Genomic DNA, 115,343 nt, shown 5'->3' on the forward strand with positions numbered 1-115,343 from the left:
GATTGCGGCTATTGTGTAAAACCGTTCTGCAGACAAATCTGCGCGCTGGTGCTTTATCCGGCCTACGGCAGCGTGCAAATGTAGGCCTGATAAGCGCAGCGCATCAGGCGTTGTGATTGCGGCTATTGTGTAAAACCGTTTTGCATACAAATTTGCGCGCTGGTTCTCAGAGTAAAGGCAACTTTGCCTGGGTACTGGCTGTAATAGTTATGCTCTTCTTCCAGCCCTTTTGCCTGCGCCAGACGTACCGTTTCCAGCGAGCAGGTACGGTAGATCAGGTCTTTATTCATATTGGTCTGCTTCTCGCGCTGTTTATCTGCGGACAGCGCCAGCCAGCTTTCGGACAGTGAGTAATCATAGACTACCCGATTTCCTTTCGCCTGCACGTTCTCAATGGTAATGAATTCGTCGATTTTCAGTCTTGGCTGCCCACGCATTTTTTTCTTATCTTCTGCGGCAGCATATTGGGCCAGCGCATGAATATCCATACTGGCTATTTTCTGTTTATAAGCATCTACATAAGCGGTAGGTTGCTGATAATGCTGAGCGTAAGCGTTTCTTAATTCCCCGTCGCTCATCGTACAACCCGCCAGAAAAAGAGGTAATAGCAGTGCCAGTTTTATTTTAGTCATGATGTTATCCCGTTCATTATTTTGATCCCAGTCGCCCATAACAAAATAGAAAAATTATTACAGATGATATTTAAGGTTGTATAAACGAGAGCGCGATGGCACAAGTTCAATTGTCTTAAAATGGCAAAAGACGCGGGAAACCCTGCCAGAATTGGCAGGGTTTTGAACATACTGATAAAAAAATTAATGGCCGATCATCTTTGCCTTCGGGATCAGCTGGAAATACATATGATCGGGCACTGGCGTATCCCAGACATTGGCATAAACGGCATAACCAATAGTGGCAAACAGAATGCCCAGCACCAGTAGCGTCATGGCAACACCTGACAGCGTCCTCTGGCGCCATAATGATTTACCACCGTTGCCTTGTGCTCCAGGCGGAGTCTGCAGTGAAAAGCTCAGCGTTGAGGCTACCGGGCAGGATTCAACGCAGGTCATGCAGCCAGTGCATTCCACGGTACGCACCTGAATCAGTCTGTCGACCGGGATATTCGACGGGCAGTTTTTCGCGCATTTTCCGCAGTCGATACAGCTGTCAGCGTTACGGCGGATTTTAAACGGTGAGAGTAATGAGAACAGGCCGAGCAGCGCACCATAAGGGCACAGATAGCGGCACCAGGCATTGCGAATAAACAGGCTCAGGACGCTGATAACGATAACAAAGATGAGCGTAGCGGAGCCAATATGGCGAAAGAAATCGAGCATCTTCACGTCGATAATCATGCCATAGGCCGACATTAGAAAATACTGAATCCCCTGCGCAGGCATCGACAGGGCGATATACAAAAAGAAACTCAGCAACAAATACTTCAGACTGAGCAGCGGAATATCCAGCCAGCGCGGCAGCGTGAAGTTGCGACCAAATACTTTTTTCCCCAGATTGCCGAGCAGTTCGGACAGCGTGCCCACCGGGCATAACCACGAACAGAAGGCTTTTTTTAACAACAGACTAATCAGGATAAACGCAACTAACAGCAGCATGGAGGCGGCATGGATAGGCGGAAGAAAACCAGTCTCCAGCGTATAGCGGATATTCATCAAACCCGCGATTGGTAGCCATCCCTCAATACCACCTGGCCTTGGAATATAGACGCTGGTGCCGGCGGTTTCGAAATAGCGGACCCAGTAATAGAACGTTACGCCAATATAAATATTAATAGCCAGCAGGAGAAACTGGGTGGCTTTTCGCCAGCTGCTGGCGTTGCGCCAGTCATTCCACGGCAGTTTGCCTCCGATCGTGCCAGGACGGCGCTGCCAGCGCGTTCTTTTCTTCCCGTTCATGATTTTATACTATCCCTCATATTTCCCCTTCTGCATTCAGAAGGCGTCATCACCGGGATATGCTAGCGCTATTCAGATTTGGTGTATTTGATTTGCATCTTATTACGTGGCTGTTATTTTCATCATGCCAATATGCCTGAATAAAAATAACAGCTCGATATTTATCGCAAGTCAGATAAATACCCTGAATGGGGTATTTATTTCTCTGCAGGGCAATGGTTATTCCTGATAAACCTCAACGCGGTCGCGACCATTACTTTTTGCCTGATAAAGTGCGCGATCGGCTTTATCAACCAGCTGTTTGTAGTCGGGATGATAATCATATTCGGCAATACCGATACTGACGGTAATAGAAAACGTTTCTGTCGCAGAGGCTGCCATGCGCATCCCGGCAATTTTCATACGCAGCGTTTCCAGAATAATACTGGCCTGCGATTCATCTGACTCGACGAGCAAGATCATAAATTCTTCACCACCGTAGCGGAACACGTAATCGCTGCTACGGATATGATCATAAATGACCGCTGCGACATTTTTGAGCGTCAGATCGCCGGTATTATGCCCGAAGTTATCGTTAATTTGCTTGAAGTAGTCGATATCCAGCATCGCCAGGCTAAAAGGCTTACGCGCATGTAACGCCAGCGAGATTTCGCGTCGCATGATGGTCGGAATAAAGCGGCGATTAAGCAACTGGGTCAGCGAATCTTTACCATTTTCCTGCTTAACCAGCGCCTCAAACATCGAAGCGAGCAGGAAATGGATTTTTGCCGACAGCTGGCGAACATCCTGTAATAAGCTCATCCGCTCGGGTTCTGTCGGCTGATGCTGAGGTGACAGGGTGGTCGTCAGACGGGTGTCGATCTCTGCAATTAGCGATTCCATTTCTTTGAGCAAATTGCTGTTGCCAAGAATATGTTTTCCCTTATGTGAGAACCACATACCAAAATCAGAGTTCGCCAGAAACACCATTTCACCGAAAGGCATTCCGGTGGCAATGTTATAGATAAACTGGTTTTCCCAGTCGGTAAATGAGCGAATTTGCCGTTCGCGCTCGACGTTAACGTCATCGTAAATGGTCTGCAGGCGATACTGCTCCTGCGTATGCAGGGAGTTTTGGTGGCTTGGGGAATAGGAGACGGTCATGGCCTCCAGCGCAGTATCCATTGCCAGGCTGCTGAAACAGATAGCATTGCTCAGCAGGGAAGACGAGTCGTCAGCTTTGGTTTTCAATACCCGATACAGCTCATCCTTGAGCTTACGCGCGCCGCGATTCACCAGATCGATGGGCAGACCGATGCGGGCATGCACCACGCCAATTTTGCGCTGTTTGGCCAGCAGCTGCGGTAGATCTTCGTGCGCGCTGCCGAGCACGCTGCGTAACCAGTCAAACATACTACCGCTGAGGCGGGTACTGACCTGTTCCGTATTAAGGAACAATGCGCTCTGGGCATGGGAGAGCATATAGTCATAAAAAACGGTCACTAAATGGCGGATCTCTTCATCGCTTAACGATGTGAGGAGCGTGTGAACGTCAGGCGATGTTTGTCGTATCAGCGCCTGCCATTCCGTAAGGAGTAATGTGTCGTTTACCGGTTCAACCTGTTCCATCTCACTGCCACTCAACCTGCGATTAAAAATTCAGGCGGTATTACGGACAATTACCTCACGATGGTCAAGTTAAACTCTCTTATCGATGGCTAATACCTTCATAAATAAGTCTTAGCGCGAAGACACCTATTATTGCGCCAATTACCCGGCTGGCAACCCGTTGGATACGACCATACGCCCGTCGCACGGCAGGCAAAGAAAATGCCTGGCTGAGAAAAATACGCCAGATAACGGAAGACAACACAATGCCTGCCCAGGCCATCAGTCTGGCCCACGTAGGTGTGTCTGCGCTTAAGGTGACCGAGAAGATACTAATAAAAAAGAGTACAGTTTGTGGGTTCGATAAATCTGTTAGTAATCCACGGCGGAAAAATACATACCAGGGGGCGGAAAGCGGCTGCTGTAGCGTGGGCATTTGCGGCGTGGCCTGATGGCGGATGCTGTTCCAGGCAAACCACAGCAGATAGGCGCCGCCGACAATCTTAATCAATGAAAATATCTCTTCACACTGGGTGATTAGCGTTGCCATACCAAAGAGCCCAAGGCCGGAGTAAAACGCATCACTTAAGGCAACACCCAGACCGGTCATCACACCTGCGCGTCGTCCGGATGCCAGGCTAGTTTGTACCACCACGAACAGATTTGCGCCGGGGTTAAAAAAGGTTAAAACAAACAGGCTGACGGTGAGTACAACGGCGTGCAAAGGTTCCATAGACAACGTTTCCATTAGTAAACACGGGAAAGACAGCTAACACTATAATTTTAGTGCGCACGTCATTCTGCGCATTCACTCACAGTGCGCGTTGAAAACGTAGCGCCACTGCGTTTTGCGTAATTAACGATTCGCAAAATCTCTTTATATTTCCGCCTGCTCTGGATCTTTTTGTCAGCCTGAACTACTTATTAATCATCCTTGACTCGCATGTCGAATGTTCAGGGGGCGATGATGGCATATATAACAAAATCTGGAGCTTTTATATGAAAACTGGAATTAAAGTACTTATTGGTGCGTTAGCTTTTGTTGTGACCAACGCGTATGCCGCGGAATTTATGACGAAGGTTGAGTTTGAAAAGGTTGAGTCTCAGTACACAAAAATCGGTGACATTTCAACGAGTAATGAAGTATCTACTTCGGATGCTAAAGAAGACCTTCTGAAGAAAGCTGAAGAGAAAGGTGCTGACGTGGTGGTATTAACCTCCGGCCAAACGGATAACAAAATCCATGGCACAGCCAATATTTACAAGAAAAAATAACGTGCAGCTGTAAAAAATACGACACCCGTCGGTCATTGCACCGGCGGGTTTTCTTTTAATCTGCGCCAGAACGTGGTTCTGCTAATTCCGAGATAGCGTGCAGCCGCGGTTTTATCACCATTGAATTGTGCCAACACCTGCTGCGGCGTCAGCAATGAAGATGCTTGCGGTGAGTCAGCAGCAATGGCCAGTTCCGGTAATAGCTGTTGTAAAAAATCCATATTCAGCTCCGGCTGCGGCTCGACGCTTAAAAATAGCGCCAGGCGCTCCATCATATTACGCAGTTCGCGGATATTCCCCGGCCAGCCATAATTCAGCAGCGTCGGCTGACTTAATCCCAGCCCCTTGCGTACTGGCTCAGAAAACGGCACGTCCAGTTCCGCCAGCGATTGTTTTAAAAAGCCTTCCGCCAGCGGCAGGATATCGGGCAACCGCTCGCGTAGCGGCGGCAGCTTGAGGCGTAAAATGCTCAGGCGATAAAACAGATCGGTACGAAATTCCCCCTGTTTCATCTCCTGCTCCAGATTACAATGTGTGGCGCTAATCACCCGGACATCGACCGGAATCGGCTGATGTCCACCGACCCGGGTAACCTCTTTTTCTTCCAGCACGCGCAGCAGTCGGGTTTGTAACGGCAGCGGCATCTCGCCTATCTCATCAAGAAACAGGGTTCCGCCGTGGGCGATTTCAAACAGGCCCGCGCGCCCCCCTCGGCGAGAGCCGGTAAAGGCGCCGTCCTCATAGCCGAACAGCTCCGCTTCCAGCAATGACTCGGTGATTGCCCCGCAGTTGACGGCAACAAACGGCGGCGAGGGTTTACCGCGTCGATTCTCCTGACGGGTGAAAAACTCACGGTGAATGGCCTGTGCGGCCAGCTCTTTACCCGTTCCTGTTTCGCCCTGAATGAGGACCGGCGCACGCGAGCGGGCGTAGAGCATAATAGTGTGCCGCACCTGTTCCATCTGCGCAGAGTGACCGCGCATATCTCCCAGCGCATAACGGGTGCGTAACGTATCGCCAGAAGCGTACTGACCGTTTCTGCGCAGCGTCAGGCGAGTCATATCCAGCGCATCGACAAAGGCCTGGCGCACGGTGGCCGCCGAATAGATAAAGATGCCGGTCATACCTGCTTCTTCTGCCAGATCGGTAATCAATCCCGCACCAACCACTGCCTGCGTACCGCCGGCCTTCAGTTCGTTGATTTGCCCACGGGCATCTTCCTCGGTGATATAGCTGCGCTGTTCAAGCTGCAAATTGAAGGTTTTTTGAAACGCGAGAAGCGCAGGAATGGTTTCCTGATAGGTAATGACGCCAATCGACGAGGTGAGTTTTCCCGCTTTTGCCAGCGCCTGTAGCACGTCGAATCCGCTGGGTTTAATCAGGATCACCGGAATCGATAAACGGCTTTTCAGGTATGCCCCGTTGGAGCCCGCCGCAATGATGGCATCGCAACGCTCGGTAGCCAGCTTCTTACGGATATAGGCCACCGCTTTTTCGAAACCAAGCTGAATGGGGGTGATGGTCGCCAGGTGGTCGAACTCCAGACTGATGTCGCGAAACAGTTCAAACAGGCGGGTGACCGAGACTGTCCAGATAACCGGTTTATCGTCGTTCACTCGCGGCGGTAGATGCGTATCTGCCATAACTAACCCCAAAAATTAAGGAACCGAGTAGTAGGGTTTAGTTGTGTTTCATAAATGTTGCAATGAAACGTGAAGGAACGTTTCATGAAACGATAGCTGACACGCTTTTGTGCAACAAAAATAGAAGTATTGGATTTAATATATTGTTTTAAAAGATAAAAAATTAAATTGAAGAGAAAATAAGCTCCCTGGCATACCCCTTGCTTTAGAAATATCAACGAACGATAACAAGTTGATAACAAGAGGACGGGATATGTCTCTACACTCCCCAGGGCTGGCGTTTCGCGCTGCGCTTACCAAAGAAAACCCATTACAAATCGTTGGCACCATCAATGCCAACCACGCTCTGCTGGCTCAACGCGCCGGGTATCAGGCGATTTATCTCTCCGGCGGTGGCGTCGCTGCGGGCTCGCTGGGGCTGCCGGATCTCGGTATTTCTACCCTTGATGATGTGCTGACTGATATTCGTCGCATTACGGATGTTTGCCCGCTGCCATTGCTGGTGGATGCGGATATTGGTTTTGGATCGTCTGCATTCAACGTGGCGCGTACCGTCAAGTCGATTTCCAAAGCGGGTGCTGCTGCGCTGCATATTGAAGATCAGATCGGCGCCAAGCGCTGCGGTCATCGCCCGAACAAGGCGATCGTCTCGAAAGAAGAGATGGTCGACAGGATCCGCGCAGCCGTTGATGCGCGCACCGATCCCAACTTTGTGATTATGGCGCGAACCGATGCACTGGCGGTGGAAGGGTTAGAGGCAGCCATCGATCGTGCCCAGGCGTATGTCGAAGCGGGCGCTGACATGCTGTTCCCGGAAGCCATTACCGAACTTGCGATGTACCGCCAGTTTGCCGATGCGGTACAGGTACCAATTCTTGCCAACATTACTGAATTTGGCGCCACACCGCTGTTTACCACCGATGAACTGCGCAGCGCGAATGTTGCGATGGCGCTATACCCGCTGTCAGCTTTCCGCGCCATGAACCGCGCGGCGGAGAAGGTTTACAACGTGCTGCGTCAGGAAGGTACGCAAAAGAACGTTATCGACATTATGCAGACGCGCAACGAGCTGTATGAAAGCATCAATTACTACCAGTTCGAAGAGAAACTCGACGCGTTGTACACAAAAAAGTAACCGTCGTAGGCCGGATAAGGCGTAGCCGCCATCCGGCAATAAATTAGTACCCTACATATTACAATAATGACGAGGACAACATGAGCGACACAACGATCCTGCAAAATAGTACCCATGTCATTAAACCAAAAAAATCGGTTGCGCTGTCAGGCGTCGCTGCCGGAAATACTGCCTTATGTACCGTGGGTAAAAGCGGTAACGATCTGCACTATCGTGGCTACGATATTCTTGACCTGGCGCAACAGTGCGAATTTGAAGAAGTTGCGCATCTGCTGATTCACGGGAAATTACCCACCCGCGATGAGCTCACCGCCTATAAAAGCAAACTGAAAGCGCTGCGCGGATTGCCCGCTAACGTGCGTACCGTACTGGAAGCGCTGCCTGCCGCCTCGCATCCGATGGATGTGATGCGCACTGGTGTTTCCGCGCTGGGTTGTACGCTGCCGGAAAAAGAAGGGCATACCGTCTCCGGCGCACGCGATATTGCCGACAAACTGCTGGCTTCGCTCAGTTCTATCCTCCTGTACTGGTATCACTACAGCCATAACGGCGAGCGTATTCAGCCGGAGACCGACGATGATTCTATTGGCGGTCACTTCCTGCATTTGCTGCATGGTGAAAAGCCATCACAAAGCTGGGAAAAGGCGATGCACATTTCGCTGGTGCTGTACGCCGAGCACGAGTTTAACGCTTCCACCTTCACGGGGCGTGTGATTGCGGGAACCGGCTCGGATATGTACTCCGCGATTATCGGTGCAATTGGCGCACTGCGTGGGCCAAAACACGGCGGGGCGAATGAAGTATCGCTGGAGATCCAGCAGCGCTACGAAACGCCGGATGAAGCCGAAGCGGATATCCGTAAACGCGTTGAAAACAAAGAAGTGGTGATTGGCTTTGGTCACCCGGTTTACACCATCGCCGACCCGCGCCATCAGGTGATCAAGCGCGTGGCGAAACAGCTTTCTCAGGAAGGCGGTTCGCTGAAAATGTACAACATTGCTGACCGTCTGGAAGAGGTGATGTGGGAAACGAAAAAGATGTTCCCCAACCTCGACTGGTTCTCGGCGGTTTCCTACAACATGATGGGCGTCCCCACTGAAATGTTCACACCACTGTTCGTTATCGCCCGCGTCACCGGCTGGGCGGCGCACATCATCGAACAGCGCCAGGACAACAAAATCATCCGTCCTTCCGCCAACTATACCGGCCCGGAAGATCGCGAATTTGTTCCGATTGAAAAACGTTGCTAATGCAAAACCTCTAAAGATAAAAAAACAGGAAATGTACCCTATGTCCGCACATATTTCGAATGTCCGCCCTGAATTTGACCGCGAAATCGTTGATATCGTTGATTATGTCATGAACTACGAGATCACCTCGAAGGTGGCGTATGACACCGCGCATTATTGCCTGCTTGATACCCTTGGCTGTGGCCTGGAAGCGCTGGAATATCCGGCCTGTAAAAAACTGCTGGGTCCGGTTGTACCGGGTACCGTCGTCCCTAACGGTGTGCGCGTACCAGGTACCCAGTTCCAGCTCGATCCGGTGCAGGCGGCGTTTAACATCGGTGCGATGATCCGCTGGCTGGACTTTAACGACACCTGGCTGGCCGCAGAATGGGGTCATCCTTCCGATAACCTCGGCGGTATTCTGGCGACGGCTGACTGGCTGTCGCGCAATGCGGTGGCGGTGGGTAAAGCGCCGTTCACCATGAAAAAAGTGTTAACCGGAATGATTAAAGCCCATGAAATTCAGGGCTGTATCGCGCTGGAAAACTCCTTCAACCGCGTCGGTCTGGATCACGTCCTGCTGGTAAAAGTCGCCTCCACGGCGGTGGTTGCCGAGATGCTCGGCCTGAACCGCGATGAAATTCTCAACGCCGTCTCGTTGGCGTGGGTCGACGGTCAGTCGCTGCGTACCTATCGTCATGCGCCGAATACCGGCACGCGTAAATCCTGGGCGGCTGGCGATGCCACCTCACGTGCTGTACGTCTGGCGCTGATGGCGAAAACCGGTGAAATGGGATACCCGTCCGCACTGACGGCAAAAACCTGGGGCTTCTATGATGTCTCTTTCAAAGGCGAATCTTTCCGCTTCCAGCGCCCGTACGGTTCGTACGTGATGGAAAACGTGTTGTTTAAAATTTCCTTCCCGGCAGAGTTCCACTCGCAGACCGCGGTAGAAGCGGCGATGACGCTGTACGAACAGTTACAGGCCGCAGGTAAGACCGCTGCCGATATCGAAAAAGTGACCATTCGTACGCACGAAGCCTGTATCCGCATCATCGATAAAAAAGGCCCGCTGAATAACCCGGCGGATCGTGACCACTGCATCCAGTACATGGTGGCTATCCCGCTGCTGTTCGGGCGCTTAACGGCGGCAGATTACGAAGATGGCGTGGCGCAGGATAAACGCATTGATGCCCTGCGTGAAAAGATCAACTGCTTCGAAGATCCGGCCTTTACTGCCGATTACCACGACCCTGAAAAACGCGCCATCGCGAATGCCATCACGCTTGAATTCACCGACGGCTCACGCTTTGAAGAAGTGGTAGTGGAATACCCAATCGGCCACGCGCGCCGTCGTAACGACGGTATGCCGAAGCTGGTCGAGAAGTTCAAAATTAACCTGGCGCGTCAGTTCCCGACCCGTCAGCAGCAGCGCATCCTGGATGTCTCCCTGGACAGAACTCGTCTGGAGCAGATGCCGGTCAATGAGTATCTGGATTTGTTCATTATCTAAAACCCGACTCATCAGGCGTAAGTTCAACAGGAGAGCATTATGTCTTATAGCGAGTTTTATCAACATTCTATTACACAGCCGGAGTCGTTCTGGGCCGAACAGGCCCAGCGTATTGACTGGCAGCAGCCGTATACGCAGGTGCTGGACCACAGTAATCCGCCGTTTGCCCGCTGGTTTTGCGGCGGCACGACCAATCTGTGCCACAACGCCATCGACCGCTGGCTGGAGAAACAGCCTGACGCGCTGGCGCTGATTGCTGTGTCATCAGAAACTGAAGAAGAACGCACGTTTACCTTTCGTCAGCTGTATGACGAAGTGAACGTCGCGGCGGCGATGTTGTTGTCGCTGGGCGTACAGCGCGGCGATCGGGTACTGGTTTATATGCCGATGATCGCCGAGGCGCACATTACGCTGCTGGCCTGCGCGCGCATTGGGGCGATCCACTCGGTGGTGTTCGGTGGTTTCGCCTCGCACAGCGTAGCGGCGCGTATCGACGACGCCCGACCGGTGGTTATCGTGTCGGCGGATGCCGGGGCGCGCGGCGGCAAAATCCTGCCGTATAAAAAGCTGCTCGATGATGCGATCGATCAGGCGCAGCACCAGCCGCGTCATGTGGTATTGGTCGATCGCGGTCTGGCGAAAATGGTGCGGATAGAGGGGCGAGACCTCGACTTTGCCGCGCTGCGCCAACAGCATCTCGGCGCGCGGGTGCCGGTTGCCTGGCTGGAGTCGAACGAAACGTCCTGCATTCTCTACACCTCCGGGACAACCGGTAAACCGAAAGGCGTGCAGCGCGACGTTGGCGGCTACGCGGTCGCGCTGGCGACCTCGATGGACACAATTTTCGGCGGTAAAGCGGGCGGCGTGTTCTTCTGCGCATCGGATATCGGCTGGGTGGTTGGGCATTCGTATATCGTGTATGCCCCACTGCTGGCGGGGATGGCGACGGTGGTTTACGAAGGGTTGCCAACGTACCCAGACTGTGGCGTATGGTGGAAAATTGTTGAGAAGTATCAGGTCAGCCGGATGTTCTCTGCCCCAACCGCCATCCGCGTGCTGAAGAAATTCCCGACCGCGCAAATCCGCAATCACGATCTCTCCTCGCTGGAGGTGCTGTATCTGGCGGGTGAGCCGCTGGATGAACCGACCGCCAGTTGGGTAACGGAAACGCTGGGCGTCCCGGTTATCGACAACTACTGGCAGACTGAATCCGGTTGGCCGATTATGGCGATCGCTCGCGGGCTGGACGACCGCCCGTCGCGGCTGGGTAGCCCAGGCGTGCCGATGTACGGATATAACGTGCAGTTGCTCAATGAGGTGACCGGTGAGCCCTGCGAAGCGAATGAAAAGGGCATGCTGGTGATTGAAGGGCCGCTGCCGCCGGGCTGTATCCAGACTATCTGGGGTGATGACGCGCGGTTTGTGAATACCTACTGGTCGCTGTTTTCTCGCCAGGTGTACGCCACCTTTGACTGGGGTATTCGCGATGCGGACGGCTATTACTTCATCCTTGGCCGTACGGATGATGTCATCAACGTGGCCGGGCATCGGTTGGGGACGCGTGAGATAGAGGAGAGTATTTCCAGCTATCCGAACGTTGCCGAAGTGGCTGTGGTCGGCGTGAAGGACGCGCTGAAGGGGCAGGTCGCGGTCGCGTTTGTCATTCCGAAACAGAGCGACAGCCTTGAAGATCGCGACATCGCACATTCGGAAGAGAAGGCGATTATGGCGCTGGTGGACAGTCAGATTGGTAATTTTGGCCGTCCGGCGCACGTCTGGTTTGTGTCGCAGTTGCCGAAAACGCGCTCTGGCAAAATGCTCAGACGGACGATCCAGGCGATCTGTGAAGGCCGCGATCCTGGCGATCTAACGACCATTGACGATCCCGCGTCGTTGCAGCAAATCCGTCAGGCTATTGAAGAGTAACATCGTGTGATGCCCGGCGGCGCAATGCTTACCGGGCCTTTTAGTATTGTAGGCCGGATAAACCACGTGAGTGGTGCATCCGGCATGACGACTTAAAGTAACGGATCCACTTTATAATTTTGGTAATAGTACTCTTTATCTCGTTCATTAATGGTTCTGAGAACTCGACAGGGAACCCCCACGGCCACGACATCTGCCGGAATGTCTTTTGTGACTATACTCCCCGCGCCGATAACGGAATTATCGCCAATCGTTATGCCGGGATTGATCACTACGTTACTGCCAATCCATACGTTATTGCCGATGGTGACCGGAAAGGAAAACATCTCTCCGGATTTCCTTAATTCATGGTGCACAGGGTGACCCGTTACCGTGATCGTGACGTTTGGTGCAATTAAAACGTTATCGCCGATGGTGACCGTGTAATCATCCACAATGGTAAAGTTAAAATTGGCGTAAAAGTTTTTGCCAATGTGAATATTGCTGCCGTAAGAGAAATAAATGGGGGGCTCAATCCACGCATTTTCTCCTACGGAGGCAAATATTTCGCGAATCAGTTTTTCCCTCTTTTTAATCTCAGATGGACGCGTGTGGTTAAACTCATACATTAACTCCTTTCCGCGCAGTCTCTCTTCCGGCAGCCCCTCGCACATATCAGTAAACAGCTTGCCTGCTTTCATTCTGTCTCTCATAGACATGCTCATCGAAGATATTCCTTCTTGTTATTTGTCTTCAGACTTGTTTACTTGCCGGGGTGAAAACGCGGGAAAACGGCCCCGGCCCGCTAAGGGTAAATACGGAAATCAGCGTGAAGCTCAGCGCAATAATCCCCAGCACCAGATACGCTCCCTGGAAACCAATACTCTCATACATTTTCCCGGCCAGAACTGACATGAAAATCATTGCTAACTGTTTGAAGAAGCAGAAACACACCAGATAAATCGTGGCTGAGAAACGTACTTCGAACTGGCTGGTGATGTATTTGAAGCAACCGACGATCAGGAACGGTATCTCAAACATATGCAGCGTTTTGAGAATAACGACCTCCAGTGCAGTGGTGGCGAATGACGAGCCAATAATCCTTACCGACATAATCGTACCGGCCAGCAGCAGGGCGTTCTTTCCGCCGATGCGGTTCACAATCAGCGGCGCAAAGAACATGATCGAGGCGTTGAGCAATTCCCCCATCGTTGTGACGTAGCCAAACACGCGGGTACCCTGTTCGCCGGTGGCAAAGAACGAGGTAAAGAAGTTGGCGAACTGCTGGTCAAATACGTCATAAGTGCAGGAAACGCCGACCACGTACAGGGAGAGGAACCAGAGTTTCGGTTGTTTGAATAACTCCAGCGCCAGCTTCAGGCTGAATGCCGAGTTGTTGGCGCCTACCGCATCCGCGACTTTTGCTGAAGAGGGGGCATCTGTTTTTGAAAAGAGCAGCAGCAATGCCAGAATGACCGCACAGCCAGAACCTAACCAGAAGACAAACTGGTTATTGATGGTGAACATAATGCCGGCAATCGAGGCGCACAGCGCCCAGCCCACGCAGCCAAACATGCGCGCGCGACCAAATTCAAAGTTGCTTCTGCGGCTGGCTTTTTCAATATAGGCTTCAATCGCTGGGGCACCGGCATTGTAAATAAAGCCAAGGTAAATCCCGCCGACAATTGAACCCAGTAAAATATTAACCTGCAATAATGGGCCAAATACGTAAATAAAAAACGGGGCAAACATTACCAGCATGCCGGTAATTACCCACAGCAGATGTTTACGCAGACCAAGCTTATCGGACAGTAGTCCGAAAATTGGCTGGAATAACAAAGAAAACAGTGAGATACAGGCGAAGATGATGCCGGTGTCGCCTTTACTGATATGGTTTACATCGTGTAACCAGATAGGGAAGAAGGGGAAATACGCACCCATAATAAAAAAGTAAAAGAAGAAGAAAAAGCCGAACATCCAAAAGTTAGTGTTTTTTAAATAATACATAACAGACTTCCTCAGGAAAAATAAGGGCAGGTCATAACCTGCCCATTATTATTATGTTTAACCCCAGATAACCTGGTAGTGATAACGCCCGGCGCTTAGCTGGAATTCCGGTGACACGGAAGGACTCCACGAATCATCGCCGCCGACGCCCATATGGAAGCCATCAATATTGAGCCAGGTGCCCGCCTCAGGTTGCAGCAGATGGCGGTGGCTGGTTTCCATCAGTTGCTGCTGGCTAAAGCGGCTGATGTTGAACAGGAAGTCTCCGCGCCACTGGTGCGCGCCGTAGTGCAGTTCACGCGTGCCGCAGCGCAGACCGTTTTCGCTCGGGAAAACATACGGGGTGTACATTTCATCAAGCGACAGATCCCAGCGATCGAAACAGGCGGCGCCCAGGCGGTCCGGGTAGTTCTCATGCGGGCCGAGACCTAACCAGTTCACTCGCTCTGCGACCTGCGACAGATGGCAGCTCAGGCCGATACGGGCCGGATGCGGCGTACCGCTGGCAACGTCGACATCCACCGTTATTTGCATTTCACCCTTGCCGTCGATGCGGTAGCTTTTTCGGCTGACGAACAGCGTTTCACCCTGATACTGCCACGCATGTTCGGTGGTGATCAGTGCCGCACTGCTCAGCGTATCGGCAGCACAGTGCAGTAACGTTGCTTCAGCCTGATAGTGACCGGCGGCCTTCCAGCGTTCAACCCAGGCGTTAGGGTCGATGCGGGTTGACTCGCTCACGCCGATGTCGTTGTCCAGCGGTGCGCGGGTGAACTGGTCGGTCAGTGGGGTTAACAGTTGGGCTTTATCGCCAATCCAGTACTGTGTCAGCAGGCCAGACTGACGGTCGAATTGCCAGCGCTTGTTATCGTTCTCAACGGTAAAGATGTTTTCGCTAACGTTAAGCTGTGGCGCGAAACAGTGAGTTGGCTGCCGTGCCAGACTGAGTTTTTCTTCCAGCTTCCACTGCTGCCAGGCGCTGATATGCCCGGCGTCTGACCATGCGGTTGCCTGAGGTTGTTCTACGCGCACTGTCAACCACAGCTGGCCTGCGGTTTCCGGCATCGGGACATCAGGCAGGGTAATCACCTGGCGGCCCTGTGGGGCGATATCCAGAACGATTTCCCCGGCGGCCAGCGGATTGCCGTCCAGGGCAATCGACCAGTGCAGAACTTCGTTATCGCTGCGGCGGAACAGATATTCACTGGTCACTTCAATCTGGCGTTCAGCGCCCGGAAGTAACGTGAACTGGAAAAACTGCTGTTCATGTTTGGCCTCATATAACGCCGGATGCGGAGTGCGATCGGCGAACACCAGCCCGTTCATGCAAAACTGACGATCGTTAGGCGTGTCGCCAAAATCGCCACCGTAGGCTGACCATGCCTTGCCGTTATCATCATATTTAATCAACGACTGATCCACCCAGTCCCAGACAAACCCGCCCTGCAGGCGAGGATACTGGCGGAACGCTTGCCAGTATTTGGCGAAGCCGCCAAAACTGTTGCCCATGGCGTGGGCGTATTCACAAAGGATCAGCGGACGCTGCTCGCCGGGCATCGACAGCCACTTTTTAATCGACCATTTGGGGACTGCGGGGAAGGGCTGATCCTGATCTACGCGGGCGTACATCGGGCAAATAATGTCGGTCGCCGCGGTATTTGCGCCGCCGCCTTCATATTGTACCGGGCGTGACGGGTCTTCTGATTTTATCCAGCGGTAGAGTGCGTCGTGATTGACGCCATGGCCGGATTCATTGCCCAGTGACCAGATGATAATGCTCGGATGGTTGCGATCGCGTTGTACCATGCGCGTGACGCGCTGGCTCATGGCAGGCAACCAGGCGGGATCGTCGGTGAGGCGGTTCATCGGCACCATGCCATGGGTTTCAATGTTGGCTTCGTCGACCACATACAGACCGTAGCGATCGCACAGGGTGTACCACAACGGATGGTTCGGGTAATGTGAGCAGCGCACGGCGTTAAAGTTATTCTGCTTCATCAGCAGAATATCCTGCACCATCGTCGCCTCGTCCATCACCTGGCCGTTGACCGGATGGTGCTCATGACGGTTGGTACCGCGAATCAACAGCGGCTTGCCGTTTAACAGCAACAGGCCGTTTTCGATACAAACCTGACGAAAACCAACGTCACAGGCTTCCGCTTCAATCAGCACTCCGCCCGCGGTGTGTAACTGCACAACGGCGCGGTACAGATTGGGCGTTTCGGCACTCCACAGCGCCGGTTTTTCGACGTTCAGACGCAGAGTCACCCGGTCATGATAAGCGCCGCGTTCATCAATGATCTCGCTGCCGAGCGGTGAGGTCGTTTCGTGGGTAAGCGTTTCACCTTCCCACAATTGCAGGGTGACGCGTAAATCTTTGCTCTCGCTGCCCGCCACTCTGACTTCCGCTTCCAGCGTGGCGCGGCTGAAGTCATCATTAAATCGGGTATTAATGCGCAGGTCGCAGATTTGCGTAGTGGGCTTATGCAGCAGGGAGACATCGCGAAAAATACCGCTCATGCGCCACATGTCCTGGTCTTCCAGATAGCTGCCATCGCTCCAGCGCAGCACCATCACAGCCAGGCGGTTTTCGCCGCGCAGCAGATAATCGCTAAGATCAAACTCAGACGGTAGACGGCTATCCTGACCGTAGCCGACCCAGCGGCCGTTGCACCACAGATGAAATGCGGAATTGACGCCGTCAAAAACAATGCGCGTCTGACCTTCATCTAACCACGCGTCTTCGATATTAAATGTGAGCGAGTAACATCCCGTCGGGTTCTGCGCCGGAACGTATGGAGGATTCACCGGGATTGGGTAGGTGACGTTGGTATAAATTGGCGCATCGTAACCGTCCATCTGCCAGTTAGAAGGGACGGTGATGATGTCTGCTTGTGGCAGATCGCTTGTCAGCCAGCTTTCCGGTACTGCCTCCGGTGCGGCAAACCAGGCAAATTGCCATTTGCCATTCAGCGAGCGTAACTGACTCGAATGCTGATTGGTACGTGCATCATCCGCTGAGCGCCAGCTACAAAAAGGCGGGTGCGCCTCCAGGCAGTTGAGCTGCGTGACGCCGGGATTTTCCCAGTCGCGGCGGGCCAGAACAGCGGAGAGTGAATCTGTGTTCAGGTTCATAACGGTATCCTGTTTGAATTTGTTACTCGCTCACAATTTCAATCAAAATACGAACAAGCGCTCCTTTCTGTAAAGGATGGGGCGTTCAATAAGTGAGCTGACTCACACAATTGTTATGCGTTCACAATTTGGGTGTGAGCTGAGAAACTTGCCGTGCCAGCTGGATCAGGGAATCAGCCAGCGCCTGGGGAGTGGTGGTTTGCGTATCGGGAGGCAGAACCGTTTTGCGCTTGACCAGGGTGACAGGCAGCAGTTGGTTACCCACGGTTGATTCGCCACGTGGGAGTTGCAGCAGCCTGTCGACGCTGGTTTCACCCAGTAACGGAAAATCCTGCCTGATGGTGGTCAGCGGTGGGATGTAACAGGCACTGTCTTCGGTGTCATCGTAGCCAATTACCGATATATCCACCGCAACCCGCAGACCGAACTCGCTGATTGCCCGCATCGCGCCCAGCGCCATTTGATCGTTAGCGACCAGCATGGCGGTAGGGAGGTTACCGTTATTCAGCATGTGCATCGTTTGCTGAAAACCAGACATCGCGCTCCAGTCGCCTTCCAGCTCCGCTACGGGTTGTAGCTGGTAATGTGCCAGATACTTGTGCCAGCCCGCATGCCGAAGCCTTGCCGAAACGGAGGTGTGCGGCCCGCTCAGCAGGGCGATCCGTTGATGTCCGTGCTGCACCAGATGTTCAACGCCAAGACGCGCGCCGTCGTCATGAGAGAAAATCACGCTGTTAATTGGCGTCAGGTCAGAGACATCGAGAAACAGCACCGGCACCGTACCGCAGGCAGCGGCCACGGCAATGGCATCTTCTTCATCCAGCGGATAGTTGATGATAAGCCCGGTTACGCGTTGAGAAAGCAGATTGTGGACCGCGGCTTTACAGGACTCAACGCCGCTGCGCTCGACCATGGCGATCACCACGCTGGCACCGGACTGGTCGGCGCGGGATTTTATGGCAGCAACGATTTGTGAGGGGGCATGCAGGGCAAGGTTTGCTGTCACAACGCCAATCAGTGGCGTCTGTTTGCCAGCCAGCTGCTGTGCAACGCGGTTAGGAATGTAATTGAGTTCCGTCATCGCGGCCTCAACTTTCTGTCGGGTTTTTGCGGAAACGTGGCTGGCCTGGTTCACGACGCGAGAGACGGTCTGGTAAGAGACACCTGCATGGTCTGCTACATCGTATAGCGTTACCGGTTTCACGTTTATCACCCCTGTCATGACGTTATCTGTGCGCTATGATGCCACAGCGGGACGGTTTTGGGGTATTTGCGCATGGGTTCTGCGAGGCGCATTCCAGGGTTTGAGGATAGCGTGCTGAAGGATTTATCGCCGTTATACCTAACAGAAGAAAAAAGTGAGGATATTGTGAGCGATTCTGCGGCAAAAAATATTCTGTCCATCTACCGACGCCATGCGGATGCTTTTGCCAACCAGCGCTCGCGCACCTTGTTCGAGAAAAGCTGGCTCGATAAATTTATTTCCGTGATGGGCGGGCAGGGCAGCATTGTGGATATTGGCTGCGGCAACGGTCAGCCGATCGCCGGTTATTTTATCCAGCAAGGTTTTCAGCTTACCGGCGTTGATGGTTCCCCGGCGATGCTGGCGCGGGCCCGAAACACTTTTCCCGCACAGCGCTGGCTGGAACAGGATATGCGCGAGTTGACACTCAATGAGACTTTCGATGGTCTGATCGCCTGGGACAGCTTTTTCCATTTAACTCAGCAGGACCAGCAAAAGATGTTCCCGATTTTTGACCGCCTCAGCCATCCCGGCAGCGCGCTGATGTTTACCAGCGGTACGGACAACGGCATCGCGATGGGGCAATTTGAAGGTGAGCCGCTGTTCCACGCCAGCCTCGCGCCGGATGAATACCGCGCACTGCTGTCAGCATACGGTTTTGCGGTGGTCGAGATGGTGATGGAAGATCCGCACTGCACCGGGCACACCATCTGGCTGGCGCAAAAAAGAGGCTAATCGCCGCGAAAGGTTTTACGCCATTCAGCCGGGCTAACGCCAAAGTGGGATTTAAAATGCTGGCGCCAGGTGACGGGCGACTGAAAACCAACCTGTTCTGCGATGCGTTCAACGGGTAACTGGCTGGACTCCAGCAACGTCTGGCTACGGCGCAGGCGCTCGGCAATCAACCATTCGGCCACGCTTGACCCTGTGGCCTTCATAAAATGACGGGTGAGGGTGCGACGGCTCATCATCACCCGTTGCGCCAGCTCGTCAAGATTATGCGGTTCATGGAGATGCTGGCGCAAATAGTCGAGCAGGACGTTGATGCGCTGATCTTTGGTATTTTTCGCCACCGGTTGCTCGATAAACTGTGCCTGGCCGCCCTCGCGATATGGCGGCACAATCATCCGTCTGGCAATCTGATTCGCCACCGTGCTGCCAAAACGCTGGCGGATGACGTACAGGCAGCAATCCAGCGCAGCGGCGGTGCCTGCCGAGGTAATAATACCGTCGTCATCCACGTACAGCGCGTTGATATCCAGATGAGCTGCCGGAAAGCGGGCCTGAAAATCCTGCTCGAACTCCCAGTGCGTAGCCGCCCGTTTGCCATCCAGCAGACCGGCGTAGCCGAGGACAAACGCACCCAGGCATAATCCAACAATCTGCGCGCCGTTTTGTCGCGCACGATTGAGCGCATCAAGCAGGCTTTGTGGTGGCCGATGTGCTGTGGTGCCCCACCAGGGGATCACCACAATATCGGCGGCCTCCACCGCTTCATAGCCGTAGGCTGCGTTGATGGAGAAGCCATCCTGCGAGGAAACGATGCCCGGCTGTTCGGCGCACAGTTGCACCTCAAAACGCTTTTTCGCCGCCACTTTGTCACTGAAAATAATGCACGGCACCGAGAAGTGGAACGGGCTGAAATCTTCCACGGCAACAATGGCGACGTTAAGCGGTTGCATACGATTCCTCTGTGGAGATTAAAACGTCAGGGTTTCGCCATCTTCCGGCACGTTAACGAATTGCGCAATCTGGTTGTCGCAGGCGTACTCTTTCAAGGCCGCGCGGGTCAGCAGACAGTGGTTAATCGCCTCCATATGGGTCGCCACAATTTGTGCTTCGGGCAGCGTGAAGTGGGTTTTAAGTACATCTTCAGCGCCCATGATAATTGGGCCAAACCCGATAACGTGGGCAAAGCCTGCATTCACAATGACCACGCCTGGCTGGAAAGTCCGCATGTTGGTTTCCACCTCGTCGCGCCAGATGGTGTCCCCGACCAGATACAGCGTTTTTTCCGCCGGATGTTGGAAGATAACTCCGCAGGCATCACCCAGACGCTCAGCCATTTGCGGGATGGCGTAAGCGCGATCCGAACCGTGCTGGCCGCCGGTTTTACGCAGGGTGATATCACCAAGCGCAGTGTTTTGCGTCAGTACGGTCAGTTGCGTGAAACCTTGTTCCCGCAGTACCTGCGCATCGCGATCGTTTTGCACATAAATCGGTTTGTCTTTCGGTACGACACGAGCCGCGGCTTCATCCCAGTGGTCTTCATGCAGATGGGTCACGATCAGCGCATCAACGTTGAGCAGGGTGTCGATATCGACAGGCAGATCAACGGTCGGGTTGCGGATCTCGGCGCGTGCCGTACCGGCAAAGCCCGGATAAGTACCTTTTGCCGCCAGCATAGGGTCGATCAGAAAGGTTTTGCCACCAAAGGTGATGTGCTGCGTGGCGTTACGGATTTGCGTGATGTTCATGGTGTTTGCTCCACGTGTTGGGTCAGTGGTGTCATCGTAGAGTGTTGTCCAGAAGATGAATGTGGGCAAATGGGCGACTAGCGATGAGATTGGGCCAACTGCAGATGACAGATATCAATTATGTAATTAAAGTAATTTAATATTCCCTTGGTGGCTCGTTATTTAATTCGCAGCCATTATATCGAACTGAATAAGAATGCTGTTATTTAAATACGGAAAGATTTATTAAATACGAAGTGGCGCCAGAAAACATTATTGATATATGTAAAGCATAGTGGCCAATAAAACAGATCGCGAACCATGAAATAAGAATGCTATCATTCACATCAGACGCGGCAGGCAACTGCTGGCACACGCATTTACCCCGGAGCAACTGATGAACAACGACATTCCGCTTAAATATTATGATATCGCCGACGAGTACGCGACCGAGGCCGCAAAGCCGGTGAGCGACACAGAACGTGACGCGCTGGCGCACTACTTCCAGCAGTTGATTACCCGTTTGATGAACAACGAAGAGATCAGCGAAGAAGCGCAGCTGGAGATGGCAACCGTGGCTGGTGTCGACGCTCAGCGTATCGATGATATCGCGGAGTTCCTCAATCGTTGGGGTAACGAGTAGCCAAAGGCATGGCCTGTGTTTTACACTGCGCGCAAATTGAGTAGGTATACTCTACGAGTAATAGGTTTAATCAGGCGGAAACAGCAATGAACGGAACAATCACAACGTGGTTTAAAGATAAAGGCTTTGGATTTATCAAAGATGAAAACGGCGACAACCGCTATTTTCATGTGATTAAGGTTGCTAATCCTGAGCTGATCAAGAAAGACGCGGCGGTGACCTTCGAGCCCACCACCAACAACAAAGGCTTGTCTGCCTATGCGGTAAAAGTCATACCAGACAGCAAGTACATCTATATCGCAGGCGAGCGTCTGAAGCTCACTTCGATCAAGTCATTCCTGGTCTACAGCGAAGAAGTCCCTGTAGAGACCCGTATCGACAAAGAAAATGCGGTGCTGTCTGTCGGCGTGCTGATGAACAGCATCCGACCGAAATCAGAGGTGAAGCCTGGTGAAATGCGCACGCTGAAAAAGCTGGCCATCACCACCTTCCAGGGCACGACGCTGATCTTCTCGGAAGATGAAATCGACATCGACGAGACGGTGAAACTGCTTAAAGTCTGAAACCCTTCAGACTGAATAAAAACCGGAACGCTGCTCTTTTCAGGAGCGGGTTTCGGTTTTTTTTTGATATGTGTAATTTACGTGATTCAGGTATGTAGTGATAAAATTAGTAGGTAGCAATCCGTTTCTGAATAGGTATATATTATCCGTATTAAATAAATATGATCGCCAACTATTTGCAGATTAGTAGCGCGGTTAACTAATAGTGATTCACCGGTATAACTAATGGGGTAATATAAGTGATTTTTAAAAAAATATGGAAAGCTATATCTTCTGAATATATACCATCGGCCATTTGCTTTTTTCTCCTTGCAAAAATGGATTATGAAATAATATCTATCTGGCCACAGAATGAATCGGTTGATGACAGAATTAAACTTTCTTTACTATTCATTCATTTGGTGATGATTTTAGTGATGTTTATTCCGCTAATTAATCGGTTTTTGTCACGAGTAGACAATGAGAAACTTGAAAAGTTTATAGCTCTTCCGCAGAAAGATAAAAACATCACATATATCGATTATTATGATTTTCTGAGCGGGCTTGCTTTATCAGCATTTTACTTATCTATCCTTATTTTTACAATGAAGAGTATTTACGAAGAAGCAGGATGGATAATTTCTGGTATTTATATATTTACAATGTTTGTGTCTTCTATTTCTATTGCTGCATTGTCATTGCTTAGATTTATCTGGTTATTTACAAAGTTTAATAATTATATATATTGGTTTATTGTTTTACTTGCGAGCAGTATGTGTATGGCAGTTATTGGTGCCGCGATGAAAATGGCCTCGTAAAAATGCGCTTAATATCTGGAACAGTGATGATTCCGTTTTGTAATCCGTGGGATGCATTGTTGCAAAGCTTAAAGCCTCTTTTGAAGAGGCTTTAAGCCCTCAGCGACCAGGGAAGTAAAAGACTGTCTTTCCTGGTGTTGAGCATTCTGCCAAAAACATAATTAACAGTATTCCAACTACTTTCTTCATTATCACGAGACTGCCGGATTTACCACGTCATCCATCAGTATGTAACGTGCTTCCTGGCGCGTGTATTGATCGATTAATGGTACAAGTCGCTGGAAATGCTCACTGGCACAATGTTCATCGAGAGCCGCGTGGTTTGGCCATTCTTCGATAAAAATAAAATGCCCCGGATCTTTTTCATCAATATAGAGGTCGTAAGCAATGCAGTGCGGTTCTTTCTTCGTTGCCGATATTAGCTCACGATACAACGGGAGAACGGTTTCAATATACTCAGGTTTGATGAAATCCTCAGCAATGACCTTTAACATGCAGCCTCCTGGCAGAAAACGAATGCACACTATGTAATGAAGATATTTTTTGGGCAAGAGGTCACAGAGTTTTATCGGCCGGTTAGTGAGTTATGCCAGCTATCAATCAGATAATCCGCATAACTGTGATCCATCTCACCTCCCGGCAACCAAAATCTCCTGCGACTCGACGCCGTCCTCTATTTGTTTCGCCACCTTTTGTAAGGCCGGAAGATGCTTTTCCGCAGCCTGTTCGATGGTCATGGCGCTGGCCATATACACCAGATTCAGGCAGCCGATCACCCGCTGTTCGCTGCGGATGGGGACGGCGATAGAAGCGATTTTCTCTTCCTGATCCCAACCGCGAAAGTTCTGGCCAAAACCGTCTTTTCGCGCGCGGGACAAAATGGCATTGAGCTTCAGCGGTTCGCGCGCAAGCTGAAACTCTTCTCCCGGTCGGGAGGCCAGCATTTCAATCAGTTCCTGCCGTTCATTCTCCGGACAAAATGCCAGCCAGGTCAGGCCGGATGCGGTTTTCAGCAGTGGCAAACGACGCCCTACCATCGCCCGGTGAAACGACAGGCGGCTGAAACGGTGGGTGGTTTCACGTACCACCATCGCGTCCACATCCAGCGTGGAAACGTCGGTCGGCCAGATGACCTCGCGCAGTAAATCCCCCAGCAGCGGGGCGGCGAGTGCAGAAATCCACTGCTCGTCACGAAACCCCTCGCTGAGCTGGCGGACTTTAATGGTTAAGCGAAAGCTGTCATCGGACAGGCTGCGCCGGACGTAACCCTCATCCTGCAGGGTTTCCAGCAGCCGTCTGACCGTGGTGCGATGCAGGCCGCTTAACTCAGCAAGTAAGCCAACACTGGCCCCACCATCGAGCCGGTTTAACATATTTAATAACATTAATCCGCGCGTTAATCCGCGTACGGTTTTGTACTCAGTGCTCTCGTCATTTTTCATATTCATTGACAAATCTACAGGTAAAACAACGTTGTGCACTTAGTGCACATCCTGGCATGTTTTGATTGTAGCGCAAAAACTCGCTTCTATACTGACCGCACAACAAAAAATTATTCACATATTTTTAACAAAACAGATTGCGCCTCACCAGGGTCTGCAATTGCGTTTTGTCCGAGTCGTGAGGTTCTGAAATGACAACAAAAAACCCGGATATCCAACCCGCTGTGCAGCATACCGCGCAGGTGGCGATTGCCGGCGCTGGTCCGGTAGGGCTGATGATGGCCAACTATCTTGGCCAGATGGGCATTGAGGTGTTGGTAGTGGAGAAGCTCGACACGCTGATCGACTATCCTCGCGCCATCGGCATTGACGATGAAGCGCTGCGCACTATGCAGTCTGTGGGGCTGGTCGAGCGCGTTTTGCCGCACACCACGCCGTGGCACGCAATGCGTTTTCTCACCCCGAAAGGCCGCTGCTTTGCTGATATCCAGCCGATGACCGACGAATTTGGCTGGTCGCGCCGCAATGCGTTTATTCAACCACAGGTGGACGCGGTGATGCTGGAAGGGTTGTCGCGTTTTCCCAACGTGCGCTGCCTGTTCTCCCGCGAACTGGAGGCCTTCAGCCAGCAAAACGGCGAAGTGACGCTAAATCTGAAAGCGCCGGACGATCAACGTGAAACGGTGAAGGCCCAGTGGCTGGTGGCCTGTGACGGCGGTGGCAGCAACGTCAGACGCTCGCTGAACGTGCCGTTTGAAGGTAAAACCGCGCCGAATCAGTGGATTGTAGTGGATATCGCCAACGATCCGCTCAGCACGCCGCATGTGTATCTGTGCTGCGATCCGGTGCGCCCGTACGTCTCCGCCGCACTGCCGCACGCGGTGCGCCGTTTTGAGTTTATGGTTATGCCGGGGGAAACCGAAGCGCAGCTTAGCGAGCCGCAGAATATGCGTCAGCTCTTGAGCAAAGTACTGCCGAACCCGGACAACGTCGAGCTGATCCGCCAGCGCGTGTATACCCATAACGCCCGTCTGGCCGAACGTTTTCGTATTGACCGCGTGCTGCTGGCGGGCGATGCGGCGCACATTATGCCGGTCTGGCAGGGTCAGGGATACAACAGCGGCATGCGCGATGCTTTCAACCTGGCATGGAAACTGGCGCTGGTGATTAACGGTAAAGCCGGCGATGCGCTGTTGGATACCTACCAGCAGGAACGTCGCGACCACGCCAAAGCGATGATCGACCTCTCTGTGACCGCAGGCAACGTACTTGCACCGCCCAAACGCTGGCATGGTGCGGTGCGCGATGGGGTTTCCTGGCTGCTGAACTATATTCCGCCGGTCAAACGCTACTTCCTTGAAATGCGCTTTAAGCCGATGCCGCAGTACCACGCCGGGGCGCTGGTGCGTGAAGGCAACGCGAAAACTTCACCGGTCGGCAAGATGTTTATCCAGCCGAAGGTGACGTTGGAATCGGGCGAAGTGACGTTGCTCGACAACGTCATCGGACCGAATTTCGCGGTGATTGGCTGGGGCTGTAACCCGCTATGGGGCATGAGCGAGGCGCAGATCCAACAGTGGCAGGCGCTGGGGACGTGTTTTATCCAGGTCGCGCCGGAGACGCAGATACATACCGATCAGGATAACCACGATGGCGTTACCCGCATTGGCGATACGCAAAACCGCCTGCGCGCGTGGTTTGCCCAGCACAACGCCGCGCTGGTAGTCATGCGCCCGGACCGCTTCGTGGCCGCCATCGCCATTCCGCAAACCCTGGGCAGCACCCTGAATAAACTGGCGTCGGTGATGACGCTCACTCGCGCTACTGCCGACATTCCTGTTGAAAAGGTTGCCTGATATGCACGCTTATCTTCACTGTCTTTCCCATTCGCCGCTGGTGGGCTATGTCGACCCGGCACAGGCTGTGCTCGACGAGGTTAACGGCGTGATCGCCAGCGCTCGGGCACGTATTGCGGCGTTCGAACCTGAACTGGTCGTGCTGTTTGCCCCCGATCACTACAACGGATTTTTCTACGACGTGATGCCGCCGTTCTGTTTAGGCGTTGGCGCTACGGCGATCGGCGATTTTGGTAGTGCGGCGGGGGAATTGCCGGTTCCGACAGATCTGGCTGAAGCCTGCGCCCACGCGGTAATGAAAAGCGGTATCGATCTCGCCGTGTCCTACAACATGCAGGTCGATCATGGCTTCGCGCAGCCGCTGGAGTTTTTGCTCGGCGGCCTGGATAAGGTGCCGGTGCTGCCAGTGTTTATTAACGGCGTCGCCGCGCCGCTGCCGGGCTTTCAGCGCACCCGCATGCTCGGTGAAGCGATTGGCCGTTTCGCCAGCTCGCTGAATAAGCGCGTGCTGTTTTTAGGCTCCGGTGGTCTGTCGCATCAGCCGCCGGTACCGGAACTGGCGAAGGCCGATGCCCATATGCGCGACCGCCTGCTCGGTAGCGGCAAACAGTTGCCTGAAAACGAGCGTGAGCTGCGCCAGCAGCGGGTGATCAGCGCCGCCGAGAAGTTTGTGGTCGATCAAAACACGCTGCACCCGCTTAACCCCGTCTGGGATAACCGTTTTATGACGCTGCTTGAGCAGGGGCGTTTGCAGGAGCTGGACGCGGTCAGTAACGAAGAGCTGTCCGCGATGGCGGGCAAATCAACGCACGAAGTTAAAACCTGGGTTGCCGCCTTTGCCGCCATTTCTGCCTTTGGCAACTGGCGCAGCGAAGGCCGTTATTACCGCCCGATCCCGGAGTGGATCGCCGGATTCGGCTCCCTGAGCGCCACTACGCAGAACTAAAACAGAACTGAATATGCAGGAGAACATCATGACTTACCAATCGCAAACCGAAGCCGCTACCAGTCGTTTTCTGGAGGTGCAGGAAGCAGGCGAAACCCTACGCGTGCATTTCAATGACTGTGGGCAGGGCGAAGAGACCGTCGTGCTGCTGCACGGATCCGGTCCTGGCGCGACGGGCTGGGCAAACTTCAGCCGAAATATCGATCCGCTGGTACAGGCCGGATACCGGGTGATCCTGTTGGATTGTCCTGGCTGGGGCAAAAGCGATGGGATCGTTAACCGCGGTTCGCGATCCGATCTCAACGCTCGAATCCTGAAAAGCGTGGTCGATCAGTTGGATATTCAAACAGTCCACCTGCTGGGTAACTCGATGGGCGGTCACAGTGCCGTGGCGTTTACTTTGAGCTGGCCGGAGCGCGTGGGCAAACTGGTATTAATGGGCGGCGGAACGGGCGGCATGAGCCTGTTTACCCCGATGCCGACCGAAGGTATCAAGCGCCTGAATCAGCTGTATCGTGAGCCGACCATCGAGAACCTGAAGCTGATGATGGAGATCTTTGTCTTCGACACCAGCGACCTGACCGAGGCGTTGTTTGAGGCGCGGCTGAATAACATGCTGTCGCGCCGCGATCACCTGGAAAACTTTGTCCAGAGTCTGGAGGCCAACCCGAAACAGTTCCCGGATTTCAGCCCGCGTCTGGGTGAAATCAAAGCCCAGACCCTGATTGTCTGGGGACGCAATGACCGCTTCGTACCGATGGATGCCGGTCTGCGCCTGCTCTCCGGAATTGCCGGTTCTGAGCTGCATATCTACCGCGACTGCGGACACTGGGCGCAGTGGGAGCATGCGGATGCCTTTAACCAGCTGGTGCTGAATTTCCTCACACGCACTTAAGGAACGGACATGACGAATCGTAATCTTGAGCAGCTAGCCGCCGATTTACGTCAGGCTGAAGAAAAAGGGGAAGCCATCGCCCCACTGCGTGAATTGATTGGTGTGGATAACGCCGAAGCGGCCTACGCCATTCAGCACATCAACGTGCAGTACGACGTGGCGCGTGGGCGTCGCGTGGTCGGGCGCAAAGTGGGGCTGACGCACCCGAAAGTGCAGCAGCAGTTGGGTGTCGATCAACCGGACTTCGGCACGCTGTTTGCTGATATGTGTTATGGCGATAACGAAACCATCCCGTTTTCCCGCGTGCTGCAACCGCGTATTGAAGCCGAAATTGCGCTGGTGCTGAACCGCGATCTGCCCAATACCGACACCACTTTTGACGAGCTTTACAACGCCATCGAGTGGGTCCTTCCCGCGCTGGAAGTGGTCGGCAGCCGTATCCGCGACTGGTCGATCAAATTTGTTGATACCGTGGCGGATAACGCCTCCTGTGGCGTGTATGTGGTCGGCGGTCCGGCCCAGCGTCCGGCAGGATTAGATCTGAAAAACTGCGCGATGAAAATGACGCGCAACAACGAAGAGGTCTCCAGCGGACGCGGCAGCGAATGCCTGGGACATCCGATCAACGCCGCCGTCTGGCTGGCGCGCAAAATGGCCAGCCTCGGCGAGCCGCTGCGTGCCGGAGACATTATTCTCACCGGAGCGTTAGGCCCGATGGTGGCGGTGAATGCGGGCGATTGTTTTGAAGCCCATATCGACGGTATTGGTTCAGTCGCCGCCACCTTTTCAGCGGCGGTTACAAAAGGAAGTCAGTCATGAGTAAGCGTAAAGTCGCCATTATCGGCTCCGGCAACATCGGTACCGATTTGATGATAAAAATTCTGCGTCACGGCGTGCATCTGGAAATGGCGGTGATGGTCGGTATCGATCCAGAATCTGATGGCCTGGCGCGTGCCCGACGCATGGGCGTTGCCACCACCCATGAAGGGGTGACAGGGCTTATCGCCATGCCGGAATTCGCCGATATCGACATCGTGTTTGACGCCACCAGCGCAGGCGCGCATGTGAAGAACGATGCCGCGCTACGTGCCGTTAAACCAGGCATCCGCCTGATCGATCTGACGCCCGCGGCAATCGGTCCTTACTGCGTGCCGGTGGTGAATCTGGCAGCCAACGTTGATCAGCAGAACGTCAATATGGTGACCTGCGGCGGACAGGCAACCATCCCAATGGTGGCGGCAGTTTCTCGCGTTGCAAAAGTCCATTACGCCGAGATTATCGCCTCGATCGCCAGTAAATCGGCGGGGCCGGGTACCCGCGCCAATATCGACGAGTTTACCGAAACTACCTCGAAGGCGATTGAAGTGGTCGGCGGCGCGGCAAAAGGCAAAGCCATTATTGTCCTTAACCCGGCCGAGCCGCCGCTGATGATGCGTGACACGGTGTATGTGCTGAGCGAAGCGGCCTCTGAGGTTGAAGTTGAAGCGTCGATTAATGAGATGGCGGCGGCGGTGCAGGCCTACGTGCAGGGCTATCGCCTGAAACAGCGTGTCCAGTTTGAAGTCATCCCAGAAGATAAACCGGTGAATCTGCCGGGTATCGGCCAGTTCTCTGGGCTGAAAACCGCGGTGTATCTGGAAGTGGAAGGCGCGGCGCACTATTTACCAGCCTACGCGGGCAACCTCGACATTATGACCTCCAGCGCGCTGGCGACCGCTGAGAAGATGGCACAGTCCCTCGCTCGTCAGGCAGGAGAAGCAGCATGAACGGTAAAAAACTCTATATCTCTGACGTGACCCTGCGCGACGGTATGCACGCTATTCGTCATCAATATTCGCTGGAGTATGTACGCCAGATAGCCAAAGCGCTGGACGACGCACGGGTTGATTCTATTGAAGTGGCCCACGGCGACGGTTTACAAGGTTCCAGCTTTAACTACGGCTTTGGTGCGCACAGCGACCTGGAGTGGATTGAAGCGGCGGCGGACGTGGTGAAGCATGCCAAAATTGCCACGCTGTTGCTGCCGGGTATCGGCACTATTCATGACCTGAAAAATGCATATCAGGCCGGCGCACGGGTAGTGCGCGTGGCGACCCACTGCACTGAAGCAGACGTGTCGGCCCAGCATATTCAGTATGCGCGTGAGCTTGGCATGGATACCGTCGGTTTTCTGATGATGAGTCATATGACCACACCGGAGAACCTGGCGCAGCAGGCGAAGCTGATGGAGAACTACGGCGCGACCTGTATTTATGTGGTCGATTCCGGCGGCGCAATGAACATGAGCGATATTCGCGCCCGCTTCCGCGCACTGAAAGCGGTGCTGAAGCCGGAGACGGAAACCGGAATGCATGCGCATCACAACCTGAGTCTTGGCGTGGCGAACTCCATTGCCGCGGTAGAAGAGGGGTGTGACCGTATCGACGCTAGCCTGGCCGGGATGGGCGCAGGCGCGGGCAACGCGCCATTGGAAGTGTTTATCGCCGCTGCGGAAAAACTCGGCTGGCAGCATGGAACCGATCTCTACGCACTGATGGACGCCGCCGACGATTTAGTGCGTCCACTACAAGATCGCCCGGTGCGGGTGGATCGTGAAACGCTGGCGCTGGGCTATGCCGGGGTGTACTCCAGCTTCCTGCGTCATTGCGAAGTGGCGGCAGCACGCTATGGCCTGAGCGCAGTAGATATTCTGGTGGAACTGGGCAAACGTCGGATGGTGGGCGGCCAGGAAGATATGATCGTCGACGTGGCGCTGGACCTGCGCAACCGCAAATAAAAAATGATTACGCGGCTGGCAACGTATCAGCCGCGATTCACCTGCATCGTGACCTCAGAGGGACATCTTATGACGACCCGTACCTCCGCATCTTACCGCCTGACGTTGACCGTTGGGCTTTGCTTTTTAGTTGCCCTGATGGAAGGGCTGGATTTACAGGCCGCCGGTATCGCTGCCGTCGGTATCGCCCACGCGTTTGCGCTGGATAAAATGCAGATGGGCTGGATCTTCAGCGCAGGCATTCTCGGGCTACTGCCCGGCGCGCTGGTGGGTGGCATGCTGGCTGACCGCTATGGCCGCAAGCGTATTCTCATTGCCTCTGTGGCGCTGTTCGGCCTGTTCTCGCTGGCGACGGCGATTTCCTGGGATTTCTCATCGCTGGTATTTGCCCGTCTGATGACCGGTGTCGGGCTGGGCGCGGCGTTGCCGAACCTGATCGCGCTGACCTCCGAGGCGGCGGGCCCGCGTTTTCGCGGTACGGCGGTGAGTCTGATGTACTGTGGTGTGCCGATTGGTGCGGCGCTGGCGGCAGCGCTCGGGTTTAGCGGTCTTGCCTCCGCCTGGCAAACGGTGTTTTGGGTAGGCGGGGTGATCCCGCTGCTGCTGGTGCCGCTGTTGATGCGCTGGCTGCCGGAATCACAGGTTTATACCCAACAAACGCAAGTGACCGCCGCACCGCTGCGGGCCCTGTTTGCGCCAGCGACGGCGAGTGCCACGCTGCTGCTGTGGTTGTGCTATTTCTTCACCCTGCTGGTGGTGTATATGCTGATCAACTGGCTGCCAATGCTGCTGGTGGAGCAGGGCTTTCGGCCATCGCAGGCGGCAGGCGTAATGTTTGCTCTGCAAATTGGCGCGGCCAGCGGCACGTTAATTCTCGGGGCGTTAATGGATAAACTGCGCCCAGTGGTGATGTCGCTGCTGATCTACACTGGGATGTTGGCTTCACTGCTGGCGCTGGGTACGGTGTCGTCATTGAGCGGCATGCTAATGGCGGGATTTGTGGCGGGGATGTTCGCCACCGGCGGGCAAAGCGTGTTGTATGCGCTGGCGCCGCTGTTTTACAGCACGCAGATCCGCGCCACAGGCGTGGGAACCGCCGTCGCAGTCGGGCGTCTGGGGGCGATGAGCGGCCCGCTGCTGGCAGGGAAAATGTTAGCGCTCGGTACCGGAACGGTAGGGGTGATGGCGGCTTCTGCGCCGGGCATTATGCTGGCAGGCCTGGCGGTATTTATTCTGATGAGCCGCAAATCGCAGATGCCGTTCCCGGTCAGCGGTGCTTAAGCACTCATCCGGTTGTGGGAGTGGGGAGATTTGATTCCCACTTCCGGGTGAACGCCGTCAGTCAACTGTGTTGCCAAAGTTTAGATAAAACATGGCAACGGAGGCGTTATGAGCTGGCGGCCCTTTTTGTATCTGATTATTAATCCCCACCCGCTATTAAGCGCCCGGCGCGGTCATCTGCGTCTGGTGCAGGGTTGACTTTGCATTCTGTTAACAAACACGGTATAACAAACCTTCTTTGGATGTTTAGATGTCCATACGTTTAGAAGGTTATATGCAAACAACACAACAAAATGCGCCACTGAAGCGCACAATGAAAACGCGTCACCTGATTATGCTTTCCTTGGGTGGCGTGATTGGCACAGGGTTATTCTTCAATACCGGTTACATCATTTCCACCACCGGAGCGGCGGGAACGCTACTGGCCTATCTGATTGGCGCGCTGGTGGTCTGGCTGGTCATGCAGTGTCTGGGCGAGCTGTCGGTCGCGATGCCGGAGACCGGGGCGTTTCACGTTTATGCCGCGCGCTATCTTGGTCCGGCTACTGGGTATACCGTGGCCTGGCTCTACTGGCTGACCTGGACCGTGGCGCTGGGTTCGAGCTTTACCGCCGCTGGATTCTGTATGCAGTACTGGTTTCCACAGGTGCCGGTATGGGTCTGGTGCGTGGTGTTCTGCGCGATTATTTTTGGTCTGAATGTTATCTCCACGCGCTTTTTTGCCGAAGGGGAGTTCTGGTTCTCGCTGGTCAAAGTGGTCACTATCATCGCCTTTATCATCCTCGGTGGGGCGGCGATTTTCGGCTTTATTCCGATGCAGGATGGCTCGCCCGCACCGGGGCTGAGTAATATCACGGCGGAAGGCTGGTTCCCGCACGGTGGCTTACCGATCCTGATGACTATGGTGGCAGTGAACTTTGCTTTTTCGGGGACCGAGCTTATCGGCATTGCCGCCGGTGAAACGGAAAACCCGCGCAAGGTTATCCCCGTGGCGATTCGTACCACCATTGCGCGGCTGATTATTTTCTTCATTGGCACCGTGTTTGTGCTGGCGGCGCTGATCCCGATGCAGCAGGCGGGCGTGGAGAAAAGCCCGTTTGTGCTGGTATTTGAGAAAGTAGGGATCCCGTACGCCGCTGATATTTTTAACTTCGTGATCCTGACAGCTATTCTTTCTGCAGCGAACTCCGGTTTGTATGCTTCCGGGCGCATGCTGTGGTCGCTGTCGAATGAACGTACGCTACCGGCCTGTTTTGCGCGAGTAACGAAAAACGGTGTACCGCTGACGGCGCTGTCGGTCAGTATGCTCGGTGGTGTGCTGGCGCTATTTTCCAGCGTGGTGGCCCCGGACACGGTATTTGTTGCGCTGTCGGCAATCTCCGGGTTTGCGGTGGTGGCGGTGTGGCTGAGCATCTGTGCCTCGCATTTTGTTTTTCGTCGCCGTCATCTGCAACAAGGTAAGGCATTGTGTGAATTACATTATCGCGCGCCGTGGTATCCGCTGGTGCCGGTATTAGGTTTTGTGCTGTGCCTGGTGGCCTGTGTAGGGCTAGCATTCGATCCAGCGCAGAGAATTGCGTTGTGGTGCGGGTTACCGTTTGTTGCGTTGTGCTATGGTGCTTATTTCCTTACTCAACCCCGAAACGCAAAACAGGAGCCAGAACATGTCGCAGAATAATCCGTTACGCGCTCTCCTTGATAAACAGGATATCCTGCTGCTGGATGGCGCGATGGCGACGGAGCTGGAAGCGCGAGGGTGTAACTTAGCCGACAGCCTGTGGTCAGCCAAAGTGCTGGTAGAAAACCCGGAGCTTATCCGCGAAGTGCATCTTGATTACTACCGGGCGGGGGCGCAATGCGCGATCACTGCCAGTTATCAGGCGACGCCGGCGGGCTTCGCCGCGCGAGGTCTGGATGAAGCGCAGTCGAAAGCGCTGATTGGCAAAAGCGTGGAGCTGGCGCGTAAAGCCCGTGAAGCGTATCTGGCAGAGAACCCGCAGGCGGGAACACTACTTGTGGCGGGATCCGTCGGGCCTTACGGCGCGTATCTGGCGGATGGCTCTGAATACCGTGGCGATTATCATTGTAGCGTTGAGGCGTTCCAGGCGTTTCATCGCCCGCGCGTGGAAGCCTTGCTGGATGCCGGGGCCGATCTGCTGGCCTGCGAAACCCTGCCGAATTTCGCCGAGATTGAGGCGTTGGCTGAGCTGTTGACCGCATATCCGCGTGCGCGGGCGTGGTTCTCATTTACCCTGCGCGACAGCGAGCACCTGAGCGACGGTACGCCGCTGCGTGACGTGGTTGCGTTGCTGGCGGGTTATCCGCAGGTGGTGGCGCTAGGCATTAACTGCATTGCGCTGGAAAACACCACCGCTGCGTTGCAGCATTTACACGGTTTAACGGCGCTGCCGCTGGTGGTGTATCCGAACTCGGGCGAGCAGTACGATGCGGTGAGCAAAACCTGGCATCATCACGGTGAGCATTGCGCGCAACTGGCGGATTATCTGCCGCAGTGGCAGGCCGCTGGCGCACGGTTAATTGGCGGGTGCTGTCGCACCACGCCTGCGGATATCGCCGCGCTAAAAGCGCGAAGCTGAGAGTTTATCGGGTCTACATCGTTCATTGTAGGCCTGATAAGCGCAGCGCATCAGGCATTGCCGGATGGCGGCGCAAGCGCCTTATCCGGCTTACAAAGCCACAAAACGTTATGCCGCATCCGCCAGAACAAACATGCCGTACGGATGGATTTCGAGATAATACTGTTCGCCGACGTCCGGTTGCAGGCGCGTAGCGTTGACCTGCAATAAAATCTCCTGCCCGTGCCATTCCACCGTCACTTCATACTGCGGACCCATATAGGCGACGTGGCGGATCACGCAGCGCTGGCTCTCCTCGCCGCGATCGCTGAGCGTGATCGCTTCCGGGCGCACACCGACCATCCCTTCACCCTGTGTACCAAAGTGCAGCGGGCGCGGCAGATGATAGCCGTAGATATCAACGTATCTGTCGCTGAAGGTAGCCGGGAACAGGTTGGCATCGCCCATAAAGCTCGCCATAAAGCGGGAGGCGGGCTGGCGGTAAAGATCCTGCGGTGAGCCGATCTGCATGATGTGTCCCTTGTTCATCACCAGCACGGTATCAGAAACCGCAAAGGCTTCGCTCTGATCGTGGGTGACGTACAGCGAGGTGATATCAAACTGCTTTTGCAGCTCGCGGATCTTGTCGCGCATGCTGCGACGCAGGTTGGCGTCGAGGTTACTCAACGGCTCATCAAACAGCAGCACTTTCGGCTTGAGGATTAGCGCGCGGGCCAGCGCCACGCGCTGCTGCTGACCGCCGGAGATCTGGTCGACAAAGCGGTCTTCGAATCCTTCCAGATCCACCATCGCCAGCGCCTCTTTGACGCGGGCTTTCAGCTCTGCGCGCGGTACGCCGAGCATTTTCAGGCCATAACCGACGTTCTCTCCCAGCGACATATGCGGGAACAGGGCATAGGACTGAAACACCATGCAGATATCGCGCTGCTGAATAGAGCGATGGGTGACGTCTTCGCCATCAATGAAAATTTGCCCTTCGCTCGGTTTTTCCAGCCCGGCAACCAGGCGCAAAATGGTGGTTTTGCCGCAGCCGGACGGGCCGAGCAGGGTTACCATTTGCCCCTGCGGGATGGTGAGGTTGATATTGTCTATTACCGTATTACTGCCAAATCGTTTAGTGACGTTGCGCAGTTCAACGAAATTTTTCTGAGTCATAGTGCGCTCCATTACGCCTGGTTTTTGGCTTTTGAACGGGAGGTACGTGATTCGCCGATCAGCCAGTCAAAGATGAAAATAATCGCCAGCATCACCACGATCAGAATGGAACCGTAGGCAATCGCCACACCGTATTCGCCATCTTCAACGCGGTTCAGGATGTAGGCCGTCGCTACGCGGGTATCCGGCGTGACGAGGAACACAATGGCGCTGACGGTGGTAATGGCGCGCACAAAGCTGTAAATCAGTGCCGAAAGGATCGCCGGACGCAGCAGCGGCAGCAGGATATGTGTAATGGTCCGCAGCGAACCGGCGCGCAGGCTGAGCGAGGCTTCATCGAGCGATTTATCGATTTGGCCTAAGCCCGCGATGCCTGCGCGGATACCGACCGGGACGTTACGCATCACCATTGAGATAATGACGATGGCGGCGGTGCCGGTGAGGTACACCGGAGCGCTGTTAAAGGCCAGAATGTACGACACGCCCGCGACGGTGCCCGGAACGGCAAAGCACAGCATGGTGGTGAACTCGATGGTCTTCTTGCCTTTAAACTGCTGGCGCACCACGATCCATGCGATCAGCAGGCCGAAGATCGCGGTGATCGGCGCGGCAATCCCGGCGTAGAGCAGGGTGTCGAGCAGTGAAGGCCACGCGCCGTCGCTCATCCCCTGACCGAACAGTTTGGTAAAGTTCGCCAGCGTCAGGGTGTAGTCCACGCCCCAGTTGACGGTGAAGCTACCGTAGAAAATGCTGCCGTAGAGCAGGGCGTTAAAGGCAATCCACACTGCCAGCAGCGCGACCACACTCCATACCAGCGTTACCGGCAGCGGCTGTACGTCGCCCCGGTAGGATTTGCCGGAAACGGTGACGTATGAGCGTTTACCAATCCACATATACTGCACGCAGAATACCAGCAGCGAGAACAGCAGCAGGAAGGCTCCCAACGTACTGGCGGCCTGGTAGTCGAGCTGCGAACCGGTGATGTAGAAGTAGATTTGCGTTGCCAGCACGTCGAAGTTACCGCCGAGCACCAGCGGGTTACTAAAGTCGGCCAGTGACTGCACCACTACGATTAAAAAAGCGTTCGCCAGTGCGGGTTTCAGCAGCGGGACAAACACGCCGTTAAAGGTCTGCCAGCGGCTGGCACGCAGGGTGTATGACGCTTCTTCCAGCGACGGATGAATGGTTTTGATTGCGCCGTCGAGGATCATAAACGCCATCGGCGTAAAGGCCAGAACCTGCGCCAGCCAGATGCCGGTAAAGCCATACAGCCAGTTGGTGTTGGTTAAACCAAACCATTCGACCATAAACTCGGTGATGTAACCGGAGCGTCCCATCATCAGCGTGACGCCTAAACCGACGACAAACGGCGGAGTGACGATCGGCAAAATCGAGAAGATACGTCCGATTATGGCGCTGCGTCTGGCGATACGGGTGGTGTAGATAGCCAGTACCAGACCAAAGAAGGTACAGCCGACGCCGACGGCAATCGACAGCATAATCGAGTTGAGGATCACCTGAATGATATGTGCCTGCGACAGCACATTCATAAACGCCAGCGGGGCAAATTCCCCGGCGTCGTTGGTGAACATCGGAATGAAAATGGCGATGCTTGGCCAGACGATAAAAATACCGATCAGAGCGACAATCGCGGTAAGCGAGCCGATGACGAAACGGTCACCGCCCAGCCATTCGAGGCGGGTGAGCGCCAGGGTCATGATTGCACCAAGCGCCACAAACAGCACGATGGTGGCATAGCCTAAGCCGCGACCCTCAAGGGTGGCGCTGGCGACAATAAAGGCCATACAGAAAAATGCCCAACCCGCGTCAAGATAATGGCGGCTGCGCTGTTCGCGCCTGGCTTCATGGAATGGGCGCACCAGCAGCAGACTTGGCAGCAGATACCACAGCCAACTGATATTGAACTGCGACCAGCCGTAGGCGGCGAGTATTTCTTCCCGCGTTGACTCCAGCAGACCGTAGTCCAGGCTCCAGCTCGGCAGCAGGGCAAACGCCAGCCAGCCGAGCAAAACCCAAAGAAATATCGCATCCCGTTTTTTCACGGGATGGAGTGCAAGTGTGTGTGACATAGCGTTTCCGGTAATGTAGGCCGGGTAAGGCGTTTACGCCGCACCCGGCAAATGAACGCAACGTGGGCTTATTTACCCATCTTAACTTCGCTAACCCACTTATTGATCAACGCCTTACGTACGTCAGTCGAGCCGTACTTATCCATGTCGTAATTGATAAGCTTCAGGTCGTCGAGCTTCAGCGAGTTAGGGGAGGTCTCGGCTGTGGTGTTGGTCAGGATCTGATAGGATTTGCCTTTCTTCCACGCCAGCTCCTGCGCGTCTTTTGACAGCACCCAGTCAACGAACAGTTTGGCATTGTCGACGTTGCGCGCACCTTTCAGGATGCTGACGCCGCCGATTTCATAACCGGTGCCTTCGCATGGAGAAATCAGTTCCAGCGGTGCGCCCTGTTCTTTTTCCAGCGAGTAGTCGTGCAGGAAGCCGATGCCGATAGCCGTTTCACCGCGGGCGGCGTTACGCGCCGGGGCAATGCCGGATTTGGTGTATTGAGAGACGTTGGCGTTGAGCTGTTTCAGGTAATCAAAGGCCTGATCTTCGCCCCACAGTTGAGCAAAGGTCGCCAGCGCGGTGTAGGCGGTACCGGAGCTTTGCGGGTCAGCAATCTGGATTTCGCCCTTGTATTCCGGTTTGGTCAGATCCTTCCAGCATTTTGGCACCGGCAGGTTTTTCTCTTTCAGGCGCTGGGTATTAACGCCAAAGCCCAGAATACCGACGTAAACCGCCGAAGAGAGGTTCCCTTTGACCTTTGCGGGATCGCGGAATTTCTCCATGATCTGTTCGAGGTTTGGTGATTTATATGGCTGTAGCAGACCCATTTCACCGGCCTGAGATTGTGGATCCAGCGTACCGCCGTACCACACATCCGCCTGCGGGTTTTTCTTCTCTGCATCCACTTTCGCCAGCGTACTGCCCGAGCCGTTGCGAATGAATGAGGTTTTCACATCATATTTTTCACCGAAGGCTTTGGTTTCGGTTTCGCACATCTCGTTGGTGGCACTGCAATACACCACCAGGCGGCCCTGCGCCTGGGCTGCGTTGCTGAAGGCTGCCAGCGTCAGAGCGGAAGCAATCAGGGTAGAGGTAAGCGTCAGTTTCATTGTTTTATCCTTTGACTGAGAGAAGGGGTAATGCCCGCAATGAGCAACGGCATCAGCAATAAACCCATAAAGACAGCGGCAACCGAGAGCAAACTGAACATTCCCGACCAGCCGTAATGTTCTATGACCAACGACAGCGGCCAACCCGCCAGCGCGGCCCCCAGATAGGCGAAAAGCCCGAGAAAACCGGTAATTGAACCTGCCGCCGCTTTGTGTCCGCATTCAACGGCTGCGAGGCCAATTAGCATCTGTGGGCCAAACACAAAAAAGCCCACGGTAAAGAAACACACTGCCAGTAACGCGTAGTGGTGCACTGGTGCCAGCCACAGTGCGGCGACGGAAACCATCAGCCCCAGCGTGAACAGCAAAATCATCGGCGCACGTTGACCGCTGAACAGCAGATCCGATCCCCATCCGGCAAACAGCGCCCCCAGCAAGCCGCCAACTTCAAACAGCATCACCGTGGCATTGGCACTGAGCAGATTCACGCCGTGGCTTTCCGTCAGCCAGATGTTGCCCCAGTCGTTGAGCGCAATGCGGATCAAGTAGACCAATACATACGACACGCCGAGCAACCAGATCATCGGGTTTTTCAGCATGGTGGTGCGCAACATTTGCCACAGCCCCATCGGCGGGCTTTGCTGCTCCTGGCGTAGCTCCAGCGGGTCATGCCGCCATTCCCCAACCGTGGGTAATCCTTCTTCCTGGGGCGTGCCTTTCAATTGCAGGGTGAGCCAGATTCCCAATGCCATGCTGATTATCCCCGGTGCCAGCATGGCTGCCTGCCAGCCCCACCAGTGGGCGGCAAAAGCGCTAATCAGCGGGATAATGGCGCCACCGATATTGATCGACATATTCCAGCAGCCCCACCAGAAGCCACGTTCGTTGCGCGAGTACCAGTGGGTCAGTAGTCGGGCACAGGGCGGCCAGCCCCAGCCCTGAAAAAATCCGTTCAGCGTCCAGACCACCAGCAGCAGCGTCAGCGATTCCCCAAAGGCGAACAGCACGTTTAAAACGCCGGTAGCAAACAGGCCAATTCCCATAAATGCGCGCTGTCCGTGGCTGTCGTGCCACAGCCCAGCGGTAAATTTCGACAAACCATAGGTCAGATAAAACAGTGACCCAAGCAGGCCGATATCGCCTTTATCCAGACCCAGATCCGTTTGCAGCGCCGGGAGGACGTAGTTAACGCTTTTGCGCGTCAGATAAAACGCGGCGTAACCAATTACCATACACATCAGCAGCCGGGGGCGTAGCGCCCGGTATTGTTGGTCTGTTTCGCTGGCTGAGCGTGTATGCATGGCAGTCTCCGTTTGTGCTGACTATAGGAAAGTGAAAGCAAAAGGGGATGAGAGAAAGTCCGCAGTGACTAAGACTTTTTCCTGGTTAGCGGCTGGTTTGTTGCAAATTTGTGGGCAGGTTAACAATTACCCGCGTGCCGTTGTTTGATTCGAGCGTCAGTTCACCGCCAAGGGCGCTCACCCGTTCACGCATCCCCTGGATACCGAAACCGGGGATTTTTTCTGGCAGAATACCAACGCCGTTGTCAGCGACGTCCAGAAACAAGCAATGTTCCCGCTGGCGCAGCGTAATCGACACATCGCTGGCATCGGCATGTTTGCAGACGTTATTGAGTAACTCCTGCAACAGGCGATACAGCGTGAAGCGCACCGTTTCGTTTTCTGGCGTATTCTCTAGCTGATAATCAAAGCGGCAGCGAATACCCCGCTCAGCAAAAGCAAATTCATTCACCAGATGATGTAGTGCATCTTTAAAAGACAGTTCATCGAGCGCGGGTGGGCGCAGCTGACGAAGTAGCTGGCGGGTCGAATGGTGAATACGCCGGGCCAGGTTGTTGATCTGATTTGCTGCTTCGAGCGTTTGCTCAGGGCCTGGCGCGCGTTTGACCAGTTGCGACTGAATTTGAATGGCGGTGATGTTCTGACCAATTTCGTCGTGCAGTTCCCGCGCCAGGCTTTTGCGCGTGTTTTCTTCGGTGCGGATCAGCTGTTCGGTCAGCGCGCGACGCGCCGCCAGTTCGGTTTCCAGACGCTGGCGATAATGGTGCAAATTTTGCGCCAGATGCTGCTGGCGGCTGATGGCGATCCCCAGCCCGATGCCGAGCAGCGCCTGGGTGGCGAGGAAAATCTCCAGCTCCAGTAAGTTACTGAACCCTACGCCGATTTGCCGGGCGATGGTGATCATCATACTGCCGAGCAATCCAGACAACACGCCGCCCTGCCAGCCAAATTTCCACGCCATCACCACGTTCGGTAAGAACACCACGATCAGCAACAGGCGCTCGATCTCCGGCGACAGCACCATCTGAGTACCGATGCCAATAATAAAAAACAGGCTACACCAGATGATAAGCGAGGTGCGCAGTGGGGGATTGGTGGTATCCAGCCCGAGCAGATGATAGCGGTGCTGTTGACGCAGAAATTCATAGATCAGATAGACAAACGGCGTCAGCAACACGCCGCCGGTAAACGACGCCAGACCTATTAACGTCGCCGGGCTTTGAATAAACGGTGAAAGCAGGGCGGTATTGAGCAATGAAGTGATCGTCACGGCGGCCAGCAGCAGGGTTAAGCGCTGCCAGTAAAGGGGGAATCGGTGCCAGTATGACTGGCCGATGCTCGCCGGAATCAGGCTAATTAACGGCGCAGCCAGCAGGATATAGCCATTCAGTAATTGCTCGCTGTGCAGCCAGAACAACATTAGCAGGGGGGGCAGCACCAGCGCGGGCCAGTAACGGCGCGACAGCAGGATTAACAGCGCGAGATAGACGCCGTGCGGTAGAAATAGCGCCGCTTGCTGGCCGTTGTGGGTCAGATAAAACCCCAGCGTCCACAGCATCAGCCAGCCCGATCCCCAGGCCAGCAGAATAAACAGAGAAATAACCCAATGCCGAAGGCTTCGCGACATTAATGCCCCGTCAATAGCTGGTGGTCGAGGGCAAAATGCACCAGATCGATGGTGCTGTGGCATTGCAGTTTGCCCAGCACGTTCGCTCGATGAACGTGCACCGTCTTGTGGCTGAGGTCGAGCTTGAAGGCGATCTCTTTTACGCTGTCGCCTTTGACCAACAGATCAAACACTTCACGCTCGCGCGGGGTCAGAACTTCCAGGACCTGCGCGGGCTGCTCGCCGCCGCGTAGCGCACGCAGCGCATCGGCGCACAGATAATGCCCGCCCATACCTACCGAACGTACTGCCTGCACCAGTTCTTCCGGGCCGCAGCGTTTGGTCAGGTAACCGCTGGCGCCAGCGTCCAGCGCGCTTTGCACAAATGTCGGCGAGTCATAAATGCTGAGAATGATGGCGCGAAAACCGGGCTTTTGCGCTCGCAGTCGTTTTAACAGGCTCAGACCATTTTCATCCGGCATGGCGATATCCATTACCGCGACGCTGACGTCATCATGCAGAAGTGCAGACCAGGCCTCCGCTGCGCTGCTGTACTGACCGGTAACGTTAAGATCGTCTTCGAGACTGAGTAATTGCGCAAAGCCGGAACGCACCACCACATGGTCATCCACCAGCACAACATGAATCATGATATTGCTCTCTTGCCTGACAATGGCCCCTATGATGCCTGCCAGTGTCGTGCTGGCAATCACCGTGGCGCGGATATGTAACGAATGTAACAAAATCGCAATAATTTACAGCGAGTGTAGGCCTGATAAGCGCATCAGGCATTGACTGCCGGATGGCGGCGCAAGCGCCTTATCCGGCCTACGTTCTGTAATGAGCGAAATAGCTAACTATTGCCGCTTTTTTTCTAAAAACAGATCGCTATTAACCAGAATTTTTAATTCCTTTATCAAATTGTGCCGCAACGAAATACTGCCTCCATAACAAGACAGGGGAGCAGACAATCATGGCTATTTCATCGCGTAACACACTTCTTGCCGCACTGGCATTCATCGCATTTCAGGCGCAGGCGGTGAACGTCACCGTTGCTTATCAGACCTCCGCCGAACCTGCCAAAGTGGCGCAGGCGGACAATACCTTTGCCAAAGAGAGCGGGGCGACCGTTGACTGGCGCAAATTCGACAGCGGCGCGAGCATCGTTCGTGCGCTGGCATCCGGTGATGTGCAGATCGGTAATCTTGGCTCCAGCCCGCTGGCGGTCGCTGCCAGCCAGCAGGTGCCTATTGAGGTTTTCCTACTGGCATCAAAGCTCGGCAATTCTGAAGCGCTGGTGGTGAAGAAAAACATCAGTAAACCGGAAGATTTGATTGGCAAACGCATTGCCGTGCCGTTTATTTCCACCACCCATTACAGCCTGCTGGCGGCGTTGAAACATTGGGGGATTAAACCCGGCCAGGTGGAGATTGTGAACCTGCAACCACCGGCGATTATTGCCGCATGGCAGCGCGGAGATATTGATGGTGCGTATGTCTGGGCACCTGCGGTCAATGCGTTGGAAAAAGACGGTAAGGTGTTAACGGACTCCTCACAGGTTGGCGAGTGGGGAGCACCGACGCTTGACGTGTGGGTGGTGCGCAAAGATTTTGCCGAGAAGCATCCTGAGGTGGTGAAAGCCTTTGCCAAAAGCGCTATCGATGCCCAGCAGCCTTATATCGCTAATCCTGATGAATGGCTGAAGCAGCCGGAGAATATCAGCAAACTGTCGCGTTTGAGCGGCGTACCGGAGGCGGATGTACCGGGGCTGGTGAAAGGTAACACTTACCTGACACCGCAACAGCAAACCGCTGAGCTAACCGGCCCGGTGAACAAAGCGATTATCGACACCGCGCAGTTCCTTAAAGAGCAGGGCAAAGTCCCCGCTGTCGCGACAGATTATAGCCAGTACGTTACCGATCGCTTCGTGCAATAAATAAGGAGGCGATGATGCTGCAAATCTCTCATCTTGCCGCCAGCTACGGTGGAAAACCGGCGCTGGAGGATATCAACCTGACGCTCGATAGTGGTGAACTGCTGGTGGTACTCGGGCCTTCCGGTTGCGGGAAAACCATGCTGTTAAATCTGATTGCCGGGTTTGTGCCGTATCAGCATGGCAGCATCACGCTGGCGGGTAACAGTGTTGACGGTCCGGGGGCAGATCGCGGGGTCGTTTTCCAGAATGAAGGTCTGCTGCCCTGGCGTAACGTGCAGGACAACGTGGCTTTTGGTCTGCAACTGGCGGGCGTGGACAAGCAGCTGCGCCAGCGTATTGCCCTGGATATGTTGCAGAAAGTCGGGCTGGAGGGCGCGGGAAAACGCTTTATCTGGCAACTTTCCGGTGGGCAACGTCAGCGCGTCGGCATTGCGCGGGCGCTGGCGGCCAATCCGCAGCTGTTGCTGCTGGATGAACCTTTTGGCGCGCTCGACGCCTTTACTCGCGAGCAGATGCAAACCCTGCTGCTGAAGCTGTGGCATGAGACCGGCAAACAGGTGCTGCTGATTACCCACGATATTGAAGAAGCAGTATTTATGGCGACAGAACTGGTATTGCTGTCCCCAGGCCCTGGCCGGGTACTGGAACGTCTGCCGCTCAATTTCGCCCGTCGCTTTGTGGCCGGAGAGTCGAGCCGCAGCATTAAGTCCGATCCGCAGTTTATCGCCATGCGCGAGTACGTGTTAGGTCGTGTCTTTGAACAACGGGAGGCATTCTCATGAGCGTGGTGATTAATGATAAACCCCGTCGCCAGCGGGTGCTGAACTGGCGTTGGCCGTTTTCGCGACAGATTACCTTAAGCCTCGGTACGCTGGCCGTCATTCTGGCGGTGTGGTGGACGGTGGCGGCGCTGCAGTTAATCAGTCCGTTGTTTTTACCGCCACCGGGACAGGTTTTACAAAAGCTGCTCGTCATTGCCGGGCCGCGAGGGTTTATGGATGCAACGCTGTGGCAGCATCTGGCGGCGAGTCTGACGCGTATTGTTATCGCGCTGCTGGCGGCGGTGCTGCTGGGCGTTCCGGTTGGGATCGCGATGGGGCTGAGTCCTACGATGCGCGGCATTCTCGATCCGATCATTGAACTGTATCGTCCGGTTCCTCCCCTGGCCTATTTACCGCTGATGGTCATTTGGTTTGGCATCGGTGAAACCTCCAAGATCCTGCTGATCTATCTGGCGATTTTCGCCCCTGTGGCGATGTCGGCGCTGGCGGGGGTGAAAAGTGCGCAGCAGGTGAGAGTGCGCGCCGCGCAGTCGCTGGGGGCCAGCCGTGCGCAGGTGCTGTGGTTTGTTATTTTGCCGGGGGCATTACCGGAGATCCTCACCGGGTTACGCATTGGGCTTGGCGTGGGTTGGTCGACGCTGGTGGCAGCTGAACTGATCGCGGCCACGCGAGGGTTAGGATTTATGGTGCAGTCAGCCGGTGAGTTTCTGGCAACGGATGTGGTGCTGGCAGGGATCGCGGTCATTGCCGTTATCGCATTTATTTTAGAACTGGGTCTGCGCGCGATTCAGCGTCGCCTGACGCCCTGGCATGGAGAAGTACAATGAGTGAACGTTTGAGCATTACCCCGCTGGGGCCGTATATTGGCGCACAAATCACTGGTGCGGATTTAACGCGTCCGCTGAGCGATAATCAGTTTGAACAGCTTTATCACGCGGTACTGCGTCACCAGGTGGTGTTTCTGCGTGAGCAGGTGATTACGCCGCAACAGCAGCGGGCGCTGGCGCTGCGTTTCGGCGATCTGCATATTCATCCGGTCTATCCACATTCCGAAGGGGTAGAGGAAATTATCGTGCTGGATACCCATAACGATAATCCGCCGGATAACGATAACTGGCACACCGATGTGACCTTTATCGACACGCCGCCTGCCGGGGCGATTCTGGCAGCAAAAGAGCTGCCATCCGCCGGGGGAGACACTCTATGGACCAGCGGAATTGCTGCTTATGACGCTTTGTCTGAGCCGTTTCGTCAGTTGCTGAGTGGCCTGCGGGCAGAACATGATTTTCGTAAATCATTTCAGGAATATAAATACCGCAAGACGCCAGAGGAGCATCAGCGCTGGCTGGAAGCGGTGGCGAAGCATCCGCCCCTGTTGCATCCGGTGGTGCGTACGCATCCGGTGAGCGGGAAGCAGGCGCTATTCGTGAATGAAGGATTTACCACGCGAATTGTCGATGTCACGGAAAAAGAGAGCGAGGCGTTACTGAGTTTTTTATTCGCGCATATCACTAAACCGGAGTTTCAGGTGCGCTGGCGTTGGCAGCCCAACGATGTGGCGATTTGGGATAATCGCGTGACGCAGCATTATGCGAATGCGGATTATCTGCCACAGAGGCGCATTATGCACCGGGCGACGATCCTCGGAGATCAGCCTTTTTATCGGGCAGGGTGATTGTTGGTGGGGTTTTACTTATCGGGCCTGGAACTGTCGGCCCGATAAGGTGAAGTCGCCATTCGGCAACAAAGTGGTTAGCGCAGGATTTTTTTCTCAGCCAGATCCAGTGCGAAGTAGCTGAAGATCAGATCCGCGCCAGCGCGTTTGATCGAGCCTAAGCTTTCCAGCACCACTTTCTCTTCATCTATAGCACCCGCCATCGCCGCGAATTTGATCATCGCGTATTCACCGCTTACCTGATAAGCGCCAATCGGCAGCTCGGTGCGCTCGCGGATATCGCGCAGAATATCGAGGTAGGCGCCAGCCGGTTTGACCATCAGGCAGTCTGCACCCTGGGCTTCATCCAGCAGCGATTCACGGATCGCTTCCCGACGGTTCATCGGGTTCATTTGATAGGTTTTACGATCGCCTTTCAGCGCGGTGCCTGCGGCTTCACGGAACGGGCCGTAGAAAGAAGAGGCAAATTTGGTGGAGTAGGACATGATCGCGGTATCGGTGAAGCCCGCGGCGTCCAGCGCCTGGCGAATAGCCTGTACCTGGCCGTCCATTGCGGCGGAAGGGGCGATGAAATCTGCGCCCGCTGCGGCGGCAACGACTGCCTGTTTGCCGAGGTTAGCCAGGGTTAAATCGTTATCAACGCCGTGCTCGCATAACACGCCGCAGTGACCGTGCGAGGTGTATTCACAGAAGCAGGTGTCGGACATGACTATCATTTCCGGTACGGTCTGCTTACAGATACGCGACATGCGCGCCACCAGACCGTCTTCTTTCCAGGCATCGCTGCCGGTCTCATCGGTGTGATGAGAAATGCCGAAGGTCATGACCGAGCGGATGCCTGCATTAGCAATGCGTTCAATTTCGCGCGCCAGGTGCTTCTCCGGAATGCGCATCACGCCGGGCATGGCGTCAATAGCTTTGTAATCGTCGAGTTCTTCTTCAACAAAGATCGGCAACACCAGGTCATTTAAGCTGAGTGTTGTCTCTTCAAACATAGCGCGCAGCGCAGGGGATTTGCGCAGGCGACGAGGGCGTTGGATTAGGTCTGTCATGGTATGCCTGATGTTTGTGGAATCGAAGGCCGTAGTATACCCGAACCTGAGGGCGAGGGGTTTACGAAAGTTGGCGTTATGCCGAGGTTATGGTGATGTTACCAATGCTTGGTATTATGTATTATCTCTATTTTTGCAATTATGACTATTTTAAATAGTGATTAGTTTTATGGTGAATTTAGTTTAATTTAATTTTTAATTAAGTGGCGGGATTTAACGGTATTTATTTGCTGACGTTTGATTTTTAAGTTAATCATAAATTTAATATATTGTTTTGCCAGTGTCTTTGCATGTAACTGTCTAAAATAGAAATGATTTTTACGTTTGTTTGCTGTTTCGAATAATTTGCATATCTATTGTCCGTAATCGGACTTAAGCCAAAGAATAATTGAACCTTTCCTTTGTGAAACCGCATAATCCTTCCCGCGAAACATAAAATGTTTTCTTTGCATTGATAATTGATGGATCAACTATATTACGTCCCTGAGGAGGGATGACAAATGCACACTTGGAAAAAGAAGCTTGTAGTATCACAATTAGCATTAGCCTGCACTTTGGCAATCACTTCTCAGGCGAATGCTTCAACTGATATCTCTGGGACCACCTACACAACGTTTGCTCATTATAATGACGCATCTTATGCGGATGGCGTCTATTATGATGGATATGTCGGTTGGAACAATTACGATACCGATAGTATTTATAACGGTGATATTTATCCGGTAATCAATAACGCCACTGTCAACGGCGTTATTTCTACTTATTATCTGGATGATGGGCTGTCTACTAACACCAATAACAACAGCCTGACCATTAAAAACAGCACCATTCACGGTATGGTGACATCCGAATGTATGACCACGGATTGTACTAACCGTACGGGTACTGACTATTACTACGATCGCCTGGCGATGAACGTCATCAACTCAACTATCGATGACAACTACGAACATTATACCTACAACGGTACGTATAATGACGCAGCTGACACGCACGTTGTCGACGTTTATAACCTGGGTACGGCTATCACGCTGGATCAAGAAGTTGATCTGTCTATCTCCGCCAACTCTCACGTCGCTGGCATTACCCTGACTCAGGGTTACGAGTGGGCAGATATTGACGATAATACCGTCAGCACTGGCGTAAACAGCAGTGAAGTATTTAACAACACTATCGCTGTCAGCGATTCTACCGTGACCTCTGGCTCATGGTCTGACGAAGGTACCACCGGCTGGTTTGGTAACACCAGCAATGCAAGCGACTACAACGGTAATGGCTGGAACGCTGACGATATTGCATTAGCGGTTATTGCACATCCGGATGCGGATAACGCGATGCAGACCACTGCCACGTTTGATAATTCCACGCTGATGGGTGACGTGCTGTTCTCCAGCAACTTCGATGAGAACTTCTTCCCGAACGGTGCTGACACTTATCGTGATACCGATGCTGACCTGGATACCAATGGTTGGGACGGTACTGACCGTCTGGATCTGACCCTGAACAATGGCAGTAAGTGGGTCGGTGCGGCAATGTCTGTGCACCAGGTTGACACCGATGGTGACGGAGTTTATGACAGCTACGCTGCAGGCACTGAAGCCACCGCTACTCTGATCGACATCACCGCTAACAGCCTGTGGCCGGATTCAACCTACGGAATCGATAGCGACACGACCTCTTATGACGAAAATGGTCATGTGGTAGGTAACGAGGTTTATCAGAGCGGCCTGTTCAATGTGACCCTGAATACGGGTTCACAGTGGGATACCACCAAAACATCTCTGATCGACACCCTGAGCATTAACAGCGGTTCGGTTGTCAACGTGGGTGATTCTATCCTGATCTCCGACACTATTGGCCTGACCGGTGGTTCTGCACTGAACATCAACGAAGATGGTCATGTTGCAACAGATACTCTGTCTATCGACAACAGTACTGTAACGATTGCTGACGACGTATCTGCTGGCTGGAGTGTAGGTAGTGCTGCGCTATATGCAAACACCATTAACGTCACCAACAACGGCGTTCTGGATGTGGGTAACAGTACCGGTAATGCGCTGCAGGTTGATACCCTGAATCTGACCAGCTACACCGACGCTTATAACCATGTTAACGCGGGTGTTTTCGACATCAACAGCAACAACTATGTGCTGGATGCTGACTTGACCAACGATCGCACTAACGATGAATCTCAGTCTAACTACGGTTATGGCGTGATCGCGATGAACTCTGATGGTCATCTGACTATCAACGGTAACGGCGATTCCGACACCTCAGGCGATCAGTCTGAAGTTGATAACTATGGTGACCATGTAGCGGCGGCAACCGGTAACTACAAAGTCCGCATCGACAACGCTACTGGCGCAGGTTCTGTTGCGGATTACAAAGGTAACGAGCTGGTCTACGTTAACGACGCGAACAGCACTGCGACCTTCTCTGCAGCCAACAAAGCTGACCTGGGTGCTTACACCTATCAGGCACAGCAGCAGGGTAACACCGTTGTTCTGCAGCAGATGGAACTGACAGACTACGCGAACATGGCGCTGAGCATTCCGTCTGCTAACACCAATATCTGGAACCTGGAACAAGATACCGTTGGTACTCGTCTGACTAACGCGCGTCATGGTCTGGTTGATAACGGTGGTGCATGGGTTAGCTACTTCGGTGGTAGCTTCGATGCAGATAATGGCACCATTAACTACGATCAGGATGTTAACGGCATCATGGTCGGTGTTGATTCCAAAATTGATGGTAACAACGCTAAGTGGATTGTCGGTGCTGCAGCAGGCTTCGCGAAAGGTGATATGAGCGACCGTACCGGTCAGGTGGATCAGGATAGCCAGACTGCCTACATCTACTCTTCTGCTCACTTTGCCAACAACATCTTTGTTGACGGTAACTTAAGCTACTCTCACTTCAACAACGATTTGACTGCTAACATGAGCAACGGTCAGTATGTTGATGGTAGCACCTCATCTGACGCCTGGGGCTTTGGCCTGAAACTGGGTTATGACCTGAAGCTGGGTGACGCAGGTTACGTAACGCCATACGGCAGCTTATCCGGTCTGTTCCAGTCTGGTGATGATTATAAGCTGAGCAACGACATGAAAGTTGATGGTCAGTCTTATGACAGCATGCGCTATGAACTCGGTGTAGATGCAGGTTATACCTTCACCTACAGCGACGACCAAGCGCTGACCCCGTACTTCAAACTGGCCTACGTTTACGACGACTCTAACAACGATTCTGACGTAAACGGCGACTCTATCGACAACGGTGTAGAAGGTTCTGCGGTACGTGTTGGACTGGGTACTCAGTTCAGCTTTACCAAAAACTTCAGCGCGTACACCGATGCTAACTACCTCGGTGGTGGTGATGTTGATCAAGACTGGTCTGCAAACGTTGGTGTTAAATATACCTGGTAAGACATCTCTCGTTGTTAAAGAAAAGATAATCTAACTCAGAAAAATGCCCGTCACGGATTTGACGGGCATTTATTGCAAGGAATGCCCAAATGTTGTCTGCAAATAAACCGCTTGTGGAATTTGGTAAGCTTGATAAATGTTTGTCAAAATATGGCAAACACTTTGAGTGTGATAACGATAAAGAAATAATTTATTCCAGTGATATAAACAGTGACGATACCTTTATCATTTTAAATGGTGTAATTTCCCTGAGGCGAGGGGAGAATGTGCTGGTCGGTATTGCGCAGGCACCGTTTATTATGGGGCTTTCAGATGGTGTGATAAAAACAGATATACAATACAGATTAATCACAGAAAGCGATTGTACGGGATACCATCTACCTGCCTCGCAAACAATTAATATAATTGAAGAGTGCCAGCTTTGGCGTGAAGCTTTTTGTTGGTTGGCATGGCAAAACTCCATGCTTGAATTACGCGATCTGCAGTTGATCGGCAACAACTCCTACGATCAGATCCGCGCGACATTGATCTCTATGACGAAATGGGATGAAGCCCTTCGTTCACGCATTGGTGTTATGAACTATATTCACCAACGCACACGAATTTCACGCTCGGTTGTCGCTGAGGTTCTCGCGGCATTGCGCAAAGGCGGTTACATTGAAATGAATAAAGGCAAACTGGTGTGCATTAACCGTTTGCCTTTTGAGTATTGAATCAGGATGCAGGAATGACCTGTGGCTTGTACCCGCTCAATTCTGCAACCAGTTCGTTGATACCGTCGCTCATATTGGTAAAACGGGTCAGCGGAGAGCGCGTCACTACGACAAATGCCCCAACGTTTTGCTGTGGGATCATCGCCATATAGGTAATGAAGCCACCGCCGCCACCGGTTTTTTGAATAATTCCCGGTCTGCCATTCTTCGGCGCCATGTAGACCCAGCCCAAACCAAGCGCATCGGCTCTGCCTGGAACGTCCATTCCCACCACTTTAGTTAACTGCGTACGCTGGTAAATCAGCGTCTGCATCCGGTCGGCCTGCTGGCTACGATGATAAAAGTCAGAAGAGAGATACTGCTGCATCCAGCGCATCATATCGCCAGGCGTTGAATAAACGCCGCCGCTACCCATCGCTGCCAGAGTATTGTTACAAGGGCTGGCACCTTTTTCCGCGACCATCAGGCGTCGGCACTGATCGGGGGATGGCGTAAAGGTGGTGTCTTTCATCCCCAACGGACGGGTGATTTTTTCTTCAAACAGCTGCGGATAAGGCTTACCTGACGCGGTACCCAGCGCATCGGCCAGCAGATCAAACGCCAGGTTGGAATAAGAAGCCTGCGATCCTGGCGCGGCTTTAAGCGTAGCCGTTGAGAGATAGCTCCAGCGCTGCTCGCGGGTTGGCCAGACAAACACCGGCCGTTTGGCTGCCCCGCCTGGCTGTTCGCGCGGTAGTGCGCTGGTATGTGTCGCCAGATTCACCAGCGTAATTGGCGTTCCTTGATAAGTGGGAACGCGCGCGCCAGGGGGCGCATATTTACTCAATGGATCGTTGAGTTTGACCGTGCCCTGATCGAGTAATTTCACCAGCATTTCACTGGTCATTAATTTGGTAATTGAGGCAATGCGGATCACGGAATCCAGTTGTGGATGAACATTATTGCCGGGGCGTGTTTCGCCGAAACTACGAAATACACGCTGATTACCATCAATCACCACGAGCGCCATCCCCGTAGCACCACTGCCGTAAAATATATGGTCGGCATAACGATCAACGATATCAGAGGCGAAGACCGGATCGGTTATAGGCTGTGCCGCCTGGACAGATGTCAATGACGCCGCACACAGCGCGGCAGAAAAAAGCAGACTACGTTTCAACGGTGGTGTCCATGAGTTAGAGAAAGTGAAAAAGGATGTCGTGCGTATGCGTATTTATACTACTCATCGGCGTATTGCAAAGCGCTTATCAACCAATGATAGTGGGAAAAACGTAACGATGAGTAAACACAGGAGTTTCCTGGATTGCGGATGTTCGCTTTTGTGATCTCACGCTGTGATAATCTGCACATACTGGAACGTTGTCGAGTGTGAAAACCACAGAAACAATTCTTCATAACCGAGGTGCGAACTAAGTGCCTCGGTTTTGGTCACAATTGTCGGTTTCAGCTTGTGTTTTTGGGCGTAAGCCGTCTGGCCTCCGCACTCTACGGTGGCAAATGCACAGCAGTCGTCATAACGATAAGAAGTTAGCAGGAGAGCACTATGTTTAAGTCTTTTTTCCCAAAGCCGGGGCCGTTCTTTATTTCGGCATTTATTTGGGCACTCGTCGCCGTTGTATTCTGGCAAGCAGGTGGGGGAGCCTGGGTTGCACATATTACCGGCGCGTCGGGAGACGTACCTATTAGCGCAGCGCGTTTCTGGTCGTTGGATTACCTGATTTTTTATGCGTACTACATTCTTTGTGTCGGGGTGTTCGCGCTGTTCTGGTTTCTCTACAGCCCACACCGCTGGCAGTACTGGTCTATTCTGGGCACATCGCTGATTATTTTTGTGACCTGGTTTCTGGTTGAAGTTGGCGTCGCCGTCAACGCCTGGTATGCGCCATTTTATGACCTGATTCAAACTGCGCTCAGCGCACCACACAAGGTGAAGATTGAGCAGTTCTATCATGAAGTGGGCATTTTTCTCGGTATTGCGCTGATAGCCGTAGTCATTGGCGTGATGAACAACTTCTTCGTCAGCCACTATGTGTTCCGCTGGCGTACCGCGATGAACGAACACTATATGGCGCACTGGCAGCATTTGCGTCACATCGAAGGCGCAGCGCAGCGTGTGCAGGAAGACACCATGCGTTTTGCTTCTACGCTGGAAGATATGGGCGTCAGCTTTATCAACGCGATTATGACGCTGATTGCCTTCCTGCCTGTACTGGTTACGCTCTCTGCCCATGTTCCTGACCTGCCGATTGTTGGACATGTGCCTTATGGCCTGGTGATTGCCGCGATTGTCTGGTCGCTGATGGGAACCGGTTTACTGGCCGTGGTCGGGATAAAACTTCCCGGGCTGGAGTTTAAAAACCAGCGCGTGGAAGCGGCCTATCGTAAAGAATTGGTGTATGGCGAAGATGATGGCAACCGTGCGACGCCACCGACGGTGCGTGAACTGTTCCATGCGGTACGGCAAAACTACTTCCGCCTCTATTTTCACTATATGTACTTCAATATCGCCCGTATTCTTTACCTGCAGGTTGATAACGTTTTCGGTTTGTTCCTGCTGTTTCCGTCAATTGTTGCCGGTACGATTACGCTCGGTTTGATGACGCAAATCACCAACGTGTTTGGCCAGGTGCGCGGCTCGTTCCAGTATCTGATTAACTCCTGGACAACGTTAGTGGAACTGATGTCTATTTATAAGCGTCTGCGCAGCTTTGAACGAGAGCTTGATGGTCAGGATATTCAGGAAGTTACCCATACGCTGAGTTAATAATAAGGAGATGTTATGTCGACGGTTTCCCGTCTTTACCCCTTGTCTGGTCTGGCAGCACTGGTGCTGGTGGGATGTAGTAGCCAACCCGCGCAGCCGCTAAAAAAGGGGGAGAAAGCCGTCGATGTGGCGAGCGTGGTGCGCCAGAAAATGCCCGCCAGCGTGAAAGACCGGAACGCGTGGGCGCAGGATTTGGCAAAGACCTTTGAAAGCCAGAAGCTGGCACCGACGGTTGAAAACATCTGTTCGGTGCTGGCGGTAGCGCAGCAGGAGTCAAACTTCCAGGCCGATCCGGCTGTTCCTGGTTTAAGCAAAATAGCCTGGAAAGAGATTGATCGTCGCGCAGAACGCATGCATATCCCGCTGTTTGTCGTGCATACCGCGCTAAAGATTAACTCGCCAACGGGGAAAAGCTACAGCGAGCGTCTGGATACGGTGAAGACGGAAAAACAGCTTAGCGCTATCTTTGATGATTTCATCAACATGGTGCCGATGGGGCAGACATTGTTTGGATCGCTTAATCCGGTACATACCGGTGGTCCAATGCAGGTCAGTATCGCGTTTGCTGAGCAGCACACCAGCGGGTATCCGTGGAAAATGGCGGGGACGGTACGTCAGGAAGTGTTTAGCCGCCGTGGTGGGCTGTGGTTTGGTACATATCATCTGCTCAATTACCCGGCGAATTACAGTGCGCCAATCTTCCGCTTCGCCGATTTTAATGCCGGATGGTATGCGAGCCGCAATGCAGCTTTCCAGAATGCGGTCAGTAAAGCCAGCGGAGTGAAGCTGGCGATGGATGGGGATCTGATTCTCTATGGCAGCAGTGAGCCGGGCAAAACGGAGCTGGCGGTACGTAAACTGGCCGGGAAGCTAGGGATGAGCGAGAGTGAGATCCGCCGTCAACTGCAAAAAGGTGACAGCCAGGCCTTTGAAGAGACCGCACTGTACGAGAAGGTCTACAAGCTGGCGGAAGCGAAGACCGGGAAAGCGCTTCCTCGAGAAATGCTGCCGGGCATTCAACTGGAAAGCCCGAAGATCACGCGTAATCTGACTACCGCATGGTTTGCTAAACGCGTGGACGATCGTCGGGCGAAGTGTATGAGTCAGTCATCTTTATGATGACGGTGACGCCAGCGCATGATCGCCGCGATGGCACCAAGAATCAGGCTTCCTACCAGGAAGGGGATCAGTCCAAAGAGAGTACCGACGCCTAAACCGATTTCGACCCGCGGGCGTCCTGTCTCTTGCATTTGCAGCTGCATCAGTTCTTCATAGATGCCGGGTGCGTGGGCCAACAGATTTAAAATCTGTGCACCCGCCCAGAAGCAAAACAGCACAAATACGGCATACGCAATGTTGCCGGGCAGGGAGGAGGGATCCCGATGCTTGCCCTTAAACAGGGATTTTGAGAGCGTAAAATCAGCCATAAAGACCTCCGGAAATAACCTGCTTTTTTTGACGTAATGCCTGGAACTGAGAGTGAGTCTGACAGGTGATCGGCAATGTCAATATCAGAATGATGGTAATTTCAGGTAGAGATTATTCCTGGATTTCGGTTTTTTGTTGATGGTCACAATTATGTAACCTTAAGTGAAACTGAGTTACATTTAAGAAATTCCGCACAGACCACAGACGCCCTCGGGGAAATGTGCGAGGATGCCTCCCTGTGTTGTATTTTCACCGGAGCTGTTATGAACCTGCCTGTAAAAATCCGCCGAGACTGGCACTACTATGCTTTCGCTATTGGGCTTATCTTTATTCTGAATGGCGTGGTGGGGTTATTAGGTTTTGAAGCGCAGGGATGGCAAACCTATGCGGTGGGGCTGGTGACCTGGGTGATTAGCTTTTGGCTGGCCGGATTAATCATCCGTCGCCGCGTTGAAGATGATGAAGCAAAGGATGCCCAATAGCTCTATCAGGCATCCTGACGGGTTTACATACTGGTTTTCAGCGCGCTATCTGCAGCATGGCGTTCCAGTGCCAGTTCGATCAGGCGAGTGATCAAATCGGTATAGCCTAAACCGCTCGCCTGCCACAGTTTCGGATACATACTGATGTTGGTAAAGCCAGGCAGCGTGTTGATCTCATTGATCACAACGTCGTTTTCAGCAGTTAAGAAGACGTCCACGCGCGCCATGCCGGCACAGCCCAGAGTCTGGTATGCCTGAATGGCGATTTCGCGGATCTTATCGTTAATCTCTGGCGCAATTGCTGCCGGAACGACAACTTTGGCACCGTTATCGTCAATGTATTTAGTGTCGTAAGCGTAAAAATCGCTGTTCAGCACGATCTCACCACAGGTACTGGCCTGCGGATGATCGTTGCCCAGTACCGCACATTCGATCTCGCGGCCTTTGATCCCTTGCTCCACAACGACTTTATGATCGAATTCAAATGCCAGCGCGACGGCTTGATCGTATTGGGCTTCGCTGGTTACTTTACTGACGCCAACGGACGATCCCTGGTTGGCCGGTTTTACAAACAGCGGCAGACCCAGGCGGGATTCTACTTCGGCAAAGCTGATGCTGTTGCGATTCGCGCGAGTGAGAGTAATAAATGGCGCGATGTTTAACCCGGCATCACGCAGCAGACGTTTGGTCACGTCTTTATCCATACAGGCAGCAGAACCCAGCACATCAGAACCGACAAACGGCAGGTTCGCCACGCGCAGCATGCCCTGCAGAGAGCCATCTTCACCCAAAGTACCGTGTACGATTGGGAAAATAACATCGACCGTCGGCAGCGGTTGACCGTTTTGTGCATCGATCAACTGGTGCGCTTGTTTGCCGGGTACCTGCGCCAGGCTGGTCTCAGAAGGTCGCAACGCAATATGCGCCGGATCGTCTGAATTGAGCAGATAGTTACTGGCATCGCTGACGTGCCATTGCCCTTGTTTATCAATACCTAACAGCACAACGTCAAAGCGAGTCTTGTCGATGGCATCGACAATATTTTTTGCCGATTGCAATGACACTTCATGTTCCGCTGATTTACCACCAAATACGATTCCTACCCGCAACTTTGCCATCTTAAAAACCCATTCCATGAATGCAAAGCACATACATTACCACGACAAAACGCAGGTTTCCTCGGCTTCTGGCAGATTGTTTTGGCGGACGACAGGGGAATAGAACAGAACAAACATGCGGCTCGTACGTGAAGCACAATCCCCTGTTTATATTATGGGTTTGATGTGAGCTGTATCACAAATATGATGAGCGGGAAGATAAAATCCTAAACTGTGATTTATCGCACCTGTGGACCCTTATTCGGCTAAGTAATTTGTTAAGCTGCTCGCAGTTTTCAGCTACTTATCGTTATGAGTCCTTATGGAATCCTGGAGAGTTAACCTTATTTCCGTTTGGTTCGGGTGCTTTTTTACCGGACTGGCGATTAGCCAAATCTTGCCTTTTTTACCACTCTATATCTCCCAACTGGGCGTGACCTCGCATGAAGCGCTCTCAATGTGGTCCGGATTAACGTTCAGCGTCACCTTCCTGATTTCAGCCATTGTTTCTCCGATGTGGGGCAGTCTAGCCGACCGCAAAGGACGCAAGCTGATGCTGCTGCGGGCCTCACTGGGTATGGCCATTGCGATTTTGCTCCAGGCATTTGCCACTAACGTTTGGCAGCTTTTTCTGCTGCGCGGGGTGATGGGGTTAACCTCTGGTTATATTCCTAATGCGATGGCGCTGGTCGCGTCCCAGGTTCCGCGTGAACGTAGCGGGTGGGCGCTGAGTACGCTGTCGACGGCGCAAATTAGCGGTGTCATTGGTGGACCGTTAATGGGGGGCTTTATCGCCGATCACGTTGGCTTACGGGCGGTATTCTGTATTACCGCCGCCTTGCTGGTGGTGAGTTTTCTGGTCACACTGTTCTTGATCAAAGAGGGCGTTCGTCCGACGATTAAAAAAAGTGAACGTCTGAGTGGGAAGGCCGTGTTTGCCTCGCTTTCGCATCCGGCGTTGGTGATCAGCCTGTTTTTTACCACCATGGTGATTCAACTGTGTAACGGTTCAATTGGGCCGATTCTGGCGCTGTTTATCAAATCGATGGTCCCAGATAGTTCGAATATTGCCTTTCTCAGCGGGCTGATAGCCTCAGTACCGGGCATTTCTGCTCTGATTTCCGCGCCTCGACTGGGTAAATTAGGCGACCGTATTGGTACTGAGCGGATTTTAATGGCGACGTTAATCTTTGCGGTGGTGCTGTTTTTCGCCATGTCGTGGGTCACCACGCCGTTGCAGTTGGGAGTACTACGTTTTCTGCTTGGATTTGCCGACGGCGCGATGTTGCCGGCGGTGCAGACGCTGCTGGTGAAATACTCCAGCGACCAGATAACCGGGCGCATCTTTGGCTATAACCAGTCATTTATGTATCTCGGCAATGTCGCCGGGCCATTAATGGGGGCGACGGTTTCGGCAATGGCGGGATTCCGTTGGGTGTTCATTGCTACAGCAAGCATTGTGCTTATCAATATCTGGCAACTAGCTATCGCGTTACGACGTCGGCGCGGGGTTCGTTGAGTTCCTGATTAACAACGCTGCTTGTCAGCGTTGTTAATCCATAATTGCGTATTATATATTTGTGTGATTATTAATTTTCTTACCTTTTTATATTGAATCATTCTGCATCCAGACGCATTTACCCTTATTTTGTGTTGTGATTGTTTTCGCAAATCTTTTTATTCCTTATAAAAATACAACTTTCATCCTCTAGGCAGTTGTAAGCCTTAATGATAACGTGGCCCATATTTTGTTAAGGGAATAGGCAAATGAAAAACCTCGTCACTGAGTTGTTACTTAAGCTCGCGCAAAAAGAAGAAGAGTCGCAAGATCTGGCGGCACAGGTCGAAACGTTGGAACGGGTAATCATCGAAATGCTGCGCAATATGGCGTGGAACGATCGGCAAATATTTATTCGTCAAATTGAGGGGGCGCTGGCTGATGTAAACCACATGCCCGCGTTTCTGACGAACATACATAGCGCTTGCGAGGGCGTACAAAAAGCGTTTTGAACCCTCTGTGGCGGGACACCCACAAATTATCATAAAAGTGTCACATCAAATACTTATAGTCGCTTTGTTTTAATTTTACCGTATTTATACATGGAGAATATAAAGTGAAACAAAGCGCACTCGCTATTGCCCTGTTACCTTTGCTGTTTACCCCGGTTATTAATGCAGAAACATCTACTGTAGCGGTTATGGATAATCGTGCCGCTCAAGGTGATATCACCACGCCTGGTGGCGCTCGCCGATTGTCTGCCGATCAGACGGCGGCTCTGCGCGAATCCCTGAACGATAAACCAGCCAAAAATATTATTTTGCTGATTGGCGATGGGATGGGCGATTCCGAAATAACGGCAGCGCGAAATTATGCTGAAGGCGCGGGCGGCTTTTTTAAAGGTATTGATGCTTTACCGCTGACCGGGCAATACACGCATTATGCGTTGGATAAGAAAACAGGGAAACCTGATTATGTGACAGATTCAGCAGCATCCGCGACGGCGTGGACGACCGGCGTTAAAACTTACAATGGTGCTCTGGGCGTTGATATTCGTGAAAAAGATCACGCCACTATTCTGGAAATGGCCAAAGCGGCAGGTCTGGCGACAGGCAACGTTTCCACGGCTGAATTGCAGGATGCCACCCCGGCCGCACTGGTTGCCCATGTCACTTCGCGTAAATGCTATGGCCCGAGCATGACGGCTGAAAAATGCCCGACGAACGCGCTGGAAAAAGGCGGTAAAGGGTCGATTACCGAACAATTATTGAATGCCCGTGCGGATGTTACGTTAGGCGGCGGAGCAAAAACATTTACTGAAATCGCTGCGGCAGGTGAGTGGCAGGGTAAAACGCTGCGTGAGCAAGCACAGGCTCGCGGTTATCAAATGGTGAGCGATGCCGCGACGTTGGCGGCGATTACCGAAGCGAATCAGGATAAACCGCTGTTGGGTCTGTTCTCAGACGGTAATATGCCAGTGCGTTGGGAAGGGCCGAAAGCGTCTTATCACGGGAATCTGGATAAGCCGGTAGTGACCTGTACGCCAAATCCAAAACGTAACGACAGCGTGCCAACGCTGGCGCAGATGACGGATAAAGCGATTGAGCTGTTAAGCAAGAATGAGAAAGGTTTCTTCCTGCAAGTAGAAGGCGCGTCAATCGACAAACAAGATCATGCCGCTAACCCGTGTGGACAAATTGGTGAAACGGTCGATCTGGATGAAGCGGTGCAGCGTGCTCTTGCTTTTGCTAAGAAAGATGGCAACACCCTGGTTGTGGTAACCGCTGACCACGCGCATGCCAGCCAGATCGTCGCACCGGATACCAAAGCACCCGGTTTAACGCAAGCGCTGAACACCAAAGATGGCGCGGTGATGGTCATTAGCTATGGCAACTCTGAAGAAGAGTCCCAGGAGCACACCGGCAGCCAACTGCGTATTGCAGCCTATGGCCCTCATGCGGCGAATGTGGTTGGCCTGACCGATCAAACCGATCTGTTTTACACCATGAAAGCGGCGTTAGGACTGAAATAAGCTGACACCCGACGGCAATACTTTTGCCGTTGGGTGGTATTTTTATCGTTAGCAGCCAAACTTACCTGTGTGTCGTCGTTCAGAAAAGGATGGTGCTATGAAAATTACATTATTAATGACGTTACTCTTTGGCCTTATTTTTTTAACTACAGTCGGTGCTGCCGAGAAGACGTTAACCCCGCAACAACAGCGTATGACCACCTGCAATCAGCAGGCAACGGCGCAGACCTTAAAAGGGGATGCGCGTAAGACCTACATGAGTGATTGCCTGAAAAACAGTAAATCTGCGCCTGAGGAAAAGAGCCTGACGCCGCAGCAGCAGAAAATGCGTGAATGCAACGTCAAGGCGACGGAACAGTCGCTGAAAGGCGATGATCGTAATAAGTTTATGAGCGCTTGCCTGAAAAAATCTGCTTAGCACTTCCGGGTGAGCAGGTAAAATCGCTCACCCGAAATATCATACTTCCGCCACCAGACCCCTTCCTATAATTTGGGAAATTTGTTTCAGAATATTCCCAAATACGATGAATGATGAAAACTTTTATCAAAAGAAGGTCGTCCCGAATGAAGCATTTATATTGCTTCATCAAAATGACCACCAACGTTCCGGTCTGCGATTTGCCCGACGAATCAGGCTGCCGCGAGCGGTGGGACTGGGGGGAATGTTTTTCCCTATCGCGTCGGTATTAGTTTCTCAGCCAATAACCGGAGGCTGGTGGCTTTTGCTGGTGGGATGGGCGTTTGTCTGGCCGCATCTGGCATGGCAATTGGCAAGTAAAGCTATCGATCCACTACATAGCGAATATACCAACTTAAAAGCCGATGCCATCCTCGCCGGGATGTGGATGGGGATTATGGGGATAAACTTGCTGCCATCCACGGCGCTGTTGATGATTATCTGTATCAACCTGATGGGCGCAGGGGGGATGCGCGTCTTCATCGCGGGCGCCGTGTTGATGGTGGTTTCCTGCCTGGTGACGTTACAGTTAACGGATATCCCCGTAGCTTTTAGCAGTACGCAACTGGGCGTGCTGCTGTCGCTGCCGGTGTTAGTGGTTTACCCGTTGCTGTTTGCCTGGGTGAGTTATAAGACGCTTATCAGGCTGGCAGAACATAAACGTCGCTTACAGGTGATGAGTACGCGAGATGGCATGACCGGGGTGTATAACCGACGCCATTGGGAACTGTTGCTGCGAAATGAATTTGATAATTGCCGCCGCCATCAGCGTGACGCCACGCTCCTTATCATCGATATCGACCATTTTAAGAGTATCAATGATACCTGGGGTCATGACGTCGGGGATCAGGCTATTGTGGCACTGACCCGCCAGTTACAGATGACCTTACGCGGTAGCGATGTGATTGGTCGCTTTGGCGGTGATGAGTTTGCGGTAATCATGTGTGGCACGTCAGCGAGCAGCGCGATTGCAGCGATGTCACGTGTTCACGAACGGCTTACCCAACTGCGTTTATCCTGCGCGCCGCAGGTTGACCTGCGCATTAGCGTGGGTGTTGCGCCGCTGACGTCTGAAACTGAACACTATCGAGAATGGTTAAAATCAGCAGATATGGCTCTCTACAAAGCAAAGAATTCCGGACGTAACCGCACTGAAGCGGCGGCCTGACGTCCGGCGGTGTTAACTCAGGAGCGGCTGAGTTTTTCCGACTGCTCCATGCACTTAATCATCGCTTCAATCACCGATGAACGGAAACCGCGTTCTTCCAGGACGCGTACCGCCTCAATGGTGGTTCCACCCGGCGAGCACACCATATCCTTTAATTCGCCTGGATGTTTACCCGTTTCCAGCACTATCTTCGCCGAACCCATTACCGCTTGTGCTGCAAATTTATAAGCCTGCGCGCGGGGCATCCCCCCCTGAACGGCGGCATCTGCCATCGCTTCGATAAACATAAATACATAGGCCGGTGCTGAACCGCTGACGCCAACGACCGGATGAATCATTGCCTCCGCAATGACTTCAGCTTCGCCAAAGCAGCGGAAGATATTGAGCACGTCGGCCGTATCTTCCGGCGTGACTAAGGCGTTTGGCGTGACGGAGGTCATTCCGGCGTTCACCAGCGATGGCGTGTTTGGCATCGCGCGAATGATTTTACGGTCATGACCCAGCGCGCGAGCGAGTTGATCGAGGGTGACGCCCGCGGCAATCGAGACGACAAGGGAGTCTTTGTTCAGGCTGGAGGTAATTTCGCTCAGCACCTTAATCATAATGCCTGGCTTTACGGCCCCAAAAACAATATCAGCGATCTGCGCGACTTCTTGTGCAGACTGCGCCGCATTAATGCCGTACTGGTCGTGTAGTGCGGCGACCTTATCGGGGGAAGGGGTGTAGACCCAGATTTGTCCGGGGAGAACCTGACCGCTGGCGATCATGCCGCCAAGAATGGCTTTGCCCATATTACCGCAGCCGATAAAACCAATTTTCTTGTCCATCTTGTCACTCCCTATGGATGATATTCATTGTTTTATACCCTAAATACTTCAAGTTACTTGAAGTATTTAGGGTAAATCTGGGAAAGGTAAGCTTAGCGCGGAATGAATATGTGCAGAAGGAGAAACAGCACTTTGCCTGAAAGTAAAAGCACGCGACAATGTGCGACAGCACACCAGTGGGGAGAAGTTATGACAATATGGGTGGATGCCGATGCGTGTCCGAATGTGATTAAAGACATTTTGTACCGCGCCTCTGAGCGCATGCAAATGCCGCTTGTTTTAGTGGCCAACCAAAGCCTGCGCGTCCCGCCTTCGCGTTTCATCAGCACATTACGTGTGCCTGCGGGATTTGACGTGGCTGATAACGAGATTGTGCGTCAGTGCAGCGCCGGTGATTTAGTGATAACGGCAGATATTCCGCTGGCGGCTGAAGTGATTGAAAAAGGTGCGGCGGCGCTTAACCCGCGTGGCGAACGTTATACCGACGCGACGATCCGTGAGCGTCTGATGATGCGTGATTTTATGGATACACTGCGTGCCAGCGGTATTCAGACCGGGGGGCCGGATAGCCTTTCGCCCCGCGACAGACAGCATTTTGCGGCTGAACTGGATAAGTGGTGGCTGGAAGTTCAGCGTAGAAAATAGAGTGTGTAATTTATTATTTACACTTTATTCATTGTGAATTCTTGTTATAGTAGGGGTTAACTCACCTCGCCATTCCTTCTGTAATTTTTTATTTACAGTTTTGGCGGTGTACTAGTTTGATGATATGATTATATTTTTAACCGCATCAGATCCCGCTTGTTGGCGGCTCTCTGGGGAAATTCTGTGATGACGCAACCTCTTTTTCTTGTTGGCCCCCGGGGGTGTGGTAAGACGACAACCGGTATGGCGCTGGCAAAGGCTATTGATTTCCAGTTCGTTGATACCGATCGCTGGTTGCAATCGCACGTGCAAATGACCGTGGCGGAAATCGTCGAAAGAGAAGGATGGGAAGGGTTTCGTGCCCAGGAAACGACCGCTCTGCAGGCTGTCACAGCTCCAGCAACGGTTGTTGCGACCGGCGGCGGTATCATTCTTACCGAGTTTAATCGCCGCTACATGCGCAGCCACGGCGTGGTTATCTATCTAAGCGCACCGGTATCGGTACTGGTTGATCGTCTGGAGGCCACGCCTGAAGAAGGATTACGACCGACTCTAACCGGCAAACCGTTGACCGAAGAGGTTCAGGAAGTGCTCGCCCAGCGCGATGTTTTGTATCGCGAGGCTGCGCACTATATCGTTGATGCCACCAATCCGCCTTCGCAGGTAGTGGAAGACATTCTTGGAATACTGGCGCAGGCAGCGCCACGGTTGCAGGGCGGTGTCTATACTTAATGTTCATCCAGTGAAAAGGAAGAACTATGCCGACACAACCACCTTACCCACGTCAAGCGACCATTGTTACGGTTGAAAAAGGGACGCCAGGCCAGACGGTAACCTGGTATCAACTTCGTGCCGATCACCCTAAACCGAATTCGTTGATCAGTGAGCATCCTTCAGCTCAGGAAGCGATGGATGCTAAAAAACGCTACGAAGACCCCGATAAAACCTGATATGAAGACCGCTCTGGCACGAGTCTTAAAAGTGCCAGTCCGGGCGTGCATCACATTATTTTAAATTTCGCCGTATACAGTAAAAATTGAAAATTAAACAATAACAATCCAGTACTGGAATGATCTGGAATCTTTACACAATACACCGCCGATCTACTGCTACGCTTTTGAGCATTTGTAGCACAGGTCAGCGCCCGGCACTTATCCGGGATTTCACAGCAAAGTAAGAAGACGGTGGAGCAACAAATGAGTACGTCGTTGGCTATCCTCACGATTGGCGTTGTGCCGATGTGTGAGATGTTACCGCTCCTGACGGAATATATTGATGAACAGCACATTACTCACCACAGTCTGCTGGGGCAGATGCAGCGAGAAGATGTGATGGCCGAGTACGGGGCTTCACCCGGTGACGAGCTGTTGTTAACACTGCTTAGCGACCACCAACTTGCTCATGTCTCACGTCAGAAAGTGGAACGCTCGCTGCAAAGCATTGTGGAGGTTCTCGATAATCAGGGATTTGATGTGATCCTGCTGATGAGTACCGCCTCAATCACCCGTCTGACCGCCCGCAATAGTATCTTGTTGGAACCCATACGCATTATTCCCCCGTTAGTGGCTTCAATTGTCGAAGGGCATCAGGTTGGGGTCATTGTACCTGTTGCTGAATTGCTCAAAGCCCAGACACAAAAGTGGCAGGTGTTACAAACTCCGCCAGTGTACGCCGTGGCGAATCCAGTAGAAGGTTCCGAACAACAGCTGATTGATGCCGGGAAATATCTCCTTGAGCAAGGTGCTGATGTTCTTATGCTGGACTGCCTGGGGTTTCATCAACGTCATCGTGATTTACTGCAAAAGTCGCTGGATGTCCCGGTTCTGTTGTCCAATGTGTTGATTGCTCGACTGGCTTCGGAATTGCTGGCGTAATTTTGCGTGACAGGTGGAACGTCAGCCCCCTATATTGGTTCCTAACTTAATCACGAGATAGGGCCAGTTGTATGCTTCAAAGTAATGAATACTTTTCCGGCAAAGTAAAATCGATCGGTTTTACCAGCAGCAGTACTGGCCGCGCCAGTGTAGGTGTGATGGCTGAAGGTGAATATACCTTTGGTACTGCGGCGCCTGAAGAGATGACGGTAGTTAGTGGCGCACTGAACGTGCTGCTGCCAGGGGAAACCGAGTGGAAAGTGTATGCCGCAGGAGACGTGTTTAACGTACCGGGCAACAGCGAGTTTCATCTGCAGGTAGCAGAGCCAACATCCTATCTTTGCCGTTACCTGTAAGCGTAAAAATGATGAATGGCGATATTGAGTCGCCATTCGCTAAACACGGCTTAACGTTGCGCTTCGCCGCCTAATCCTTCCACCAGACTTTTAATCAGCGCCGCCAGTTCACCTGTCATCAGGATGAAATCGGCATCAAAACGCTGAGCATAATCTTCGCGGTCGATATCTTCATTCTGATCGCGCAGCTCGTCGCTGAACTTCAGGCGCTTAATGGAGCCGTCGTCACACATAACGAACTGAATGCGCTGCTGCCAGTCAAGGGCCAGCTTGGTGACCAGTTTGCCCGCTTCGATATGCACGGCGATTTCGTCGCAGACCAGATCCTGCTTTTTCGCGCGGATCACACCGCCGTCTTCAAGGATCGCTTTCAGTTCAGCTTCATCCAGCAGTTGGAAGCCCTGCGCCGTGGTGCCGGAGCGAACCCATTCGGTCAGCGTCAGCTCAATAGGGTTTTCCATCGTCAACGGAACGACCGGCAGCGAACCGAGACTCTTACGCAGCAGCGCCAGCGTATCTTCGGCTTTCTTCGCGCTCGCACAATCAACCATGATCAGATCGTTGACGGTATCGATCCACATCATTGTCTGGCTGAAGCGGCTAAAGGCGCGCGGCAGCAATGAGTGCAGAACTTCATCTTTCAGCGAGTCTTTTTCGGTCTTCTTAAGTTTGCGACCTTGCTCAGCTTCCAGTTTGAATATTTTGGCTTCCAGCGCCTGTTTGATAACCGGCGACGGCAGAATTTTTTCTTCTTTGCGGGCGCAGATAATAATTTGGCCATTGGCGGTATGCGTTAATGCATCGCTGTGCGATCCCATCGGCGGAACCCAGCCCATTTTTGCCATATCCTGGCTACCGCAAGGGGTGAACGTCATTGATGCCAGCTGTTTTTCCATCTCTTCGGCTCGCAAAGAAACATCGCGGCTAAGACGGTAAACCATTAAATTTTTGAACCACAGCATGATAATTTCCACGGCCTTGTCGTTAAATCCAGCGGGCATGATAGCGAATTGTCGCTATGCTTGCATTGTTAATCGGGAAGAGGAGCAAACAGTGCGTATAGGTATCGATTTGGGCGGTACGAAAACGGAAGTTATTGCGCTTGGCGATGCGGGCGAGCAGCTTTTTCGCCATCGCCTGCCCACGCCGCGTGATGATTATCGGCAAACGATAGAAACCATCGCCACGCTGGTGGAGATGGCGGAAAACGCCACCGGGCAGACGGGAACCGTGGGAATGGGCATTCCAGGTTCAATCTCGCCCTACACCGGGGTGGTAAAGAATGCCAACTCGACCTGGCTTAACGGACAACCTTTTGACAAAGACCTGAGTTCGCGTCTGAATCGCGAAGTGCGGTTGGCAAATGATGCCAACTGTCTGGCGGTTTCAGAAGCGGTGGATGGTGCGGCGGCGGGGGCGCAAACCGTGTTTGCGGTGATTATCGGCACTGGATGTGGCGCAGGCGTGGCACTGAATGGTCGGGCGCACACCGGCGGCAACGGTACCGCAGGGGAGTGGGGGCATAATCCGCTGCCGTGGATGGACGAAGATGAGCTGCGTTTTCGACAGGAAGTCCCCTGTTATTGTGGCAAGCAAGGCTGCATTGAAACCTTCATTTCCGGGACCGGTTTTGCCACCGACTACCAGCGTCTGAGCGGTAAGAAGCTCAAAGGTAATGAAATTATCAGCCTTGTTAATGCGCAGGATGCTCTTGCGGAGCAAGCGTTGAGCCGCTATGAGCGTCGTCTGGCGAAATCACTGGCTCATGTGGTGAATATTCTCGATCCGGACGTCATTGTGCTGGGTGGCGGAATGAGCAATGTCGACCGACTGTATCAAAACGTTCCGACGTTGATTAAGCAGTTTGTCTTTGGTGGCGAGTGCGAAACGCCTCTACGCAAGGCGCTACACGGGGATTCCAGCGGTGTACGCGGTGCGGCCTGGCTGTGGCCGCAGGAGTAATGTTCGCGTAGCCGGGTAGCGCAGATGCTATCCGGCAGCGTGTGTCATCTGGGGGACTGCGCGCTTCAGGCGACCGTACAGCAACAGTGACGACATCGCAGAAAATGACAGCAGTGCCGCCGGCAGTGTCACGTAGTTGTAGGCAAAGCCCAGCGTCAGCATCATGCCACCGCAATAAGCGCCAATCGCGCTGCCGAGGTTAAAGGCAATTTGCCCGCCAGCCGCACCCAGCAGCTCCCCTCCTTTAGCATTTTGCAGCAGTAAAATTTGCAGCGGCGCCGACAGGGCAAACAGGCCCGCGCAGCAAATAAAGGCGAAGGTCAGCGACGCGACTTTGATCCCGCCAAAGGCAAAGAGCAACAGCAGAGCCAGCACAATCACGAAGTCGGTTATCACCGCAATGCGCAGCGGCGTATAGCGACCAGACAGCCGACCGCTCAGCAGATTTCCCAACACCATTCCTAATCCTACCAGCATCATGATGAAGGTCATCAGCGATTCGGAGAAGCCGGAGATATACATCATGTACGGTTTGACGTAGCTGAACCAGGCGAAAACCCCGGCGTTACCGAACATGGTGGCGGAGAAAATGAGCCACGGGGCGGGGCTTTTCAAAAAGTGAAATTGTTCGCGCAGTTTTCCTTTTGCTTCATCGCTGATGTTGGGTACCCAAAAAGCGACCGAGACCATCACGGCGATATTAAAGACGGCAATCAGCAGGAACGTATAGCGCCAGCTAAATTCCTGACTCAGCCAGGTGCCGAAAGGAATGCCAACCAGATTGGCAACGGTCATCCCAGAAATCATACCCGCGACGGCGGCGGTGACTTTTCCCGGACGGGCGAGCTTCGACAGGATTATTGCGCCAACGCCAAAAAACGCACCATGCGGGAAGCCGGAGACCAGCCTGCCTACCGCCAGCATAAAATAGGAGGAGGAGAGGGTGAAGATGGCGTTGCCAATCACACACAGTGTGACCAGAAACAGCAGAATATGCTTGAGTGAAAAACGGCTGGAAAAGAGCGCAATAATGGGTGCGCCCAGCACCACGCCAAAGGCGTAAAACGAAATCATATGGCCAGCGGCAGGAATAGAAATTCCCACGTCCCGCGCCAGTTCGGTGAGTACACCCATGATGCCAAACTCGGCCATGCCCAGCCCAAATGTTCCCAGCGCTAAAGAGAAAATGACTTTTTTCATACCACCTGCCAACAAGAAAGACGCAGGATATGCGTCATAGCGGCGAACGTTCGCCGCCAATAGCGATAGCTTGCGGATAAGCGAAGTGGAATGCCATTTCATATCCGTCCCTGAGTATGCAATATTGTGCTACATAGAGTGCCGGATGGCGCTAGCGCTTATCCGGCCTGTGACACCACATCCGCTGGTCGATTACTCCACCGCAAACATCTTGTCGAGTTTGCTGTAGCCCAGACCGTTGATTTTTTTCACCTTGATCTGCACCGGAATGCGTTCTTTCATTGCTTCGACGTGGCTGATGACGCCAATGGTTTTACCGGTAGCGTTGAGCGCATCCAGCGCGTCCAGAGCGGTATCCAGCGTTTCACTGTCCAGCGTGCCGAAGCCTTCGTCGAGGAACAGGGAGTCAATTCGTGTTTTGTGGCTGACCAGATCGGATAATGCCAGCGCCAGCGCCAGACTCACCAGGAAGCTCTCGCCGCCGGAAAGCGTACGCGTGTCACGCACCGCATCGGCCTGCCAGGTATCAACCACTTCCAGCTCTAACGCTTCGCTGGCCTTGCGCTGCAACAAATAGCGACCGTGCAGACGAGTCAACTGGTTGTTGGCAAGCCAGACGAGGTTATCCAGCGTCAGCCCCTGGGCAAATTTGCGGAATTTATCTCCCTCTTTCGAGCCGATCAGCGCATTCAGATACCCCCAGTCTTCGACCTGCTGCGCGACTTTTTCAATCTCCTGCATCAGCGCCTGCTGCTGCTGGCGGTTTTCAGCATCTTGCTTAAGCTGTTGGCGAATTTCGCCCTGACGAGTCGTGTTATCGCGTAGCAACTGGGTGAGCTGCGCCAGCGCGTCGTGTAGATGTTGTGCGGTAAGCGAGAGATCTACCCCGGTTGGTTGCTGCTGTTGATGAGTCGTCAGCGCCTGCTGGGCCTGATTAAGCAGCGTTTGCGCCTGTTGTTGCTGGCTTTCCAGCGATTGCTTCAACTGCTCAAGACGGTTGAAAGTCTCTTCATCCAGCAGGGCGGCAATAAAGGCGTCACGATTGTCAAAGATGCTGGCCTGCAATGCGGAATCAAACTGCGCCTGAATGTCTGCGGCGCGCTGAACGTCCTGCGCCTCCTGCTGTTGCAAGGTTTGCCACTGTCCCTGTAAAGAGAGGCAATCGTCGTGCACCTGCCGCCAGTTTTCCAGCGACAAATCCTCAATGTCTTCAGAAAGCGCCTCGGTTTCTGGCAGCGTTTCCAGCAGCGGCGCAAGCTGGGCAATCCGGGCCTGTAACTCGGTCAGTTCATTCTGGCGCTGTTGCCACATTTGCGCTTCGTTCGCCCGTTCGCTTAGCCATGAGGCAACGTTATCCTCGGGCGGAAGGGCCAGACCATGACGGGAAAGCTCGGCGGTTAGCGTCGCCTGGCGCTGGTCAATATGCTGCTGGAGCTGGGTAATCTGCTCGGTATGGGCTGCGATTTGCGCCTGCAGGGTATGACGCAGGCTCAACTGGTGAAGCTGTTGTTCGTGCTCTTCCTGAGCGGCCAGCCACGGGGCGATGTCATCCTGCGGTTGTAGCGTGACGTTGAGGCTGGCGGTGACGGTCAGCCACTCTTGAGTAAGTGCTTGCTCCTCCTGAGAAAGCGTCTGTGCTTCGCGTTCATCCCGCTGAAGTTGCTGCGTTATCGCCTCAAGCTGGCCGCGTAACGTTGAACCCTCATCGGCCAGCGTTTTGACCTCTTTTTCCAGCGCTTCACGCCGCGTCTGATTCACGCTCAGTTCGAGCGTTTGATAGCGTTCAATCGCCGGATGTGCGGTGGAGCCGCATAGCGGGCAAGGCATGCCGGATTGCAATAATGCCCGTTGGCTTTCCAGATCTTTGATGCGGGCTTCCTGCTCGCAAATGACTTTTACATCGGTAAGTTGCTGATTTTTATCTTTATAGTGCTGACGTTTTTCGGCAAGCACCGCGTTGCGCTGAGTTAGCTCTTGCTGACGCTGTACAAGCGTGGCGCGTAACTGTGCCAGTTGCTTTTGCTTCGGGGCGATTTGCCCGTGCAGATTGCTCAGCCGCTGGCGTAGCGGACGAAGCTGCACATGTTGTGCCAACGCATCCGTTACCTCCTGCGGCGAAAGGGTCAGCGCGGGAAGCGTTAGTGCATTGAGCTTACGGGTGTCGTTCTCCCGCAACTGCTGCCACTGGCGTAGCTGGGCGCTGGCGTCGGACTGTTGCGCCAGAAGCGCTTTCCATCCTGCCAGTTCGCTACTCCATAAGCGGAAGCGGTCATGTTCGTTCAGCCAGGCGGTTAACGTCTGTTGTTCGGCGAGTATCGCGGTCGATTGCGTGTGCGCCTGCTGACGGATGCGCCCGCGCAGCGCTAAGCTGCTTTGTAAGCGAGTATTCACTTCCTGAATCTTCTGGCGCGTACGCTCGATAGTAGCCGTTTGTTCCTGGATTCGCTCCCAGTGAGGGCGCAATGCTCTGGCTGGCTGCGCCAGGCTCAGCGCTGCCAGCTGCGGCTGCGCGTCTTCTTGCGCCTGAAGTGCTGCCTGTAATGCCTGCTGGTGGCGGTTTATGTCCGTCTGAAGCTCATTTTGCCGAATAAGCCAGTTGAGGTGCTGTTGCTGGGTTTGTTGGCTGGTAAGGTATTGTTTTTCTTCGTCAGTAAGTACCTGCAAACTTTCCGTCAGGGACTGCACCTGCTCTGGTGCTAACAGCGCCACGCCGCTGGCCTGGGCCTGCAGTTTTTCCAGCTCCGTACGCGCCGACTTGTGCTTTTCAAACACCATGGCGGAGATTTGGCCGTAGATCTCAGTACCAGTTAACTCTTCCAGCAGCTCGGCGCGCTCTTTCGGTTTGGCATTAAGAAAGGCGGCAAACTGCCCCTGAGACAGCAGCATCGAACGGGTAAAACGCCCGTAATCCAGCCCGGTAAGCTCGGCTGTCATCTCCAGCTTGTCTTTGACTTTATCGGCGAGGATTTTACCGTCAGCGCAGCGGGCCAGCTCTACGCGCGGGACCTGCAGGTTGCCCTCAGGCTGGTTGCGTGCCCGGTTCTGACTCCAGAATGCGCGGTAGGCTTCGCCGCGCACCTCAAAATCGACCTCGGCCAGACACTCCGCGGTGTCGCGGGTCATCAGGTCATTTTGCGACTGTGACACGGTATTCAGGCGTGGCGTTTCGTGGTACAGGGCGAGGCATATCGCGTCCAGCAGGGTGGTTTTCCCCGCGCCCGTTGGCCCGGTGATGGCGAACAACCCGTTGCTGGCAAAAGGTTCTGCCGTGAAATCGACTTTCCATTCTCCCTTAAGGGAGTTGAGGTTCTTCAGGCGCAGGCTGAGAATTTTCATGCTTCACTCTCCCCTGCAAGCGTGTGTAAGGTTGCGCTAAACAGCTGATTCAACCGCTCGCGCTGAGGCTCTTCGAGCTCTTCCAGCGCCAGGCGGCGGTCAAAAACTTCCGTTACGCTTAGCTCGCTTAACGTTTCGCGTCGTTCACTGGCCATAATACGTTCACGTTGTTCCCGACTGCGGCGCACCAATAACACCTCGACCGGTAAATCTTCGGTTAAGGCCTGGATCTTACGTTGCATGTCATGCAGATAGTCGTCGGTGGTGATTTCAATATCCAGCCATATCGGCGGCTCTTGTGGTACGTTACGCCACTGTTCAAGCTGGGTGGTAATGGCAGCTAAATCGCCTTTCAGTACCGCAAGCGGCTGGGTGACCGGTACGGTGAGATTTTCAACGGCGCTGAGTTTCCCCGCTTCAAAGCTCACCAGATGTACACATTTGTTTTTGCCGCACTCGTCAAAACTGAGGGCAATCGGTGAACCGCAGTAGCGAATATGGTCCGTCCCGCCGATAACCTGCGCCCGGTGAATATGCCCCAGTGCGATGTAGTCCGCGGGTGGAAAGTTTTGCGCCGGAAAGGCGTCCAGCGTACCGATATAAATGTCACGTACGGCGTCACTTTTACTGGCGCCAACGGTGGTCAAATGCCCGGTCGCAATGATGGGCAGGTTTCGATCGCCACGCAGCGTGCAGGCGTCCTGATACTGCTGCTGGTAATAGTCGGTGATCGCCCCCAGCAGATGCTGCTGTTTTTCTTGTCCGGTTAGCCCAGCCTGGCTGGTAATGATGTCACGTGGTCGTAAGAAAGGAACCGGACACAGGATCGCTCCCGGCGTGCCATCACGTTGCGGCAGTACCTGCGGCGCATGGCCGGCGCTGGCAACGACCGTGGTGTTGAGAAACGCCAGAATATCGCGGGATTCATTGAGCGTGGCGACGGAATCGTGGTTGCCTGCCAGCACCACCAGATGACAGCCAGTTTGCTGCAGATTGACGACAAAACGGTTATACAGCTCACGGGCGTAGCTTGGCGGTGAGCCGGTATCGAAAATATCACCCGCCACAATAATGGCATCCACCTGCTGGGATTGTGCCGTCTCCAGCAGCCAGTCGAGAAAGGCCTGATGTTCAGCGGCGCGGCTCTTGCTGTAGAAATTTTGGCCCAGATGCCAGTCAGACGTGTGAAGGATGCGCATAAGAGTTCCATGACGATAAAACAGTGGCGGGGATTATAACCTTTCAAGGACGGTAATATCTTGTCTCCGGGCTGTCATAATTCGTCTGGCTGCGTTAAACCTGGACTATCTTTTCATAAATCTGTCATAAAACTGACGCATAATGGCACCGTATTGATGGCAAACGATTTAATTATAAACAGGGCAAATCATGGCGAGACGTATTCTGGTCGTAGAAGATGAAGCTCCAATTCGTGAAATGGTCTGCTTCGTGCTCGAGCAAAACGGTTTTCAACCCGTAGAAGCCGAAGACTATGACAGTGCTGTGAACCAACTCAATGAACCCTGGCCGGATCTCGTCCTGCTTGACTGGATGCTTCCCGGCGGCTCGGGTCTACAGTTTATTAAGCATCTCAAGCGCGAAGCCATGACACGGGACATACCCGTGATGATGCTGACGGCGAGGGGAGAAGAGGAAGATCGCGTCCGGGGTCTGGAAACCGGTGCGGATGACTATATTACCAAGCCGTTTTCTCCCAAGGAGCTGGTGGCGCGTATTAAAGCTGTGCTGCGTCGAATTTCCCCCATGGCGGTGGAAGAGGTTATTGAGATGCAGGGGCTGAGTCTTGATCCCACTTCGCATCGCGTGATGACCGGCGAGGATCCGCTGGATATGGGGCCGACCGAATTCAAACTGTTGCACTTCTTTATGACTCACCCTGAGCGTGTCTACAGCCGTGAACAACTCCTCAATCATGTCTGGGGAACCAATGTCTACGTGGAAGACCGGACAGTGGATGTGCATATCCGCCGCTTACGTAAAGCGCTGGAGCACAGCGGACACGATCGTATGGTGCAGACGGTTCGCGGGACGGGATATCGTTTTTCGACCCGCTTCTGACTGACAAGAATCATGGCCTGATGGATTAGGCCGTAAATGGAGTAAGACGTTTGCTAGAACGATTGTCATGGAAAAGGTTGGTACTGGAGCTGATCCTGTGCTGCATACCGGCATTTATCCTTAGCGCTTTTTTCGGTTACCTGCCCTGGTTTTTACTGGCGTCGGTAACGGGCCTGCTTATCTGGCATTTCTGGAATCTATTACGTTTGTCCTGGTGGCTATGGGTCGACAGAAGCATGACGCCGCCGCCGGGGCGAGGCAGTTGGGAGCCGCTGTTATATGGGCTGCATCAAATGCAGCTTCGCAACAAAAAGCGCCGTCGAGAACTGGGTAACCTGATTAAACGTTTTCGCAGCGGGGCGGAATCGCTACCCGACGCGGTGGTGTTGACCACCGAAGAAGGCGGTATCTTCTGGTGTAACGGACTGGCTCAGCAGGTTCTGGGACTGCGCTGGCCGGACGATAGCGGGCAAAATATTCTTAACCTGCTTCGCTATCCGGAATTCACACAATATCTGAAAACGCGCGACTTTAGCCGGCCTATCAATCTGGTGCTCAATACCGGACGGCATCTGGAAATTCGCGTGATGCCCTACACCGATAAGCAACTGCTGATGGTGGCGCGCGACGTTACCCAGATGCACCAACTTGAAGGTTCACGACGTAACTTTTTTGCCAACGCCAGCCATGAGCTGCGTACGCCGCTGACGGTGTTACAGGGTTACCTGGAAATGATGCAGGAGCATCCGCTGGAAGGGACGACGCGTGAAAAAGCGCTGCATACCATGCGTGAACAAACGTACCGCATGGAAGGACTGGTGAAACAGCTGCTGACGCTGTCAAAAATTGAGGCTGCACCGACGCTGCAACTGAATGAGAAGGTCGATGTACCCATGATGTTGCGCGTAGTTGAGCATGAAGCGCAGACGCTGAGCCAGCAAAAACATACGTTTACCTTTGATGTTGATAACAGCCTAAACGTGCGGGGTAACGAGGAACAGTTGCGTAGCGCTATCTCGAATCTCGTCTACAACGCAGTAAACCACACGCCTGCGGGAACGCACATTACCGTACGCTGGCAGCATGTGGCGTCGGGGGCGGAGTTTTGCGTGGAAGACAACGGTCCGGGCATTGCCCCCGAGCATATACCACGTTTGACCGAGCGTTTTTATCGTGTGGATAAGGCGAGATCGCGACAAACGGGCGGTAGCGGGCTGGGTCTGGCTATCGTGAAACATGCGCTGCATCATCACGACAGCCGTTTGAACATCGAAAGCGAACCAGGCAAAGTGACGCGATTTAGTTTCATGATCCCGGAACGTTTCATTGCCAAAAGTAACGGCTAAGACGTATTCGTAAGATAATCTTTCCAAAAGCCAGCGCAAGCTGGTTTTTTTTATGTGGTCAATAGATGCCTCCTGAATTTTACGATGTTTGATTGTTTTTTGTTCGAATTATTACCCATACCTTTTTCCATGAAATGGTTTTTTGTGCTAACCCTATTTTTCATATCGCTATATTGTTCTGGTTTTTGGATCCCACCTTGCTTTAAAACGTTATAAGCGTTTAAATTGCGCTCCAGGTGCTGTCATACCGACTGCATTTACGCGGTAAATCGAAAAACTATTCTTCGCCGCGCCAGGTCGGGAGTGTTTCCCGCTGGAATTGAGCAAAAATGCCGCTGTATTGTCCCCCAGGGAAAGGCAAAAATTTACTATTTTCAACACCACATCCACAGGCAGTAAGACTTTATGACCCATCAGTTAAAATCGCGCGATATTATCGCTTTGGGATTTATGACATTTGCACTGTTCGTTGGTGCAGGTAACATCATCTTCCCCCCAATGGTTGGTTTGCAGGCAGGTGAACACGTCTGGACTGCGGCTTTTGGCTTTTTGATTACCGCCGTTGGCCTGCCGGTACTTACCGTTGTCGCGCTGGCGAAAGTCGGCGGTGGTGTGGACCGACTGAGCACGCCTATCGGTAAAGTTGCCGGTCTGCTGCTGGCGACCGTTTGCTATCTGGCCGTTGGGCCGTTATTTGCTACCCCGCGTACCGCGACGGTCTCTTTCGAAGTCGGGATTGCACCGCTGACTGGTGACTCTGCGCTGCCGCTGTTTATCTATAGTGTTATCTATTTCGCGATTGTCATTCTGGTTTCGCTTTATCCAGGCAAACTGCTGGATACGGTGGGTAATTTCCTGGCACCGCTGAAAATCCTGGCGCTGGTGGTCCTGTCTGTCGCTGCAATCGTCTGGCCTGCAGGCCCGATCAGTAATGCGATGGAAGCCTATCAAACTGCGGCGTTTTCTAATGGCTTCGTGAACGGGTATCTGACCATGGATACGCTGGGCGCGATGGTGTTTGGTATTGTTATCGTTAACGCCGCTCGCTCGCGTGGTGTTACTGAAGCGCGTCTGCTGACCCGTTACACCGTTTGGGCGGGTTTAATGGCGGGTGTGGGCTTAACGCTGCTGTATCTCGCGCTGTTCCGTCTGGGTTCAGATAGCGCGATTCTGGTCGATCAGTCTGCTAACGGCGCGGCGATTCTGCATGCGTATGTTCAGCACACCTTTGGCGGTGCAGGAAGCTTCCTGCTGGCGGCGCTGATTTTCATCGCCTGTCTGGTCACCGCGGTTGGCCTGACCTGCGCCTGCGCAGAGTTCTTTGCCCAGTACGTTCCACTGTCTTATCGTACGCTGGTATTTATCCTCGGCGGCTTCTCGATGGTGGTTTCTAACCTGGGTCTGAGCCATCTGATTCAGATCTCTATTCCGGTGCTGACGGCTATCTATCCGCCATGTATCGCACTGGTTGTATTAAGCTTTACCCGCTCATGGTGGCATAATTCTTCCCGCGTCATTGCACCTGCGATGTTTATCAGCCTGATTTTTGGTATCCTTGATGGCATTAAAGCTTCTGCAATTGGCGACGTGTTACCGGCCTGGACCCAGCGTTTACCGCTGGCGGAGCAGGGGCTGGCGTGGTTGATGCCAACAGTCGTGATGGTGGTCCTGGCAGTTATCTGGGATCGCGCCGCGGGTCGACAAGTGACCTCCAGCGCACACTAATATCACTGACAATAAGTTTTAACCACGGGGCTATTAACATGGCCCCGTGGTTTTTTTATTGTGTTAACAGGTTAGGAATCGATGGAAAGTAATAACAAGCTAAAGCGTGGGCTGAGCACCCGGCACATCCGCTTTATGGCATTAGGTTCAGCAATTGGTACCGGGCTGTTTTACGGCTCGGCCGACGCCATCAAAATGGCGGGGCCAAGCGTGTTGCTGGCCTATATTATCGGCGGTGTCGCAGCGTACATTATTATGCGTGCGCTGGGCGAAATGTCTGTTCATAACCCGGCAGCCAGCTCCTTCTCGCGCTATGCGCAGGAAAACCTCGGACCGCTGGCAGGCTACATTACCGGCTGGACCTACTGTTTTGAAATCCTGATTGTCGCCATTGCCGACGTGACAGCCTTCGGCATATACATGGGCGTCTGGTTCCCGGCGGTACCGCACTGGATTTGGGTACTCAGCGTGGTGCTGATTATCTGCGCCATCAACCTGATGAGCGTGAAGGTGTTTGGTGAACTGGAGTTCTGGTTTTCGTTCTTCAAAGTCGCCACCATTATCATCATGATTGTTGCCGGTTTCGGTATCATCATTTGGGGGATTGGCAACGGCGGACAACCAACCGGTATCCATAACTTATGGAGCAACGGTGGCTTCTTCAGCAACGGCTGGCTCGGCATGGTGATGTCGCTGCAAATGGTGATGTTTGCCTATGGCGGGATTGAGATTATCGGGATTACCGCAGGCGAAGCCAAAGATCCGGAAAAATCTATTCCGCGCGCCATCAATTCCGTACCAATGCGTATCCTGGTGTTTTATGTGGGGACGCTGTTCGTCATTATGTCTATCTACCCGTGGAACCAGGTGGGTACCGACGGTAGCCCGTTCGTTATGACGTTCCAGCATATGGGTATTACCTTTGCTGCCGGGATCCTCAACTTTGTGGTTCTGACTGCGTCGCTGTCGGCTATTAACTCTGACGTCTTCGGTGTGGGGCGTATGCTGCACGGCATGGCGGAGCAGGGCAGTGCCCCGAAAATGTTCGCCAAGACGTCGCGTCGTGGTGTGCCGTGGGTGACGGTAATGGTGATGACTATCGCGCTGCTGTTTGCGGTGTATCTTAACTACATCATGCCGGAAAACGTCTTCCTGGTGATCGCCTCTTTGGCGACTTTCGCCACGGTATGGGTGTGGATTATGATCCTGTTGTCGCAGATTGCTTTCCGTCGTCGTCTGCCGCCGGAAGAGGTCAAAGCGCTGAAATTTAAAGTACCGGGTGGGGTAACGACGACTGTTGTTGGCCTAATTTTCCTGGTCTTTATCATCGCGCTCATAGGCTATCATCCGGATACCCGCATTTCGCTGTACGTCGGCTTTGCGTGGATTGTTCTGCTGCTGGTCGGCTGGGGATTCAAGCGCCGTCGCGAGCGCCAACTGGCTGAAGCACAGTAATATTTTTGCCGGGTAGCTTTGCGTTACCCGGCAATTTTCTCCTCCCCCGAACTCCTCCCCCAATAAACGTTAAGATGATGAGTGATCCTGCACTTCGCTATGGCAAGGTGACGTCATTATCATCAAAGGGGATACGTGATGTTGAACGCCTGGCACCTTCCGGTTGCCCCATTTGTTAAGCAAAACAAAGATCAACTGACGATTACATTATGGTTGGCGGGGGAAAATCCACCCCAGCGGGTGACGCTACGCGCAGAAAACGATAACGAAGAGATTTCGCTGGCTATGCACAAGCAGCGCAGCCAGCCGCAGCCGGGCGTGACCGCGTGGCGAGCGGCGATCGATCTCTCCAGCGGGCAGCCTCGTCGACGCTATAGTTTTAAATTACTTTGGCCCGATCGTCAGCTGTGGTTCACCCCGCAGGGATTCGGCCGTTTTCCGCCTGCGCGTCTGGAGCAGTTTGCGGTTGATGTGCCGGATAACGGTCCGCAGTGGGTTGCCGATCAGATTTTCTATCAAATTTTCCCGGACCGTTTTGCCCGCAGCCAGTCGCGTGAAGCGGGCCAGGATAACGTCTATTACCACCACGCCGCCGGACACGACATCTTACGGCGCGAATGGGACGAACCGCTTACGGCTCTGGCCGGTGGCTCCACGTTCTATGGCGGTGATTTGGACGGCATCAGCGAAAAGCTACCGTACCTGAAAACGTTAGGGGTCACGGCGCTGTACCTGAATCCTGTATTTACCGCCCCGAGCGTGCATAAATACGATACCGAAGATTACCGTCATGTTGATCCGCAATTTGGCGGCGACAGGGCGCTACTGCGTCTGCGGCACAACACCCAACAGCAGGGCATGCGTCTGATTCTCGACGGCGTCTTTAACCATAGCGGCGATTCGCACGCCTGGTTTGACCGACATAATCGGGGGACGGACGGGGCGTGCCATAATCCAGAATCCCCCTGGCGCGACTGGTATCATTTCTCAGCCGACGGCGTTGCGCTCGACTGGCTGGGATATTCCAGCCTGCCCAAGCTGGACTTTTCTTCGGAAAGCCTGGTGAATGAAATTTATCGTGGTGAAGACAGTATCGTCCGCCACTGGCTGAAAGCGCCGTGGAGTATGGACGGCTGGCGTCTTGATGTGGTGCACATGCTGGGAGAGGCCGGAGGCGCACGTAACAACCTACAACATGTGGCCGGAATTACGCAGGCGGCAAAAGAAACCCAGCCAGAGGCGTATGTGGTGGGTGAGCATTTTGGCGATGCGCGCCAGTGGTTGCAGGCTGATGCAGAAGATGCCGCCATGAACTATCGCGGCTTTACTTTCCCCCTCTGGGGATTCCTCGCCAATACCGATATCTCATACGACCCGCAATCCATTGATGCCCAGACCTGTATGGCGTGGATGGATAACTACCGCGCGGGGTTGTCGCATCAGCAACAGCTGCGGATGTTTAATCAGCTCGACAGCCACGATACCGCCCGCTTTAAATCTCTGCTCGGTAAAGACGTCGCACGGTTACCGCTAGCGGTGGTATGGCTGTTTACCTGGCCTGGCGTGCCCTGTATTTACTACGGTGACGAAGTGGGGCTGGACGGGAACAACGATCCGTTTTGTCGCAAACCGTTCCCGTGGCAGCCTGAAAAACAGGACGCTACTCTGCTGGCGTTGTATCAGCGGCTGGCAAAATTACGCCACCAGAATCAGGCGCTTCGCCACGGTGGTTGCCAGGTGATTTACGCCGAGGATAACGTGGTGGTGTTTGTTCGCGTGCTAAACCGACAGCGCGTACTGGTGGCGATTAACCGTGGCCACGCTTGTGAAGTGGTCCTGCCAGCCTCGCCATTACTGAGCGTGAGTCAATGGCAGCACAAAGAGGGCAACGGCATGCTTGCCGACGATATCCTGACGCTGCCGGCGATTTCTGCCTCGGTATGGATAGGTCATTGATATAAGCGCGCAATCTCCGGGCTTGCCAGCAGCGTTTCCCGCCACCAACGCTGTGCCAGCCCATCGCGGTTATTGCGCCATGCCATATAAGCCACGTCTTTTTGGCGAAATGAGATAACCGTTTTTTCCACCAGCTCGCCCGCGGTAAGCCACGGGCTGGCAATATGGCGGGGGAGAAATCCGCAGCCCATACCGGCCCGCAGTAGCATCACCTTACTGTGGAAGTCATCGACGCGGATTTGCGCCTGTTCCTCCATCAGATTGGTTTGTAACGGATGGCAGAAGCGGGCGCTGTCGCTGATAACAATCGCGCGATGCAGGCATAACTGTTCGTTGGTCAGGCCGTCTGCTGCTGCGGCCAGCGGATGCTCAGGCGCAACGACAAACACATTGTCCAACGTGCCGAGCATTTTATAGGACCAGGCTGCAGACGTTGGCGGTTCATTAATTGCCCCCAGAATAATATCGGCTCCATTATGGGTCAGTTCCTCCCAGGAGCCCGCCAGCGTATGGTGGGTAAAACTGAGGCGAGTTTGCTTATTCAGCGCATGAAATTCATCGATAATGGGCAACAGCGCGGCGAAAGGGAAGGAGTCGTCCAGCGCAATTGCCAGCTCTTTTTCCCAGCCTGAACTCAGCTGTACCGCCTGTTTTTCGAGATCTTTTGCCGCATTCAGCAGCAAACGCCCTTTTTCCAGCATCATCTGTCCGGTATCGGTAAATTTTGCCCGGTGCCCGGAACGGTCAAGCAGCTCGATATTCAAATCGCTTTCCAGCTTCTGAATCATATAGCTGAGTGCGGCAGGGGTTTTAAACAGCGACTCGGCCGCTGCGGCAAATGAACCCTGTTTGTCGAGAGCGTCGAGAATAAGCAAAACATCCAGATTAATGCGCATAAGCAGAAAATATCCTGAAAATTAAACCCTTCTGTTGTACCGAATGAAGAAAAACAATGCCAGTGAATAAATTAGATGAGTCATGCGCATTTTTTTGATGTTGTTTAGGATATATCGCAACACAAAATTAATAGTTTCACAGGATGGTAAGTTTTCTTTAATAACTCGTTAGAAATTTCCCGCTATACTCAACAAGCTTTCTGATTCAGGATCCTGCTGCTGACGGCAGATACAGACCGTTGCCTTTTAACTTATTGATTAAGAAGGTGTGCTATGTCTATTCGGGAACTGATTGACCCTCAAAATTCTACGCTTATTTTTATTGATCATCAGCCGCAAATGTCATTCGGTGTGGCGAATATTGATCGCCAGACTTTAAAAAATAATACCGTGGCATTAGCGAAAACCGGGAAAATATTCAATGTTCCGGTGATTTATACTTCTGTAGAAACTAAAAGTTTTAGCGGATATATCTGGCCGGAATTGTTAGCGGTTCATCCTGATGTCAAACCCATTGAACGCACCTCAATGAACTCCTGGGAAGATACGGCGTTTGTGAAAGCGGTGGAAGCGACCGGGCGTAAAAAACTGATTATCTCCGCGCTGTGGACCGAAGTATGCCTGACTTTTCCAGCGCTGATGGCACTGGAGGCAGGCTATGAAGTTTATGTGGTAACGGATACCTCCGGCGGCACGTCCGTAGATGCTCATGAGCGTTCTATCGACCGCATGGTACAGGCTGGTGCCGTACCCGTAACCTGGCAACAGGTTCTTCTCGAGTACCAGCGCGACTGGTCCCGCAAAGAAACCTACGACGCCGTAATGGATCTGGTACGCGAGCACAGCGGTGCCTACGGTATGGGCGTGGATTATGCCTATACCATGGTGCATGGCGCGCCGGAACGTAAAGCTTAAATACACGTCATCCTTCATGTTGCATCTTTGTTGGCTTCGCTTGCGTCCCCCGGTCACTTACTTATGTAAGCTCCCGGGGATCCACAACCTTGCCGCCTCGATGCACCATGAATGATTTTGTGTATTACTTTCCAGGCCTAAGCGGCCTGTTTCCTGTCAACAAGGAACCCTTCATGGCGCAGAACAAACATGTGACGTTGGTAATTACTCACACTCTGCTACCTGAGCAGGCGCAGCGGTATGAGCAGTGGCTGGGGAAAATCATGCCTGTAGCGGCTGAATTTCCCGGTCATCTCGGGGCGAACGTGATTCGCCCAGCAGATGGCAACAACCTGTGGAACATCATTATCCGCTTCGACACGCTTGAGCATCTGTATAGCTGGACCCAGTCCGATACGCGCCGCGTGTTGGTCGAAGAGATTGCTCCACTGCTGGCTGAAGGTGACAAAACCGAAATTCGCACCGAAGCAGCATTCTGGTTTACGCCACCCGCGCCCCATGTACGACAGCCCAAACGCTGGAAACAGTTTCTGATAACCCTGCTGGTGATATTTCCAAGCACCAATCTGGTGCCGTGGTTGACCGGCATTGTGCTGCCTGCAATGAAGGGCTCGTTACTCCTGCATCTCATTAATGATGCCTTTGTGGTTGCGCTGGTGGTCTGGTTCTGGATGCCCATCGTAACCCGTCTGTTTGCCGGATGGCTGAAAAAAGCCTGACCGGTATCTCAGGAGATTGTTATGTCTCAAACTGCCACACTGATTCTGACTCACGGAAAAATTCATACTCTCGACAGACAAAGTCCTCAGGTCGAGGCGGTGGCGATCGCCAACGGAAAGATTCTGGCGACCGGTAGCCACGAACGGGTAATGAGCTTTGCCGCTGAAGGGACGCAGGTTATCGATCTGCAAGGGTATACGGTGATCCCTGGCCTGAACGATTCGCACCTGCACCTTATTCGTGGTGGACTGAATTACAACCTGGAATTGCGTTGGGAGGGCGTGCCGTCACTGGCGGACGCGCTACGCATGCTCAAAGACCAGGCTGACAGAACGCCGTCGCCACAATGGGTACGCGTGGTGGGCGGCTGGAGTGAATTCCAGTTTGCCGAACGTCGCATGCCAACCCTCGAAGAACTGAATGAAGCCGCTCCTGATACTCCGGTTTTTGTTCTGCATCTCTACGACCGGGCTTTGCTCAACCGCGCCGCGCTGAAAGCGGTTGGCTATACCAAAGCGACGCCGGAACCGGCGGGCGGTGAGATTGTGCGTGATAGCAACGGCAACCCGACCGGAATGCTGATCGCTAAACCGAATGCGATGATCCTTTACTCGACGCTAGCAAAGGGACCAAAACTGCCGCTGGAAATGCAGGTTAACTCGACCCGTCAGTTTATGCGCGAGCTGAACCGTCTGGGACTGACCAGCGCCATCGATGCGGGCGGCGGGTTCCAGAACTACCCGGAAGATTACGAGATCATTGAGCAGTTACACGCCAACAAACAGATGACGGTGCGTATTGCCTACAACCTGTTTACCCAGCGTCCGAAGCAGGAACTGGAAGACTTTGAACGCTGGACCGATATGCTCAAGCCAGGGCAGGGAACCGACTTCTATCGTGCCAATGGGGCAGGGGAAATGCTGGTTTTCTCGGCCGCGGATTTTGAAGACTTCCTCCAGCCACGCCCGGATCTGCCGGAAGGTATGGAAGATGAGCTGGAGCGCGTGGTGCGACACCTGGTTGAGCACCGCTGGCCGTTCCGCTTGCATGCTACCTACGATGAATCCATCAGCCGAATGCTGGACGTGTTTGAGAAAGTTAATCGTGATATCCCGTTCAATGGCCTGCACTGGTTCTTCGATCACGCCGAAACAATTACCGAACGGAACATAGAGCGTGTAAAAGCTCTGGGCGGCGGGATTGCGGTCCAGCACCGTATGGCGTTCCAGGGAGAGTATTTTGTCGATCGCTACGGCAAAGACGCGGTTAAACATACGCCGCCGGTGGCGAAAATGCTGGCGGCTGACGTTCCGGTCGGGCTGGGGACTGACGCCACCCGCGTGGCCAGCTACAACCCGTGGACCGCGCTGTACTGGCTGGTTTCGGGCCGTACCGTTGGCGGGATGGCAATGTACGATGATAACAATCGCCTGCCACGCGATGTGGCACTGGAACTGTGGACGGCCGGTAGCGCCTGGTTCTCCAGCGAACAGGGTAAGAAAGGGCGCATCGAGAAAGATCAACTGGCCGACCTGGTGGTGCTGTCCAAAGATTACTTCAGCGTGCCGGAAGAAGAGATTAAAGGTATTGAGTCGGTAATGACCATTGTTGATGGCAAAGTGGTTTACGCCGCCGGGCATTTCACCCCGCTGGCACCACCTGCTATTCCGGTTGTGCCGGACTGGTCGCCGGTAGTGAAGGTGCCGGGGCACTATCGCTCAGCGCCACCTGCTGCGGCGAAAATTGGCGCAATGGTGCAGATGCACCAGTGCTGCGGTAGCTGCGGTGTACACGGTCACCAGCATGATATTGCGCGGAAATCGGGGATTCCGGTGTCAGATGACCGGGCTTTCTGGGGCGCGCTTGGCTGCTCCTGCTTCGCGTTTTAATTGTGGTTTGGATAAGCGTATCGTCACTGGCGATACTAACGGAAAGTGACGCAATCGCTTATCTGATCTGCGAACAATAAAAAAGGCCCGCATTTGCGGGCCTTTCGTCGATTCATGCCAATTACAGGCTGGAAACGTTCTCGGTCAGGTATTTTGCCACGCCGTCCGGAGACGCGTTCATACCTTCTTTACCTTTTTCCCACTGTGCCGGGCAAACGTCGCCGTGCTCTTCGTGGAACTGCAGCGCGTCAACCATGCGCAGCATTTCGTCGATGTTACGACCCAGCGGCAGATCGTTAACCACCTGGTGGCGAACAACGCCGTTAGCGTCGATCAGGAAAGAACCGCGCAGCGCAACGCCCGCTTCCGGGTGCTCAATGCCGTAGGCTTTCTGGATTTCGCGTTTAATGTCAGCAACCATTGCGTATTTCACTGCACCGATGCCGCCTTTGTCGACAGGGGTGTTACGCCATGCGTTGTGGACAAATTCAGAGTCGAAGGAAACGCCAACAACTTCAACGCCGCGCTTCTGGAATTCTTCGTAACGTTTGTCGAATGCGATCAGTTCAGATGGGCAAACGAAGGTGAAGTCCATCGGCCAGAAGAACAGAACGGTGGTTTTACCGTTGGTATGCTGTTTGAAGTTGAAGTTTTCAACGATCTCACCGCTACCCAGTACCGCAGCTGCTGTGAAATCCGGAGCCTGACGAGTTACCAGTACCATATAATTCTCCTGCAAAGTTAAGGGGTTTTTGGAACGCAACGCGGGCCAGTATAGAGAGTGTTCGGGAATAAGACAAAGAGGCGCTGGCAATCAATGAGACAGGTTTTGTCTATCAATCTTTTGCCGGACGGTGGCTACTGCTTATCCGGCGGGGAATACGGGCTGCGATCAAAGGGTTTTGCACCGCGCCTGTTCCATCATTTGCGGATAAAACTGCCAGAATCGTTCTTCTAACGCATCGTAATGCGTATCGAGGTCATACCATGAGTCGCGTAGGGCATCGAGCCGTGGACGGCGGCTGGCCATGCCGTTCAGGACGTTCTGGATAAAATCCATGTCCCGGTAGCGCTCAAGCCATTTCTCTGACCATATATAGTTGTTCAGATTGATAAAGCGCGGCGGCGATTCCGGCAAAATAGTGGTTACCTGGGTACGGGCATAGCGCACAAAGTCCGTCAGCGGGAAGTCAGGTGAGATTTCCGACCAATGGCGCGACAGAAAATGATCCCACATAACGTCCAGCGTAATCGGCGCGACGCGGCGCGTTTCGCTACGAAACCACTCTTTGGCTTCACGCACCTGCGGTAAGTTATCGGTCATCACATCGATACGACGATGCATAAAGATGCCTGCTACCACATCAGGCGAGTAGTGCGTTTCCGGATTACCCCGGACAAAATCGGCCAGCAGATTGCCGGAAAGCGAGCTATCGGCAAGGTGAGCGAGATGCAAATGTGCAAGAAAATTCATAGTTAAACGTTTATCCAGAGGGGTAAAGGTTGCAGGGAGAACGCCCCGGCACTAGACTACCCGCCTCTTATTTTAGTCTGAGTCAGTGTCATGCGCGTTACCGATTTCACCTTTGAATTACCCGAATCCCTGATTGCCCACTATCCGCAAGCTGAGCGCAGTAGCTGCCGCTTGCTGTCTTTGGACGGGCCGACGGGCGCGCTGACGCACGGTACTTTCACCGATTTGCTCGATAAGCTCAACCCTGGAGATTTGCTGGTCTTTAACAACACCCGCGTCATTCCTGCGCGTCTGTTTGGTCGTAAAGCCAGCGGCGGCAAGATTGAAGTGTTGGTCGAGCGTATGCTGGATGACAAACGTATTCTGGCGCATATTCGTGCCTCGAAAGCGCCGAAACCGGGTGCCGAGCTGCTGCTGGGCGACGACGAAAGTATTAAAGCGACAATGGTCGCCCGCCATGACGCGCTGTTTGAAGTTGAGTTTAACGACGAACGCAGCGTGCTGGATATCCTCAACGCCATCGGCCATATGCCGTTGCCGCCATATATCGACCGTCCGGATGAAGACGCCGACCGCGAGCTGTACCAGACCGTATACAGCGAAAAACCGGGTGCCGTCGCTGCACCGACCGCGGGTCTGCATTTTGACGATCCGCTGCTGGCTAAACTGCGCGATAAAGGCATTGAAATGGCGTTCGTCACCCTGCACGTTGGCGCGGGTACTTTCCAGCCGGTGCGCGTAGACACCATCGAAGACCACATTATGCATTCCGAATATGCGGAAGTGCCGCAGGATGTGGTGGACGCGGTGCTGGCGGCGAAAGCGCGCGGTAATCGCGTGATTGCGGTAGGTACCACCTCCGTGCGTTCGCTGGAAAGTGCGGCGCAGGCGGCCAAAAACGATCTCATCGAGCCGTTCTTCGGCGATACACAAATCTTTATTTATCCAGGCTATAAATATCAGGTGATTGATGCTCTGGTCACTAACTTCCACCTGCCGGAATCGACGCTGATTATGCTGGTTTCCGCATTTGCTGGTTATAAAAACACCATGCACGCCTATCATGAAGCGGTAAAAGCGGAATATCGCTTTTTTAGTTACGGGGATGCCATGTTTATCACGTACAATCCGCAGGCTATTTCTGAGCGACCGTGAGAAGGCTATCTCACTTGCCATTTTGATGTCGGGCAGTGCTCGCCATCCTCTCGTACTGCGTGTACGCTCCGGTGGCTGTGCGCTGGTCGCCCCCAAACTGGCTGCGCCGATTGCGCCTTCGCCAGTGGGTTAATATATTTTTACTCCGTGGAGTGATTCCGTGGGGAAAGTTTAATCATCAGACTGTCTCTCTGATGCAGGAGAAAAAATGAAATTTGAACTGGATACCACAGACGGTCGCGCTCGCCGCGGCCGCCTGGTTTTTGAACGTGGCGTAGTAGAAACGCCTGCTTTTATGCCGGTCGGTACTTACGGCACCGTGAAAGGCATGACGCCGGAAGAAGTTGAAGCAACCGGCGCACAGATCATCCTCGGCAACACCTTCCACCTGTGGCTGCGCCCGGGTCAGGAAATCATGAAACTGCACGGCGATCTGCACGATTTCATGCAGTGGAAAGGGCCGATCCTCACCGACTCCGGCGGCTTCCAGGTGTTCAGCCTGGGCGATATCCGTAAGATAACCGAGCAGGGCGTGCATTTCCGTAACCCGATCAACGGCGATCCGATTTTCCTCGATCCCGAGAAGTCGATGGAGATTCAATACGATCTCGGTTCCGATGTCGTGATGATCTTCGACGAATGTACACCGTATCCGGCCGACTGGGACTATGCTAAACGCTCAATGGAGATGTCTTTGCGTTGGGCGAAGCGCAGCCGTGACCGTTTTGATAGTCTCGGCAACAAAAATGCGCTTTTTGGCATCATTCAGGGCAGTGTTTACGAAGATTTACGTGATATCTCCGTCAAAGGTCTGGTAGATATCGGCTTTGATGGCTACGCTGTCGGCGGTTTGGCTGTCGGTGAGCCGAAGGAAGATATGCACCGCATTCTGGAACATGTTTGCCCGCAGATTCCGGCAGATAAACCGCGTTACCTGATGGGCGTCGGCAAACCAGAAGATCTGGTTGAAGGCGTGCGTCGCGGTATCGATATGTTTGACTGCGTGATGCCAACGCGAAATGCCCGTAATGGTCATTTGTTTGTGACTGACGGCGTGGTAAAAATTCGTAACGCGAAACATAAAAGCGACACCAGTCCGCTCGATGCTGAGTGTGATTGTTACACCTGTCGCAATTATTCGCGCGCTTACTTGCATCATCTCGACCGTTGCAACGAAATATTGGGCGCGCGACTCAACACGATTCATAACCTTCGCTACTACCAGCGTTTGATGGCGGGTTTACGCAAGGCTATTGAAGAGGGTAAATTAGAGAGCTTCGTGACCGATTTTTACCAACGTCAGGGTAGACCAGTTCCACCTGTGAACGTTGATTAATTTTAATAATGAGGGAATTTGAATGAGCTTTTTTATTTCTGATGCGGTAGCGGCAACAGGTGCTCCGGCGCAGGGCAGCCCGATGTCTCTGATTCTGATGCTGGTGGTGTTTGGTCTGATTTTCTATTTTATGATCCTGCGCCCACAGCAAAAGCGTACCAAAGAACACAAGAACCTGATGAACTCCATTGCGAAAGGCGATGAAGTACTGACTAACGGTGGTCTGGTGGGTCGCGTGACTAAAGTAGCAGAATCTGGCTACATCGCTATCGCGCTGAACGACACCACTGAAGTGGTTATCAAACGTGATTTCGTAGCTGCCGTTCTGCCGAAAGGCACCATGAAGGCGCTGTAATTTATTGTTTTCCCAAAGGGAACTGCCGTGTTAAACCGTTATCCTTTGTGGAAGTATGTCATGCTGATCGTCGTTATTGTCGTCGGTCTGCTCTATGCGCTTCCCAACCTGTATGGTGAGGATCCGGCTGTTCAAATCACTGGCGTGCGCGGTGCCGCCGCCAGTGAGCAAACGCTGATCCAGGTCCAGAAAACGTTACAAGAAGATAAAATCACACCTAAGTCTGTGGCTCTGGAAGAGGGTGCTATTCTCGCGCGCTTCGACTCCACTGATACCCAACTGCGCGCACGTGAAGTATTAATGGGCGTACTGGGCGATCAGTACGTCGTGGCGCTTAACCTTGCTCCGGCAACCCCACGCTGGCTGGCTGCCATTCACGCAGAACCGATGAAACTCGGTCTTGACCTGCGTGGCGGCGTTCACTTCCTGATGGAAGTGGATATGGACACCGCGCTGAGTAAGTTGCAGGAACAAAATATCGATAGCCTGCGCAGCGATCTGCGTGAAAAAGGCATTCCTTATACTACTGTTCGCAAAGAAGATAACTACGGTCTGAGCATCACTTTCCGTGATAGCAGCGCCCGTGATGAAGCTATCTCTTACCTGAGCAAACGTCACCAGGATCTGGTTATTTCCAGCCAGGGCAGCAATGCTCTGCGTGCGGTAATGACCGATGCGCGCCTGAGCGAAGCCCGTGAATACGCGGTACAGCAGAACATCAACATTCTGCGTAATCGTGTTAACCAACTGGGTGTTGCTGAGCCGGTGGTACAACGTCAGGGCGCTGACCGCATTGTGGTCGAACTGCCGGGTATTCAGGATACCGCGCGTGCGAAAGAAATTCTGGGCGCAACCGCGACGCTGGAATTCCGTCTGGTAAATACCAACGTTGACCAGTCCGCTGCGGCATCCGGGCGTGTACCGGGTGACTCGGAAGTGAAACAGTCTCGTGAAGGTCAGCCAGTTGTGCTGTACAAGCGCGTGATCCTGACCGGTGACCATATCACCGACTCTACTTCCAGCCAGGACGAATACAATCAGCCGCAGGTTAACATCTCGCTGGATAGCGCAGGTGGTAACATCATGTCCAACTTCACCAAGGACAACATCGGTAAGCCGATGGCGACCCTGTTTGTGGAGTACAAAGACAGCGGTAAGAAAGATGCTAACGGTCGTGCAGTACTGGTGAAACAGGAAGAGGTGATTAACATCGCCAATATCCAGTCTCGTCTGGGTAACAGCTTCCGTATCACCGGTATCAACAACCCGAACGAAGCACGCCAGCTTTCCCTGCTGTTACGTGCCGGTGCGTTGATTGCGCCAATTCAGATTGTTGAAGAACGTACCATCGGCCCAACCCTGGGTATGCAGAACATTAAACAGGGTCTGGAAGCATGTCTGGCCGGTCTGGTGGTGTCTATCCTGTTCATGATCTTCTTCTATAAGAAGTTCGGTCTGATTGCGACCAGTGCGCTGATTGCTAACCTGGTGCTGATTGTCGGTATTATGTCGTTGCTGCCGGGTGCTACGCTGAGTATGCCGGGGATTGCGGGGATCGTCTTAACCCTTGCTGTCGCGGTCGATGCGAACGTACTGATCAACGAACGTATCAAAGAAGAGTTGAGTAACGGGCGTTCGGTGCAGCAGGCCATCAATGAAGGTTATGCGGGCGCATTTAGCTCCATCTTTGATGCGAACATTACGACGCTGATCAAGGTCATCATCCTGTACGCAGTGGGCACCGGGGCAATTAAAGGGTTCGCGATTACTACCGGTATTGGTGTGGCGACGTCGATGTTTACCGCGATTGTCGGTACACGTGCCATCGTAAACCTGCTGTATGGCGGCAAGCGCGTCAAAAAGCTGTCAATCTGAGGAGTGCGAAGTGGCACAGGAATATACTGTTGAACAATTGAACCACGGCCGTAAAGTCTGGGACTTTATGCGCTGGGACTACTGGGCTTTCGGCATTTCAGGTTTCCTGCTGATTGCGGCCATCGTGGTGATGGGCGTACGCGGGTTTAACTGGGGTCTCGATTTCACCGGTGGTACGGTTATTGAAATCACGCTGGAAAAACCGGCCGATATGGACGTGATGCGCGATGCGCTGGAGAAAGCGGGCTTCGTTGATCCGCTTCTGCAGAACTTCGGCAGCAGCCACGACATTATGGTACGTATGCCGCCAACTGAAGGTGCAGACGGCGGTCAGGTGCTGGGTAGTAAAGTGTTGAGTGTGATTAACGAATCCACCAACCAAAACGCCGCGGTGAAGCGAATTGAATTCGTGGGTCCGAGCGTGGGTGCAGACCTGGCGCAAACCGGTGCGATGGCGCTGATGGCGGCGTTGATCTCCATCCTGGTGTACGTCGGTTTCCGTTTTGAGTGGCGACTGGCGGCAGGGGTAGTTATCGCGCTGGCGCACGACGTGATTATCACACTTGGGATCCTGTCGTTGTTCCATATCGAGATTGACCTGACTATCGTCGCATCACTGATGTCGGTAATCGGTTACTCGCTGAACGACAGTATCGTTGTATCTGACCGTATTCGTGAAAACTTCCGCAAAATTCGTCGCGGTACGCCTTACGAAATCTTTAACGTGTCACTGACTCAAACGCTGCACCGTACGTTGATTACGTCCGGTACAACGTTGATGGTTATTCTGATGCTGTTCCTGTTCGGTGGTCCGGTACTGGAAGGATTCTCACTGACGATGCTGATCGGTGTTTCCATCGGTACTGCGTCTTCTATCTACGTGGCTTCGGCGCTGGCGCTGAAGCTGGGTATGAAGCGTGAGCACATGCTGCAGCAGAAGGTCGAGAAAGAAGGGGCGGATCAACCGTCGATTCTGCCTTAACCCATCCAGGAGTGAAGATACTGGAATCCCGATCGCAAGGTCGGGATTTTTTTTGCCTGTGAATTAGCGACAGGTAATTATCTTTTCCTGTCGCCACACTACTGACAGTATGCTGTCAGTAGCCCTGTCTTATAGTCCTCCTGAGATTACCCACACAGGCAGGAGGAAGTATGAGCAACGTAATTAATTGGTTTGAAATCCCCGTGGCACAAATGGATCGCGCCATCGCTTTTTATGAGCCAGTGATGCAGGTTTCTTTGCGTAGGGAGAACATGGACTGCGCTGAGCTCGCCGTATTTCCGCATCAGGATCCCGCTCCCGGCGGGGCGCTGGCTAAATTTGATGGTATTACGCCTTCAGCGCAGGGCGCTATTATTTATCTGCATACGGACGATTTGGCTGCAACGCTTGAACGCGTCGCCACTGCTGGCGGTCAGTGTGTGTTTGGCCCACTCGAACTGGGGCAGGACATTGGTACGATTGCGCTATTTACTGACAGCGAAGGCAATCGTGTTGGTTTACATCAACCCGCGTAATATTTTCAGCACTGAGGATTAAAATGAGCAGACGCGCCGACCGCTTGTTTCAGATTGTGCAAATCCTGCGTGGCAGGCGAGTGACAACGGCGGCGCTGCTGGCAGAGCGTCTTGAGGTTTCTGAACGGACGATTTATCGCGATATCCGCGATCTCTCTTTATCCGGCGTGCCTATTGAAGGCGAAGTGGGCAGCGGATACCGCTTAAAGGCCGGGTTTGATCTACCGCCGTTGATGTTAACGCATCACGAATCAGAAGCATTGATGGTAGCGATTCGGTTGCTGAAAACATGGGGTGGGGATTCACTCTCACAGGCGTTGGAATCCGCGCAGGAAAAAGTGTTGGCGATATTGCCGCCAGAGAGTCGGCGCAGAGCCGAGCAAACGCGGATTTTCGCGCCAGATTTTGGTAATCAGCCGCATTCACGTAGTGCCTTCGATCTCATACATCGCGCGGTTTCAGCACAGCAGGTGCTGGCGCTGCATTATCGCGATGAGTCCGGGAACCTCTCCTGGCGCGACGTTCAGCCGCTGGGATTATTTTTCTGGGGCGAGCACTGGCTGCTGGTTGGCTGGTGCGAGAAGCGTGACGATTATCGTTGCTTTCGCGTTGATCGATGTCTGAAGATTACGCCACTCGACAGGCATTTTCGCGAATCGGCAGATCGCTCGCTAAGTGACTTTTTGCGTAAAGTACGCTGTGAAGACCAGCCATAAAAAAGCCAGCGGTTAAGCTGGCTTGTCTGCGAAACATTGTCTGGATTAGAAGTTGTAACCTACGACCAGGTAACCACCCCAACCGGTAGATTTCGCGCTGAAATCGCCTTCGCCCCAGTTCAGGGTATCTCCACCTTTCCACTGGCCGCCGTTATGGAAGTAACGCGCTACGACGGAGTAATGCCAGTGATCGTAGTTCAGCGCCAGGACGTGGCTGGACGCGATAGAGTTGCTGGTGCGGTTCGGATCATCACCCAAATCTGAGCCCCAGTCGAAGTTGGTGAAGCCGATGTAGGTCAACTGGCCGCCCCAAACCTGGGTGATCGGCACAAAGTATTTCACTTTGAAACGGTAGCCATCCCACTCGTTTTCGTTGGATGCGCCATAGTTCTGCCACTGGTATTTAGCATACACGTTCAAAGACAGACCCATCGGCAGACCGGTATCGATATCGGTACCCAGACCCATATACCAGGTGCTCTGGCGGCTGGCTTTGTTATCACCCATATCGTAGATGTAGTTGTTGGCGAAATACCATTCTTTGAACGGACCAAAGCTCAGGTCAGCACCGGTCAGTTTGTCGATGGAGAAACGCGGTTCGATTTCCATAAACAGCGGGGAACCGTCAGACCAGATACCTTTATCGTTGCCGTTACCCCAGTCGAAGGTTTTCGGAATATCGATGTAGCCATAGAAGTCAAACCAGTCTTTTTTAGCAAACGCTTCGTATTCCAGATACACGTCGTTGTTCAGTTTCGGGGAGAAACGGGTGTGATAGCTACCCACCACGTTAACGCTCTGGTGCCACCAGTCGGACAGATATTGCGGTTTGTCATTTTCTGCTGCGTTGGCAGTAAAAGACGAGGAGAGCGCCAGCACTGCACCGGCTGCAAGTAATGTTTTTTTCATATGTATGCCACTGTTTGAAATCCCTTTCGGGAGTGAAAAATGCGCAATTTGCGTTTCTAAATATTTCGTAATTCTTCGGAGCCTATTATAAAAATCATTGTTCACAAAAATATGTCTTGTTTCACAGTTCTATCATTTACGTAATCGATTGCGTTCACGTTTGCGTACTTTAGGCGGCGAATTGTACTGGCTCCCAAGAATGTTGCCAAGTTTTACCAGAAATATCGGTTATGTCAGGGGAGTAACAAAATGGAGCAGAGTGATGTTGCGGAACGCACAAAACGTTCCGCAAAAAAGTTTATTGGCTAACAGGCTGGACGTCGTGGATGCGCACAAATCCTAACTTATCTGGAGTGAGGCCATTTATCTGTAACGGAATGTCTACGTCGCTGGGAGCAAGAATACTCGCCGGAGCGTTGACCAACTGGTTATGAACGTTCACTTCCTGATAGTTGTCCGTGGTGCCCTGAATTTGCCCGTACTCGACGGTGGCGCTAAAAGCGGGTAAAGGCGTGTTGGATTCACCCTGAATCCGTAGCGTCAGGCGCGTACCATCGGCGTTCGGTGCAATGTTCACCAGCGACATGCGTAAGGTGCCAATCTGGCTGTCCAGTCGTGCCGGGGTTTTGGAACCCGGTAGCAGATAGACGCCGCTGGTTGATTTTGCATTCAACATATTTTGTTGCGTAATTTTTACAGTTTCCTGATTAAGCTGCGTCATCTCTTTATTCAACGTGCTAACGCTTTGATGCATCTGGCGTACTTCGCTTTGCTGTGCGCAGGCACTAAGACTAAAGAGACTTCCCACCAGGAGAATTCTTAGGTAACGTCTTGTCATTGTGATTACTTCCTTCATTGTCGCGATAGCATAATGGTAGTGTGCACTGAGCACGAAGGCATCGATCCTTTGTCTCAAAAGCGCAGCGCCTTTGTTGTCACGGCAGTTCAGGGTAAAATAGATTCTGTTAACCACTGAGGTACAGGACGCCGTATGCATTGCCCATTCTGTTTCGCCGTAGACACTAAGGTAATTGACTCTCGTCTTGTAGGCGAGGGCTCCTCGGTACGCCGCCGTCGGCAGTGTCTGGTTTGTAACGAACGTTTCACCACTTTTGAAGTGGCTGAACTTGTCATGCCGCGCGTTGTGAAAAGCAACGATGTGCGTGAACCCTTTAATGAAGAAAAGCTGCGCAGCGGCATGCTCAGAGCGCTTGAGAAACGGCCTGTCAGCGCAGATGACGTCGAAATGGCGTTAAACCATATCAAATCACAGCTGCGTGCGACGGGCGAGCGTGAGGTGCCGAGTAAGATGATTGGCAACCTGGTGATGGAGCAGTTGAAAAAGCTCGATAAAGTCGCCTACATCCGCTTTGCCTCTGTCTACCGGAGTTTCGAAGATATCAAAGAATTTGGCGAAGAGATTGCTCGCCTACAGGACTAAGCCATGCAGGATGAATTGTACATGGCGCGCGCGCTGAAGCTTGCTGCGCGCGGACGTTTTACCACTCACCCCAACCCCAACGTGGGCTGCGTGATTGTGAAAGATGGGGAGATCGTCGGTGAAGGATATCATCACCGTGCGGGCGAACCGCATGCCGAAGTTCATGCTCTGCGGATGGCCGGAGAAAAAGCGCAGGGGGCAACTGCCTACGTGACGCTCGAACCCTGCAGTCATCATGGTCGCACGCCGCCGTGTTGCGATGCGCTGATTGCGGCGGGGGTGTCGCGTGTGGTTGCGGCGATGCAGGATCCCAATCCGCAGGTCGCAGGACGTGGGCTCTACCGTTTACAGCAGGCGGGCATCGACGTCAGCCACGGGCTGATGATGAGCGAAGTTGAGCAACTGAATAAAGGCTTCCTCAAGCGCATGCGTACGGGATTCCCGTATCTGCAGCTTAAGCTTGGCGCGTCGCTTGATGGCCGTACGGCGATGGCCAGCGGTGAAAGTCAGTGGATTACCTCACCACAGGCGCGCCGCGATGTGCAACGCTTGCGTGCGCAAAGCCATGCCATTTTAACCAGCAGTGCGACGGTGCTGGCAGACGACCCTCAGCTTACCGTGCGTTGGTCGGAGCTTGGGGAGTCAACGCAGGCGAGTTACCCGCAGGAAGAGCTGCGCCAGCCAATCCGCATTGTTCTTGATAGCCAGAATCAGGTCACACCGGAGCACCAAATTGTGCAACAGCCTGGAGAAACCTGGATTGTCCGGACTGAAGATGACCCTCGTAGCTGGCCGGAGACGGTGCGCAGCCTGAAGGTGCCGGAACATAACGGGCATCTGGATCTGGTGGTGCTAATGATGCAACTGGGCAAACAGCAAATTAACAGCATTTGGGTTGAAGCAGGCCCAACGCTCGCAGGGGCATTATTACAGGCCGGTTTGGTCGATGAGCTAATCGTTTATGTTGCGCCTAAACTGTTAGGCAGCGATGCGAGAGGATTATGTGTGCTTCCAGGCCTTGAGAAACTGGCTGACGCACCCCATTTCAAATTCAATGAGATACGCCAGGTGGGCCCGGACGTTTGCCTGCATTTAACGACTGCGTGAGGCTTTCTGATTTAGAGGAAGCAGCGCACAGAATATTATGATAAAATCCGCCCCCCTTACGGGGCCATAAATCGAACCCGAAGGAAGAATATGAACATTATTGAAGCTAACGTTGCTACCCCGGACGCTCGCGTCGCCATCACCATTGCGCGTTTCAACAACTTTATCAATGACAGCCTGCTGGAAGGTGCTATCGACGCCCTGAAACGTATTGGCCAGGTTAAAGATGAAAACATTACCGTTGTTTGGGTTCCAGGTGCATATGAGCTGCCACTGGCGGCCGACGCACTGGCAAAAACCGGTAAATACGACGCGGTGATTGCGCTCGGTACGGTGATCCGTGGCGGTACCGCGCACTTCGAATATGTGGCTGGCGGTGCAAGCAATGGCCTGGCGCATGTCGCTCAGGACAGTGGCATTCCGGTAGCCTTCGGTGTTCTGACCACCGAAAGTATTGAACAAGCCATCGAACGTGCTGGCACTAAAGCCGGTAACAAAGGCGCAGAAGCTGCACTGACTGCGCTTGAAATGATTAATGTATTGAAAGCCATCAAGGCCTGATTTTTGTAAGGGGAAATCCGTGAAACCTGCTGCTCGTCGCCGCGCCCGTGAGTGTGCCGTCCAGGCGCTCTACTCTTGGCAGTTGTCCCAGAACGACATCGCTGATGTTGAATACCAGTTCCTGGCGGAACAGGACGTTAAAGATGTCGACGTTCTGTATTTCCGTGAACTGCTGTCCGGGGTGGCGACTAACAGCGCGTACCTGGATGGATTAATGAAGCCTTATCTGTCTCGTCTGTTGGAAGAGCTGGGTCAGGTAGAAAAAGCTGTACTGCGTATTGCGCTGTTTGAATTGTCTAAACGTAGTGATGTGCCGTACAAAGTGGCCATCAACGAAGCGATTGAACTGGCAAAAACCTTCGGCGCTGAAGATAGCCACAAATTCGTGAACGGCGTACTGGATAAAGCAGCACCTGTGATTCGCCCCAACAAAAAGTAATCCCGAGGCCGGCTGGATGGTGGAACCTGTTTCCGCTGTCCCCGGCTTTTTCTTTTTTTTCTGCTGAGGCATAACGTATGGCATGCGGCGAGTTTTCCCTGATTGCCCGTTATTTTGACCGCGTAAGAACGTCCCGTCTTGATGTCGAAACCGGTATTGGTGACGACTGCGCACTTCTGAACATCCCTGAAAAACAAACGCTGGCGATCAGTACCGATACGCTGGTGGCAGGTAACCACTTCCTCCCCGACATTGATCCGACCGATCTCGCGTGGAAAGCGCTGGCGGTGAATTTGAGCGATCTGGCGGCGATGGGGGCAGATCCTGCGTGGTTGACGCTGGCGCTCACGTTACCTGACGTCGATGAAGCCTGGCTGGAAGCCTTCAGCGATGGCCTGTTTGAACTCCTCAATTACTATGATATGCAGCTGATTGGCGGTGACACCACGCGTGGGCCGCTGTCGATGACGCTGGGTATCCATGGCTACGTCCCCGTTGGGCGGGCCTTAAAACGCTCTGGCGCGAAACCGGGTGACTGGATTTATGTTACCGGCACGCCGGGTGACAGTGCGGCCGGGCTGGCGATTTTGCAGAACCGATTGCAGGTTGCAGATGCAACAGACGCGGACTATCTGCTGAAACGCCATCTGCGTCCCACGCCGCGTATTTTGCAGGGACAAGCCCTGCGCGATCTGGCCAGTGCGGCTATCGATATTTCCGACGGTTTGATTTCCGATTTGGGGCACATCGTTAATGCCAGCGGCTGTGGCGCACGGGTTAACGTTGATGTGCTGCCATACTCCACGGCATTGTCACAGCACGTTGAGCCGGAACAGGCCCTGCGCTGGGCGCTCTCGGGCGGTGAAGATTATGAGTTATGCTTTACCGTACCGGAAATTAATCGTGGTGCGCTGGACGTGGCGCTGGGAAATCTCGGCGCAGCGTTTACCTGCATTGGGCAGATGAGCGCGGACGTGGAAGGCATTCACTTTACGCGCGATGGAAAACCCGTCACGTTTGACTGGAAAGGATATGACCATTTTGCCGCGCCTTAAAAAAGATGTCGCCAAAAGCCGCCTGAGTATGCGCAATCCGTGGCACCTGTTAGCCACCGGTTTTGGCAGCGGGCTGAGCCCAATTGTTCCTGGCACGATGGGATCGCTGGCGGCGATCCCTTTTTGGTATTTAATGACCTTTCTGCCGTGGCAGCTGTATTCGCTGGTGGTGATGTTATCTATCTGTATCGGCGTTTATCTGTGCCATCAAACGGCGAAAGATATGGGCGTGCACGATCACGGTAGCATAGTCTGGGATGAGTTTGTCGGGATGTGGATTACCCTGATGGCGCTGCCGACCAACGACTGGCAGTGGGTTGCCGCCGGATTTGTGATTTTCCGTATTCTGGATATGTGGAAGCCGTGGCCGATTCGTTGGTTCGATCGCAACGTGCATGGCGGCACGGGGATTATGATCGACGATATTGTGGCCGGAATACTCTCTGCCGGAATTTTGTATTTTATCGGCCATCACTGGCCGGTAGGTATCATTTAACCCTTTTCAGGGGCTATTGTAGGCCCGATAAGCGCCGCGACATCGGGCGATCAGTGCCGGATGCGCTATGCTTATCCGGTCTACAATTTACATCCGCGCTTACTTAAATCCCACTACCGGATGCTGTTTGTACGGCGTTTCCAGCTCGGCAATCTGCTCCGGTTTCAACGTTAAATCTACAGCGTTGAGCAACTCATCCAGCTGTTCCTCGCGTGAAGAGCCAATAATTGGCGCTGCCACGCCGGGTTTGCTCAGCAGCCAGGCCAGCGCAACCTGTGCCCGCGTTACACCCAACTCCTCACTGACACCGGTCAGTCGTGCGGCGATTTGCGCGTCGTTTTCATCGCTCTCGTTGTACAAATTTTTACCGACTTCATCGGAAACCAGACGTGCGGTCGTTTCTCCCCAGGGACGCGTCAGGCGACCGCGCGCCAGCGGGCTCCATGGGATGACGGCCACGCCTTCCTGATAGCAAAGCGGCAGCATTTCGCGTTCTTCTTCGCGGTAGATTAGGTTGTAGTGATCCTGCATGCTGACGAACTGCGCCCAGCCGTGTTGCTTCTGTAAGGCCAGAGCCTGGGCAAACTGCGAAGCGTGCATGGATGAGGCGCCAATATAGCGAGCTTTACCGGCTTTCACGACGTCGTTTAGAGCCTCCAGCGTTTCTTCGATTGGCGTGTTGTAATCCCAGCGGTGAATTTGCAGGATGTCCACATAGTCCATACCCAGGCGTCTGAGGCTGTCGTCGATTGAGCGCAGGATTTGTGCGCGGGATAAACCTTCCGCTAAATCATCCACCTGGTGAAAAACCTTGGTAGCGACCACGACATCTTCGCGGCGGGCGAAATCACGCAGCGCGCGAGCGACAATCTCTTCGCTACTGCCAGCGGAGTAGCTGTTGGCGGTATCGAAAAAGTTAATGCCGCCCTCAAGGGCGTGTTTGATTATCGGGCGGCTGCTTTCTTCAGGTAGCGTCCAGGCGTGATTGCCGCGATTGGGTTCGCCAAACGTCATGCAACCCAGGCAAAGGCGGGAGACCCGTAGGTCGGTTTTTCCTAAGATGTTGTATTTCATCAATCCACTCCTGCTTAGCTCGTGATGAATTAAGCATAGCAGGAGCGGGGAGGGGATTATGCCAGCCAGGCCTTGATTTTGGTCTCAATTCCGGCGGCATTCAGACCCAGATCGGCACGAGCTTCATCCTGAGTTCCCTGCGGGATGAAGAAGTCTGGTAGGCCAATGTTCAGCACCGGGACGGGCTTACGATGGGCCATCAGCACTTCGTTTACGCCGCTGCCAGCACCACCCATAATGGCGTTCTCTTCAATGGTAACCAGCACCTCGTGTTGGGCAGCCATTTCAAGGATCAACGTTTCATCCAGTGGTTTCACAAAACGCATATCGACCAGCGTGGCGTTCAGCGACTCTGCGACCTGAGCGGCTTCCGGCATCAGGGTACCGAAGTTGAGAATCGCCACTTTTTCCCCGTGACGTTTCACGATTCCTTTCCCGATAGGCAGTTGTTCCAGAGGGGTCAGCTCTACGCCCACCGCGTTACCGCGTGGGTAGCGCACGACCGTTGGACCGTCGTTGTAGTGATAGCCGGTGAACAGCATCTGGCGGCATTCGTTTTCATCACTCGGGGTCATGATGACCATTTCCGGGATGCAGCGCAGGAAGGAGAGATCGAAAGCCCCCTGATGGGTTTGTCCATCTGCGCCAACAATCCCTGCCCGGTCAACGGCGAACAGGACCGGCAGTTTCTGGATGGCTACATCGTGCAGCACCTGATCGTAGGCGCGTTGCAGGAAGGTCGAGTAAATGGCTACCACCGGCTTGTAGCCGCCAATCGCCAGACCGGCAGCAAACGTCACCGCGTGCTGCTCGGCAATCGCCACATCGAAATAGCGGTCCGGGAACTTACGTGAAAACTCCACCATTCCGGAACCTTCGCGCATCGCCGGGGTGATTGCCATCAGCTTATTGTCTTTCGCTGCGGTCTCGCACAGCCAGTCACCGAAAATTTTTGAATAGCTCGGCAGGCCGCCACTGCTTTTCGGCAGGCATCCGCTGGACGGATCGAATTTGGGTACCGCGTGGAAGGTTATCGGATCTTTTTCCGCAGGCTCGTAGCCACGACCCTTTTTGGTCATGATGTGCAGGAACTGCGGGCCTTTCAGATCGCGCATGTTTTTGAGCGTAGTAATAAGCCCCAGCACGTCGTGACCGTCCACCGGACCGATATAGTTAAAGCCCAGTTCTTCAAACAGAGTCCCCGGCACAACCATACCTTTAATGTGTTCTTCAGTACGTTTGAGCAGTTCTTTAATCGGCGGCACGCCGGAAAAGACTTTCTTCCCGCCTTCGCGCAGCGAGGAGTAGAGTTTGCCAGAGAGCAGCTGTGCCAGATGATTGTTCAGCGCGCCAACGTTCTCTGAAATCGACATTTCGTTGTCGTTGAGGATAACCAGCATGTCGGGCCTAATATCGCCCGCGTGGTTCATCGCTTCAAATGCCATCCCTGCGGTGATGGCTCCATCACCAATCACACACACGGTACGGCGCTCTTTACCTTCTTTCTCGGCGGCAACGGCAATACCGATACCTGCGCTGATGGAGGTTGAAGAGTGCCCAACGCTCAGTACGTCATACTCGCTTTCACCGCGCCATGGGAACGGATGCAGGCCGCCTTTCTGACGAATGGTGCCGATTTTATCGCGGCGACCAGTCAGAATTTTGTGCGGATAAGCCTGATGTCCCACATCCCAGATTAACTGGTCAAACGGGGTGTTGTAGACATAGTGCAGCGCGACGGTGAGTTCCACCGTGCCCAGACCAGAGGCGAAGTGCCCGCTGGAACGGCTTACGCTGTCGAGCAAATAGCGGCGCAGTTCGTCGCAAAGCTTTGGCAGGCTCTCTTTTGGCAGCAGACGTAACTCCTGGGTGGAGTCGACCAGCGCCAGGGTCGGGTATTTGGCTATATCAAAACTCATCGCAAGCTCATGGGATATGTTGGTTTATTTATCACGCTGGATTATGTAGTCCGCTAGCGCTTCCAGTGCCGAGGTATCGAGTGACTGTGCGGCCAGCAGACTTAGCGACTGGCGGGCGTCCTCGATTAAATCCCGGGCTTTATTCTGGGCTTGCTCAAGACCCAGAAGTGCAGGATAGGTACTTTTGCCAAGCTGCTGGTCAGCACCCTGACGTTTACCCAATGTTGCAGTATCGCCTACCACATCCAGGATGTCATCCTGAACCTGGAAAGCCAGACCGATGCTTTCTGCGTATTTGTCGAGTATTGGCAGGCATTCTCGCCCTTTATCGCCAGCACTTAACGCCCCCAAACGCACGGCGGCGCGAATCAATGCTCCGGTTTTATGGCGGTGAATCCGCTCCAGTGCATCCAGCTCAACCTGATGACCTTCAGCTTCCAGATCCAGTGCCTGGCCGCCGCACATACCGGCGATGCCGCTGGCCTGAGCCAGTTCAGAGATCATTGCGATGCGGTCATGGTCAGTGACTTCCGGCATTGGGGCGTCGCTGATAATGGAGAATGCCAGCGTTTGTAGCGCATCTCCGGCCAGGATCGCATTTGCCTCGCCAAATTTTACGTGGCAAGTCGGCAGACCGCGTCGCAGGTCATCGTCATCCATCGCGGGCAAATCATCGTGCATCAGCGAATAGGCATGAATGCATTCGACGGCGGCAGCGGGAGCATCAAGCGTACTCAGGCTGACACCAAACATCTGACCGGTCGCATACACCAGGAACGGGCGCAGACGTTTACCGCCTAATAATGCGCCATATTGCATGGTTTCTACCACGGGAGTGTTCTGAAAGGGCAGTGGCGCGATAAAACGGCTCAGTGCCTGGTTTGCCTGCTCAACGCAAGCCTGTAGCTGCTGCGTAAAATCCATTTACTCATTATCCGGTGTAAAAGGCGTAAGGGCGGCGTCTTCAGTATCTGACAGCAGGATTTGTACGCGCTGTTCAGCCTGTTGTAATTTGACCTGTCCCTGACGCGCCAACTGTACGCCACGTTCGAATTCGTTCAACGCTTCTTCTAACGGCAGGTCGCCGCCTTCCAGACGGGTAACAATTTGTTCCAGCTCGCTCAGCGCGGTTTCAAAACTGGCGGGCGCTTCATTTTTCTTCGGCATAATGAATGTCTGACTCTCTGTATTGGCAGCACAAGACTATGGTAACGGACTCGCACTGATAAGCAAATAACGCGCAATGTGCACAGTAGCCGCGTGATGGTGATATACTTGCGCGCCTGGATGCAGTCGCGGGTATGGGCTGCTGTATTTTTTTCCATTACAAGTCATTCAGACTTGCCTAAGAACCATTGCCGCCATGAAGTTTATCATTAAATTGTTCCCAGAAATCACCATCAAAAGCCAATCTGTGCGTTTGCGCTTTATAAAAATTCTGACAGGGAACATTCGTAACGTTTTAAAGCACTATGATGAAGACCTTGCCGTTGTCCGTCACTGGGATCACGTTGAGGTTCGCGCTAAAGATGAAAGCCAGCGCCTGGATATTCGCGACGCGCTGACCCGTATTCCGGGTATCCACCACATTCTCGAAGTAGAAGACGTGCCGTTTACCGATATGCACGATATTTTTGAGAAGGCACTGGTGCAGTATCGCGATCAACTGGAAGGTAAAACCTTCTGTGTACGCGTGAAGCGTCGCGGGAAGCATGAGTTTAGCTCCATTGAGGTGGAACGTTATGTTGGCGGTGGACTGAACCAACATATTGAATCTGCACGCGTGAAGCTGACGAAGCCGGATGTGACCGTTAATCTTGAAATCGAAAACGACCGTCTGCTGCTGGTTAAAGGCCGCTATGAAGGTATTGGTGGTTTCCCGATTGGGACGCAGGAAGACGTACTGTCGCTGATTTCCGGCGGTTTCGACTCCGGTGTGTCCAGCTATATGCTGATGCGTCGCGGCTGCCGTGTGCACTATTGCTTCTTTAACCTTGGCGGCGCAGCGCATGAAATCGGCGTTCGCCAGGTGGCGCATTACCTGTGGAATCGCTTCGGTAGTTCGCATCGCGTGCGTTTTGTTGCTATCAACTTTGAACCGGTGGTCGGTGAGATCCTGGAGAAAGTTGATGACGGCCAGATGGGCGTGGTTCTCAAACGTATGATGGTTCGCGCGGCGTCGAAAGTCGCTGAGCGCTACGGCGTACAGGCGCTGGTAACCGGTGAAGCACTGGGCCAGGTGTCCAGCCAGACGCTGACCAACCTGCGTCTGATCGATAACGTATCCGACACCCTGATCCTGCGCCCGCTTATCTCCCATGATAAAGAGCACATCATCAATCTGGCGCGTGAAATTGGCACCGAAGACTTTGCACGTACCATGCCGGAATACTGCGGTGTAATTTCAAAAAGCCCGACGGTGAAAGCGATCAAAGCGAAGATTGAGGCCGAAGAAGAAAACTTCGATTTCTCTATCCTCGATAAAGTGGTTGAAGAAGCGAACAATATCGATATTCGCGATATCGCCCAGCAGACGCAGCAGACCGTGGTAGAAGTGGAAACCGTGAGCGGTTTCGGCCCGAATGACGTAATCCTTGATATCCGTTCTGTGGATGAACAGGATGATAAACCGCTGAAGATTGAAGGTGTGGACGTCGTTTCTCTGCCATTCTACAAGCTGAGCACTAAATTCGGCGATCTGGACCAGAGTAAAACCTGGCTGCTGTGGTGTGAACGCGGGGTGATGAGCCGCCTGCAGGCGCTTTATCTGCGCGAGCAGGGCTTTGAGAACGTGAAGGTGTATCGCCCGTAATTGAGTAAACACCGTGTTGTAGGCCGGATAAGGCGGTTACGCCGCCATCCGGCAATATAACGATATTATTCAAACCGCACGGGAAGCGTCTTCCCGTTCGACTCCCAGACCCCCTGATAGACACCGTCTTTTAACTCTAGCGTTATCTTCTCTTGCGTTTGTTCAGCTGCAGATGTCTTTAGTTCATAATGTTGATTGTCGGCTGCGTCGCATTTGCCGGTCAATTCAATCGGTGCGCCAAATTTTTGGTAAAAGTAAGCCCCTTCAAAAAAATCACCGTATTTGCAGTCCACCTTCAACACAATACGCATGCTTTTTCCCAGCGTGCCGTACATGACTTTGCCGTCAATGCCGGGCGCTGGCGAAACTGGTGTTGTACTCTTTGCGGTAGTCAGATATTGGCCGTACGGTGTGAGTCGATTTTGCAGTTCTGCGGTTGGGATTTTCGTTGTGAAATCACCCAACTCGTCGAGCGCACGGCTGGCGTGGTTGCTACAGCGTCCGTTCAGGAAAGCCAGATGGTCTTTTTGCAGGGAGAATTTGTCGATGTAGTACAAACCGTCGGTGTAGGTTGCGCACGATGCGTAGAATTCGGCATAGTTAAAATCTTCACCTTTCTCTTCTTTTATTTGTTCTGGTGTTTGCGAATTATGTGCCGTAACAAAGGTATCGATTTGGCCGCGGATATTTTTTCTGATGCGGGTGTTTAATTCGGCGATTGTAGCCCGGGAAAAGAGATCGTTAAGGGTAATTGCCGCACCGCTGGCTAAATCGAAGCTGATCGGCACATTGTACGACTCGCAATACGCCCCGCAACCTTCGATAAACATGTTGAGCGTCAGGATTTTTGCGTCGCGATACTCAACCGTGTAGTCAAGGTTTGCGGTGGGATTCATGGCTGATTTCGCAAACTGATTTACTGTGGCCTTTGGAGTATTGCCCGGTAGCTGATTGATAAAGCTTGCGAAAATATAATCGTTAATGCGTTTTGCAACTTTGGGGTTATCCGTCGAGGAAAACCATGGCACGCGATACTGCATTTCAGTGCTTCCGGGATAGCGATACTCAATACTCTTTATTTCGAGTTGCGTCGCTGTGGCATAACCGGAAAGGAGCAGTAAAGCCACTCCACTCAGATATCCTTTCATTATGATTCCTTATAAGGGAGTGGCTCGAAGATTTACTCGTAGTAGTTATAGATTCCCGCGGCCATCACCAGTTGTGACGCCACCTCGTGAGCTTTTTCGCGACTCACCAGCAGATCAATGATTTTTAAACCGAAATCGATTGAGGTTCCCGGTCCCTGGCTGGTTAACAGATTGACGCGCGGATCCCATACGACGCGCTTGTCCTGCCACTGGTCAGCGGGAATTTTGTCTTTCAGCGCCGGAAAACCGGTCATGTTACCGATGGGGAAAATATCGTGTGGGACGAGTACGGTGGCGGCCGCGGCGCAAATTGCCGCGACAATGCGCCCGGAACGATGAAACTGTTTCACGGTTTCGATAAGCAGCGGGCTGTCGCGAAAACACTCGGCGCCTTTAATACCGCCCGGTAGCACGATAATGTCGAAATCGCCGTCAGCAACTTCGACTAATGGTGCATCCGCCAGCAGCTTTACTCCGCGTGAGCACACAATAGTCAGGCCGCCATCGCTGGCGACGCTGGCGGTTGTGACCTTAATTCCGCCGCGAACCAGCAGATCGATAGTGGTGACCGCTTCGGTCTCTTCACTACCAGGGGCGAGACATACCAGTGCTTGAGCGCTCATACTCACTTTCCTTTCTCTTAACCATTTCAAACAGGTGGGCATTTTCCGGAACGGCGATGCCGTGCGCGCGGGCGCGTTTTAACAAATAACCGGTAATGTAGTCGATCTCAGTATGGCGCAGGGCACGTATGTCTTGCAGCATCGATGAGATATTTTCCGCCGTACTGTCAATCACTTGCTCGACATAATAGCGTAAATCATCCACAGATGTGTGGTGGCCTTCGCGTTCAATGACCGCGGCCACTTCCTCGCAGATGAGTGCTATTTTTTCAGGATGATGGCGTAACTCGCCGTTTGGGCAATCCCATAATGCGGTCAGCGGGTTAATGACACAGTTGACGGCCAGTTTGCGCCACAGCTCGGCGCGAATAGTGTCGTGCCAGGCGACGTCCGGTAGCACCTCTTGCAGGACTTCAGCCAGATAACTGAAATCACCGTCTTGTTCACGCGCCGGACCAATGCGCGTTGTTCCCTGAGCGACATGAATGATGACGTTGCCGTCACGGCGTGCCGCGTGGGTGGTGGTGCCCATCAGCAGAGGTTGCTTAATGCTATGCAGCTCTTCAATCGTCCCCATACCGTTGTGAATCAGCAGAATCGGGGTGGTTTCAGGCAGAATTGCGGCCAGGCCTTTTACCGCATCAGAAACCTGCCAGGCTTTCAGGGTGACCAGCAGCAGGTCGCTTTTTGCCAAAAAGTCGGGGTCGTTTGCCGTCAGGGATTCATTAAAAACTGACCCATCCGTGTCGATCAGGTTTACGCTGCAATAGGGTTGCGGTACGCGTAGCCACCCTTGCACCTCATGTCCATGTTTGCATAGCGTGGTAAGCCAAAGCTGTCCTAGCGCTCCACATCCCAGTACGGTAATTTTCATTCTTCCTCCTCACCTGCAACAGCACCAGGTGTTAATCCATATCGGCCGTACCCCATTATTGTTCGCAGGTATCAGTACCACGTACAATTAAAGGATACAGCCTAGTATAGCGCTGTCTGTTGGGTAACTTTGCAGGTATTATGCTTCGCATCAAAAATGAAGGGAGAGGAAAAGATGCCATCTTTCGATATTGTTTCTGAAGTTGATCTTCAGGAAGCCCGTAACGCGGTAGATAACGCCAGCCGTGAAGTGGAGTCACGCTTTGATTTTCGTGGCGTTGAAGCGACTTTTGAGCTGAATGAGTCAAATAAGACGATTAAGGTGCTGAGCGAGTCTGATTTCCAGGTCAATCAGTTGCTGGATATTCTGCGTGCCAAGCTGCTGAAACGCGGCATTGAAGGCACATCGCTGGACGTACCAGAAACCTTTGTGCACAGCGGTAAAACCTGGTTTGTTGAAGCTAAGCTGAAGCAGGGCATTGAAAGCGCGGTACAAAAGAAAATCGTTAAGCTGATTAAAGACAGCAAACTGAAGGTACAGGCGCAGATTCAGGGCGAAGAAATCCGTGTAACCGGCAAGGCGCGTGACGACCTGCAATCCGTCATGGCACTGGTTCGCGGCGGCGATCTCGGCCAGCCATTCCAGTTTAAGAACTTCCGCGATTAAGTCGTAATGCCTGATGGCGCGACGCTTATCAGGCCTACAGGTAGCACACGCTATTGGTAGGCCGGATAAGACGATAGTCGCCATCAGGCAATCATCACGCCTGACTGATGGCCTGCTCAACCTCAAATCGATTGGTGACTTTGCTGTCGATTTTCACGTAGGCCGAATGCTCTTTCGCCACAATTAACACTTCGCTTATCCCTTCTTTAGCCAGCAGACGCTGCTTCAGGGTGTCATCCGCAGCAATTTCAGGTGGGATTTCCACCCGCAGGCTGCTGACATACGGCGGCTCTTTCATTGTACTCGCCACCAATAACCACACTGCCGCCAGAAGCGCACCGGCCAGGAATACGGCCTGACCATCAAACATTTCAACCACCCAACCGCCGAGCGAACCGCCAATCGCCACGCCAAGAAACTGGCTGGTGGAGTAAACGCCCATTGCCGTGCCTTTATAGCCAGCCGGAGACTCTTTACTGATAAGTGAGGGGAGGAGGGCTTCCATCAGATTGAAGGCGAGGAAGAATATCTGCACGCCCGCAATCAACCCCCAGAAACGCACGTTAGCGCTCCACAATACAATCTCTGCAATAAGTATCAGTAACACGCAGGCGAGGAACACGCGTTTCATGCGGCGCTTCACTTCGGCGTAAATGATGAACGGCACCACGGAAACAAAAGACAGCAGCATCGTCACCAGATAAATTTTCCAGTGCTCTGCGGCGGGGAAGCCTGCTTTCGCCAGTTGGCCTGGTAAGGCAACGAAGGTGGACATCAGCAATATGTGCAGACACATGATGCCAAAGTTGAGCTTCAGCAGTTTGGGCTCTGCCAGCACTTTACTGAAGCTGCCTTTTACCATCCCCGACTCGCGGTTCAGCACGTGGGTAGTGCTATTGGGAACGACCCAAATGGTCAGCACGATACCCGTGGTAGCAAGGGCTGCAATCATCCAGAACAGCGCGTGTAGCCCCAGCGCATGGGTAACGATTGGTCCCAGCACCATCGCAATGGCGAAGGTGATACCAAAGCTGACGCCGATAAACGCCATCGCTTTGGTACGGTTTTGCTCACGGGTTAAGTCGGAAAGTAGCGCCATTACGGCAGCAGCAATCGCGCCAGAGCCTTGCAAAGCCCGGCCAAGAATAATTCCCCAGATTGAATCGGAGAGAGCAGCAATTATGCTGCCGAGAACGAATACCGCCAGCCCGCCGACGATAAGTGGCTTACGACCGATGCGGTCAGAGAGCAGGCCAAAGGGGATCTGGAAGACGGCCTGGGCCAGACCGTAAATGCCGATAGCAAGGCCTATCAGCGCTTCGCTGGCACCCTGTAGCGCCATACCGTAAGTGGTCAGAACCGGCAGGACCATAAACATGCCAAGCATGCGCAAAGAGAATACGGTCCCTAAACCCCAGGTGGCGCGCAACTCACCGGGCGTCATTTTGTAATCGTTCATTCCCACCTCTGTATTAATTTCGCGCCTAGTGTAAAGCGGGGAAGGAGTGCGGTAAACCTCTACGATATGTGGAATTGTGTTGTGGGATAATTGAAATAATTACCTATGCAACTAATTTACTTGTGATAATTACGGGTGTAGTCTTTTTGTGGTTGTTTCTAATGGAAAGAGGGAAAAGGAAAATGGTATTTCGCGATAAATATAACCCATTTCTTCAAGCTGATGTTTGTATTCAATGGACATCATTCTAGTGAGTATTCAAGACGATGTGTTAAAAATTTTCAGGGAAGAAATACCTGGGTATTTGGATGAAAACTGGAAGGAGGTTCCTTTAGAACTCGACACAGATTTATTCGATGAGCCACGAGACGATCTCTCAGATGCAATTGAAGAGTTCCGGAAAGTATTCAACGTTGATTTATCGGAAGTAGACTGGACCCGCTATTTCCCCTGGGAAAACACGCCACTTTTGGCACGATGGTTCAAGGTTAAACGGGAGGAGGTTGAAGCAACACGTTTACCTTTAACCGTAAGGATGTTTGCGGAGTCAGCAGAGGAGGGGAAATGGTTGTTTGAGATCTGGCCTGATGAGCAAAAAGACGAGACCTGACGCTCTCAAAATCGCGTAGTAAGTAAAAAGGGTGCCGAAGTACCCTTTTAGCATTCGCTGAATTTACCCAACCCAGGTCAACAGGTTGTGTGAATTATGCATCATAAAGTCTAATGATATCATCATATTAGTACGACCCAAAGATCGCATACAGTGGACATCCTTCTGATGAGAAATTATGAAGCTGAAGTTATTGAGTACATCATGAAGAATTACCCAATCAGGGAACGTTGGTTCAGACCTGGTCTTAAGCAGGTCACTAAAGAATGGACCCTTGAGGATGATTTTCAGTTTGTTCCGGAAGATGCGTATGATTTTTTAGCTGATTTATTTGAGCATTTTAATATTGAATACTCGAAGTTTGATGGAAGGAATTATATTGAACAAGAATACCCTTTCTGGCGAAAAGATCCTCCTGAAATTGAGTTAAAGCCTTTGACAGTAGGTATGATTATCGAGTCAGCAAAGGCTGGGAAATGGCTCTATGACTGAATAATATTCCTGCCAATAAAAAGGGTGCCGAAGCACCCTTTTCGTATCCGCAGATTTTACCAGACGTAAGTCAGCAGGTTCTGCGAGTTTGGCACCATAAAATCGACCGACATCATCACGCTGAGCGCGGTAATGGCGATGATAGAGAAGCCGAACAGCTTGCGCGCCCAGACTCTGTCATCTTCCACTTTATAACCGCGCAGCGCCATGCCCAACCACCAGACGCTCACCGCCGCGGCAACAATCAGGTATTTATAACCTGCATAGCCGCCCAGGGTTAGCATCAGCGTGGCGATAGCAAACGCCACGATGTACAGCGTGATATGGTTCTTCGCGACCGAAATACCTTTCACCACCGGCAGCACCGGGATGTTGGCAGCCTGATAATCCTTGAAGCGGAAAATCGCAATCGCGTAAGAGTGCGGCATCTGCCACAGGCTGAAAATAGCCAGCAGAATCAGCGCACCGCTATCGAACTCACCGGTTACGGCACAGTAGCCAATCACCGGCGGCGCAGCGCCGGAGAGTGAGCCAATCAGCGTACCGTAAACGGAATGGCGCTTCATATACAGGCTATAGACGCCCACGTATACCACGAAGCCCATTACCCCCAGCCAGCAGGCCAGAGGGTTCGCGCCAAACCACAGCAGCATAAAGCCAGCAATACCAAGCAGGGTGGCGTATACCAGCGAGACCGCAGGGGAAATCAGACCTTTAACCAGCACGCGGTTTTTGGTCCTCTCCATCTTCCTGTCGATATCCCTGTCGATGTAGTTGTTAAATACACAACCCGACGCCACAACCAGTGACACCCCAACCAGCGTGTAGATAAACAGGGGATAATCAATGCTGCCTTTCGAGGCCAGCAGGAATCCCCCAATCACCGAGATCAGGTTGCCAAAGATGATGCCTGGTTTCGTTACTTGCAGGTATTGCTTAAACATCATAATCGCCGCTCTTAGTGCATCATCATGTTGTAGTTAAGGTTCCACATAATCCAGATGGAGCCCACAACCAGGATGGCGATGATTAGCACAGTAAAGACAAAGGCCGTCATGTTCCAACCTTCATCAGATTTGCTATTCATGTGCAGGAAGCACACCAGGTGCACCAGAATCTGTACCACTGCCATTGCCAGAATAGTTCCCAGAATGACGGCCGGTGAGGCAGAACCTGTCATCACCATCCAGAACGGAATGACCGTCAGGATGATCGACAGGATAAAACCTGTCATGTAGGTTTTTACGCTGCCATGGGATGCGCCGCCGCTCTCGTTAGAATGACTCATTACATCGCCCCCATCAGATAAACAACAGTGAACACACAGATCCACACCACATCCAGGAAGTGCCAGAACAGGCTCAGGCACATGATGCGGGTACGGTTAGTACTGGTCAGGCCGCGACGAGCAACTTGCACCATCAGCACTGCCATCCAGATAAGACCGGAGGTGACGTGCAGACCGTGCGTGCCGACCAGCGCGAAGAACGCAGACAGGAAGCCACTGCGATCCGGGCCCATACCGTTAACAATCAGGTGATGGAATTCATAGAGTTCCATCCCGATGAATCCGGCACCGAACAAGAAGGTCAACGCCAGCCAGGAGATAACCTGGCTCTTGTTGTTCTTGTACATGGCAATCGCTGCCATGCCGTAAGTAATGGAGCTGAATAACAGCAGGAATGTTTCAACCAGAACGAACGGCAGTTCAAAAATGTCCTTACCTGTCGGGCCACCTGCGGTGCCGTTCACCAGAACGGCATAGGTTGCAAACAGAATAGAGAACAGAATGCAGTCGCTCATCAGGTAGACCCAGAATCCGAAGATCTTGGTCTGGCCTGCATCGTGGTGCCCGTGTTCGTGCGCGTGGGCAGTCGCGTGCGTTAAAGTATCAGTTGCCATTTTTCAGCCCTGCCTTAGTAATCTCATCGAAATGCTGGTTTTCCAGTTTTTCGACTTCCGGGACCGGCACGTAGTAATCCACGTCTTCATCAAAGCTTTTCACAATCCAGCTGATGATCATGCCTGCGAAGCTTGCAATCGCCAGCCACCAGATATGCCAGATCATGGCGAAACCAAACAGTGTTGCGAAGGCGGTAATGACGATACCGGCACCGCTGTTCTTCGGCATATGAATTTCTTCATAGTGCGCAGGCTGCTTGTACGCTTCACCTTTTTCTTTCATTTCCCAGAAGGCATCACGCTCGTGAACGTGCGGCACAACGGCAAAGTTATAGAACGGAGGCGGGGAAGAGGTTGCCCACTCCAGCGTACGACCACCCCATGGGTCACCGGTCAGGTCACGGTTCTGCTCGCGGTCGCGAATAGAAACGAAGATCTGAATCAGCTGGCACAGGATACCCAGTGCAATCAGCGCGGCGCCGCAGGCGGCAACGACCAGCATCGGATGGAACTGTGGATCAATCTGCTGGCTGAGGCGACGGGTCATACCCATGAAGCCCAGCACGTACAGTGGCATAAATGCTACGAAGAAGCCGATGATCCAGAACCAGAATGCGCGTTTACCCCAGGTTTCGTTCAGCGTGAAGCCAAACGCTTTTGGCCACCAGTAGGTCATACCAGCGAAGCATCCAAATACGACACCGCCGATGATAACGTTATGGAAGTGCGCGATCAGGAACAGACTGTTGTGCAGAACGAAGTCCGCACCCGGCACCGCCAGCAGTACACCGGTCATGCCGCCGACTGAGAAGGTGACGATAAAGCCAATCGTCCACAGCATTGCTGAGTGGAATACGATACGGCCCTGATACATGGTGAACAGCCAGTTGAAGATCTTCACCCCGGTCGGGATGGCGATAATCATGGTGGTGATACCGAAGAAGGCGTTTACGTTAGCGCCTGCACCCATGGTGAAGAAGTGGTGCAGCCAAACAACGAACGACAGAACGGTGATACACACGGTTGCCCACACCAGCGAGGTGTAACCAAACAGACGTTTACGCGAGAAGGTTGCCGCGATTTCGGAGAACACACCGAAGACTGGCAGAACCAGAATGTACACTTCCGGATGGCCCCAGGCCCAAATCAGGTTGATGTACATCATCATGTTGCCGCCCATATCGTTGGTAAAGAAATGGGTGCCCAGATAGCGATCCAGGGTTAGCAACGCGACGGTAACCGTCAGGATTGGGAAAGAGGCGATAATCAGGATGTTCGCGCACAGAGATGCCCAGCTAAACACCGGCATCTTGAACATGGTCATTCCTGGTGCACGCATCTTAATGATGGTCACAAAGAAGTTGATACCGGTCAGGGTTGTACCAATACCGGACAACTGGACTGCCCATATCCAATAGTCGACCCCGACGCTTGGACTGTACTCTATTCCCGAAAGTGGCGGATACGCCAGCCAACCGGTCTGCGCGAATTCACCCACGCCCAGAGACAAGTTAACCAGGATTACGCCGACAACGGTGAACCAGAAGC

108 protein-coding genes (1 of these 108 only partly in view) are annotated in these 115,343 nt (G+C 53.2%); 63 read left to right on the forward strand and 45 right to left on the reverse strand.

Going from position 1 to position 115,343, the window contains the following annotated elements; translation table 11 throughout:
- Positions 1-122: 122 nt before the first annotated feature.
- The 4 genes from OGY37_RS15880 to OGY37_RS15895 form a co-directional block, all read right to left on the reverse strand.
- The gene (locus tag OGY37_RS15880; RefSeq protein ID WP_223240750.1) at positions 123-632 is read right to left on the reverse strand and encodes a hypothetical protein; all 510 of its coding nucleotides are present in this window, start codon (positions 630-632) and stop codon (positions 123-125) included.
- A 183-nt stretch (positions 633-815) separates the two neighbouring features.
- A complete protein-coding gene (locus tag OGY37_RS15885) occupies positions 816-1,913 on the reverse strand; it encodes a 4Fe-4S binding protein (protein ID WP_126319126.1) in 1,098 nt (365 codons plus the stop codon).
- Positions 1,914-2,132: 219 nt separating this feature from the next.
- Complete coding sequence (locus OGY37_RS15890) at positions 2,133-3,521, reverse strand: diguanylate cyclase (RefSeq protein ID WP_126319124.1); 1,389 nt, start codon at positions 3,519-3,521, stop codon at positions 2,133-2,135.
- A 79-nt stretch (positions 3,522-3,600) separates the two neighbouring features.
- On the reverse strand, positions 3,601-4,233 hold the full coding sequence (locus OGY37_RS15895; RefSeq protein WP_286621218.1) for a LysE family transporter: 633 nt from the start codon (positions 4,231-4,233) through the stop codon (positions 3,601-3,603).
- Between the two features lie 266 nt (positions 4,234-4,499).
- Here OGY37_RS15895 and yahO point away from each other — a divergent pair, with 266 nt between their 5' ends.
- Entirely contained in the window at positions 4,500-4,775 is a 276-nt protein-coding gene (yahO, locus tag OGY37_RS15900; protein WP_032942474.1) for a DUF1471 family periplasmic protein YahO, read from the forward strand.
- Positions 4,776-4,807: 32 nt separating this feature from the next.
- On the opposite strand, the gene prpR is transcribed toward yahO, so the two are convergent.
- Positions 4,808-6,418, reverse strand: a complete 1,611-nt coding sequence (gene prpR, locus OGY37_RS15905) for a propionate catabolism operon regulatory protein PrpR (RefSeq protein ID WP_191235717.1) — start codon at positions 6,416-6,418, stop codon at positions 4,808-4,810.
- Between the two features lie 253 nt (positions 6,419-6,671).
- Between prpR and prpB the strand changes: the two genes are divergently transcribed.
- The 4 genes from prpB to prpE all read left to right on the forward strand — a co-directional run bounded on the left by prpB (position 6,672) and on the right by prpE (position 12,221).
- Positions 6,672-7,553 carry a methylisocitrate lyase gene (gene prpB, locus OGY37_RS15910; RefSeq protein WP_003830903.1) on the forward strand — a complete coding sequence of 294 codons (882 nt, stop codon included), beginning with the start codon at positions 6,672-6,674 and terminating at the stop codon, positions 7,551-7,553.
- An 80-nt stretch (positions 7,554-7,633) separates the two neighbouring features.
- Positions 7,634-8,803 (forward strand): bifunctional 2-methylcitrate synthase/citrate synthase, encoded by a 1,170-nt coding sequence (gene prpC / locus OGY37_RS15915; RefSeq protein WP_032942476.1) that lies wholly within the window; start codon positions 7,634-7,636, stop codon positions 8,801-8,803.
- A 40-nt stretch (positions 8,804-8,843) separates the two neighbouring features.
- Positions 8,844-10,295 carry a bifunctional 2-methylcitrate dehydratase/aconitate hydratase gene (locus OGY37_RS15920; RefSeq protein ID WP_286621220.1) on the forward strand — a complete coding sequence of 484 codons (1,452 nt, stop codon included), beginning with the start codon at positions 8,844-8,846 and terminating at the stop codon, positions 10,293-10,295.
- 39 nt (positions 10,296-10,334) lie between these two features.
- A complete protein-coding gene (prpE, locus tag OGY37_RS15925; protein WP_267441109.1) occupies positions 10,335-12,221 on the forward strand; it encodes a propionate--CoA ligase in 1,887 nt (628 codons plus the stop codon).
- A gap of 92 nt (positions 12,222-12,313) precedes the next feature.
- Here the strand turns inward: prpE and lacA are convergent, their stop codons facing one another.
- The 4 genes from lacA to OGY37_RS15945 all read right to left on the reverse strand — a co-directional run bounded on the left by lacA (position 12,314) and on the right by OGY37_RS15945 (position 18,555).
- Positions 12,314-12,925 (reverse strand): galactoside O-acetyltransferase, encoded by a 612-nt coding sequence (gene lacA, locus OGY37_RS15930; protein ID WP_003830907.1) that lies wholly within the window; start codon positions 12,923-12,925, stop codon positions 12,314-12,316.
- 28 nt (positions 12,926-12,953) lie between these two features.
- Positions 12,954-14,207 carry an MFS transporter gene (locus tag OGY37_RS15935; RefSeq protein ID WP_111466016.1) on the reverse strand — a complete coding sequence of 418 codons (1,254 nt, stop codon included), beginning with the start codon at positions 14,205-14,207 and terminating at the stop codon, positions 12,954-12,956.
- A gap of 57 nt (positions 14,208-14,264) precedes the next feature.
- Positions 14,265-17,342, reverse strand: a complete 3,078-nt coding sequence (locus OGY37_RS15940) for a beta-galactosidase (RefSeq protein ID WP_286621222.1) — start codon at positions 17,340-17,342, stop codon at positions 14,265-14,267.
- A 121-nt stretch (positions 17,343-17,463) separates the two neighbouring features.
- Complete coding sequence (locus OGY37_RS15945; protein ID WP_126319868.1) at positions 17,464-18,555, reverse strand: LacI family DNA-binding transcriptional regulator; 1,092 nt, start codon at positions 18,553-18,555, stop codon at positions 17,464-17,466.
- A 156-nt stretch (positions 18,556-18,711) separates the two neighbouring features.
- Here OGY37_RS15945 and OGY37_RS15950 point away from each other — a divergent pair, with 156 nt between their 5' ends.
- Positions 18,712-19,320: a class I SAM-dependent DNA methyltransferase gene (locus OGY37_RS15950; RefSeq protein WP_391510150.1), complete on the forward strand. Its 609-nt coding sequence runs from the start codon at positions 18,712-18,714 to the stop codon at positions 19,318-19,320.
- Here the strand turns inward: OGY37_RS15950 and OGY37_RS15955 are convergent.
- Positions 19,317-20,267 carry a GlxA family transcriptional regulator gene (locus OGY37_RS15955; protein WP_286621224.1) on the reverse strand — a complete coding sequence of 317 codons (951 nt, stop codon included), beginning with the start codon at positions 20,265-20,267 and terminating at the stop codon, positions 19,317-19,319. The genes OGY37_RS15950 and OGY37_RS15955 overlap by 4 nt on opposite strands.
- An 18-nt stretch (positions 20,268-20,285) precedes the next feature.
- Entirely contained in the window at positions 20,286-21,062 is a 777-nt protein-coding gene (locus tag OGY37_RS15960) for an MBL fold metallo-hydrolase (RefSeq protein WP_148362371.1), read from the reverse strand.
- A 376-nt stretch (positions 21,063-21,438) separates the two neighbouring features.
- On the opposite strand from OGY37_RS15960, the gene OGY37_RS15965 reads away from it, so the two are divergent.
- The 3 genes from OGY37_RS15965 (at position 21,439) to OGY37_RS15975 (ending at position 23,044) form a co-directional block, all read left to right on the forward strand.
- Positions 21,439-21,684, forward strand: a complete 246-nt coding sequence (locus OGY37_RS15965) for a YmjA family protein (protein ID WP_148362370.1) — start codon at positions 21,439-21,441, stop codon at positions 21,682-21,684.
- 86 nt (positions 21,685-21,770) lie between these two features.
- On the forward strand, positions 21,771-22,247 hold the full coding sequence (locus OGY37_RS15970) for a cold-shock protein (RefSeq protein ID WP_148362369.1): 477 nt from the start codon (positions 21,771-21,773) through the stop codon (positions 22,245-22,247).
- Positions 22,248-22,486: 239 nt separating this feature from the next.
- A complete protein-coding gene (locus OGY37_RS15975; RefSeq protein WP_249415387.1) occupies positions 22,487-23,044 on the forward strand; it encodes a hypothetical protein in 558 nt (185 codons plus the stop codon).
- A gap of 191 nt (positions 23,045-23,235) precedes the next feature.
- Here OGY37_RS15975 and OGY37_RS15980 read toward each other — a convergent pair whose 3' ends face one another.
- Both OGY37_RS15980 and OGY37_RS15985 read right to left on the reverse strand, forming a co-directional pair.
- The gene (locus OGY37_RS15980) at positions 23,236-23,538 is read right to left on the reverse strand and encodes a putative quinol monooxygenase (protein ID WP_003830918.1); all 303 of its coding nucleotides are present in this window, start codon (positions 23,536-23,538) and stop codon (positions 23,236-23,238) included.
- Between the two features lie 135 nt (positions 23,539-23,673).
- On the reverse strand, positions 23,674-24,486 hold the full coding sequence (locus tag OGY37_RS15985) for a DNA-binding transcriptional regulator (protein ID WP_050542092.1): 813 nt from the start codon (positions 24,484-24,486) through the stop codon (positions 23,674-23,676).
- 191 nt (positions 24,487-24,677) lie between these two features.
- On the opposite strand from OGY37_RS15985, the gene OGY37_RS15990 reads away from it, so the two are divergent.
- The 9 genes from OGY37_RS15990 to mmuM all read left to right on the forward strand — a co-directional run bounded on the left by OGY37_RS15990 (position 24,678) and on the right by mmuM (position 34,837).
- Positions 24,678-26,342, forward strand: coding sequence for a bifunctional 3-(3-hydroxy-phenyl)propionate/3-hydroxycinnamic acid hydroxylase (locus tag OGY37_RS15990; RefSeq protein WP_148362368.1), 1,665 nt, complete (start codon positions 24,678-24,680; stop codon positions 26,340-26,342).
- 1 nt (position 26,343) lies between these two features.
- Positions 26,344-27,288: a 2,3-dihydroxyphenylpropionate/2,3-dihydroxicinnamic acid 1,2-dioxygenase gene (gene mhpB / locus OGY37_RS15995; RefSeq protein ID WP_063941281.1), complete on the forward strand. Its 945-nt coding sequence runs from the start codon at positions 26,344-26,346 to the stop codon at positions 27,286-27,288.
- 28 nt (positions 27,289-27,316) lie between these two features.
- Positions 27,317-28,183: a 2-hydroxy-6-oxonona-2,4-dienedioate hydrolase gene (gene mhpC, locus OGY37_RS16000; protein WP_191235713.1), complete on the forward strand. Its 867-nt coding sequence runs from the start codon at positions 27,317-27,319 to the stop codon at positions 28,181-28,183.
- Positions 28,184-28,192: 9 nt separating this feature from the next.
- Positions 28,193-29,002, forward strand: coding sequence for a 2-keto-4-pentenoate hydratase (mhpD, locus tag OGY37_RS16005; RefSeq protein WP_286621226.1), 810 nt, complete (start codon positions 28,193-28,195; stop codon positions 29,000-29,002).
- The gene (mhpF, locus tag OGY37_RS16010; RefSeq protein WP_286615002.1) at positions 28,999-29,949 is read left to right on the forward strand and encodes an acetaldehyde dehydrogenase; all 951 of its coding nucleotides are present in this window, start codon (positions 28,999-29,001) and stop codon (positions 29,947-29,949) included. Before mhpD ends, mhpF begins: the two co-directional genes overlap by 4 nt.
- Positions 29,946-30,959 carry a 4-hydroxy-2-oxovalerate aldolase gene (gene mhpE, locus OGY37_RS16015; RefSeq protein ID WP_286546315.1) on the forward strand — a complete coding sequence of 338 codons (1,014 nt, stop codon included), beginning with the start codon at positions 29,946-29,948 and terminating at the stop codon, positions 30,957-30,959. The genes mhpF and mhpE overlap by 4 nt, the downstream gene beginning before the upstream one ends.
- 69 nt (positions 30,960-31,028) lie before the next feature.
- Positions 31,029-32,240 (forward strand): 3-(3-hydroxy-phenyl)propionate transporter MhpT, encoded by a 1,212-nt coding sequence (gene mhpT / locus OGY37_RS16020; RefSeq protein ID WP_191235711.1) that lies wholly within the window; start codon positions 31,029-31,031, stop codon positions 32,238-32,240.
- 274 nt (positions 32,241-32,514) lie between these two features.
- Complete coding sequence (gene mmuP, locus OGY37_RS16025; protein ID WP_286621288.1) at positions 32,515-33,918, forward strand: S-methylmethionine permease; 1,404 nt, start codon at positions 32,515-32,517, stop codon at positions 33,916-33,918.
- A complete protein-coding gene (mmuM, locus tag OGY37_RS16030) occupies positions 33,905-34,837 on the forward strand; it encodes a homocysteine S-methyltransferase (protein WP_057067128.1) in 933 nt (310 codons plus the stop codon). Before mmuP ends, mmuM begins: the two co-directional genes overlap by 14 nt.
- Positions 34,838-34,945: 108 nt before the next feature.
- Here mmuM and fbpC read toward each other — a convergent pair whose 3' ends face one another.
- The 6 genes from fbpC to OGY37_RS16060 form a co-directional block, all read right to left on the reverse strand.
- Positions 34,946-35,992: a ferric ABC transporter ATP-binding protein gene (gene fbpC, locus OGY37_RS16035; RefSeq protein WP_003830930.1), complete on the reverse strand. Its 1,047-nt coding sequence runs from the start codon at positions 35,990-35,992 to the stop codon at positions 34,946-34,948.
- An 11-nt stretch (positions 35,993-36,003) separates the two neighbouring features.
- Positions 36,004-38,082 (reverse strand): ABC transporter permease, encoded by a 2,079-nt coding sequence (locus OGY37_RS16040; RefSeq protein ID WP_008783887.1) that lies wholly within the window; start codon positions 38,080-38,082, stop codon positions 36,004-36,006.
- Between the two features lie 68 nt (positions 38,083-38,150).
- Positions 38,151-39,182, reverse strand: coding sequence for an ABC transporter substrate-binding protein (locus OGY37_RS16045; RefSeq protein WP_003830932.1), 1,032 nt, complete (start codon positions 39,180-39,182; stop codon positions 38,151-38,153).
- Positions 39,179-40,483, reverse strand: coding sequence for an MFS transporter family glucose-6-phosphate receptor UhpC (gene uhpC / locus OGY37_RS16050; RefSeq protein ID WP_003830933.1), 1,305 nt, complete (start codon positions 40,481-40,483; stop codon positions 39,179-39,181). Before uhpC ends, OGY37_RS16045 begins: the two co-directional genes overlap by 4 nt.
- An 85-nt stretch (positions 40,484-40,568) precedes the next feature.
- Positions 40,569-42,110, reverse strand: a complete 1,542-nt coding sequence (locus tag OGY37_RS16055; RefSeq protein WP_286621229.1) for an MASE1 domain-containing sensor histidine kinase — start codon at positions 42,108-42,110, stop codon at positions 40,569-40,571.
- The gene (locus OGY37_RS16060; RefSeq protein ID WP_003830935.1) at positions 42,110-42,739 is read right to left on the reverse strand and encodes a response regulator transcription factor; all 630 of its coding nucleotides are present in this window, start codon (positions 42,737-42,739) and stop codon (positions 42,110-42,112) included. The genes OGY37_RS16055 and OGY37_RS16060 overlap by 1 nt, the downstream gene beginning before the upstream one ends.
- A gap of 323 nt (positions 42,740-43,062) precedes the next feature.
- On the opposite strand from OGY37_RS16060, the gene tauA reads away from it, so the two are divergent.
- From tauA to tauD, 4 genes are read left to right on the forward strand one after another with little or no spacing between them, the layout of a single operon-like run.
- Entirely contained in the window at positions 43,063-44,025 is a 963-nt protein-coding gene (gene tauA, locus OGY37_RS16065) for a taurine ABC transporter substrate-binding protein (RefSeq protein ID WP_218667601.1), read from the forward strand.
- A 14-nt stretch (positions 44,026-44,039) separates the two neighbouring features.
- Entirely contained in the window at positions 44,040-44,807 is a 768-nt protein-coding gene (gene tauB, locus OGY37_RS16070; RefSeq protein ID WP_286621231.1) for a taurine ABC transporter ATP-binding subunit, read from the forward strand.
- Positions 44,804-45,634, forward strand: coding sequence for a taurine ABC transporter permease TauC (gene tauC / locus OGY37_RS16075; RefSeq protein ID WP_286621233.1), 831 nt, complete (start codon positions 44,804-44,806; stop codon positions 45,632-45,634). Before tauB ends, tauC begins: the two co-directional genes overlap by 4 nt.
- Positions 45,631-46,482, forward strand: a complete 852-nt coding sequence (gene tauD / locus OGY37_RS16080; RefSeq protein WP_286621235.1) for a taurine dioxygenase — start codon at positions 45,631-45,633, stop codon at positions 46,480-46,482. Before tauC ends, tauD begins: the two co-directional genes overlap by 4 nt.
- Positions 46,483-46,559: 77 nt before the next feature.
- On the opposite strand, the gene hemB is transcribed toward tauD, so the two are convergent.
- Positions 46,560-47,534, reverse strand: a complete 975-nt coding sequence (hemB, locus tag OGY37_RS16085) for a porphobilinogen synthase (protein ID WP_003830941.1) — start codon at positions 47,532-47,534, stop codon at positions 46,560-46,562.
- Between the two features lie 500 nt (positions 47,535-48,034).
- Here hemB and ehaB point away from each other — a divergent pair, with 500 nt between their 5' ends.
- Together ehaB and iprA are read left to right on the forward strand one after the other, a co-directional pair.
- A complete protein-coding gene (gene ehaB / locus OGY37_RS16090; protein WP_286621237.1) occupies positions 48,035-50,959 on the forward strand; it encodes an autotransporter adhesin EhaB in 2,925 nt (974 codons plus the stop codon).
- Between the two features lie 89 nt (positions 50,960-51,048).
- Positions 51,049-51,672, forward strand: a complete 624-nt coding sequence (iprA, locus tag OGY37_RS16095) for a hydrogen peroxide resistance inhibitor IprA (protein ID WP_003830944.1) — start codon at positions 51,049-51,051, stop codon at positions 51,670-51,672.
- Between the two features lies 1 nt (position 51,673).
- Here iprA and ampH read toward each other — a convergent pair whose 3' ends face one another.
- Positions 51,674-52,831, reverse strand: a complete 1,158-nt coding sequence (gene ampH, locus OGY37_RS16100; protein ID WP_003830945.1) for a D-alanyl-D-alanine-carboxypeptidase/endopeptidase AmpH — start codon at positions 52,829-52,831, stop codon at positions 51,674-51,676.
- A 384-nt stretch (positions 52,832-53,215) separates the two neighbouring features.
- Between ampH and sbmA the strand changes: the two genes are divergently transcribed.
- Positions 53,216-54,436, forward strand: coding sequence for a peptide antibiotic transporter SbmA (gene sbmA / locus OGY37_RS16105; protein ID WP_003021430.1), 1,221 nt, complete (start codon positions 53,216-53,218; stop codon positions 54,434-54,436).
- 15 nt (positions 54,437-54,451) lie between these two features.
- Positions 54,452-55,555, forward strand: a complete 1,104-nt coding sequence (locus tag OGY37_RS16110) for a DUF1615 domain-containing protein (RefSeq protein WP_149281136.1) — start codon at positions 54,452-54,454, stop codon at positions 55,553-55,555.
- Here the strand turns inward: OGY37_RS16110 and OGY37_RS16115 are convergent.
- Entirely contained in the window at positions 55,540-55,863 is a 324-nt protein-coding gene (locus OGY37_RS16115) for a DUF2755 family protein (RefSeq protein WP_003830948.1), read from the reverse strand. The two genes, OGY37_RS16110 and OGY37_RS16115, sit on opposite strands and share 16 nt — an antisense overlap.
- Positions 55,864-56,127: 264 nt before the next feature.
- Between OGY37_RS16115 and OGY37_RS16120 the strand changes: the two genes are divergently transcribed.
- Positions 56,128-56,346 (forward strand): DUF2754 domain-containing protein, encoded by a 219-nt coding sequence (locus OGY37_RS16120; protein WP_003830949.1) that lies wholly within the window; start codon positions 56,128-56,130, stop codon positions 56,344-56,346.
- A gap of 23 nt (positions 56,347-56,369) precedes the next feature.
- Here OGY37_RS16120 and ddlA read toward each other — a convergent pair whose 3' ends face one another.
- The gene (ddlA, locus tag OGY37_RS16125) at positions 56,370-57,464 is read right to left on the reverse strand and encodes a D-alanine--D-alanine ligase (RefSeq protein ID WP_148362356.1); all 1,095 of its coding nucleotides are present in this window, start codon (positions 57,462-57,464) and stop codon (positions 56,370-56,372) included.
- Positions 57,465-57,765: 301 nt separating this feature from the next.
- On the opposite strand from ddlA, the gene OGY37_RS16130 reads away from it, so the two are divergent.
- From OGY37_RS16130 to adrA, 5 genes are all read left to right on the forward strand, one after another.
- Positions 57,766-58,962, forward strand: coding sequence for a multidrug efflux MFS transporter (locus tag OGY37_RS16130; RefSeq protein ID WP_174785049.1), 1,197 nt, complete (start codon positions 57,766-57,768; stop codon positions 58,960-58,962).
- A 248-nt stretch (positions 58,963-59,210) separates the two neighbouring features.
- A complete protein-coding gene (locus tag OGY37_RS16135) occupies positions 59,211-59,453 on the forward strand; it encodes a sigma-S stabilization anti-adapter protein IraP (protein WP_003830953.1) in 243 nt (80 codons plus the stop codon).
- Positions 59,454-59,557: 104 nt separating this feature from the next.
- Positions 59,558-60,973, forward strand: coding sequence for an alkaline phosphatase (phoA, locus tag OGY37_RS16140; protein ID WP_286621239.1), 1,416 nt, complete (start codon positions 59,558-59,560; stop codon positions 60,971-60,973).
- Positions 60,974-61,070: 97 nt separating this feature from the next.
- Entirely contained in the window at positions 61,071-61,391 is a 321-nt protein-coding gene (gene psiF / locus OGY37_RS16145) for a phosphate starvation-inducible protein PsiF (protein WP_003830956.1), read from the forward strand.
- Between the two features lie 91 nt (positions 61,392-61,482).
- Positions 61,483-62,598 (forward strand): diguanylate cyclase AdrA, encoded by a 1,116-nt coding sequence (adrA, locus tag OGY37_RS16150; protein WP_126319065.1) that lies wholly within the window; start codon positions 61,483-61,485, stop codon positions 62,596-62,598.
- 17 nt (positions 62,599-62,615) lie between these two features.
- Here adrA and proC read toward each other — a convergent pair whose 3' ends face one another.
- Positions 62,616-63,425 carry a pyrroline-5-carboxylate reductase gene (gene proC / locus OGY37_RS16155; RefSeq protein WP_286621241.1) on the reverse strand — a complete coding sequence of 270 codons (810 nt, stop codon included), beginning with the start codon at positions 63,423-63,425 and terminating at the stop codon, positions 62,616-62,618.
- Between the two features lie 189 nt (positions 63,426-63,614).
- Here proC and OGY37_RS16160 point away from each other — a divergent pair, with 189 nt between their 5' ends.
- From OGY37_RS16160 to ppnP, 5 genes are all read left to right on the forward strand, one after another.
- Positions 63,615-64,070 (forward strand): YaiI/YqxD family protein, encoded by a 456-nt coding sequence (locus OGY37_RS16160; protein WP_003830959.1) that lies wholly within the window; start codon positions 63,615-63,617, stop codon positions 64,068-64,070.
- A 186-nt stretch (positions 64,071-64,256) separates the two neighbouring features.
- The gene (gene aroL / locus OGY37_RS16165; protein WP_003830960.1) at positions 64,257-64,802 is read left to right on the forward strand and encodes a shikimate kinase AroL; all 546 of its coding nucleotides are present in this window, start codon (positions 64,257-64,259) and stop codon (positions 64,800-64,802) included.
- A 26-nt stretch (positions 64,803-64,828) separates the two neighbouring features.
- Positions 64,829-65,020, forward strand: a complete 192-nt coding sequence (gene yaiA, locus OGY37_RS16170) for a protein YaiA (RefSeq protein ID WP_003021472.1) — start codon at positions 64,829-64,831, stop codon at positions 65,018-65,020.
- Positions 65,021-65,266: 246 nt separating this feature from the next.
- Positions 65,267-65,944 (forward strand): AroM family protein, encoded by a 678-nt coding sequence (locus OGY37_RS16175; RefSeq protein WP_003830963.1) that lies wholly within the window; start codon positions 65,267-65,269, stop codon positions 65,942-65,944.
- A 71-nt stretch (positions 65,945-66,015) separates the two neighbouring features.
- Entirely contained in the window at positions 66,016-66,300 is a 285-nt protein-coding gene (gene ppnP / locus OGY37_RS16180; protein WP_003021477.1) for a pyrimidine/purine nucleoside phosphorylase, read from the forward strand.
- Between the two features lie 50 nt (positions 66,301-66,350).
- Here ppnP and rdgC read toward each other — a convergent pair whose 3' ends face one another.
- The gene (gene rdgC, locus OGY37_RS16185) at positions 66,351-67,262 is read right to left on the reverse strand and encodes a recombination-associated protein RdgC (protein ID WP_003021479.1); all 912 of its coding nucleotides are present in this window, start codon (positions 67,260-67,262) and stop codon (positions 66,351-66,353) included.
- A 91-nt stretch (positions 67,263-67,353) separates the two neighbouring features.
- Here rdgC and mak point away from each other — a divergent pair, with 91 nt between their 5' ends.
- Positions 67,354-68,262 carry a fructokinase gene (gene mak, locus OGY37_RS16190; protein WP_063941294.1) on the forward strand — a complete coding sequence of 303 codons (909 nt, stop codon included), beginning with the start codon at positions 67,354-67,356 and terminating at the stop codon, positions 68,260-68,262.
- Between the two features lie 27 nt (positions 68,263-68,289).
- On the opposite strand, the gene araJ is transcribed toward mak, so the two are convergent.
- From araJ to sbcD, 3 genes are all read right to left on the reverse strand, one after another.
- Positions 68,290-69,462, reverse strand: a complete 1,173-nt coding sequence (gene araJ, locus OGY37_RS16195) for an MFS transporter AraJ (RefSeq protein WP_148362692.1) — start codon at positions 69,460-69,462, stop codon at positions 68,290-68,292.
- Between the two features lie 192 nt (positions 69,463-69,654).
- A complete protein-coding gene (gene sbcC, locus OGY37_RS16200) occupies positions 69,655-72,798 on the reverse strand; it encodes an exonuclease subunit SbcC (RefSeq protein ID WP_286621243.1) in 3,144 nt (1,047 codons plus the stop codon).
- The gene (gene sbcD / locus OGY37_RS16205; protein ID WP_126955932.1) at positions 72,795-73,997 is read right to left on the reverse strand and encodes an exonuclease subunit SbcD; all 1,203 of its coding nucleotides are present in this window, start codon (positions 73,995-73,997) and stop codon (positions 72,795-72,797) included. Before sbcD ends, sbcC begins: the two co-directional genes overlap by 4 nt.
- 190 nt (positions 73,998-74,187) lie before the next feature.
- On the opposite strand from sbcD, the gene phoB reads away from it, so the two are divergent.
- The 5 genes from phoB to malZ all read left to right on the forward strand — a co-directional run bounded on the left by phoB (position 74,188) and on the right by malZ (position 81,359).
- Positions 74,188-74,877: a phosphate response regulator transcription factor PhoB gene (gene phoB / locus OGY37_RS16210; RefSeq protein ID WP_003021496.1), complete on the forward strand. Its 690-nt coding sequence runs from the start codon at positions 74,188-74,190 to the stop codon at positions 74,875-74,877.
- A 50-nt stretch (positions 74,878-74,927) separates the two neighbouring features.
- Positions 74,928-76,223, forward strand: a complete 1,296-nt coding sequence (phoR, locus tag OGY37_RS16215; protein WP_286621245.1) for a phosphate regulon sensor histidine kinase PhoR — start codon at positions 74,928-74,930, stop codon at positions 76,221-76,223.
- Between the two features lie 405 nt (positions 76,224-76,628).
- Positions 76,629-77,948 (forward strand): branched-chain amino acid transporter carrier protein BrnQ, encoded by a 1,320-nt coding sequence (gene brnQ, locus OGY37_RS16220; RefSeq protein ID WP_003021501.1) that lies wholly within the window; start codon positions 76,629-76,631, stop codon positions 77,946-77,948.
- Positions 77,949-78,029: 81 nt separating this feature from the next.
- Positions 78,030-79,403 (forward strand): proline-specific permease ProY, encoded by a 1,374-nt coding sequence (gene proY, locus OGY37_RS16225; RefSeq protein WP_003021504.1) that lies wholly within the window; start codon positions 78,030-78,032, stop codon positions 79,401-79,403.
- Between the two features lie 138 nt (positions 79,404-79,541).
- Complete coding sequence (gene malZ, locus OGY37_RS16230; RefSeq protein WP_286621246.1) at positions 79,542-81,359, forward strand: maltodextrin glucosidase; 1,818 nt, start codon at positions 79,542-79,544, stop codon at positions 81,357-81,359.
- Here malZ and OGY37_RS16235 read toward each other — a convergent pair.
- Positions 81,353-82,255, reverse strand: coding sequence for a LysR family transcriptional regulator (locus OGY37_RS16235; RefSeq protein ID WP_166465383.1), 903 nt, complete (start codon positions 82,253-82,255; stop codon positions 81,353-81,355). The genes malZ and OGY37_RS16235 overlap by 7 nt on opposite strands.
- Before the next feature lie 273 nt (positions 82,256-82,528).
- Here OGY37_RS16235 and OGY37_RS16240 point away from each other — a divergent pair, with 273 nt between their 5' ends.
- The 3 genes from OGY37_RS16240 to OGY37_RS16250 all read left to right on the forward strand — a co-directional run bounded on the left by OGY37_RS16240 (position 82,529) and on the right by OGY37_RS16250 (position 85,779).
- On the forward strand, positions 82,529-83,170 hold the full coding sequence (locus tag OGY37_RS16240; RefSeq protein ID WP_003830974.1) for a hydrolase: 642 nt from the start codon (positions 82,529-82,531) through the stop codon (positions 83,168-83,170).
- Between the two features lie 173 nt (positions 83,171-83,343).
- On the forward strand, positions 83,344-83,889 hold the full coding sequence (locus OGY37_RS16245; RefSeq protein WP_003830975.1) for an antibiotic biosynthesis monooxygenase: 546 nt from the start codon (positions 83,344-83,346) through the stop codon (positions 83,887-83,889).
- A 21-nt stretch (positions 83,890-83,910) separates the two neighbouring features.
- Positions 83,911-85,779: an amidohydrolase gene (locus OGY37_RS16250; RefSeq protein WP_286621248.1), complete on the forward strand. Its 1,869-nt coding sequence runs from the start codon at positions 83,911-83,913 to the stop codon at positions 85,777-85,779.
- Between the two features lie 121 nt (positions 85,780-85,900).
- On the opposite strand, the gene OGY37_RS16255 is transcribed toward OGY37_RS16250, so the two are convergent.
- Both OGY37_RS16255 and acpH read right to left on the reverse strand, forming a co-directional pair.
- Positions 85,901-86,503 carry a peroxiredoxin gene (locus OGY37_RS16255; protein WP_003021524.1) on the reverse strand — a complete coding sequence of 201 codons (603 nt, stop codon included), beginning with the start codon at positions 86,501-86,503 and terminating at the stop codon, positions 85,901-85,903.
- Positions 86,504-86,671: 168 nt separating this feature from the next.
- Positions 86,672-87,253, reverse strand: a complete 582-nt coding sequence (gene acpH / locus OGY37_RS16260; RefSeq protein ID WP_003830978.1) for an ACP phosphodiesterase — start codon at positions 87,251-87,253, stop codon at positions 86,672-86,674.
- Between the two features lie 90 nt (positions 87,254-87,343).
- On the opposite strand from acpH, the gene queA reads away from it, so the two are divergent.
- The 7 genes from queA (at position 87,344) to OGY37_RS16295 (ending at position 94,208) form a co-directional block, all read left to right on the forward strand.
- Complete coding sequence (queA, locus tag OGY37_RS16265; RefSeq protein WP_032942525.1) at positions 87,344-88,408, forward strand: tRNA preQ1(34) S-adenosylmethionine ribosyltransferase-isomerase QueA; 1,065 nt, start codon at positions 87,344-87,346, stop codon at positions 88,406-88,408.
- Between the two features lie 208 nt (positions 88,409-88,616).
- Entirely contained in the window at positions 88,617-89,744 is a 1,128-nt protein-coding gene (tgt, locus tag OGY37_RS16270; protein WP_063941300.1) for a tRNA guanosine(34) transglycosylase Tgt, read from the forward strand.
- A 22-nt stretch (positions 89,745-89,766) separates the two neighbouring features.
- The gene (gene yajC, locus OGY37_RS16275) at positions 89,767-90,099 is read left to right on the forward strand and encodes a preprotein translocase subunit YajC (protein WP_003021544.1); all 333 of its coding nucleotides are present in this window, start codon (positions 89,767-89,769) and stop codon (positions 90,097-90,099) included.
- A 27-nt stretch (positions 90,100-90,126) separates the two neighbouring features.
- Entirely contained in the window at positions 90,127-91,974 is a 1,848-nt protein-coding gene (gene secD / locus OGY37_RS16280; protein WP_003021547.1) for a protein translocase subunit SecD, read from the forward strand.
- Positions 91,975-91,984: 10 nt separating this feature from the next.
- A complete protein-coding gene (gene secF / locus OGY37_RS16285) occupies positions 91,985-92,956 on the forward strand; it encodes a protein translocase subunit SecF (protein WP_003021550.1) in 972 nt (323 codons plus the stop codon).
- Positions 92,957-93,126: 170 nt separating this feature from the next.
- A complete protein-coding gene (locus OGY37_RS16290; RefSeq protein ID WP_003021554.1) occupies positions 93,127-93,492 on the forward strand; it encodes a VOC family protein in 366 nt (121 codons plus the stop codon).
- A gap of 23 nt (positions 93,493-93,515) precedes the next feature.
- Positions 93,516-94,208, forward strand: coding sequence for a helix-turn-helix transcriptional regulator (locus tag OGY37_RS16295; RefSeq protein ID WP_286621250.1), 693 nt, complete (start codon positions 93,516-93,518; stop codon positions 94,206-94,208).
- A gap of 45 nt (positions 94,209-94,253) precedes the next feature.
- Here OGY37_RS16295 and OGY37_RS16300 read toward each other — a convergent pair whose 3' ends face one another.
- Entirely contained in the window at positions 94,254-95,117 is an 864-nt protein-coding gene (locus OGY37_RS16300; RefSeq protein WP_003021561.1) for a nucleoside-specific channel-forming protein Tsx, read from the reverse strand.
- Between the two features lie 298 nt (positions 95,118-95,415).
- Complete coding sequence (locus OGY37_RS16305) at positions 95,416-95,955, reverse strand: SadB/YajI family lipoprotein (RefSeq protein ID WP_197385229.1); 540 nt, start codon at positions 95,953-95,955, stop codon at positions 95,416-95,418.
- A 153-nt stretch (positions 95,956-96,108) separates the two neighbouring features.
- Here OGY37_RS16305 and nrdR point away from each other — a divergent pair, with 153 nt between their 5' ends.
- From nrdR to pgpA, 6 genes are all read left to right on the forward strand, one after another.
- Positions 96,109-96,558 (forward strand): transcriptional regulator NrdR, encoded by a 450-nt coding sequence (gene nrdR / locus OGY37_RS16310; protein ID WP_003021571.1) that lies wholly within the window; start codon positions 96,109-96,111, stop codon positions 96,556-96,558.
- A gap of 3 nt (positions 96,559-96,561) precedes the next feature.
- Positions 96,562-97,665 carry a bifunctional diaminohydroxyphosphoribosylaminopyrimidine deaminase/5-amino-6-(5-phosphoribosylamino)uracil reductase RibD gene (gene ribD / locus OGY37_RS16315; protein WP_286621253.1) on the forward strand — a complete coding sequence of 368 codons (1,104 nt, stop codon included), beginning with the start codon at positions 96,562-96,564 and terminating at the stop codon, positions 97,663-97,665.
- A 90-nt stretch (positions 97,666-97,755) separates the two neighbouring features.
- The gene (gene ribH, locus OGY37_RS16320) at positions 97,756-98,226 is read left to right on the forward strand and encodes a 6,7-dimethyl-8-ribityllumazine synthase (protein ID WP_003021575.1); all 471 of its coding nucleotides are present in this window, start codon (positions 97,756-97,758) and stop codon (positions 98,224-98,226) included.
- 19 nt (positions 98,227-98,245) lie between these two features.
- On the forward strand, positions 98,246-98,665 hold the full coding sequence (gene nusB, locus OGY37_RS16325; protein WP_000801129.1) for a transcription antitermination factor NusB: 420 nt from the start codon (positions 98,246-98,248) through the stop codon (positions 98,663-98,665).
- Between the two features lie 77 nt (positions 98,666-98,742).
- Positions 98,743-99,720, forward strand: a complete 978-nt coding sequence (thiL, locus tag OGY37_RS16330) for a thiamine-phosphate kinase (RefSeq protein WP_126319044.1) — start codon at positions 98,743-98,745, stop codon at positions 99,718-99,720.
- Positions 99,698-100,216, forward strand: a complete 519-nt coding sequence (gene pgpA, locus OGY37_RS16335) for a phosphatidylglycerophosphatase A (RefSeq protein ID WP_003021578.1) — start codon at positions 99,698-99,700, stop codon at positions 100,214-100,216. Before thiL ends, pgpA begins: the two co-directional genes overlap by 23 nt.
- A 99-nt stretch (positions 100,217-100,315) precedes the next feature.
- Here pgpA and yajO read toward each other — a convergent pair whose 3' ends face one another.
- The 4 genes from yajO to xseB are packed head-to-tail and all read right to left on the reverse strand — an operon-like array spanning position 100,316 to position 104,376.
- Positions 100,316-101,290: a 1-deoxyxylulose-5-phosphate synthase YajO gene (gene yajO / locus OGY37_RS16340; protein ID WP_286621254.1), complete on the reverse strand. Its 975-nt coding sequence runs from the start codon at positions 101,288-101,290 to the stop codon at positions 100,316-100,318.
- A 56-nt stretch (positions 101,291-101,346) separates the two neighbouring features.
- Positions 101,347-103,209 carry a 1-deoxy-D-xylulose-5-phosphate synthase gene (dxs, locus tag OGY37_RS16345; RefSeq protein WP_003830996.1) on the reverse strand — a complete coding sequence of 621 codons (1,863 nt, stop codon included), beginning with the start codon at positions 103,207-103,209 and terminating at the stop codon, positions 101,347-101,349.
- Between the two features lie 24 nt (positions 103,210-103,233).
- The gene (gene ispA, locus OGY37_RS16350; RefSeq protein ID WP_126319042.1) at positions 103,234-104,133 is read right to left on the reverse strand and encodes a (2E,6E)-farnesyl diphosphate synthase; all 900 of its coding nucleotides are present in this window, start codon (positions 104,131-104,133) and stop codon (positions 103,234-103,236) included.
- The gene (gene xseB / locus OGY37_RS16355) at positions 104,134-104,376 is read right to left on the reverse strand and encodes an exodeoxyribonuclease VII small subunit (protein ID WP_003021586.1); all 243 of its coding nucleotides are present in this window, start codon (positions 104,374-104,376) and stop codon (positions 104,134-104,136) included.
- Between the two features lie 196 nt (positions 104,377-104,572).
- Between xseB and thiI the strand changes: the two genes are divergently transcribed.
- Positions 104,573-106,021 carry a tRNA uracil 4-sulfurtransferase ThiI gene (thiI, locus tag OGY37_RS16360; RefSeq protein ID WP_003830998.1) on the forward strand — a complete coding sequence of 483 codons (1,449 nt, stop codon included), beginning with the start codon at positions 104,573-104,575 and terminating at the stop codon, positions 106,019-106,021.
- Between the two features lie 65 nt (positions 106,022-106,086).
- On the opposite strand, the gene OGY37_RS16365 is transcribed toward thiI, so the two are convergent.
- The 3 genes from OGY37_RS16365 to panE are packed head-to-tail and all read right to left on the reverse strand — an operon-like array spanning position 106,087 to position 108,666.
- Entirely contained in the window at positions 106,087-107,169 is a 1,083-nt protein-coding gene (locus tag OGY37_RS16365; protein ID WP_148362347.1) for a hypothetical protein, read from the reverse strand.
- Positions 107,170-107,201: 32 nt separating this feature from the next.
- Positions 107,202-107,792: a protein deglycase YajL gene (gene yajL / locus OGY37_RS16370; protein ID WP_126319036.1), complete on the reverse strand. Its 591-nt coding sequence runs from the start codon at positions 107,790-107,792 to the stop codon at positions 107,202-107,204.
- A complete protein-coding gene (gene panE / locus OGY37_RS16375; protein WP_003831001.1) occupies positions 107,755-108,666 on the reverse strand; it encodes a 2-dehydropantoate 2-reductase in 912 nt (303 codons plus the stop codon). The genes yajL and panE overlap by 38 nt, the downstream gene beginning before the upstream one ends.
- Positions 108,667-108,840: 174 nt before the next feature.
- Between panE and OGY37_RS16380 the strand changes: the two genes are divergently transcribed.
- Positions 108,841-109,332 carry a YajQ family cyclic di-GMP-binding protein gene (locus tag OGY37_RS16380; RefSeq protein WP_003831002.1) on the forward strand — a complete coding sequence of 164 codons (492 nt, stop codon included), beginning with the start codon at positions 108,841-108,843 and terminating at the stop codon, positions 109,330-109,332.
- A gap of 94 nt (positions 109,333-109,426) precedes the next feature.
- On the opposite strand, the gene OGY37_RS16385 is transcribed toward OGY37_RS16380, so the two are convergent.
- The gene (locus OGY37_RS16385; RefSeq protein ID WP_071445875.1) at positions 109,427-110,791 is read right to left on the reverse strand and encodes an MFS transporter; all 1,365 of its coding nucleotides are present in this window, start codon (positions 110,789-110,791) and stop codon (positions 109,427-109,429) included.
- Between the two features lie 235 nt (positions 110,792-111,026).
- Between OGY37_RS16385 and OGY37_RS16390 the strand changes: the two genes are divergently transcribed.
- Both OGY37_RS16390 and OGY37_RS16395 read left to right on the forward strand, forming a co-directional pair.
- Positions 111,027-111,401, forward strand: a complete 375-nt coding sequence (locus OGY37_RS16390; protein ID WP_079938378.1) for a DUF1493 family protein — start codon at positions 111,027-111,029, stop codon at positions 111,399-111,401.
- A 168-nt stretch (positions 111,402-111,569) separates the two neighbouring features.
- Complete coding sequence (locus OGY37_RS16395) at positions 111,570-111,893, forward strand: DUF1493 family protein (RefSeq protein ID WP_267445061.1); 324 nt, start codon at positions 111,570-111,572, stop codon at positions 111,891-111,893.
- A gap of 56 nt (positions 111,894-111,949) precedes the next feature.
- On the opposite strand, the gene cyoE is transcribed toward OGY37_RS16395, so the two are convergent.
- The 4 genes in view from cyoE to cyoB are tightly spaced (at most 11 nt apart) and all read right to left on the reverse strand, a layout consistent with a single transcriptional unit that may run on beyond the window.
- Complete coding sequence (gene cyoE, locus OGY37_RS16400; protein WP_003831005.1) at positions 111,950-112,840, reverse strand: heme o synthase; 891 nt, start codon at positions 112,838-112,840, stop codon at positions 111,950-111,952.
- 11 nt (positions 112,841-112,851) lie between these two features.
- A complete protein-coding gene (locus OGY37_RS16405; protein WP_003831006.1) occupies positions 112,852-113,181 on the reverse strand; it encodes a cytochrome o ubiquinol oxidase subunit IV in 330 nt (109 codons plus the stop codon).
- Positions 113,181-113,795, reverse strand: coding sequence for a cytochrome o ubiquinol oxidase subunit III (locus OGY37_RS16410; RefSeq protein ID WP_003831007.1), 615 nt, complete (start codon positions 113,793-113,795; stop codon positions 113,181-113,183). Before OGY37_RS16410 ends, OGY37_RS16405 begins: the two co-directional genes overlap by 1 nt.
- A protein-coding gene (cyoB, locus tag OGY37_RS16415) for a cytochrome o ubiquinol oxidase subunit I (RefSeq protein ID WP_003831008.1) crosses the window boundary here: on the reverse strand, positions 113,785-115,343 show its 3' portion. 433 nt of this gene lie beyond the right edge of the window; only the last 1,559 of its 1,992 coding nucleotides appear in the window; the start codon falls outside the window, past its right edge; it ends in the stop codon at positions 113,785-113,787. The genes OGY37_RS16410 and cyoB overlap by 11 nt, the downstream gene beginning before the upstream one ends.

Source organism: Citrobacter sp. Cpo030 (genome assembly GCF_030333005.1).
GTDB lineage: Bacteria > Pseudomonadota > Gammaproteobacteria > Enterobacterales > Enterobacteriaceae > Citrobacter > Citrobacter portucalensis.

Bases quoted from the DNA above. Each gene is read 5' to 3' on its own strand.
- OGY37_RS15880 (WP_223240750.1), bottom strand. From the start codon at position 632: ATGACTAAAATAAAACTGGCACTGCTATTACCTCTTTTTCTGGCGGGT.
- OGY37_RS15885 (WP_126319126.1), bottom strand. From the start codon at position 1,913: ATGAACGGGAAGAAAAGAACGCGCTGGCAGCGCCGTCCTGGCACGATC.
- OGY37_RS15890 (WP_126319124.1), bottom strand. From the start codon at position 3,521: ATGGAACAGGTTGAACCGGTAAACGACACATTACTCCTTACGGAATGG.
- OGY37_RS15895 (WP_286621218.1), bottom strand. From the start codon at position 4,233: ATGGAACCTTTGCACGCCGTTGTACTCACCGTCAGCCTGTTTGTTTTA.
- yahO (WP_032942474.1), top strand. From the start codon at position 4,500: ATGAAAACTGGAATTAAAGTACTTATTGGTGCGTTAGCTTTTGTTGTG.
- prpR (WP_191235717.1), bottom strand. From the start codon at position 6,418: ATGGCAGATACGCATCTACCGCCGCGAGTGAACGACGATAAACCGGTT.
- prpB (WP_003830903.1), top strand. From the start codon at position 6,672: ATGTCTCTACACTCCCCAGGGCTGGCGTTTCGCGCTGCGCTTACCAAA.
- prpC (WP_032942476.1), top strand. From the start codon at position 7,634: ATGAGCGACACAACGATCCTGCAAAATAGTACCCATGTCATTAAACCA.
- OGY37_RS15920 (WP_286621220.1), top strand. From the start codon at position 8,844: ATGTCCGCACATATTTCGAATGTCCGCCCTGAATTTGACCGCGAAATC.
- prpE (WP_267441109.1), top strand. From the start codon at position 10,335: ATGTCTTATAGCGAGTTTTATCAACATTCTATTACACAGCCGGAGTCG.
- lacA (WP_003830907.1), bottom strand. From the start codon at position 12,925: ATGAGCATGTCTATGAGAGACAGAATGAAAGCAGGCAAGCTGTTTACT.
- OGY37_RS15935 (WP_111466016.1), bottom strand. From the start codon at position 14,207: ATGTATTATTTAAAAAACACTAACTTTTGGATGTTCGGCTTTTTCTTC.
- OGY37_RS15940 (WP_286621222.1), bottom strand. From the start codon at position 17,342: ATGAACCTGAACACAGATTCACTCTCCGCTGTTCTGGCCCGCCGCGAC.
- OGY37_RS15955 (WP_286621224.1), bottom strand. From the start codon at position 20,267: ATGCAACCGCTTAACGTCGCCATTGTTGCCGTGGAAGATTTCAGCCCG.
- OGY37_RS15960 (WP_148362371.1), bottom strand. From the start codon at position 21,062: ATGAACATCACGCAAATCCGTAACGCCACGCAGCACATCACCTTTGGT.
- OGY37_RS15965 (WP_148362370.1), top strand. From the start codon at position 21,439: ATGAACAACGACATTCCGCTTAAATATTATGATATCGCCGACGAGTAC.
- OGY37_RS15970 (WP_148362369.1), top strand. From the start codon at position 21,771: ATGAACGGAACAATCACAACGTGGTTTAAAGATAAAGGCTTTGGATTT.
- OGY37_RS15980 (WP_003830918.1), bottom strand. From the start codon at position 23,538: ATGTTAAAGGTCATTGCTGAGGATTTCATCAAACCTGAGTATATTGAA.
- OGY37_RS15985 (WP_050542092.1), bottom strand. From the start codon at position 24,486: ATGAAAAATGACGAGAGCACTGAGTACAAAACCGTACGCGGATTAACG.
- OGY37_RS15990 (WP_148362368.1), top strand. From the start codon at position 24,678: ATGACAACAAAAAACCCGGATATCCAACCCGCTGTGCAGCATACCGCG.
- mhpB (WP_063941281.1), top strand. From the start codon at position 26,344: ATGCACGCTTATCTTCACTGTCTTTCCCATTCGCCGCTGGTGGGCTAT.
- mhpC (WP_191235713.1), top strand. From the start codon at position 27,317: ATGACTTACCAATCGCAAACCGAAGCCGCTACCAGTCGTTTTCTGGAG.
- mhpD (WP_286621226.1), top strand. From the start codon at position 28,193: ATGACGAATCGTAATCTTGAGCAGCTAGCCGCCGATTTACGTCAGGCT.
- mhpF (WP_286615002.1), top strand. From the start codon at position 28,999: ATGAGTAAGCGTAAAGTCGCCATTATCGGCTCCGGCAACATCGGTACC.
- mhpE (WP_286546315.1), top strand. From the start codon at position 29,946: ATGAACGGTAAAAAACTCTATATCTCTGACGTGACCCTGCGCGACGGT.
- mhpT (WP_191235711.1), top strand. From the start codon at position 31,029: ATGACGACCCGTACCTCCGCATCTTACCGCCTGACGTTGACCGTTGGG.
- mmuP (WP_286621288.1), top strand. From the start codon at position 32,515: ATGCAAACAACACAACAAAATGCGCCACTGAAGCGCACAATGAAAACG.
- mmuM (WP_057067128.1), top strand. From the start codon at position 33,905: ATGTCGCAGAATAATCCGTTACGCGCTCTCCTTGATAAACAGGATATC.
- fbpC (WP_003830930.1), bottom strand. From the start codon at position 35,992: ATGACTCAGAAAAATTTCGTTGAACTGCGCAACGTCACTAAACGATTT.
- OGY37_RS16040 (WP_008783887.1), bottom strand. From the start codon at position 38,082: ATGTCACACACACTTGCACTCCATCCCGTGAAAAAACGGGATGCGATA.
- OGY37_RS16045 (WP_003830932.1), bottom strand. From the start codon at position 39,182: ATGAAACTGACGCTTACCTCTACCCTGATTGCTTCCGCTCTGACGCTG.
- uhpC (WP_003830933.1), bottom strand. From the start codon at position 40,483: ATGCATACACGCTCAGCCAGCGAAACAGACCAACAATACCGGGCGCTA.
- OGY37_RS16055 (WP_286621229.1), bottom strand. From the start codon at position 42,110: ATGTCGCGAAGCCTTCGGCATTGGGTTATTTCTCTGTTTATTCTGCTG.
- OGY37_RS16060 (WP_003830935.1), bottom strand. From the start codon at position 42,739: ATGATTCATGTTGTGCTGGTGGATGACCATGTGGTGGTGCGTTCCGGC.
- tauA (WP_218667601.1), top strand. From the start codon at position 43,063: ATGGCTATTTCATCGCGTAACACACTTCTTGCCGCACTGGCATTCATC.
- tauB (WP_286621231.1), top strand. From the start codon at position 44,040: ATGCTGCAAATCTCTCATCTTGCCGCCAGCTACGGTGGAAAACCGGCG.
- tauC (WP_286621233.1), top strand. From the start codon at position 44,804: ATGAGCGTGGTGATTAATGATAAACCCCGTCGCCAGCGGGTGCTGAAC.
- tauD (WP_286621235.1), top strand. From the start codon at position 45,631: ATGAGTGAACGTTTGAGCATTACCCCGCTGGGGCCGTATATTGGCGCA.
- hemB (WP_003830941.1), bottom strand. From the start codon at position 47,534: ATGACAGACCTAATCCAACGCCCTCGTCGCCTGCGCAAATCCCCTGCG.
- ehaB (WP_286621237.1), top strand. From the start codon at position 48,035: ATGCACACTTGGAAAAAGAAGCTTGTAGTATCACAATTAGCATTAGCC.
- iprA (WP_003830944.1), top strand. From the start codon at position 51,049: ATGTTGTCTGCAAATAAACCGCTTGTGGAATTTGGTAAGCTTGATAAA.
- sbmA (WP_003021430.1), top strand. From the start codon at position 53,216: ATGTTTAAGTCTTTTTTCCCAAAGCCGGGGCCGTTCTTTATTTCGGCA.
- OGY37_RS16110 (WP_149281136.1), top strand. From the start codon at position 54,452: ATGTCGACGGTTTCCCGTCTTTACCCCTTGTCTGGTCTGGCAGCACTG.
- OGY37_RS16115 (WP_003830948.1), bottom strand. From the start codon at position 55,863: ATGGCTGATTTTACGCTCTCAAAATCCCTGTTTAAGGGCAAGCATCGG.
- OGY37_RS16120 (WP_003830949.1), top strand. From the start codon at position 56,128: ATGAACCTGCCTGTAAAAATCCGCCGAGACTGGCACTACTATGCTTTC.
- ddlA (WP_148362356.1), bottom strand. From the start codon at position 57,464: ATGGCAAAGTTGCGGGTAGGAATCGTATTTGGTGGTAAATCAGCGGAA.
- OGY37_RS16130 (WP_174785049.1), top strand. From the start codon at position 57,766: ATGGAATCCTGGAGAGTTAACCTTATTTCCGTTTGGTTCGGGTGCTTT.
- OGY37_RS16135 (WP_003830953.1), top strand. From the start codon at position 59,211: ATGAAAAACCTCGTCACTGAGTTGTTACTTAAGCTCGCGCAAAAAGAA.
- psiF (WP_003830956.1), top strand. From the start codon at position 61,071: ATGAAAATTACATTATTAATGACGTTACTCTTTGGCCTTATTTTTTTA.
- proC (WP_286621241.1), bottom strand. From the start codon at position 63,425: ATGGACAAGAAAATTGGTTTTATCGGCTGCGGTAATATGGGCAAAGCC.
- OGY37_RS16160 (WP_003830959.1), top strand. From the start codon at position 63,615: ATGACAATATGGGTGGATGCCGATGCGTGTCCGAATGTGATTAAAGAC.
- aroL (WP_003830960.1), top strand. From the start codon at position 64,257: ATGACGCAACCTCTTTTTCTTGTTGGCCCCCGGGGGTGTGGTAAGACG.
- yaiA (WP_003021472.1), top strand. From the start codon at position 64,829: ATGCCGACACAACCACCTTACCCACGTCAAGCGACCATTGTTACGGTT.
- OGY37_RS16175 (WP_003830963.1), top strand. From the start codon at position 65,267: ATGAGTACGTCGTTGGCTATCCTCACGATTGGCGTTGTGCCGATGTGT.
- ppnP (WP_003021477.1), top strand. From the start codon at position 66,016: ATGCTTCAAAGTAATGAATACTTTTCCGGCAAAGTAAAATCGATCGGT.
- rdgC (WP_003021479.1), bottom strand. From the start codon at position 67,262: ATGCTGTGGTTCAAAAATTTAATGGTTTACCGTCTTAGCCGCGATGTT.
- araJ (WP_148362692.1), bottom strand. From the start codon at position 69,462: ATGAAAAAAGTCATTTTCTCTTTAGCGCTGGGAACATTTGGGCTGGGC.
- sbcC (WP_286621243.1), bottom strand. From the start codon at position 72,798: ATGAAAATTCTCAGCCTGCGCCTGAAGAACCTCAACTCCCTTAAGGGA.
- sbcD (WP_126955932.1), bottom strand. From the start codon at position 73,997: ATGCGCATCCTTCACACGTCTGACTGGCATCTGGGCCAAAATTTCTAC.
- phoB (WP_003021496.1), top strand. From the start codon at position 74,188: ATGGCGAGACGTATTCTGGTCGTAGAAGATGAAGCTCCAATTCGTGAA.
- brnQ (WP_003021501.1), top strand. From the start codon at position 76,629: ATGACCCATCAGTTAAAATCGCGCGATATTATCGCTTTGGGATTTATG.
- proY (WP_003021504.1), top strand. From the start codon at position 78,030: ATGGAAAGTAATAACAAGCTAAAGCGTGGGCTGAGCACCCGGCACATC.
- malZ (WP_286621246.1), top strand. From the start codon at position 79,542: ATGTTGAACGCCTGGCACCTTCCGGTTGCCCCATTTGTTAAGCAAAAC.
- OGY37_RS16235 (WP_166465383.1), bottom strand. From the start codon at position 82,255: ATGCGCATTAATCTGGATGTTTTGCTTATTCTCGACGCTCTCGACAAA.
- OGY37_RS16240 (WP_003830974.1), top strand. From the start codon at position 82,529: ATGTCTATTCGGGAACTGATTGACCCTCAAAATTCTACGCTTATTTTT.
- OGY37_RS16245 (WP_003830975.1), top strand. From the start codon at position 83,344: ATGGCGCAGAACAAACATGTGACGTTGGTAATTACTCACACTCTGCTA.
- OGY37_RS16250 (WP_286621248.1), top strand. From the start codon at position 83,911: ATGTCTCAAACTGCCACACTGATTCTGACTCACGGAAAAATTCATACT.
- OGY37_RS16255 (WP_003021524.1), bottom strand. From the start codon at position 86,503: ATGGTACTGGTAACTCGTCAGGCTCCGGATTTCACAGCAGCTGCGGTA.
- acpH (WP_003830978.1), bottom strand. From the start codon at position 87,253: ATGAATTTTCTTGCACATTTGCATCTCGCTCACCTTGCCGATAGCTCG.
- queA (WP_032942525.1), top strand. From the start codon at position 87,344: ATGCGCGTTACCGATTTCACCTTTGAATTACCCGAATCCCTGATTGCC.
- tgt (WP_063941300.1), top strand. From the start codon at position 88,617: ATGAAATTTGAACTGGATACCACAGACGGTCGCGCTCGCCGCGGCCGC.
- yajC (WP_003021544.1), top strand. From the start codon at position 89,767: ATGAGCTTTTTTATTTCTGATGCGGTAGCGGCAACAGGTGCTCCGGCG.
- OGY37_RS16290 (WP_003021554.1), top strand. From the start codon at position 93,127: ATGAGCAACGTAATTAATTGGTTTGAAATCCCCGTGGCACAAATGGAT.
- OGY37_RS16295 (WP_286621250.1), top strand. From the start codon at position 93,516: ATGAGCAGACGCGCCGACCGCTTGTTTCAGATTGTGCAAATCCTGCGT.
- OGY37_RS16300 (WP_003021561.1), bottom strand. From the start codon at position 95,117: ATGAAAAAAACATTACTTGCAGCCGGTGCAGTGCTGGCGCTCTCCTCG.
- OGY37_RS16305 (WP_197385229.1), bottom strand. From the start codon at position 95,955: ATGACAAGACGTTACCTAAGAATTCTCCTGGTGGGAAGTCTCTTTAGT.
- nrdR (WP_003021571.1), top strand. From the start codon at position 96,109: ATGCATTGCCCATTCTGTTTCGCCGTAGACACTAAGGTAATTGACTCT.
- ribD (WP_286621253.1), top strand. From the start codon at position 96,562: ATGCAGGATGAATTGTACATGGCGCGCGCGCTGAAGCTTGCTGCGCGC.
- ribH (WP_003021575.1), top strand. From the start codon at position 97,756: ATGAACATTATTGAAGCTAACGTTGCTACCCCGGACGCTCGCGTCGCC.
- thiL (WP_126319044.1), top strand. From the start codon at position 98,743: ATGGCATGCGGCGAGTTTTCCCTGATTGCCCGTTATTTTGACCGCGTA.
- pgpA (WP_003021578.1), top strand. From the start codon at position 99,698: ATGACCATTTTGCCGCGCCTTAAAAAAGATGTCGCCAAAAGCCGCCTG.
- yajO (WP_286621254.1), bottom strand. From the start codon at position 101,290: ATGAAATACAACATCTTAGGAAAAACCGACCTACGGGTCTCCCGCCTT.
- dxs (WP_003830996.1), bottom strand. From the start codon at position 103,209: ATGAGTTTTGATATAGCCAAATACCCGACCCTGGCGCTGGTCGACTCC.
- ispA (WP_126319042.1), bottom strand. From the start codon at position 104,133: ATGGATTTTACGCAGCAGCTACAGGCTTGCGTTGAGCAGGCAAACCAG.
- xseB (WP_003021586.1), bottom strand. From the start codon at position 104,376: ATGCCGAAGAAAAATGAAGCGCCCGCCAGTTTTGAAACCGCGCTGAGC.
- thiI (WP_003830998.1), top strand. From the start codon at position 104,573: ATGAAGTTTATCATTAAATTGTTCCCAGAAATCACCATCAAAAGCCAA.
- OGY37_RS16365 (WP_148362347.1), bottom strand. From the start codon at position 107,169: ATGAAAGGATATCTGAGTGGAGTGGCTTTACTGCTCCTTTCCGGTTAT.
- yajL (WP_126319036.1), bottom strand. From the start codon at position 107,792: ATGAGCGCTCAAGCACTGGTATGTCTCGCCCCTGGTAGTGAAGAGACC.
- panE (WP_003831001.1), bottom strand. From the start codon at position 108,666: ATGAAAATTACCGTACTGGGATGTGGAGCGCTAGGACAGCTTTGGCTT.
- OGY37_RS16380 (WP_003831002.1), top strand. From the start codon at position 108,841: ATGCCATCTTTCGATATTGTTTCTGAAGTTGATCTTCAGGAAGCCCGT.
- OGY37_RS16385 (WP_071445875.1), bottom strand. From the start codon at position 110,791: ATGAACGATTACAAAATGACGCCCGGTGAGTTGCGCGCCACCTGGGGT.
- OGY37_RS16390 (WP_079938378.1), top strand. From the start codon at position 111,027: ATGGACATCATTCTAGTGAGTATTCAAGACGATGTGTTAAAAATTTTC.
- OGY37_RS16395 (WP_267445061.1), top strand. From the start codon at position 111,570: ATGAGAAATTATGAAGCTGAAGTTATTGAGTACATCATGAAGAATTAC.
- cyoE (WP_003831005.1), bottom strand. From the start codon at position 112,840: ATGATGTTTAAGCAATACCTGCAAGTAACGAAACCAGGCATCATCTTT.
- OGY37_RS16405 (WP_003831006.1), bottom strand. From the start codon at position 113,181: ATGAGTCATTCTAACGAGAGCGGCGGCGCATCCCATGGCAGCGTAAAA.
- OGY37_RS16410 (WP_003831007.1), bottom strand. From the start codon at position 113,795: ATGGCAACTGATACTTTAACGCACGCGACTGCCCACGCGCACGAACAC.